Source organism: Mesorhizobium sp. M0815, from assembly GCF_040319995.1.
Classification (GTDB): Bacteria; Pseudomonadota; Alphaproteobacteria; order Rhizobiales; family Rhizobiaceae; genus Mesorhizobium.
Genome location: NZ_JAMYOU010000013.1, coordinates 1 through 110,501 on the forward strand (window position 1 = coordinate 1; position 110,501 = coordinate 110,501).

Here is a 110,501-nt window from a genome sequence, read left to right on the forward strand (position 1 = left end):
TCACGCCGCCGACGACAAACGGAACGTAGCTGTCGATCGACTGGTCAGCGCCGGAGCCTGTTTCGACCGAGGCGACTGCCGTAAAGCCGTTACCGCCGTCGAAATAGTAACTGATCAGGTTGGTGTCCTTGGTGCCGTACGGGATGATGGTGTCCTGGACGACGTTGCCGGCGTAGCCGATGAACGAATCATAGACAGTTTCATCCTTGCCGACGCGGAAACCTCCAAGCTGGATCCAGGCGAAGTTCAGGGTAACCGCCTTGTTGTCCTGCACGCTGAAATCAACACCGCTCACGGTGTGTTTGGTATTGCCGAAGTTGAAACGGGTCTCGGTGTAGGTCTTCAACGTGCCGAGCTCGGTTTCCTGGCCGGTCCACGTCTTCAAATTGAAGCGGGCATTCTTGTTCCAGGTCTGCTGTTCGTCACCGTCCATAAGGTCGTGTGTCGTCGCGCCGTCGAAAACGCGGCCACCGTCCATGTTGCACAAATATCACTTCATATTTTCTTCAAGTTTGCTCCCGGCACAAGCGAGACATTGTCACAATTGTACGAAACTATACTTATTCCATTAGCCGGCAAACCGGTCATAGTCCGGTTGACATTCCTTTTACGTGTTATTTTTTGGAATAGACTTCTAACGTTGGCGGCGAAAATCAAGCCAACTTCGCCATCGCTGCGTTCTGTGCGGCAAGAACGACTTCCGCCACCAGATCCTGTTTGAGCATTTCAATGGGAATACGTCCGGCAAGGCCGGGCGCGGGGCCGACCAGCCACGACCAGGCACGCCGCGGATCGGGCATCGCGGATAACACTTCGTTGATACCCGGAGCCGGCCTGCCGTCGACGAACTGCGCCAGAGGAAATACATGTTTGCGGCCACCGGTGCGCAACGCAACGACCGTGCCGCTCCGCTGCCAGCGATGCAGGGTCGAGCGCGATATGCCGAGATTTTCCTGCAGGAAGGTCGACCCGGCGACCCGACCGGCCCAGTCCTCGACCCGCATCGCGTCGAGGTCGCCCGTTCCGGCCAGGGGTTGGATGTCTGCCTCCGTCGACAGAGGCGTCCGGGTACGGCGTTCCGTCGCTTCGGCCGCCAATATCCGCACGAACCGCGACGCCATGCCGGGCAATCTTTCCTGCATGGTGTCGATCGCCCTGATGTCGGTCGGCGCAAGCAGGGCGACGGCGGCGGCAACGGCCCCGGCGACCCTGCCCGCTGCGACGACCGCATCGCTGTTCGTCACCTTGCCTTGCCGCGCCAGCACGCGCTCGATCTCAACAGCGACGGCGTTTGCAAACTCGATCTGACGGATGGGGTCGATGCGATTCCAAGTCCCGGTCATGTCCTAATCTGGCTGTTTGCCCGCCTGTTCCGGTTTGCTCGGAAGCGGGTCTTTCGCACAGCCTATAGGCAGGGTGTATGACGGAGAGACGACAAACGGGAACCACGCACGGTCGCAGTGTCGGCAGGTGCTCCAGCCGATCTAACTGACCGATTTTGCATGAAATATCGGAAATTTCTCAGAACCCGCTCAGGATTTCGGGTCGCGCCGGTGCCAATAAGAAACGGGTCGACCGACGTGGTCCACGCATAGCCTTCCCGGAATGATTCGGCCGGCTGTTCAAGATGCAAGTCGACCGATTGGGCAGCCCGGCGACCTCTCATTGTCATCTGCCCGTGAGAGGACCGACATGACTTCTTTCCTGCACCTGGTGCGACAGCATCAGTTGGCTGCCTTCTTTTCGTTGGCGCTTGCCCTGAGCTGGTTTGCCTTCATCCCGTTCTACCTGTCGAATGGCGATACCATTCCCTGGTTTACCTTCGGCCCGATGGTCTCCGGATTCGTTGTCGCAGCCCTTTCCGGAGGCTGGGCTTCGGTCAAGGCCATTCTCGCTTCCGTGGTGAAGTGGCGGGTATCTCCGCTGTGGTATCTGGTGGCATTCGGCCTGCCATTCGGCACGCAGCTTGCCTCGATCCTGGTCAATCCGCTGTTCGGCTCGGCGACGCCGGTCTGGAGCAACATTCCTGCTGTCACTGAGATACTGCCGATCATCGCGCTGTATGCGGTCTTCAGCGGCCCGCTTGGCGAAGAGCCGGGATGGCGCGGCTTTGCGACACCGCGTCTGCTAGCCAGCCATTCGGCGCTGGCCGGAAGCCTGATCCTCGGCGCGATCTGGGCAATCTGGCATTTTCCGCTCGGCCTGGTCGGCGATCTCAGCGTCTACGGCACGATCAACGTCGTGCTGGCGGCAGTGGTGTTCACCTGGCTCTATCAGAACACCGGCAGTGTGCTTCTCGCCATTCTCATGCATGTCACTCATCAGAACAGCGTACGCATCCTGGGCAAGGTGTTCATCGACGCCGACTATGTCCAGCAGCAATGGATCGGTGTTGCGATCTGGGCGGTGGCTGCGATCGCCATCGTTGCCCTCTACGGCACCGAGAGCTTCGTCCGCAGGTCGGCAACGCAGCCCGCCCTCGCTGGCACCGTCTAATTTGCGGCGCGCAAATCCAAAGCGCCGCTTTCGGCGGCGACAGACCTTGACCCAGCCCTCCAGCCGTAGGCCAATACAGGCACGGCTTCAGGGAGCGGGCCGTTTCGATGCCGGGTTCGGCCACTGACCAGGTTTTTCAGTTTGGCGGTTTCACCCTCGATCTGGGCAAAGGTACGCTCGGCCGGGCCGAACAGCCGGCCTTCCTGCGGCCGAAAGCCTACGCATTGCTGACGCATCTCGCCCGCCATATCGGCCGTGTGGTGCCGAAGTCGGAATTGATGGACGCGGTCTGGCCGGGTGTTTTCGTCACCGAGGATTCGCTGACGCAGTCGATTCGCGAGATCCGCAAGGTGCTCGGCGAGGAAACGATACGGACCATATCGAAGCGCGGCTACATGCTGATCCCTGAAATCGAGCCGGTGCCCGAACCCGGCGCACAGCCGATCGTGGCGGTGCTCAGGTTCCGTAATGACGGCGCCGATCCGGCCGACGAAGCGATCGTCGACGGTATTGCCGAAGACATTATCAACGGCCTCGCCCGCTTCGGCACGCTGACGGTCCTGGCGCGCAATTCGAGCTTCTCGTTTGCCTCATATTCGCCCAGTGAATGGCCTGTCGTGCGTTCGCGCATCGGCGCCGATTATCTCGTCGAGGGTTCGGCGCGGCGGCAGGCAGACAGCATCGTCTGTGCGGTCAATCTCGTTGACGCAGCCAGCGCTTCCCAGCTCTGGGGGGATCGCTACCAGGCCGATTACGCTGGGCTGTCCGCCATCCAGCAGGAGATCGTCGAAAAGATCGTCGGCCGGCTGGTGGTTCGGGTGAACAATGCCGGCCTGCAACGTGCCTCGCGGCAGTCGGTAGCCAGCCTCGCCGCCCATGAACTGGTGCTGCGCGGCGTCGCTTTGCTGCGCGATCCGGCGCAAAGCGAACTGAAAGAAGCGGCAGCGTTTTTCGAAGCGGCGATCGTCAGAGACCCGGCCTATGGCCTCGCTTACACCTATCTGGCGCTGTCGCATGTGCTTAACAGCGAATTCGGACCCATCAGCGACGCCGTTCTGACGAAGGCCCGCGACCTGGCCGACCGGGGCATCGCATTGTCGCCGGACCAGGCAACGGCACACCGCATCCAGTCGCTGGTGCGGCTCAATATGCGTGAGCACGCGGCGGCCGAGCATCATTTGCGCATCGCGCTCGAGCTCAATCCGGGCGACGCGGACTGTATCGAGCAGATGGGGCATCTGTTGACAATGCGCGGCCGGCCACTCGACGCGCTCGCCTGGCTGGCACGCGCCATCCGCATCAACCCGCTGGACCCTCATTGGTATCAGTACGATCGCGCGCTCGCGCTATACATGCTGGGCGAATACCGCAGGCTGCCGAGGCGCTGGAGCTGGCGACGCGACCGAGGCCATGGATCCGCACCCGGCTTGCCGCCTGTTACGCTCAGCTGGGCGAGATGCAGGCGGCAAGGCGCCAGGCTGCGCTGATCAGCGCCGACGGCTCCAATTTCTCGCCGCTCGACTATGCAAGAACGGGCATCCCCTTCGAAAACGCCTCCGATGCCGAACATCTTGCCGACGGCGTGTCGCTGGCACTTGGGTAATCCTGAGGCGGCGGCCAACAGGCCGCTCGGCGGATCGCCCAAACAGGCTCAGTGCGGAAATTCGAGCCCCATTTCACGGTAGCGCTCGGGATCGTCGCCCCAGTTCTCGCGCACTTTGACGAACAGGAAGAGGTGCACCTTCTGCTCGAGTATGCCTGATATTTCCATGCGCGCGGCCTGGCCGATGGCGCGGATCGTCTCGCCCTTATGACCGAGCACGATCTTCTTCTGGCTGTCGCGCTCGACATAGATGGTCTGGTCGATGCGCACCGAGCCGTCCTTCTTCTCTTCCCATTTCTCGGTCTCGATGTGGGAGGAATAGGGCAGTTCCTGATGCAGCCTGAGATAGAGCTTTTCGCGGGTGATCTCGGCCGCGAGTTGGCGCATCGGCAGGTCAGAGATCTGGTCTTCCGGGTAGTACCAAGGTCCGGCCGGCAAGGTCTCGGCGAGATAGTCGAGCAGGTCCTTGCAGCCGGACCCGGTCAGCGCCGAAACCATGAAGGTGCGCTTGAACGGCACCCTTTCGTTGGCTGCCGCCGACAATGCCAGCAACGTCTCGTGCTTGACCCGATCGACCTTGTTGAGGATCAACACCATCGGCTGCCGGACATCCTTCAGCCGATCGAGGATGGCGTCGGCATCGCCCCGGATGCCGCGCTCGGCATCGATCAAGAGCAGCACGATATCGGCGTCCTTGGCACCGCCCCAGGCTGTGGTCACCATCGCGGTGTCCAGCCGGCGCTTCGGCTTGAATATGCCCGGCGTGTCGACGAAGACGATCTGCGCGTTGTTGTGGGTGGCAATGCCGCGCACGATGGCGCGCGTGGTCTGCACCTTGTGCGTCACGATCGATACCTTGGCGCCGACCAATTGGTTGACCAGCGTCGATTTCCCGGCATTGGGCGCGCCGATCAGCGCGACGAAGCCGGAGCGGGTAGCGGGAGCTTCTGTTGCCGGAGCTTCGGTGGCGGTCATGCGGCACTCCCTTGATTGAGCCAGACGCCTTCCCGCTGCAGAAGTGCCGCGGCTGCCGCCTGCTCTGCCTCGCGCTTGGAGCGCCCGCTGCCGGTCGCTGGCGGATAGGCGCCGACCTTGACGCTGACGGTGAACAGCGGATCGTGGTCCGGTCCCTCGCGGCTGTCGATTATGTAAACCGGCACCGCGCCTGCCGCCTGATGCGCCCATTCCTGAAGTTCGGTCTTCGCATCGCGGCGGGCGGCGTCGATGGCTTGTGAGCGCGGTTGCCAGTACCTGTGGATGAAGGCACGGGCCGCTTCCAACCCGCCGTCGAGATAGAGCACGGCGATGAGCGATTCCAGTGCGTCGGCGCGCAGATTGACGCGCTTGCGCCCATCGAGGCCGCGTACGTCCGAACCGGCGCGAATGAGTTCCGGCAGGCCGATCTCCTCGGCGATTTCCGCCAGGGCCTCGGCGTTGACCAGGGCGTTCAATCTGAGCGACAGCTCACCCTCGGCAGCGTCGGGAAATGCCGCCAGCAGCATATCGGCAACGACAAGGCCGAGAACGCGGTCGCCCAGGAATTCGAAGCGTTCGTAGTCGATGCCGGCATGACTGCCGCGAGCGCTGGCATGGGTCAGCGCCCGCTGCAGGCGTTGGTGGTCGCCAAAACTGTGGCCGGTGCGCTCCTTGAGCGCCTCGGCGAGCGCATCGGCGGTCAGCCGTTTTGTCGCCGCCATGGTCCTAATTGACGAAATGGAACAGGCGCGAGGCGCGCATCTGCGACGGCCATTTCCAGATTTCGAGCGGGCTGGCGCTGCCGCCGATCGAGAAGAAGATGAGGTTGGCGCGGCCGACCAAATTCTCTTCCGGCACGAAGCCGACGGTGAAGCGGCTGTCGGACGAGTTGTCGCGATTGTCGCCCATCATGAAATAGTGACCGGGCGGCACCTTGAACTCTTTGGTGTTGTCGCCGATCGAAGCCTGTGTCAGGTCGAGCGTGTCGTAGGTGACGCCGTTCGGCAGCGTCTCGCGATAGACATCGATCGGCCCGTTCTCCTCGGTGATGTCGTGGTTGTCGATCTGCCCGACCTTGACGCGTGGCACAGCGACGTCGTTGATGAAGAGCTGGCCATCCTTGACCTGGATCTTGTCGCCCGGCAGGCCGACGACGCGCTTGATGTAGTCGACGGAAGGGTCCGGCGGAAACTTGAACACCACCACGTCGCCGCGCTTCGGCTCGGAGCCCCAGATGCGGCCCGAAAAGATGTTCGGCCCGAACGGCAGCGAGTAGCGGGAGAAGCCGTAAGACCATTTGGTGACGAAGAGATAGTCGCCTTCGAGCAAAGTCGGCCGCATCGAACCGGACGGGATCGAGAACGGCTGGAACAGGAGCGTGCGGATGACCAGCGCAAGCAGCAGGGCCTGGACGATGACGCTGACGGTTTCGCCAAGTCCGCCGGATTTCTTCTGGGTTTTTTCAGCCACGCTCATGTCGTCCTCGATTGTGCGTTGGATGGTATAGAGTCTCGGCGCGCGCTGGGCAACGTCATGCCGGTCGTCAGATGCAATCAATGTGGCGCTTCTTCGACCGGCAACGCTTCAATGATCACAAAGGCTTGAGCGAGCGGAAAATCATCGGTGATGGTGAGGTGGATCACGGCGCGGTGCCCTTCAGGCAGGATTTCGTCCAGCCGCGCTGCCGCCCCGTTGGTCAGCGCCATGGTCGGCTTGCCGCTGGCCAGGTTGACGACGCCCATGTCGCGCCAGAACACACCCTGCGCCAGACCGGTGCCCAATGCCTTGGCGCAGGCCTCCTTGGCAGCGAAACGCTTGGCATAGGAGGCCGCACGCGCCGCGCGGTTTTCGGAGCGCGCCTGTTCGATCTCGGTGTAGATGCGTTGGATGAAGCGCTGGCCATGACGTTCCAGCGACTTCTCAATGCGTCTGATGTCGATGAGGTCGCTGCCGATACCGATAATCATTCGGCAGGAACTTCCGGCCCGGTTTTTCCAGCCTTTGCGGCTCTTTCGGCCAGACGCTTGCGGCGCTGCTCGTGGAAAGTGACCATACCCCAGCGGGTAATGCCGTAAAACAGCAGGCCGAAAACCAAGCCAAGAGGTATTGCGCCAATGGTCATCGGCTTAAGCACCGGTCCCCACAACTGCGCAAAGGAAAGATTATGCAGCATGTCGCCGAGATGCGCGGGTGGGCCATGCGCCGGCAGGTGTTCATGCAGGATCAGCTTGCCGACCTCCCAGGAGGCGGCCCATAGCAGCGGAAAGGTCAGGGGATTGCCGAAGACCGTGCCGAGTGCTGCCGCGACCAGATTGCCGGCGATCAGCCAGCACAGCATGGCGGCAATGATGAAGTGGAAGCCAAGCGGGAAAAAAGACGCGAATACGCCCGCCGCAACACCGGCGGCCACGGCATGCGGCGTGGCCCTAAGCCGCAGGATGCGCTTGGAAAAATACCGCAGCGAGCGCGAGAAAGAGCGGCGCGGCCACAAATAAGTACGCACCCGCTCGAAAAAACCATCAGGCTTGCGCCGTCGAAAAAGCACTCTGTTCCTGTTCCTAGTTCCATCAATGGCTTCGCGCCGGCTTTTCCCAGCCGGGGCGCGACAGCCCTATGCTGCGCTTTGCGGTCACCGAAAGGCAACTACGACTTTGATATAGCGATGTGCTAGCCGAAGAACAACGAGGCCGACGGCATCCGCTCGGTCGCCACTTGCGGCAGCCTTGGGTATCGCCATTCTGAACAGGGCATGATCGCGGCGAATTTGAGGAGCGCCACTCAGGAACGATACTCGCTGACCTCGACGAGGTTGCCGTCCGGGTCACGGAAATAGACCGACATCATCGGGCCACGGGCGCCGATACGCTCGACCGGGCCGACCTCTATGGCTACGCCGTTGGCCGCGAGGCTGGCGCATATCTCGGTGAGCGGCCGGGCGGCAACAAGACAGAAATCCCCAGAGCCGGGAGTCGGCGCCTTGGCCTTCGGCTCGAAGGTGCGCCCGACCTCATGCACATTGATCTTTTGCGTTCCAAACAGCAGCGCCGTTGTTCGGTCCGGCTCGTCGAGGCGCTTGAAGCCAAGCACGCGCTGATAGAAGGCGCAGCTATCGTCTACCGAACGAACTGTCAGCACGAAATGATCGATGCCGGTGATCACGGCGGCGGCTCCGTTATAAATTGCGGCTGCCCGGCTTGATCGCCGGTATGGCGGCAAGCTCGGGCGGCAGCCTGTCGGCCGGATAGGCCGGAACCTCGTATTCGGCGAGCGCGATCAGCGGCACGCCGACATCGGTCTTGCCGGCCGAGCGGTCGATAATGCATGCAGCGGCAACGACTTCGGCGCCAAGGCCGCGCAGGCAGTCGATGGTCTCGCGGATCGACAGGCCGGTGGTGACGATATCCTCGACAATGACAACGCGCGACCCCTTGGCGATTTCGAAACGGCGGAGCCTGAATTCGCCCCCTTCCCGCTCGACCCAGATCGCCGGCGCACCAAGATGGCGCGAGGTCTCATAGGCCGGGATCAGCCCGCCGATCGCCGGGCCGACGACATAGTCGATCCTGCCGGGAACGCCAGCGCGGATCTTTTCGGCCAGCGCCTTGCACAAGCGCTCGGTCTTGTCGGCATGCATGAAAACGCGCGCCTTTTGCAAAAAGACCGGGCTGCGCAGGCCGGACGTCAGGATGAAATGCCCTTCGAGAACGGCGCCGGCCTCGCGGAAAATGCCCAGCACTTCGTCGGTATTCATCGTTCGCTCCATGTCATGGTGAATAGTGAATGGTGAATAGTAGTGAGAGCACCCTCTTTCACTATTCACTATTCACTATTCACTATTCACTATTCACCCATTCACGCGTCGCGCGTCGCTGACGCTCGAATTGTCCTTTAGCTGCGACAGCAGCCGGTTCAAGTGCTTAAGATCCCACACTTCGAGATCGATCAGCATTTCGGTGAAATCGGGCGCGGTGCGCACCATCGATAAAGTGTGGATGTTGGCATCGTTGGATGCGACGACCTGCGCAATGTCGGCCAGCGAACCCGGTGCGTTGATGGCGGTGACCGAGACACGCGCCGGGAACCGCTCCTTGGTGCGCTCGTCAATATCCCAGCGCACGTCGATCCAGCGCTCGGGCTGGTCGTCAAAGGCCTGCAACGCCGGCGACTGGATCGGATAGATGGTGATGCCGGTTCCCGGCTGCACGATGCCGACGATGCGGTCGCCGGGCACCGCCCCCTCCGGCGCGAAGCGCACCGGCAGATCGCCGCGCACACCGCGGATCGGCACCGCATCGTCACGCGGCTGGTTCTTGTCCTTGCGTGCGGCGCGGCCCGGAATCTGGAACAGCATGCCGGCGGCGTTGCGGATCTTCGACCAGCCCTCCTCGCGCTGCTTGGGCGCGACCAGCGTGACGCGCTCGTCCTTGTAGTCGGGAAACACCGCCTTCATGACATCGGTAGAGGCAAGTTCGCCACGCCCGACCGAGGCCAGTACATCCTCGATGTCCTTGCGTGCCAGCCGGTGCAGCACCGGCTTCAGGTTTTCCTTGGTGAAGGTCTTGCCGGACCGTTCGAAGGCGCGCTCCAGAATGCGGATACCGAGACCCGAATATTGCTTGCGGATAGCGTTCTTGGTGGCACGGCGGATGGCCGAGCGCGCCTTGCCGGTAACGACCACCGATTCCCACGCCGCCGGCGGCACCTGCGCCTTCGAGCGGATGATCTCGACCTCGTCGCCGTTCTTCAGCTCCGTCATCAGCGGCATGATGCGGCCATTGACCTTGGCGCCGACGCAAGTGTCGCCAACGTCGGTGTGGACGGCATAGGCAAAGTCGATCGGCGTGGCGCCGCGCGGCAGCGCGATCAGCATGCCTTTCGGCGTAAAGCAGAACACCTGGTCCTGGAACAGTTCCAGCTTGGTGTTTTCGAGAAAGTCCTCGGGATTGTCGCCTTCGGCAAGCTGCTCGATGGTGCGCCGCAGCCAGGCATAGGCATTGGTCTCCTTCGAGATCGCATGGGCGGCACCATTCATCTTGCCGCCGGTATCTTTATAGATCGAATGAGCGGCGACGCCGTATTCGGCGATCTTGTTCATCTGGTAGGTGCGGATCTGCAATTCGACGCGCTGGCGCGACGGGCCGACGATGGTGGTGTGGATCGAGCGGTAGTCGTTCTGCTTCGGTGTCGAGATATAGTCCTTGAAGCGTCCGGGCACCATCGACCAGGTGGTGTGGATGGCGCCGAGCGCGCGGTAGCAGTCCTCGACCGTCTCGACAACGACACGGAAACCGAAAATGTCGGACAGCTGTTCGAACGACAGCGCCTTGGCTTCCATCTTGCGGAACACCGACCACGGCTTCTTCTGCCGGCTCTTGACCTCGGCCTTGATCGAATATTTGTCGAACAGCGTGGACAGTGCCTTCTCGATCTCGGACAGCACGCCCTTGTTGCGCTCGAAAATTTCGGCGAGCCGCGCGGTGACGGCGCGGTAGGCTTCGGGATTGATGAAGCGGAAGGCGATCTCCTCCAGCTCCTCGCGCATGCCTTGCATGCCCATGCGGCCGGCCAGCGGCGCGTAGATGTCCATCGTCTCTTCGGCAATGCGCAGGCGCTTGGCTTCCGGCACATGGTCGAGGGTGCGCATATTGTGCAGGCGGTCGGCGAGCTTGACCAGAAGCACACGCACATCTTCCGAGATCGCCAGCAACAGCTTGCGCAGGTTCTCCGCCTGCTCGGCCTTCTTCGAGACGAGGTCGAGCTTCTTCAGCTTGGTCAGGCCTTCGACCAGCTTGCCCATTTCCGGACCGAACAATTCGTCGATCTCGGCCCTGGTCGCCGTGGTGTCCTCGATCGTGTCGTGCAGCAAGGCAACGGCAATCGTCGCCTCGTCCATGTGCATTTCGGTGAGGATGGCGGCGACTTCGAGCGGATGCGAGAAATAGGGATCGCCGGAGGCGCGCTTCTGGTGGCCATGCTTCTGCATGGCGTAGACATAGGCCTTGTTGAGCAGCGCCTCGTTGACGTCAGGCTTGTAGCGCTGGACGCGCTCGACAAGCTCATACTGACGCATCATGGCGGGATCTCGCAATGCTGAAATGAATCATGCGCCGCACTGGCGTACGGCGCATGTCATAGATAGCCACGAAACTGCCGACGCGAAAGTGTCGGCAGTTGTTGCTAAGATCAATAATCGTCGCTTTTTTCCGGCGGTACCAGCCCTTCGATGCCGGCCAACAGGTCTTCTTCGGTCATGCGATCGAAGGTGACGTTGTCCTCGGCGTCGTCGGCATCGGTGGCCGCAACAGTGCTGCCGGTCTGGTCGGCAATCGCCTCGCCATCGGCTTCCGGCTCGTCGACCTCGACATGCTTCTGCAGCGAATGGATGAGATCTTCCTTGAGGTCGTCCGGCGATAGCGTCTCGTCGGCGATTTCGCGGAGCGCAACGACCGGATTCTTGTCGTTGTCGCGAGGTACGGTAATCTGCGCGCCCTGGCTGATTTGACGGGCGCGGTGGCCGGCCAGGAGCACCAGCTCGAAGCGGTTGTCGACCTTGTCGATGCAATCTTCAACGGTTACGCGGGCCATGAGTTGCCCCTTTCATGCCTGGATTTGATGGAAAACAGGCGCGGTCCATAACCCGAACGCCGCCAAAATACAAGCTTTTATGGCGGTGCGCAGCTCTGGCGCGTGCTCCCTGCGACGACGCAGCGCCGATCACAATTGCTTGCGGTGCCGCATGGTGCCTTGGATTGCCGTAAAACTGGCGTTATCTCGAACGATGAAGGCCAACAGGTCTATTATCAGACCGGCCGATAGTCGCCACGCATTTAGACGACCGCTTATTTCGAAAAAGGACATTTTTGCATGTTCGATCCTCGTGAAAAAATCGCTCTCTTTATCGACGGTGCCAATCTCTACGCCACCTCGCGCGCGCTGGGCTTTGACATCGACTACCGCAAACTTCTGTCGAGCTTCCAGAAACGCGGCTATCTGCTGCGCGCTTATTACTACACCGCGCTGGTCGAGGATCAGGAATACTCCTCGATTCGGCCGCTGATCGACTGGCTCGATTATAACGGCTTCAAGGTGGTGACCAAGCCGGCCAAGGAATTCACCGACTCGACCGGCCGGCGCAAGATCAAGGGCAATATGGATATCGAGCTGACCGTCGATGCGCTCGAGCTCGCCGACGTCGTCGACCATTATGTCATCTTCTCAGGTGACGGCGATTTCCGCACGCTGGTCGAGGCGCTGCAACGGCGCGGGCGCAAGGTCTCGATCGTTTCGACCATGGCATCGCAGCCGCCGATGATCTCCGATGACCTGCGCCGCCAGGCCGACCATTTCATCGACTTGATGGCGCTCAAGAGTGAAGTCGGCCGCGATCCGTCGGAGCGGCCTGTACGCCGGCCCGAGCCGGCCGAAGTCGACGAGGAAGACTATTGACGGTCGTTGCCTTGACCGCGCCTCTGGCCGTCTCTCCCGAACCCGATCGCGACTGCCCGCTCTGTCCGCGGCTGCACGACTTTATCGCCGAGTGGCGGCAGCGCGAGCCGTCCTGGTTCAACGCGCCAGTGCCGACCTTTATGCCGCCGGAAGGCGAGGATGCGGTGCGCTTGCTGATCGTCGGGCTGGCGCCTGGCCTGCGCGGCGCGAACCGGACGGGACGGCCCTTCACCGGCGATTTTGCCGGCGACCTGCTCTACAACACGCTGATCGCGCACGGCTTTGCGCGCGGCGAATTCAAAGCGCGACCAGATGACGGGCTGGAGCTTGTCGGTACGGCGATTACCAATGCGGTGCGCTGCGTGCCGCCGGAGAACAAGCCGGTTGGGGCCGAGATAACGACCTGCCGGACGTTCCTGGTGCCGACGATCGCGCGGTTTCCAAACCTGCGCGCCGTGCTGGCGCTCGGCTCGATCGCGCACCAGTCGACCGTGCGGGCGCTCGGCCAGCGCGTCGCCGCCTATCCGTTCCGGCATGGTGGGCAGCAGCAGGCCAATGGCATCGCGCTGTTTTCCAGCTATCATTGCTCGCGCTACAACACCAATACGGGCGTACTGACGCAAGCAATGTTCGTCAACGTTTTCAGTCAGATAGAAGCTTTTCTGAAGACAGATGGCCGGACGAGGCCCGCCGGCGCACAAGCCCTAGATTCGGGTGATCGCGAACAACCAGGCCAAGAGATCCAGCAACCATAGAAACAGTGCAAGCTGCAGCGCGACGCGCAGGCGTTGGATGATCCGCCAATTGCTGGCCATGTCGGATTTGATGCGCAGCGCAAGCGCTCGGTGCATCCCATCCATGGTTGCGGGAGGATGCTGATCGACGAAATCCTGGAGCAGCTTCTCGGGATCGAAACGGAACGTATAGTTATAATATGGCCACACCATAATCGCGACCAGCAGTCCGATAAGAAAAAGCAATGTCAGCGCCAGCCAGTCCCAAGGCCCTATGCCATCCAGGAGCGCCCTGCCTCCAAGGAGAGAACTCGCGAACGCAGTTGCAAAGATCAGATTTCCAGCGCGCGTATTGAGACTTTCAACCACGCCCTGCTGGTGTGCGAGGCCACGCACCGCCTCCGCATAGACAAACGCCAGGCGGGGATCCCCACCGTCCGTCGCAGCAGGCGGGGCGTTGCTGTCATTGGTTAATGAAGGGCGCTCCGGCATCAAATGTACTTAGCACGGCGCCGCCTGCGATATGAATAGCCACATTGGGGAAGGCTTCGTCGTTCCCGTCATCGCGCCACTGAGGGTGCTTTCGCCGGACAGGAATAGCGTCAATCCGACGCCGTCGCTTCAGGCGTTGCGGCAAACAACGCGGCCAGCGTCGCCGGCCCGCCTTGGAGAACATTCAGGTCGACGTCGCCGCTGATGCCGTCGACGCGGCCCCGGTTGTGGTACTGCCAGTAAATCCAGTCGTCATGGCCTGGCCGCAGCGCCAGCGAACGCAGCCAGCGCGGGCGGCCGGCTACCTGCCCGGCATAGGCTTGCGCGGCCTCGTCGGTCACATAGAGGATCGCCGTCTTGCCGAACGCTGCTTCGACCGGGCCGAGGAAGGCTGAGAGTTCGGCGCTCAGCTGTTCGGGAGTTGGCCGCTGCGGGCAATTGCCGCCGAACTCAATGTCTACCACCGGCGGCAGCAAAGGCTGATCGCGCGGCACCACCGAGATGAAGTTGCGTGCCTGATCGGCACCCGGCCTGCAGAAGGTGAAGAAGTGATAGGCGCCGACGGCAAGGCCGGCGGCGCGGGCCGCACCCAAATTGGCGGCGAAGGCATCGTCGACATGGTCGCCGCCTTCCGTTGCCTTGATAACGGCGAAGGCGACATCGTCGGCTGCAACACGCCGCCAGTCGATCTGCCGCTGATGATGGGAAACGTCGATGCCCCTGACCGGATATTTGCCGCGATCCGGAGAAAATGTCTGGAAGTAGGTATAGCCGCCGGCCAGGACGAGGCCCACCAGGAGCAGACCGGCCGCGCCCCATGAGACGATCCGGTTTTTCAAACGAGACCTATCCCTATTGGTCCGCCCTGCCCTCCGCCATGGCTCCGGGCGTTCGTCGCTCGAAAAGCCAAATCGTTGGCTTTTCGTCCGCTTCGCGGACCTCTGCTCACCCTCGCTCTTTCAGCAGCCGGCCCTTCTCGCGCGACCAGTCGCGCTGCTTTTCGGTCTCACGCTTGTCGTGCAGCTTCTTGCCACGGCCGACGGCGAGCAGCACCTTCGCCCGCCCTTGGTCGTTGAAATAGATCTTCAGCGGCACCAGCGTCATGCCTTCGCGGTCGACGCTCTGCGACAGCTTGGCCATCTCGCGCTTGTTGAGCAGGAGTTTGCGGCGTCGGCGCGGCTCGTGGTTGAAGCGGTTGGCCTGCAGATATTCCGGCAAATAGGAGTTGATCAGCCAAATCTCGCCGCCCTCGACCGAGGCATAGCTGTCCTGGATATTGGCCTGGCCCTGACGCAGCGACTTCACTTCCGTACCGGTCAGCACCAGGCCGGCCTCGATCGTGTCGAGCACCTCATAGGAAAACCGCGCCTTGCGGTTTTCCGCAACGGTCTTGTTGTTGGGATCGGCTTTTCTGACTTGATTCATGATGCGGAGAGGTGGCGCCTCATCCCTAATTTATCAAGCCGGCGTGCTTCATCGCCGCGTCGATCTTCTCGGCGGTCGACGGCTCGACCGTCATTAGCGGCGAGCGCAGCACGTTCTCGACCTTGCCCAGCTTCGACAGCGCATATTTCGCGCCGGAAACGCCGGGTTCCAGGAAAATCGCCTTGTGCAGTGGCAACAGACGGTCCTGCAGGTCGAGCGCCTTGGCGCTGTCGCCGGAAAGCGTCGCCTCCTGGAATTCGGCGCAGAGTCTGGGCGCGACATTTGCCGTCACCGAGATGCAGCCGACGCCGCCATGCGCGTTGAAGCCGAGGGCCGAGGCGTCCTCGCCGGAGAGCTGGATGAAATCCTTGCCGCAGGTGGCGCGCTGCTCCGAAACCCGCTCGACCTTGCCGGTGGCATCCTTGACGCCGACGATGTTCTTGAAGTCGTGCACCAATTGCCCCATCGTCTCCGGGCTCATGTCGACCACCGAGCGGGGCGGAATGTTGTAGATGATGATCGGCAGGCTGGTAGCCTTGGCGACGGCGGCGAAATGCGCGTAGAGGCCGCGCTGCGTCGGCCTGTTGTAATAGGGCGTGACGACAAGGGCCGCGTCGGCGCCCGCCTTCTCGGCATACTGGACCAGGCCAACCGCCTCTTCGGTGTTGTTGGAGCCGGCGCCGGCAACGATAGGAACCCGGCCCTTGGCGACCTCGATGCAGACCTTGACGACTTGGCGGTGCTCGTCATGCGACAGCGTCGGCGACTCGCCTGTGGTGCCGACCGGGACCACGCCCGTCGTGCCTTCGGCGATCTGCCAGGCGATGAAGGCGCGAAAGGCTTTCTCGTCGAAACGGCCGCTCTTTTCGAACGGTGTGACGAGCGCGGTCAGCGAGCCTCTCAGCATGTCGTCCAACTCCTTGGGGACTTTCGGGTTTGTCGTGCGCGCCTTCTAGCCGAAAGCGAAGCGGCGCACCATAGTCTCGACATTGTTGCGCGGCAAGCATTGCGCCAGCAATTGCAATTCGAATGACCTCGAGAAGGTTTTCTTTACGGGCCCTTCATCACAGACGAGTAAGCTTCAATTCATCTGTGTCTGTTGTAGCGTCGAAGAACGGGGATGACCAAATCCATGCCGATCAGGCGGCCTCATCTTTTCGCGCTTATCGGCGCGATCGTCGCCCTGATTCCCGGCGCGGCGATCGGCAGCAGCGTCGATGTGCAGGTTACGTCGGCGATTCCGATGACCGAGCCGCAGAACGATGCGGTGCAGCAGTCCCCGTCCGCGAGCGTCGCGGTGCTGAAGAGCGGTCTCGATGCGCTGGCGGCAAACGACATTGCGCGCGCGCGCCAGGTGCGCGAAGCGCTGCCGGCCAAATCGCTCGACCGGCACATCCTTGCCTGGGCGATCGCGCTCTATGGCGGCGACCAGGTGCCGAGCGGCGACATCGCCGATGCGGCAAAGATGCTGCCGAACTGGCCGGGTACGATCGCCTTGCGCAGGAACAGCGAGCGCGCGCTCTATCGCGAGAACCCCACGCCGCAGATCGTGGTGCGGGCGTTCGACGGCAGCCAGCCGCTGACCTTCGAGGGCGTGCTGATCCTGGCCCGCTCCTATGTAGCGCTGGGCGATACCAAGGCGGCGCGCTCGGTGCTGTCGCCATTCTGGCGCACCGAAAAGCTCGAAGCCAGGGACGAGGCGGCGGTCATTCGCGAGTTCGGTGCGCTGATCCCGGCCGCCGACCATCGCTTCCGCATGGAGCGCATGTTTTATGCCGACCGGGTCGCTTCGGCGCTGCGCGTCGCCGGTCTCGCCGGCGCCCAGCAATTGGCCGATGCCTGGGCGGCGGTCACCAAAGGCGACAAGAACGCGGCCAAGCTGCTGAAGGCGGTGCCGGCAGCGCAGCGGGCGGCCGGCTATCTCTTTGCCGAAGCCGAATATCTGCGCAAGCAGCAGAAATTTTCCGACGCCGCCGCGCTGGTGATGAAGGCGCCGGGCGACCGCGACGCTCTGGTCGATCCGGACGCCTGGTGGGTCGAGCGCCGGGTGCTGTCGCGCGAGCTGGTCGACCAGAGCGACATGAAGACCGCCTACAGAATAGTCGCCGCGCATGCCGCCGAAAGTCCCGCCAATGCTGCCGAGGCGGAATTCCATGCCGGCTGGTACGCGCTGCGCGGCCTCAAGGACCCGAGCATCGCCGCCAAGCATTTTGCGCGAATCGCGGAGCTCGCCCAAGGGCCAATGTCGCTGTCGCGCGCCTATTATTGGCTCGGCCGCGCCGCCGAAGTCGGCGGCCCCGGCAATGCCAAGGATTATTTCAGCCGCGCCGCAAGCTACGGCACGACCTTTTACGGCCAGCTCGCCGGCGAGCGCGTCGGCCGGCAGACCCTCAACATCGTCTACCCCCAGCCAAGTGCCGCCGACCGCCAGAATTTCGCCACCCGCGAGGCGGTCAGCGCCATCAAGCGGCTGCAGGAGGCCGGCTATGACCGCTATGCCGAGACGCTCTACCGCGACCTCGCCGGGCAGCTGAACAACCCCGGCGAACTGGCGCTGCTTGCGGTGTTGGCGGAAAGACAAGGCAACCATTTCATGGCGCTGAAGATCGGCAAGATCGCCGGCGCCCGCGGCATCGATGTCGGCGCGCTGTCGCATCCGCTCGGCGTCATTCCCGACACCGCCAACATCTCCGGCTCGGGCAAGGCGCTGGCCTATGCGATTGCCCGCCAGGAAAGCGAGTTCAACATCGGCGCAATCTCCAGCGCCGGCGCGCGCGGACTGCTGCAACTAATGCCAGGCACCGCCAAGCAATTGGCGAAGAAGGCCGGCATGACATTTTCTCAGGCCCGGCTGACCACCGATGCCGGCTACAATGCAACGCTGGGCGCTGCCTTTCTCGGCGAGCAGCTCGGCCGTTTCGACGGCTCCTACGTGCTGACCTTCGCCGGCTACAATGCCGGCCCCGCCCGCGCCGCCCAGTGGGTGGCGAAATACGGCGATCCGCGCGGCAAGGACGTCGATGCCGTCGTCGACTGGATCGAGCGGATTCCCTATACGGAAACAAGAAGTTACGTCCAGCGCGTGATGGAGAATTACGAGGTCTACAAGATGCGTATCTCCGGCAAGTACGACATTGTCGGGGATCTGGTGAACGGCCGGGGGTGACGACCGGGCTTCAAGCCAAGTTTGCCGGTCACAGCGTATTTTGTTCTTGCTTTGTGCCGGCAGCTATGCTACTAATTTAACCATAGTGCTGATTCGCACCGACGACCCGCCCAACGAGGCGGGTTTTTGTTTCAGGCTTTGAAAGTTCCGGACGTCGAGTTGGCGGACAGCGGCCCGCCCTGTCCTGCCGGACATCTCCCCAAGGGTCCCAGCTTCGTGGACAGTGCCTTTCTGCATCCGACGAAACTTGGCGAAAGCGACGATGACAGCCAATCTCCCGCTTGAGGGACCCTGCAACTTCGGCGCCTCCCCTATTTGACCCTACCGGCCCCTCGCCTGTAGCAGTTGAAACAAGCCAGCAGCGAGAGGAACGGAGTCCACATGGCAACCGAGCAGGGTTTCTCCGATTTCTTCTACGCCGCGCCGGACGGGCTGTCCCTGCACGCCCGCATCTACGGCGAAGCGAATTCCGGCCGCTGGCCAGTCGTTTGCCTGCCCGGCCTGACCCGCAATTGCCGTGATTTTCACGAGCTGGCGCTTTATCTGTCGACGCAGGCGAAGCGCAAGGTCGTCGCTTTCGACTATCGCGGGCGCGGGCAGTCCGCCTACGATGCCGATATCGGCCATTACAATATCGGCATCGAAGCTGGCGATATTCTCGCCGGGCTGGCGGCGCTGAGCATCGAGGAGGCTGCCTTCATCGGCACGTCGCGCGGCGGACTGATCATCCATGTGCTCGGGGCGATGCGGCCGGCCGTGCTGAAGGCCGTCGTCCTCAACGACATCGGCCCGGTGATCGAGACGCAAGGGCTCGCCCATATCCGCTCCTATCTCGACCCCGCGCCCAGGCCGAAGGCGTACGCAGAGGTGGTCCGCGGCCTGCGCAGCACCCATGGCGCCGATTTTGCGGCGCTGACCGATGCGGATTGGGAGCGGATGGCGTCAGCCCTCTACCGCGAGACCGAGGAGGGATTTCTGCCCGATTTCGATCCGAAACTGGTCGATACGCTGGCGGGCCTCGATCCCAGCCGGCCGATGCCCGATCTTTGGCCACAGTTCGACGCGCTGGCGGCCATCCCAATGCTCGTCATACGCGGCGCCAACTCGAAGCTGCTGTCCGCCGAAACGCTCGAGCAGATGCGGACGCGCCATACCGATATCGAGACGATCACCGCTGACGGCCAGGGGCATGCACCGTTTTTGGAGTCCGGGATCCTGCCGGGCAGGATCGCTGGTTTTTTCGATCGGGTGGAGCGGCGGAGCGGTTGGAAGTAAAACCACGGTAAGTTTAAGTAACTCTCTGCCTTATCTTGTACCTGTGAAGCATTCTGGCAGCGATTAACAGCTCTGCTGGCGTCCCGGAGAATAATTGTTGGATGTCGGCGCCGCCCCTCATCCGCCTGCTGGCACCTTCTCCCCGTGTAGTGACGGGAGAAGGACAGACGGCCGCAACGCTGACGAACTCCCCTCTCCCCGTTTTTTCACGGGGAGAGGGTAAGGGTGAGGGGCAGCGCCGACTTGATGTATTGGCCTGCAATCCGTTGTCAGATCGACCGACTTACGCCAGATCCACCCAAACCGTCAGGATTTGGCGCTTCTCTTCGCGGGCTTTGGTGCCTTGCTTGCGGCCGGCTCACCTTTTGGTTCCCGCCTTGCCGAAGGTGGAGAGGACAACGGACTTGCCCCGCCGTCGTCCGAACCACTGTACCGCGGCGTCTCAAGCACGGTGACGCAACCGTCGAGATCGTTGGTGGCCAGATGGGCGTAGCGCATGGTCATGGACAGCGTCTGGTGGCCGAGCCACATCTGCACACGCCTGATATCGATGCCGCCCTGGACGAGACGCGAGGCGCATGTATGGCGCAATATGTGCGGCACGACCTGATCGTCGGCGCCAAGCCCGACTTCGGCCTTGGCATCGTTCCAGATGGCACGAAACTGCGCCTGGCTAAGCTTGGTGAACGGGCCTTTAGGCCGGCGGCCCTCGGTGGCCGGCAGCTTGATCACCTCTTTTACCCGCTCGGTCATCGGGATGGTGCGGCTGCGGCCGGACTTGGTGATCCAGAAACTGACGCGGTGCTCCTGGATATCGTTCCAGATCAAGCCCAGCGCTTCGCCGAGGCGGCAACCGGTGTCGACGAGAAAGACGGAAAGCCGATAGGCGTCCTCGCTGCGGCTTTTGATGGCGGCAAACAGCCGAGCCTCCTCGTCCCTTTCGAGGAAACGAATCCGTCCCGCCCGCTCTTTCTGGCGGCGGAACTCGGGCAGGCTGTGGATATCCCCCATCTTGTGAGCCTTGCGCAGCAGTTTGCTGAGGGCAGCCATCTTCCGGTTGATGGTTGCGTTGCTGTTGCCGCGCTGGCGCAAGGTGCCGATAAGGTTGTCGAGGGTGCTTTGGTCAAAGGCGCTGAAACGCTCCCCAAGGAGAATCTCGTCTATTTCGCCGATGAACGAGCTGACATTGTACTTATGCCGCCCATCATCCCAAAGTATATCCCGGTATGCTGAAAAAAGTTCTCCGATCCTGTGCGACTTTACTTCTCGTATCTTGTTGTAACTGTATTTTATCTTTGCAGTTTGAGAAGAAAACATCGAAAAATGATCAGAGGTCCCTCCCTCTTGAATCGCATCGTTCGTCATTATTCGCCACACCCCCGAGTGGATAGGCCTAGACCTACCTGCTTGGCGGTGCCCTTTCAAGAGTTTTAAGCGTTGCGGCCGATTTCATCCACCAGTGGTGGATCCCAACGACATCGTTCCACAACCCTGTTCAGCTACCGAACCCCCTTTTCCTTCTGTTTGCTACCAGTCGCGAAAATAAAACAGCCCGGGCGTTGAAGCGCCCGGGCTGGATTTCAGTTGCTTAAGTCCAGCCCTTAGAACGAGCGCTGGAAGCGGAGGACACCGCCGATGCTGTTTTCGTCGGTAGCACCGGTCCAATTGTCGAAATTGTTGTCACCGAAGTGCAGGTAGTCGACTTCGGCCGTGATCGTGAAGCCGGGAACGATGTCGTAGGCAATGTTCGCCGCGATGCCGACGTTCTCGCCTTCGTCATACGCCGCCTGAAGGTTGAACGAGGTCTTCTCGTTGATGGTGTAAGTGCCACCACCCCAAACTGCCCAGTTGCCGCTCCACTGCTTGTAGAAGTTGCGTGGGATATTGTCGTCCGAACCGTAGCCGGCCATCAGGAACAGCGTCAGGTTCTGCATCGGCGTCACGTCCAGGCGAGCCTTGCCTGTCCATTCTTCCACTGCGCTGTCATAGGCAATGACGCCCGAGATCGAACCCCAGCCCTGCGTGTATTTCACGCCGCCGACGACATATGGAACATAGCTGTCGATCGAATCGTGACCCAGGTGGAGCGCGGTGTTGTCGTCGTTGAGGATAAAGCCTTCACCGGTTTCCAACGACGCCACGGCCGAGAAGCCGTTGCCGGCATCGAAGTAGTACTGGATGACGTTGGTGTCGAAGCCGCCGTAGGGAACCAGCGTATCGTTGATGACGTTGCCGGCGTAACCGGTGAACGTATTGAAGGCCGTTTCGTCCTTACCGACGCGGAGACCACCGAGCTGGATCCAGGCGAAGTTCAGCGAAACGCCTCTGCTGCCAAAGCTGGAGAATTGTGCATCAGGGGTGGCCGGGTTGCCGTCGAGATCGACCCCGTGATAACCGGTTCCCCAGTTGAAGCGGGTCTCGGTGTAGGTCTTCAAGGTGCCCATCTCGGTTTCCTGGCCGGTATAGGTCCTCAGCGTGAAGCGAGCCTGCTTGAAATAGCCGTCGTTGACATCGTCCCTGCCTTCCAAGGCTTCCGAAAGGTCTTGGTAACGGGCACCAGTGAACGCGCCCGCATCGCCGGCGGAGATGTCATAGCGGACGTAGCCGCCGATGCGCATGCAGATTTCGGTGCCGGGGATGTAGAAGTAGCCAGCGCCGTAGACGTCGCAAATCTTGACGTATTCAGCGGGTTCCGGCTCGGCGACGACGACGGCGTCGGCGGCGCGCGCACCGGAAACTGCGATCAGTGCCGCAGCGGAGCCGAGAAGAAGGCTCTTGATGTTCATTTTCTGACCTCCAGTCAAAAGTTAAAAAACGGGTCTGGGTATTCTTTGCTGAAGGACAGCGTTCCCTGCCCCATCCCCACTACCGAAAAAGATGCGCACCGCGCCGCTCCTTCAAACCCGACATTACCCATGAGACGGCGGCGTTCAACCACGATCGTACCGGCAAAAGGTTTGTGTTGGCGCTATACCCCGGCGTTGTTGCACAAATGACACGATTTGGCCTCACTCCGAAAGCTCCCGTTAACCAACAGCCCTTCGCAAGCCGTTGCAAACGGCGGATTCCGGCGATGGTCGGCCCGAAATGTGACCATGGCGCGAGTCGCGAACCAGGGAATCGCCGCAGAATCGCCACATCGCTGGGCGGCGCTTTGGCGAAGGGTCGATTTTTCAAGGATAATAGCGCCAGCTTGTTGATTGTGCCGGCGCTTTTCTTTATCCACCGGCGCAACGGAGAGGTGGCCGAGTGGTCGAAGGCGCTCCCCTGCTAAGGGAGTAGAGGTCAAAAGCTTCTCGTGGGTTCGAATCCCATCCTCTCCGCCACCCTACGCCCTGCGGGCTTCGGGTGGCAGGCCACCCGGAACCGCATTTTGGGCGTAGGGTGTCGCCCGAAGCTACGAAGTAGCGTAGGGGGACTATGTGGTACGTCTATTTCCTGCAACTTCGTAACGGCGATGTCTACGTCGGGTCGACCAACGACCTTCGGCGCCGCTTCGAATCGCATCGATCAGGCTATGTGACTTCGACCAAGGCCTATCTGCCTGTAACTTTGAAGTCCTACATCGGGGTTGAAACCGAGGCCAACGCACGGCAACTCGAGCGATATTTCAAGACCGGTTCAGGCAAGGCCTTCGCCAGTAAGCGTTTTTGGCGGACAGGGCCTCACTGACGGCCTTAGGACTTATCTATTTGAAAATATAAATAAAAACAGCCGAACGAGCTGCTTTTTGCCGACCTCCGCCCTCGATTCTGACTGGAGGTCAGAAAATGAACATCAAGAGCCTTCTTCTCGGCTCCGCTGCGGCACTGATCGCAGTTTCCGGTGCGCGCGCCGCCGACGCCGTCGTCGTCGCCGAGCCGGAACCCGCTGAATACGTCAAGATTTGCGACGTCTACGGCGCTGGCTACTTCTACATCCCAGGCACCGAAACCTGCCTGCGCATCGGTGGCTATGTCCGCTATGACATCGGCATCGGCGACGTCGGCTCCTTCGACGGTGCGAAGACCACGGACCAGATGGACGGCGGCTCGCAGGATACCTACTACAAGCACGCCCGATTCACGTTGAAGACCTGGACCGGCCAGGAAACCGAGCTCGGCACCTTGAAGACCTACACCGAGACCCGTTTCAACTGGGGTAACCACAACGATTATCTTGATGACAACTTTAACGGCGGTACGAGTGTTTCGCTGAACTTTGCCTGGGTCCAACTCGGTGGTTTGCGCGTCGGCAAAGACGAATCGGCCTTCGACACGTTCATCGGCTACGCCGGCAACGTCATCCAGGATACGCTAGTCCCCTATGGCGGCTTCGACACCAATGTCGTCCAGTACTACTTCGACGCCGGCAACGGCTTCTCGGCCGTGGCTTCGTTGGAAACCGGTTCGGGCAGTGCCGATGCGGATCCTGGCATTTTCCAAGACAGCAACAGCGGCAATGATTCGATCGACAGCTATGTTCCGTATGTGGTCGGCGGTATTAAATACACGCAGGGTTGGGGCTCGATCACCGGTGTTGCCGCCTATGACAGCACTTGGGAAGAGTGGGCCGGCAAGGTTCGCGTCGACGTTACGCCGATACAGAACCTGACACTGTTCGTCATGGCCGGTTACGGTTCGGACGACAACATCGACCGCAACTTCTATAAGCAGTGGGGCGGCAACTGGGCAGTTTGGGGTGGTGGCACCTACACCATCAACGAGAAGACCTCGTTCAACCTCCAAGCATCGGTTGACGACGACAAGAACTACGGCGTCGCCGCGAACATCGCCTACGATATCGTTCCCGGCTTCACGATCACTGCCGAAGTCGATTGGGCTCGCGACGGTCAGTTTGATAAAGCCTACGATCGCAACTGGACCAATGCCGACGACAAGGACAGCGTCGGCGGGATGCTGCGCTTCCAGCGCTCATTCTAACAATCCGAACCTGATTGAGATCGAACCCGGCGGGCCAACCGCCGGGTTTTTCGTATCGGGCGACGCAGCTAACAACTCTCGGTGCATGAATACAGGCTGCCACTGAATACCTATCGCAGGGCTGAGCTGGTCAATTGTAATGCTCGCCGCGCCCGCTTGTCCGAACGTGCAAAAAATGAAGATCTTGGCACGATCTGAAGGGCTGGCCTACAGGATCAACGGATCTCGACAGCAAGTCACCGTCGACCTCGGCCTGCCGAACGCCACCCACTCGTTCAAAGTTCGGCTAGATCTCCCAAGGCGTGAATCAGCGGCTGAATTGTGCTCTCATATTTTTTCCAGCGCTTGACCGATGATGTATAGATCGGCTGCCGCACCTGCCAGCGGCTGGGGGTATTGACCGACCTGTCCTTCTCGAAAAAGCGCAGGCAGGAATCGTCCCAAGGCAAGCCGAGATGATCGATGAGACGGCGCGACTGCGCCTCCTGATCCGCAATCAGCGTCTCGTAGCGGCTTTCGAAAATACGTCCGGGAAAGACCTTATTCCAATGCCGCATCAAGCGATCATATTCACGGTAGTATAGGCCGAGTGTCTCAAGGTCGGCGTTGTAGCCGTGGTCCTTGGTGAAATGCAAGACGAAGCAGGACACGCAATTGTCGATGGCATCGCGCCGGCAATGAATGATGCGCGCGTGGGGAAAAAGAATTCCAATCACTCCGATAAACTCGAAGTTGTGCGGCATCTTGTCGACTATGCGGAGCGCGGCAGGCGCGTGCTGGCGCAGATAAGACAGGTATTCTTCGGCCAGCGCCCTCGACTGATCCCTCGTCATCGACATGATCGAACTGCGCAGGTCCTCATCCGATTGTGTTCTAAAGCCCATCGAGTTCGCGATTCGGCGCAGCTTCGTAAGCTCCCCGGCGCCATGGACGTCCGGATGGCTCGCGCAGATCTGCTCGGTCAGCGTCGTCCCCGACCGGGGCATGCCCAGCACAAACACAGGCACTTCGGATGGACTGCCGTGGCCAGCCTTGGCTTCCAATAGTGACGGGCTGAATATCTCGATCATGGAATCGACACTTCGGCGGTAGTACTCCAGGTCGAAATCGTGACCAGCGGCCTTTTTTGCCTTCTGGAAGTGATCCATCGCCTCATCGTAGCGCTCGAGATCGTTCAGCACTTTGCCTGCAGCGTGATGGAGCTGGGATGCAGCAACCGGTTCGAGCCTGGGATTGGAGAGTTCGCGCAGGATAGAGTCGAGCTCGGCAGGTTTTTCGGTGAACTTTTGCGTGTCGACCAGGTAGTTGTAGGCTGCCCCAACATCGACGCGACGTTCTATTGCCTGATTGAGATAGGCTCTGGCTTCGTCCATGCGACCGAGGCTGGCGAGCGCACCAGCCAGACCAATTCGGACCATGGGATGGTCGCCGTTGATCTTCAGTGCCTTCTCGTAAAGGGGCAAAGCCATCTCGGCCTTGTCGAAGTTGACGTAGGCACGCGCCAGTCCGCAAAGCGCTTCCACCAGATCGGGCTTCAATTCGCAGGCGCGCTGCAGGTGCCTGATCGCAAGCAAGCTGTCGCCAAGCTTCAGACCGGCCTCTCCCAGGCTAAGGTGGAAATACGGATTTTGAGGCGTCTGGCTTACTGCTCGTGCAAAATATTTGAGAGCCAACTCATCGTCGATACCGAGCCCCAGCGTGCCGAGGATGTACAGCGAAAGCGGGTGGTTTGGCGTGCGGGCGAGAACGCGATGGCATAACTCCTCGGCCTCTGGAAGCCGCTTGGCTTGCTGGAGTTCGAGCGCCTGTCGCAACAGCATGTCGTCAGCTTGCGCGCGCGACGGCGGTTTCGCTTTCGGCGGCTGCACTTTCGGCGCCGGGCGGGACTTTATGTGTTTGGACCAAGCGGGCGGCAGTCGGTTGCTCATCATGTCTCGCTAGCAAAATGATCTGGGAGAATCCAGCCTGACGTGCCCGCCCGCCGCAGAACTTGGCGGCCAGGCCGGCAGCTTAGTCTAGCAACCGGTGCCCCGCCGCAATTGCAGCCCCAGCCCACAAACCTGGCGATTCAGATCTCGTGGCCCACACAAATGCAAATTGCCGACTGCAATTCCCGAGTCAAATCTCGGCGAGATCACCGAGCGACTGGATCAGCGGCTGGATTGCGCTCTCATAGTTTTTCCAGCGCTTGACAGATGAACTGTAGATCGGTTGCCGAACCTGCCAGCGACTGGCCGTGTTGACCGATCCCTCCTTGTCGAAGAAGCGCAGGCAGGTATCGTCCCAGGGCAATCCAAGATGATCGATCAGACGGCGCGATTGTGCCTCCTGATCCGCAACCAGCGTCTCGTAGCGACTTTCGAAGATGCGTCCGGGAAAAACCTTGTCCCAATGTCGCATCAGGCGATCATATTCACGGTAGTACAGCCCGAGTGTCTGCAGGTCGGCGATGTAGCTGTGTCCCTTGGAGAAATTCTGGAAAAAACACGAGAGGCAATTGTCGATGGCATCGCGACGACAGTGAATAATCCGTACATTGGGGAAGAGAAGCCCTATGAGACCGATCAGTTCGAAATTCCGGGGCATCTTGTCGACGATGCGAAGCGCGGTCGGCGCACGCTCACGAAGATAGGACAGGTGCTCCTCGGCCAGCATTTTGGATAGGTCGGGGGTGATCGGAACGATCGATTGGTCCAAGGTCCGTGCCGAAACCTTCGTGAGGCCGATAGCATTTGCGGCTCGCCTTATCTTTTTCAGCTCTCCGGCGCCATGAACATTCGGGTGGCTCGCGCAAATCTGCTCGGTCAGGGTGGTGCCCGATCGGGGCATGCCCAATACAAACACGGGCACTTCCGACGGGCTTCCATAACCCGCCTTGGCGGCCAACATGTCCGGGTTGAAGAACTCAATCGTGGAGTCGATCCAGCGGCGATAGGTCTCCAGATCGAACTTATAGCCGGCGGCCCGCTTGCCTTTCTTGAAATGATCTATCGCGTCTTCGTAGCGCCCAAGGTCGTTCAGCACTTTGCCGGCAGCGTGATGAAGTGTCGTCACACTGTCCGGGTCAAGCTTTGGCTCACCAAGCTCGCGCAGGATGGACCTAAGTTCGGCCGGCTCCTCGGTGAACTTGCGCGTACGCACAAGCTCATTATAGGCGGCGGGCATAGCGATGCGACGTTCGATCGCCTCCTTCAGATAGATTTTGGCTTCATCCATGCGACCAAGACCGGTGAGTGCGCTGGCAAGCCCCGTCCGAACGCGGGGATGATCGCGGTTGATCTTGAGCGCTCTCTCGTAAACCGGCACAGCCATGTCAGCCTTGTCAAATTCGACGTAGGCGCGCCCCAATGCGCAAAGCGCCTCCACCAAATCGGGCTTCAACTCCAGAGCGTGCTGGATGTGCGTGATTGCGGGCGAATATTCGCTTACCCTCAGATAAGCTTCACCCAGACTAAGGTGATAATAGGGGTTTCGGGGCTCCACGCCGACGGCTCGCGCCAAATATCGCAGGGCCATTTCATCGTCGAGCCCGATGAATAGCGTGCCCATGATATACAAAGCCAAGGGATGGTTGGGCGTGCGCTCCAGCACGCGACGGCACAGTTCCCGAGCCTCGGCCAACCGCTTGGCCTGCTGCAAGCCATACGCCTGTTTCAGCAGCGCATCGTCGGCCTGCACGCGCGTCAATGGTTTCGCCTTCGGCGGTTCCACTTTCGGCGCCGGGTGGGACTTTATATGCTTGGACCAGGCGGGCGGCAGTCGGTTCCTCATCATGTCTCGCTAGCAAAATGATCCGCGAGAATCCAGCCTGACCGTCGCCGCCGTTCGTGGAACTTGCGCAGGCCCAGCCGGCAGGCTAGCAAAGAAGGCCCTTTTTGAACGAGCCTTTGCCATGCGCCCTCCCCTTACGCCGCTCATCGACGCGCTTCCCTCTACGGTGCCGTTTGTCGGCCCTGAGGCGCAGGAGCGTGATCGCGGCCGCGGCTTTCGCGCCCGCATCGGCGCCAATGAGAGCAGCTTTGGCCCCTCGCCGCGGGTCGTTGCCCGCATGGCCGAGATTGCCGGCGACATGTGGATGTATTGCGACCCCGACAATCACGATTTGAAGGTAGCCGTGGCCCGACATCTCGGTGTCGGCGCCGAAAACGTCGTCGTCGGCGAAGGCATAGACGGGCTGCTCAGCCTGGTGGCGCGCATGTATGTGGCGCCCGGCGACGCGGTGGTGACCTCGCTCGGCGCCTACCCGACCTTCAACTTTCACGTCGCCGGCGTCGGCGGCCGGCTGGTCGCAGTGCCCTACGAGAACGACCGAGAAAACCTCGACGGCCTGCTGGCGGCAGTGGCCAGGGACAAGGCGCCGCTGGTCTATCTGTCCAACCCGGACAATCCGATGGGCAGTTGGTGGGAAGCGGCCGAGCTCAGCCGCTTCCTCGAGGCCTTGCCGGAGACCACAATGCTGGTGCTCGACGAGGCGTATGGCGAATTAGGGCCAGCCTCAGCGATGCCGCCGATCGATGTGGCGCGGCCGAACGTCATCCGCATGCGCACCTTCTCCAAGGCCTATGGGCTAGCCGGCATACGCTGCGGCTACGCGGTGGCCGAAGCCCAGGTGATTCGCGACTTTGAGAAGATACGCAACCATTACGGCGTCAGCCGCATGGCGCAGATCGCCGGCGTCGAGGCGCTTGCCGATCAGGCATGGCTGGAGAGCGTGGTGGCGCGGGTCGCCGCCGGCCGCCGGCGCATCGCCGGAATAGCCGAGGCGAACGGGCTGAAGCCGCTGGCTTCGGCGACCAATTTCGTCACCATCGAGTGCGGCCGCGACGGCGCTTTCGCGCTGAAGGTGCTGCAGGCGCTGTTGTCGCGCGACGTGTTCATCCGCAAGCCGATGGTGCCAGTGCTCGATCGCTGCATCCGGGTCAGCGTCGGCCTCGATCACGAGCTCGACATTTTTGCCGAGGAACTGCCGGGCGCACTGGCCGCAGCGCGGGGGAATTGAGGCGCCAAAAGGGGCGACGGAGCACCACGACCTCCAGTACCGCCGCTACTTCTCCCCACCACCAAGCAGGCGCGTGACCCGTTTCAAGGCGTCCGATAATTCGGCAGCCGCGTCATCGGCGAGGCTGGCCGTCAGCCGGGCGAGATCGCGATCCGTCGCAGCCTGAAGCCTGGCGAGTTCCGCACTTCCGCGAGCGGTTAGCGACAGGATGCGTCTGCGCCGATCGGCTGGGTCAGTGCGTATCTCGGTCAGGCCAGCGGCGGCGAATCTCCTCAGTATGCGTGTGACATAGGCCGGATCGAGCCGGAGTTCGGCGGCGATTTCGGAGGCTGCCGGTCCGAGACCGAGGTGGAACGCCCGTGCCAGAAACCCAGCCTCACCGCCGCTATTGGCGGCAGCGCGGAATCGGTCGCCCAATTCGAACAGCAGCCGCGCCTCGCCCAGCGTATAGGCGCTGTGCGTCAAGGTCAGGTCGAGCAGCCCGATCAGGCGCGTGTAGAAGCGATTGAAGCAACGTATCTCCGCGACAAGGGCATTCCGATCGGCCGGCATGTGGACCTCCTTCGGGCTGATCGCTCCTAAGGACCATGATGATCTATTATTTGACTTAGTCAATCATTCGATGGAGACGCCGCCTATCTCGCACGTGAAGCTGGCGGATAGCGATCGGCAGAGAGACCTTCGATGCACGTTGCCTGGTTGAATTTGCACAGCGATGCGCCAGACTCGACTCAGAAGATGGAGAGCGCGATGGCCGACCGGACGGTGCAGGTACGCATATACGGCAAGGTGCAAGGCGTCAGCTACCGGGTCTGGGCGCGGCGCGAGGCGTCTGGACTTGGCCTTGCCGGTTGGGTGCGCAACGAAGTTGACGGCTCGGTGACAGCCTCGATTGCAGGTGCCGATGCGGCGGTCTCGACAATGATCGAACGTCTCTGGCAAGGGCCGCCAGGGGCAGCAGTTTCGAAGGTCGATGTCGAGGAGATCGAGGCACGCAACATGTCCGCGGGTTTCACGATCGTTGCCTAGCAAGGCATGATCCTGCTCATTCGCTTCCATCGCACAAAATCTCCAGGGTGCAGATAGAGCAAACCTGAAGCCATTGCCTTACCCGAACACACTCCTTGAATTAATTGAACGTTTGTTTTATTGTTCTGAAAAGGCGGCTTGTCATGGCGCGTACGACCGGTTCCGACGGAGAGAAGACCGAAGCTGCGGTCCGGGAGGCGGCGGTCAGCCTGATTGCGCGTCTCGGCTACGAGGCGATGTCGATGCGCCAGCTGGCGGCCGAGGTCGGCGTCCAGGCAGCGGCGCTTTACCGCTATTTCCCGACCAAGCAGGACCTTCTGTTCACGCTGATGCGCGAGCATATGGAAGGCCTGATCGAGGCGTGGCGCACAACACGCCCTGTCGGCGCCGATCCGGCAGCGCGGCTCGCCGCCTATGTTGAAAACCACATCGCTTTCCACGTCGAACGCCGCCATTCCACCCATGTCTCGAACATGGAGCTGCGCAGCCTGTCGCACGAAAGTCTCACGCAGATCCTGCGCATGCGCACCGCTTACGAGAAGGAGCTGCGCGCCATTCTGCGCGACGGCGTCGAAGCGGGCTTGTTCAGCGTCGAGGACACCGGGCTCACCGCCATGGCGCTGATCCAGATGATGACCGGCGTCATCGTCTGGTTCCGGCCGGGCGAACGGCTGTCGATCGCCGAAGTCACCGCTACATATCTAGCAATGACAATGCGCCTTGTTGGAGCAAAGAGCGATGGCGCGAGGACGAGCCACGGCACCGTGCGTCCATTCGAGCGCGCAAAGGACGCTGTAGCACTTTGATTTCGCGCATGATCCCGATTTTCGCGGTCGTGCGCCGGGAGGAACGGCATGTACACGCAGACGCTCAACTTCGGGCTTGACGAAGACATCGAGGCGCTGCGCGATCTGGTGCGGCGCTTCGCCCAGGAGAAAATCGCGCCGATAGCCGCCGAGATCGACCGCTCGAACGAATTCCCGGCACATCTGTGGGCGGAGCTCGGCGGGCTCGGCCTGCTCGGCATCACCGCCGATCCCGATTTCGGCGGCAGCGGCATGGGCTACCTCGCCCATGTCGTGGCGATGGAGGAGATTTCGCGCGCCTCGGCCTCGGTCGGCCTCTCTTACGGCGCCCATTCCAACCTCTGCGTCAATCAGATCAACCGCTGGGCGACGCAGGCGCAGAAAGAAAAATATCTGCCTTCGCTCTGCAGCGGCGAAAAGGTCGGGGCACTGGCGATGTCGGAATCGGGTGCCGGCTCAGATGTCGTGTCGCTGCGCCTGCGCGCCGAAAAGCGCAATGATCGCTACGTGCTCAACGGCACCAAAATGTGGATCACCAACGGGCCGGATGCCGAGACGCTGGTCGTCTACGCCAAGACCGATCCGGAACTCCATTCGCGCGGCATCACCGCTTTCATCGTCGAAAAGGCTTTTGCCGGTTTTTCCGTTGCGCAAAAGCTCGACAAGCTCGGCATGCGCGGCTCGAACACCGGCGAGCTGGTGTTCGACAATGTCGAAGTGCCGTTCGACAATGTGCTGCACGAGGAAGGGCGCGGCGTCGAGGTGCTGATGTCAGGCCTCGACTACGAACGCGCCGTGCTTGCCGGCGGCCCGATCGGCCTGATGGCTGCGTGCCTCGACGTGGCGATCCCTTACGTGCACGAACGCAAGCAGTTCGGCCAGCCGATCGGCGAGTTCCAGCTGGTGCAAGGCAAGCTCGCCGACATGTATGCGACGATGAATGCGGCGCGTGCTTACGTCTATGCCGTAGCCGCCGCCTGCGATCGCGGTGAGACGACGCGCAAGGACGCCGCCGGGTGCGTGCTGTTCGCCGCCGAAAAGGCGACGCTGATGGCGCTCGACGCCATCCAGCTTTTGGGCGGCAACGGCTACATCAACGATTACCCTACCGGCCGGCTGCTGCGCGACGCCAAGCTCTACGAGATCGGCGCCGGCACCAGCGAAATCCGTCGCTGGCTGATCGGGCGGGAAATCATGGCGGAGGGCGCCTAATGGCATTCTTTTGAGATTTGCCAGAAGCCGCACGATATGGCATACTTCTGGACATATGCCATAAATACAAGCGAGACGGACCTTGGCGGGCAGAACGGGAAAGTCCGGATTTGATGAAGATCCGCAAGCACAGTTCGATGCTGGCGCCCGCAAAACGCGGCTTCGGGTTCCGGCGAAACGCGAGCGCGTCAAGCTTGGCGAGGGCGGGCGCTTCGTCATCCCTGCTGCGATGCGCGAGGAGATGGGCGTGAAGCCTGGCGAGGACATGATCCTTCATGTCGAAAACGGCGAGTTGCGGGTAAGATCGTGGCTGCAGAATCTGCGACGCGTTCAGGCCGAATTGTCGGCGCTGAAACAGCCCGGTGAAAGCGTCGTCGACGAATTTCTGAAGGAGCGGCGGGAAGAGCAGCGTCGAAGCGACAAGCGTCTCGACCGGCTTCACGCCGAAGGGACGACAGGAAAGCGGGTGAAATGAAGCCCTACGTCATGGACAGTTCGGCGGCGCTCGCAATCCTGCTCAACGAGCAAGGCACCGAGAATGCTTTGGGGTTCGCGCCGGATGCACAATGCAGTTCGGTCAATGCGGCCGAGATCATTGCCAAGCTGATCGACAAGGGACGCAGCTTGGAACAGGCTGCCGACGACCTCGGAAGTCTCGGCATGCCGATCGCCGTTTTCGACCAAGCGATGGGCATCGCCGCCGGCCAGCTTCGCCAACTGACGCGGCATCGCGGCTTGTCGCTGGGCGATCGGGCCTGCCTGGCGCTGGCGATTCGCGAGAACGCCATTGCCGTCACCGCCGATCGCGACTGGGGCGACCTGGATGTCGGCTGCAAGATCGAGCTGATCCGGTAGCGCCATGGCCCCCCTCACCTCGCAGATCTCGCCCGTCTCCGATATTTTCCGCGCCAATGCCGAGCGCATGCGGGCGCTGGTCGCCGATATTGCGGAAAAGGCTGCTACGGTCGAACACGGCGGCTCGGAGGAAGCGCGTGAGCGGCATGTTTCGCGCGGCAAGCTCCTGCCGCGGCAACGTCTTGCCCAATTGCTCGATACCGGCTCGCCCTTCCTCGAGATCGGCCAGTTCGCGGCGTGGTCGATGTATGGCGAGGACATCTCCTCGGCCGGCCTCATCGCCGGCGTCGGCCGCGTCGAAGGCACCGAAGTCATGGTCGTCGTCAATGACGCCACGGTGAAGGGCGGCACCTATTATCCACTGACGGTGAAGAAGCATCTGCGTGCACAGGAGATCGCATTGCAGAACAATCTGCCTTGCGTCTATCTGGTCGACAGCGGCGGCGCCAATCTGCCCAATCAGGACGAGGTGTTTCCCGACCGCGATCATTTCGGCCGCATCTTCTACAACCAGGCCAACATGTCGGCCGCCGGCATTCCGCAGATCGCCTGCGTCATGGGTTCATGCACGGCCGGCGGCGCCTATGTGCCCGCGATGTCGGACGAGACAATCATGGTGCGCAACCAGGCGACCATCTTTCTCGGCGGGCCGCCGCTGGTGAAGGCGGCCACCGGCGAGGACGTCACCGCCGAGGACCTCGGTGGTGCCGACGTGCACACAAGGCTTTCCGGCGTTGCCGATCACTATGCGCTCGACGACGAACATGCGCTGGCAATATGCCGGCGTATCGTCAAAAACCTGAATCGGAACAAGACTGTAAGCCTGGCCCTGAAGAAATCGATTCCGCCGCTTCACGATCCACATGAACTCTACGGCATCGTACCGACGGATTTGCGCCAGCCTTACGACGTGCGCGAGGTGATCGCCCGCATCGTCGACGGCTCCGAGTTCGATGAGTTCAAGCAGAATTACGGCACCACGCTGATCACCGGCTTCGCCCACCTCAGCGGCATGCCGGTCGGCATCGTCGCCAACAATGGCGTGCTGTTTTCGGAAAGCGCGCTGAAGGGCGCGCACTTCATCGAGCTGTGCTGCCAGCGCAAGATCCCGCTGGTCTTCCTGCAAAACATCACCGGTTTCATGGTCGGGCGAAAATACGAGGCCGGCGGCATCGCCAAGGATGGCGCCAAGCTGGTCATGGCGGTCGCAACGGCCAAGGTGCCGAAGGTGACCGTGATCATCGGCGGCTCGTTCGGCGCCGGCAATTACGGTATGTGCGGACGCGCCTATTCGCCACGCTTCCTGTGGATGTGGCCGAATGCCCGCATCTCGGTGATGGGCGGCGAACAGGCAGCAACGGTGCTGGCCGTCGTCAAGCGCGAAGGCATCGAGCGCAAGGGTGGCGAGTGGAGCGTCGAAGAGGAAGCCAAATTCAAGAAGCCGATCCTGATGAAGTACGAGCATGAAGGGCACCCGCTCTATTCGTCGGCAAGGCTCTGGGACGACGGCATCATCGATCCGGCGAAGACTCGCGAGGTGCTGGCGCTTAGCCTGTCGGCCGCGCTGAACGCCGGGATCGAGGAGACCCGGTTCGGCGTGTTCAGGATGTGAGATGAGCGCAGTCGGCCAGAGGATTCGCGTTCACACCGGCGACATCACGAAGCTGGCGGTCGATGCCATCGTCAATGCCGCCAACACCTCGCTTCTCGGCGGCGGTGGCGTGGACGGCGCCATTCACCGCGCGGCCGGCCCCGAGCTTGAGTTCGAATGCCGGATGCTGAATGGCTGCAAGGTTGGCGAGGCAAAGCTCACCAAGGGCTACAGGCTGCCGGCACGCTACATCATCCACACGGTCGGACCGGTCTGGTAAGGCGGCGGTAAAGGAGAAGCCGAGCTGCTCGCCTCCTGCTATCGCCGGTCACTCGAAATCGCCGCCGCAAAGGACTGCCGGACGGTGGCGTTTCCAGCGATCTCGACCGGTGTCTACCGCTATCCTAAGGATCAGGCGACGCAAATTGCTGTCGGTACCGTGAGTGCCTTCATCGGCCAGAATATCGTTCCGGAAACTGTCATTTTCTGCTGCTTCGACGAGCCGACGGCCGAACTGTATCAGCGGGTCGTTGCTGCACTCGGCAGGGTGTGACCCTGCGCGGGCGACGAACCCGTCCACACCTCCAGACCAATTTTTTTGCTTCTTCATCTGGCCAGCCGAAAGAATCACGGCTATTGGTCATGTCAAATACCAATGGGGATTGGGCGAAGATGAAACGGCGGCTTTTCAAGGAAACAACTGCGTCTATACTTGCGGGGTTGCTTATATTAGCGACGCCTGGCGCCAGTGCAGCGGCGTCGCTGGCTGGGAAAGTCGGCGACAAGCGTTCCTTCGTGTATCTCCCTCAGCAAGGCTCGGAAGGCAATTGCAGGCAGGCCTACAACGCCTATGTGGCTGCGGCCGGTCATTCCGCCTACGCATCGACCATCACCGGAGCAAGGGTCCTGTATTTCGTCTGCGGCGTGCACATTAACGCACCGTCCCAGAAGGCTGCCGAAGCGCTCGCGCTTAAGTCATGCGAATCCGGTCGCAAGAAGTTCAAAGTGGACATGGTCGGCGGCTGCGGCGTAGTCGCTTCCAAGTAGCTTTCGGCATCAAAGCGCCAGATAGCAATGGGGGATAGGGCGAAGATGAGACTTCAGCTTTTTCAGAAAACAACTGTATCCATATTTGCAGGGTTGCTCGTGTTGGGGGCGCCCGGTATCGGAGCAGCGGAGTCGCTGGCGGGAAGCAAGGGCGACAGCCGCTATCCCGTCTATTTCGCACCTGGCTCGACGGGAGGCTGTCAGAAGGCATACAGGGCCTATGTGGCGACCGGCAGCCATTCCGCTTATGCGTCGACTCCATTCAATTGGGCGACCGAGTTCATGATTTGCGCGCGTGCAAATGCAACGTCGCAAAAGGCTGCAGAGGCGCAGGCGCTGAAATCCTGCCAGTCAGCCAAGAGGAGCTACAAGGTCACAACCGCGGGAGCTTGCAGCATCGCTGCCTCCAAGTAGGAGATGCTGTTGGCGTTCGCTCTTCCAGGGGGAAAAATGACACCGAGACACGTCAAAAGTACAATCGCTTCGATACTTGCCGGCTTTCTTGTATTCACGGCACCTGGCATAGGAACGGCGGAATCGCTGGCGGGAAGCAAGGGCGAGACCCGTTTCTACCCCTATTTGCCGAAGAATCCGAAGGATCCATGCACCATGGCTTACAAGGCCTATGTAGCGGCCGGTGGCCATTCGGCCTATGCAAGCACTCCGTATTCCCGGGTGCGTTCGCTGTACATCATATGCGGCTCGCGCTTGAATGCACCATCACAGCAAGCTGCCGAAGAGTTGGCGTTAAAATCCTGTCAGGCCACCCGCAACAGTTATAAGGTTACGACAGGCGGAGGCTGCGAAATAGCCGCCTCCAAATAGCTGAATATCTGCCAGTCTTGGGTTTTTCAAATGGGTTGGGCAATGAAATCTTTATCCATCAGGCGAGCAACCATATTGGTACTTGCACTGTTCGTGGCCTCTGCACCGAATATTGGCGCCGCCGAATCGCTAGCTGGAAGCAAGGGCGACGTCCGTTTCTACCCGTATTTGCCGGCAACCGCGGATCGGCCGTGTACCAAGGCATATAAGGCGTATGTGGCGGCCAGCGGCCATTCAGCCTATGCGACCACTCCGTATTCCAGAGTGCGTTCGTTGTACATCATGTGCGGCTCGCGCTTGAATGCGCCCTCGCAAAAGGCTGCCGAGGATATGGCTATGAAATCCTGCCAGGCCACCCGCAGCCATTACAAGGTCACGACCGGTGGAGCTTGCGAAATCGCGGCCTCCAAGTAGGCAGGCCTCGCTTGCCTATCCTTTGACGGCCAGATTACAAAGCGGGGTATTGCCGCAGCTCGCGTGAAGAGAATTCGCGCCGTTGGCGGCGAGCTCTGCCTGTGGAGGCCCGATGTTCGCCAAGATCCTGATCGCCAACCGTGGCGAGATCGCCTGCCGGGTGGTCCGCACGGCACGCAGGATGGGTGTGCGCAGCGTCGCCGTCTATTCTGACGCCGACGCTCGCGCCTTGCATGTCGAGACGGCGGACGAGGCGGTGCATATCGGTCCCTCGCCTGCCGGCGAAAGCTATCTGCGGGGTAACAAGATCATCGCGGCGGCCTTGGCCACGGGTGCCGAGGCCATTCATCCGGGCTACGGCTTTCTCTCGGAAAATCCCGACTTCGTCGACCAGGTGGTCGCGGCGGGGCTGATCTTCATCGGGCCGTCGGCGGCCTCGATCCGCGCCATGGGATTGAAGGACGCGGCTAAGCGGCTGATGGAAAAGGCCGGCGTGCCGGTGGTGCCGGGCTATCATGGCGAGGCGCAGGAGATCGTGTTGCTCGCCTCCAAGGCGCGCGAGATCGGCTACCCCGTATTGATCAAGGCGCGCGCCGGTGGCGGCGGCAAGGGCATGCGGCGCGTCGAGCATCCCGATGATTTTTCGGAAGCACTGTCTGGCGCGCGGCGCGAGGCGAAGGCCGCCTTCGGTGACGACCGCGTTTTGGTGGAAAAATATGTCGACAAGCCGCGCCACATCGAAGTGCAGATATTCGGCGACAGTTTCGGCAATGTCGTGCACCTCTACGAGCGCGACTGCTCGGCGCAACGCCGCCACCAGAAGGTGATCGAGGAGGCGCCTGCCCCCGGCATGACGCCGGCGTTGCGCAAGGCGATGACCGAGGCGGCGGTGAAGGCCGCCAAGGCAATCCACTATTCCGGCGCCGGCACCATCGAGTTCATCGTCGATGCCTCGCAAGGTCTGAAGGCCGACCGTTTCTGGTTCATGGAAATGAACACCCGCCTGCAGGTCGAGCACCCGGTCACCGAAATGGTCACCGGCATCGACCTGATCGAGTGGCAGTTGCGGGTGGCCTCCGGCGAAAAACTGCCGAAGACGCAGAGCGAGGTCGCGCTCTCCGGCCACGCCTTCGAGGCGCGCATCTATGCCGAGGACGCAGCAAGAGGGTTTTTGCCGGCGACCGGCACCTTGCACCATTTAAAATTTCCGCAACCGGCGCCCGAAGGTGCGAGCATGCGCATCGAAACCGGTGTGCGCGCCGGCGATGCGATCTCGCCGTCTTACGATCCGATGATCGCCAAGCTGGTCATCCATGGCAAGGACAGGCGGACGGCGCTCACGGCACTCGGCGCGGCGCTGTCGCAGACCGAAATCGCCGGCTCGACGGTCAACACCGCCTTTCTTGCCGCGCTGGCCGCTGATGCGGATTTTGCGGCGGGCGATGTCGATACCGACCTGATCGCCAGGCATCAGCAGGCGCTGACGGCGGTTCCGCCGCCGAGCGGTGAGACGATTGCCGCTGCGGCACTTGCCGCGTCTGGTGCGGGCGACTTGCCGTCCTCCGACGATCCCTGGTCGTCACTGGCCGGCTATGCGCATTTCCACGCGGTGGCGCGGCGCACGCTGCTGAGATTTGGCGAGCAGGGGATCGTCGCGCGCGTATCGGTGCGGCCGGACGGGCGGTTCGAGGTGGCGCTGGATGCCCCCTATGACAGCGCCAATTCGCATGATCTCCGCGCCGCGCCTCGCCTCGCCCGCTGGCCGGGCCACGTCACGGTCTTCGAAGGCGCCATCGGCTACGGTTTTGCCGTGCCGGATCCGCTGGCGCGGGCCGACGAAGCCGCAGCCGCTTCCGGCAGCCTGCGCGCGCCAATGCCGGGACTGGTCAAATTGGTTCGTGCTGGCAAAGGCGAGGCCGTGATCAAGGGGCAGCCGCTGCTGATCCTGGAGGCGATGAAGATGGAGCACACCATTGCCGCCCCCCATGACGGGGTAATCGCCGAAATCGCTGCCGAAGGCGCGCAGGTCACCGACGGAACCGTGCTGGTTCGCTTTGCCGAGGAACCACAGCTGACTGCTGTTTCCCTATCCACGAAGTGATCTCGAACGCGTCACAAAGGCATCGCCAAGAACAACATGGCCGGGTTTGACCCCGGCCATGTTCGATTACACCAGCGCAGCTTGCGGCGCCGCGGCCATTACGGCTGGATCGGGGCGTATTTGCCGTCGTGCCACTGGTTGATGTCGTAGCTGGCGTTCTTGAGGTCGCCTTTCTCGTCGAAGGTGACCGGACCGACAACCGTGCTGATCGGCTGGCCGTTCTTCAACGCTTCAGCGACCTTGGCCGGGTCGTCGCTGCCGGCGCGCTTGATGCCTTCGGCGAAGGCCTGGATCACCGCATAGGAAAACAGCGTGAAGCCCTCCGGCACGAAGCCGCCGGCCTTGATCTTGGCGATGGCTTCCCTGGCTTCGGGCTTCGCCTGCGGATCCGATGGGAAGACGAACATGGTGCCTTCACCGGCCGGACCGGCAACCTGCCAGAATTCCGGCGAAGCGATCGAGTCCGGCATGATCAGCTGGAACTTGAGGTTCTGCTCCGCCGACTGGCGCAGGATGAGGCCCGCTTCGGGATGATAGCCGCCGAAATAGACGACATCAGCTTTCAGCTCCTTGAGCTTGGTAACAAGCGCGGAGTAGTCCTTCTCGCCGGCGTTGATGCCCTCGTAGAGGATCTCCTTGAGACCGTTCTGGTTCATCGTTGCCTTGACGGCATCGGCCACACCCTGCCCATAGGCGCTCTTGTCGTGCATGATGACGACGTTCTTGCCGGCATATTTCTTGGCGATCCATGGACCGATGAAAGCGCCCTGCGCATCGTCGCGCGTATAGAGGCGCATGATCGTCGGCCAGCCAGCCTTCGCCGCTGCGTCGGTTAGCACCGGGTTCGAGGAAGCCGGACTCATCATCAGCGCGCCGGCTTCGGCGTAGACAGCGGAGGCCGGGATGCTGGAGCCCGAGCAGGCGTGGCCGTCGATGAACTTGACACCATTGGCGATGATGCGGTTGGCGACCGAAACCGCCTGCTTCGGATCGCACTGGTCATCCTCGATGTCGAGCTTGATCTGACGGCCATCGACACCGCCAGCCGCGTTGATCGCGTCAGCGGCGGCTTGCGCGCCCTGCTTGAACTGATCGCCGATGGTGGCAAGCTGACCGGTCATCGGTCCGACCACCGAAAAGGTGATGTCGTCGGCGAAGGCGACCGGCGCGGTCATCATCAGGCCAAATATGGCGGCGCTCAAAATACTGAATTTCTTCATGGTGACACAACTCCTCCACTCTCGCGCGACCGTCCCGGCCGCGCCTCTTCCAGAGTGGCGGGAGAATTTCATCCTTCACCGGAGCTGTCTAGGCGCATCGTCGGCACTCGATTGGGCCTGCAACACGCGGTCCCAAAGACAAAGCCGCGCCAGCCTTGTTCCGGCCGGTCGCGGCTTTTGTCATGAGCTTCCCAACGCAGCCGCGCCAGGACCCGCTCGCCTTCCCTGTCTATTGCTCAGCGGCTGCCGTGTTCTTGATCTTCTTGGCCCTGCCGTCTTGCGCGGCCTTGATTTTTCGGGCCTAACCGTCTGCGCGGCTTTGACCCGAAGCGTCCCTGTCGTGAACTCAGTACCCCCGTGAAGTCGACGTTGACGAATTCAGTGCATCGTCATCCATTCGCGGGCTTCGCGGAGCGCCTTGGCGATCTCGACCTTCGACATGGCGGCCGACAATTCAGAGCGCAGTTCCGCGGCGCGGGCCGAACCCTTGATCGCGGCGATATTGAACCATTTGTGGGCGGCGACGACATCGGTCTCGCAATCGCGGCCGGTCGCATACATCATGCCCAACTCGAAAAGAATATCGGCCTGGGCAGTTGCCCCCATGGCGCCGAAGCCGGCTTCAAGCATTTCAAAACGTGCCATTTCAAATCCCCTGTTCTGGCTCCCGAGAGGTGTCTCCGTCTGTCCCTCGGTGTCCTTGACTACCTTCGGGGCGGCTCTCTTTCGATGCTTTCGAGAATGCCGCGGAGGCTTGAATCCGTCGTTAAATGGCGTGCTTAATTTGAGGAAAACAAAGCTAAAACAAGAGGTAAACGCGAAAATTCGTTAAGGATACAAAGCCAGCAATCGCGCCGGTTTGCACAAAATTTGAAGAAAACTTGCGAGGCGCGGATCAAGACTCCGCTAACCACGGAACACAAAGACGTGTGCGGCCCGTTTCATTTTTCGCCGGCGCGGCCGTTCGGGAGCGGGCAAAAACCCGCAACCCTTCCGTCGCGGCACCGCTTTTGTTTTTCCGAGAGCTGGACTAGCTTACGTTTGCGTAAGGGGCAGACGGCCGGGGCGGAGCCCGATTGACTTGCCTGAGGGAGGAGAGACATGTTTCGACAAGTGAGCCTGGCCCTCGCGGCCGCAATAACGATGACCGGCGCGGCATGGGCCGATCCGATCGAAGGCAATTGGAAAACGCAAGCCGGATCGACTGCCGCCATTTCGGGTGGCGGCGGGGCATTTTCGATTACGCTCAAATCCGGCAAATTTGCCGGCAAGAACATCGGTTCACTGAAGGTGGCCGGCGACAACAAATATGCCGGCACGATAACCGACCCGGAAACCGACAAGACCTATTCGGGCAAGGCGTCGCTTTCCGGCAGTTCGCTCAAGATGAGCGGCTGCGTGCTCGGCGGGCTGATCTGCAAGAGCCAGACCTGGCATAAGCTCTGATCGAGCCCTTCCTGCCGGGATGAGCGGGGCCAGTTGGCCCCGTTTTCATGTTATCGGTCTCGCAGCCACGGCGTCGCCACCGGTCGCTGCTTTCAAGGCGGCCCGTCCAGAGATCATCAACCATTTTGAACCCCAGATGAACGCCGGCATCAGAGCTGGTTCAGCCGGGGCAAGGCATTGTCATGCGTGTTGAAGGAGACACCGCGCAATGCTTGCCCGCCGCTTCACCATCGTCTGCCTGCTGATGAGCCTGTTCGGCATGTTGTTCGCTGTCCTTGTCGCCGAAGCCGGCCGTCCGGCCCGCGCCTGGGACGTCGCCATTTCCTGCCGGCTCGGTTGCCCGAACCAGCTTCGCCACTGAACCCGACAGCGAGAATCTAGAAAACCACGCCATGACCCACCTCACCGCCAACGTCCTCAAGACCCTTCGGCTTCTGCCGCGGACGGCGCTCATCCTAATGCTTCTGGCGGCCCCGGTTCTGGCCGTACCGACGATGCGCGCCGATGCCGGTTCGACCATCGAGGCGCCTGCGCTGAGGAAGTCCGGTCTCGGCTTTGTGCTGCTGGTCAGCCTGCGGCGCGGTTGAATCGCAGGAAAGAAAACGCCCAACAGCGTTCTGAGACCGCCTTACCCCCTCCCAACCGCGCGCCCAACTCTCTATATTGGGTCATGGAAAAGCGAATCTATCCCCAAGCCATTGAATCGGTCGTCACGCCGGAGCCGTTTGGCCGACAGAGCTTCAACGACGCCAAGAAGGCGGTCGCCGCCCTGCAGGTGCTTTACGACCGCAATACCAAGTTCCTGCGCGATTCATTTGCCGCGCTCGCCGCGGGCGGCGACAACAACAAACGCTACCGGGCCTTCTATCCGGAGATCGGCGTCACCACGAGTTCGTTCACCCAGATCGACTCGCGGCAGGCCTATGGCCACATGCCGACGCCGGGGCATTTCTCGACCACCGTCACCCAGCCTGCCCTTTTCGAAAGCTATCTCACCGAACAGCTTCGGCTGATCATGCGCAACCACGGCGTTCCGGTCACGGTTTCGGAATCGACCACTCCCATCCCGCTGCATTTCGCCTTTCTCGAAGGCACGCATGTCGACGGCACTGCTGCCGAGCGCATTAAACGGCCGATCCGTGACCTGTTCGACGTGCCGGATCTCGACGGCACCGACGACCAGATCGCCAACGGCACGTTCGAAGTGGCATTGGGCGAGGCACGGCCGCTGGCACCGTTCACCGCGCAACGGATCGACTATTCGCTGCATCGGATGTCGCATTACACCGCGACCAGTCCCCAGCATTTCCAGAACTTCGTGCTGTTCACCAATTACCAGTTCTATATCGACGAATTCGTCGCCCGTGCACGCGATTTGATGGCCAATGGCGGTGACGGATACGTCGAGTTCGTCGAGCCGGGCAATATTGTGACCAAAGTCGGGGACAGCGCGCCCGGTGAGGGTGCCGCGCCGCGTCGCCTGCCGCAGATGCCGGCCTATCATCTGAAGAAGCCGAACCATGGCGGCATCACCATGGTCAATATTGGCGTTGGCCCTTCCAACGCCAAGACGATCACCGACCATATCGCGGTGCTCCGGCCGCATGCCTGGGTGATGCTCGGCCATTGCGCCGGTCTGCGCAACACGCAGGCGCTGGGGGATTATGTGCTGGCGCATGCGTATGTACGGGAAGACCATGTCCTCGACGACGACCTTCCGGTCTGGGTGCCGATTCCGCCGTTGGCTGAAATCCAGGTGGCGCTGCAGGAAGCGGTCGCCGAGGTCACCGGGCTTTCCGGCTACGACCTCAAGCGCATCATGCGCACCGGCACCGTCGCCACCATCGACAACCGCAATTGGGAGCTGCGCGACCAGCGCGGGCCGGTGCAGCGGCTGTCGCAGTCGCGGGCGATCGCGCTCGATATGGAATCGGCGACGATCGCCGCCAACGGCTTTCGCTTCCGGGTGCCCTATGGCACGCTGCTTTGCGTCTCCGACAAGCCCCTGCATGGCGAATTGAAGCTGCCTGGCATGGCGACCGAATTCTACAAGCGGCAAGTGGCGCAGCATTTGACCATCGGCATCAGGGCGATGGAGAAGCTGGCCGAAATGCCGATGGAGCGGCTGCATTCGCGCAAGCTCAGGAGCTTTTCGGAAACTGCCTTCCAGTAGCTGCCGATCGCATGTGTCGGTCCACGGCAGGACGTTTCGTCATCTTGATTGAGCCGCATTTCTGCCGATAGACAAAGCGATGGCACGTGTTCGAGACATGACGGTTGCGCTGGCGTTCGTCGCAATGCTTGCACTCTCGGTCGCGCTGGTGGCCGGGTTCTTCGGATCGCTGCATCCGGCCTTCGATTCTTTTGCTCATTTCCGCGTTCATTTTGCCTTCTTGATGGCGCTTTGCGCGCTGCCGCTGCTCGCCACCTCGTTTCGCCTGCAGGCCGCCGCCGGATTGCTGTTTGCGGTGGCCGCCTTTGCCACCACGTCGAATGCCTTGCCGCTTTCGCGGCTATGGCAGGTGCAGGCCGCCTACGACGCTAGGCCCGGCGGCGAGGCGGTCTACCGCCTGCTGCAGATGAACCTCAGGTTCAACAATCCAACGCCTGAGAAGGTGCTGTCGCTGATCGGCCGGACCCAGCCTGATGTGATCACCCTCGATGAGGTGTCCGAAATGTGGAAGGCAAAGCTTGGGCTGCTGTCCGGCGCTTATCCCTACCGGATCCTCTGCCCGTATCCCAATGGCGTGTTCGGCGTTGCGCTGCTGTCCAGACGACCGTTTGCCGCGGGCACAGAGCCGCACTGCGACAGCCGCGGCGCGATGGCAATCGCTACGGTCGATTTCGGCGGAACCGACGTCGATGTCGCCGCCATCCACCTCACCTGGCCATGGCCGCACAACCAATCACGGCAGATTGACGGACTGTCGAACGAAATCGTCTCGCTTGGCGAGACGTCGATCCTGGCGGGCGACTGCAACGCAGCGCCATGGAGCGCCGCTGTCCGGCGCGTCGCATCGCTTGGCAAGCTGACTGTAATGCCATCGGTCGGGCCGACCTGGCTCTACAGAAAGCTGCCGGATTTCCTGCGCTTCGCCGGACTGCCGATCGACCAGGTTTTCAGCAAGGGCGCTATCGCCATCCGTTCGGCGTCGACCCTTGGGGACACCGGCTCAGACCATCTGCCGGTGCTGGTGGAATTTTCGCTGCGCTCGGGTGGACAAGAGCCGCTCGACGAGCACCAGACGGCGACCGCATTTGCGGCGCTGCCTGGCGGGGCCCGAAGCTGAAAATCCGCAGTCCAATCTCTACCCTGGCTTATTATTGGCCCACAAAAGCGCGGATGAGGTGCTCGACGGGGCCGCCGTCGCGATGCTCGCGCGCATCGAAGGCCTTCTGCTTTGCTTCATATTCGGCATAGATGGCATTGATCCGGCGCTTTGCCTCGCGACGTGCCTCGAAACAGTGCGGGTCATCACCGACTGTCAACCCTCGAACCGACTTTTCGGTGGCCCGCATCATCTGTCTGGCGATGCGGCCATGGGTCTCTTCATGGGCGCGGACGCCAGCGAAGAACCGCTTCCACCGCTTCTGCAGTGCCGGCGACGTGGCTGAGGCTAGTTTGGGATAGGTATAGAAGAGATTGAGCGTCCCGTTGGCCTGGCGCAGGCGGCAGACGCCGTTTTCCGTATAGGCGTCGAAGGTCCAATCATCGACGCTGTAGCCGGTCTGCGCGATGGCGTGGGTCATGAAGCCGTGCTTCGGCCCACTGCGATCCATGGCCTCGATCAGGGCCGCGCCGGTGGTTCCGGCAATGTTATAAGTTCGTGTCTTGACCAATACTTTAGTGTCGGCCAAGGCTAAAGGGGTGCACAACGCCCCGATCGCCACAGCGCTCGTCAGAACTGCCAGACGCATTTTCCTTCCTCCCTGTCGTCACAGAAAGGAAACACAGGCAGGCGGTCTATTCAACAATCCTATGGTTGCGCTGCTCCTCATCTTGTTTGGTCCGGAGCAAACCTTGTGACTTACATGTTCTGGTAGACCGGGCCCTCGCCGCCCTGTGGCGGCACCCAATTTATGTTCTGGTTCGGGTCCTTGATATCGCAAGTCTTGCAGTGCACACAGTTCTGCGCGTTGATGACGAAGCGCACATCCTTGGCCGCAGGATCGGCGGCGGCATTGCCGTCCTTGTCGACCCATTCGTAGACGCTAGCCGGGCAGTAACGCGTCGAGGGCCCGGCATAGACGTCATGTTCGGAGCGCTTCTGCAGGTCCATGTCGGCGACGAGCAGATGCACCGGCTCGTTTTCCTCGTGGTTGGTGTTGGACAGGAACACCGACGACAGCCGGTCGAAGGTCAGCACCCCGTCCGGCTTCGGATAGGCGATCTTCTGGTGCGCGGCGGCCGGTTCCAGCGTCGCGTAGTCGGCCTTGCCGTGCTTCATCGTGCCGAAGGGCGAGAAGCCGAACAGCGTGTTCAGCCACATGTCGAGCCCGCCAAGGCCGACGCCGACAATGGTGCCGAAGCGCGTCCATAGCGGCTTGACGTTGCGCACTTTCTTCAGATCCTTGCCGATGTCGGTGGCGCGCCAGGCGGCCTCGTAGGAGGCCAGCTCGTCATTGGCGCGGCCGGCGGCTATCGCATCACAGACATGCTCGGCGGCCAGCATTCCGGAGAGCACGGCATTGTGCGAGCCCTTGATGCGCGGCACGTTGACGAAGCCGGCCGCGCAGCCGATCAGCGCACCGCCGGGGAAGGACAGTTTCGGCACCGACTGCCAGCCACCTTCGGTGATGGCGCGGGCACCATAGCCCAGCCGCTTGGCGCCCTCGAAGGTGCCGCGGATCGCCGGATGGGTCTTGAAGCGTTGGAACTCGTCAAAGGGCGACAGATAGGGGTTCTTGTAGTTCAGGTGAACGACGAAGCCGACTGCCACCTGATTGTCCTCGAGATGGTAGAGAAAGGAGCCGCCGCCGGTCTTCATATCGAGCGGCCAGCCGAAGGAATGCTGGACAAGGCCCGGCCGGTGGTTTTCCGGTTTGACCTGCCAGAGTTCCTTGAGGCCGATGCCGTATTTTCCGGGCTCACGACCGTCGGAAAGGTGATATTTGGCGATCAGTTGCTTGGCCAGCGAGCCGCGCGCGCCCTCGCCGATCAAGACATATTTGCCCATCAGCGCCATGCCCGGCGCAAAGCCCGGGCCGTGCGTGCCGTCCTTCTCGACGCCCATGTCGCCGGTGACGACGCCGGTGACCGCACCGGCCTCGTTGTAGAGCAGGCCGACCGCGGCAAAGCCCGGATAGATCTCGACGCCCAGCGCCTCGGCCTTTGTCGCCAGCCAGCGGCAGACATTGCCGAGCGAGACGACATAGTTGCCGTGATTGTTCATCAGCGGCGGCATCAGGATATTGGGCAGACGGAACGAACCGGCGGGGCCGAGAACCAAGAAATGGTCGTCGGTGACCGGTGTCCTGAAGGGATGACCCTCCTCTTCGCGCCAACCCGGCAACAGCCGGTCGATGCCGATCGGATCGACGACGGCGCCGGACAGGATGTGCGCGCCGACTTCGCCGCCCTTTTCCAGCACGACAACGGAAAGCTCGGGATTGACCTGCTTGAGACGGATCGCGGCGGCGAGGCCGGCCGGGCCGGCGCCGACGATGACCACGTCGAATTCCATGCTTTCGCGTTCGATATCGCTCATCGACCCCTCACTGGCTCGCTATTCCCGGCATCTTGCTGGCTCACGCGCTGCATAGCGCATCAAATAGCGACGGGAAACCGACGCGGACGTGACAATACCGATTTCGTCAAAAAGTCGCGTCCTGCCGCACAGATTCGCGGTGGCGAGCACCAATCTTCAATCCTATTCCGTTTGTAGAGATATGTCGCACTGATGTTTTTAATTGTTCGACGGCTTGCTTATCGGCCATACTTCCCGCCATGCGCATATTCGGGCCGGCTGGCTTTTCATCGACGCGCTTTTTTTTCACGCCCGGCCGGATTTGCCGTGCGGCGTTCTTGGCGCTTCTGCCGCTGGCGGCCGTTGATGCCCGCGCCGACCCACGACTGGTCTGGGCGACCGGCGCCTACTCCTTTTCCGACGAGCGCGGCGGCTTCCGCATCACCGGGGCTTCGGGCGTCGGCACGAAGGAGGATCCGCTCGTCATCACCGAAGAGCTGAATTCAGCGACGCCGGTAACGCTAGCCATTCGCACGACCAAGCCGATCCAGCCGTTCGGCAAGGCTGGAGACTTCGCCAATGGGCTGATGTACATGCGCATCGACGTGCTCAACAATAGCGGCCAGGCCTGGGTCGAGTTCCAGTTCGAACTCCAGGAGATCCTCGACCAGCCGAGCGTGTTCGGCGACGGCCTGTCGTTCGACCAGCGCAACAAAACGCCCGAAAATATCTGGTCGAGCAGCTACGCCGATTTCGACCGCAATTTCGAACCGTATGACCGCCTGCTGTTCAAGAACGGCAAGATCGACCCGCTGAAGACCGCCAGCTTCTATTTCCTGATCACCGACTACACGCCGCGCTGGACGTTCTATCTGGTGCAGGATCCGCGCATACCGTCGAGCTGAACTTGCAAATTCAAGCTCCGCGGCCGAATGTGAAACCATGACTGCCGCCCCCCACAATAACCGAGCCGATCTCGCCGAGCTGCTGGCCTTCTACGCCAGCGCTGGCGTCGATGAGGCACTTGAAGAACAGCCGGTAAACAGGTTTGCAGAAGCCAGGCCGCCGGAGCGGGTACCCGCGGCGGCCGCTCTGCCGGCCGGTGAAAATGCGGCGCCGCAACGCTCGACGAGCGTGTCGCGCGCCGAAATGGGCGAGAGACCGAACACGGCACCGGTAGTGCGAACGCCTCCGGCCACCGCAACGGTGCCCGACGAGGCGCAGGCGGCGTTGGCGCGGCAACTGGCGAGGTCGGCGGCAAACCTCGACGAGCTTCGCCAGCACATGGCGGCATTCGACGGCTGCAATCTCAAATTCACGGCCAAGAACCTGGTGTTCGCCGACGGCAATCCGACTGCCGAGGTGATGCTGGTCGGCGAAGCGCCGGGCCGCGACGAGGACATAGAGGGCCTGCCGTTCGTCGGCCGCTCTGGCCGGCTGCTCGACCACATCCTGGCCGCGATCGGTCTTGATCGAAATTCAGTCTACATCGCCAATGTCATTCCCTGGCGGCCACCGGGCAATCGCACGCCGACGCCGCACGAGACCGAGATATGCCGGCCGTTCATCGAACGGCAGATCGAGTTGGTTGCTCCGAAAGTGCTGGTCAATCTCGGCGGCCCGTCGGCAAAGACCCTGCTCAACACCTCCGAAGGCATATTGCGGCTGCGCGGCAACTGGCGCGTCCACACGACCCCATCCGGCGTCGCAATTCCCGCCATGCCGACCCTGCATCCGGCCTATCTCCTGAGGACGCCGGCGCACAAGAAGCTGGCGTGGCGGGATTTCCTCGAAGTGAAGGCGAAGTTGCGGGCGCTGAGTTGAGGTTCGCGCGCCTCTTCCTTCTCTCTGTGGTGGAGAAGGGAAAGACAGTGCCGATGACTTCCCAGGTAATTGAAATCCCTCTCCCACCGGCCTAGTCATCTCGTCATGACAGCAGTCCAGATTTCCGCCGGCAGTCTCATTCGCGAATGGCGTACACGCCGGCGCATGAGCCAGCTCGACCTCGCCATGGAGGCCGAGATCTCGCAGCGGCATCTGAGCTTCGTCGAAAGCGGCCGCGCCGCACCCTCGCGCGATATGGTGCTGCATCTGGCCGAGCAGCTTTCGATCCCGCTCAGGCAGCGCAACCAGCTGCTGCTGGCCGCCGGCTTTGCCCCGAGCTTCAGTGAGCGGCCGCTTGACGATGCCTCGATGGCGCCGGCGATGGCGGCGGTCGAGACCGTGCTCAAGGCGCACGAGCCGTTCCCGGCGCTTGCCGTCGACCGGCACTGGAACCTGGTGTCGGCGAACGCCGCCATAGGCCCGTTCCTCGCCAATGTCGCCGATGCCTCATTGCTGACGCCGCCGGTCAACGTGCTGCGCCTCAGCCTGCATCCCGGCGGCATCGCGCCGCGCATCGTCAACCTTGCGGAATGGCGGACGCATCTTCTGGAGCGGCTGAAGCAGCAGAACGATGCTACCGCCGATCCGGTGCTGGTCGAGCTCGAGCGCGAGCTTCGGGCCTATCCGTCCGGCCTCAAAGGCAGCCGGCCGGCGCCGGTCGAACCGGATGCGATTGTCCATCCGCTCAAGCTTGCCCATGGCGACGCGATGCTGTCGTTCATCAGCACCATCACCGTATTCGGCACGCCGCTCGACGTGACGTTGTCGGAGCTGGCGATCGAATCCTTTTTCCCGGCCGACGAGCAGACGCGGGCGGTGCTGGTGCGGCTGGCGAAAGGGCGGGCCGACGCGGCGAAAGGCTGATCACCCCTGTGGCGCGATCGCCTTGCGCGTGCGGGTGCGTTCGAGGCCGAGCTGGCGCTCACGCCAGATGATGAAAATGCCCGCTGCGACGACGATAATGCCGCCGACCAGCATGTTGATCGTGGCGACGTCGCCAAAGACCAGATAGCCGACCACGACGCCGAGGATCATCGAGGTGTATTCGAACGGTGCCACGACCGAAGCTTCGGCATGGCGATAGGCCGAGGTCATCAGGATCTGGCCGAGCCCGCCGCAAAAACCCGCGGCAATCAGAAGCCCCGCCTGCACTGGCGTCAGCGCCTGCCAGCCGAATGGCAGCGAAAGCAGCGCCATGACGCTCGCCGTCACAGAGAACCACAGCACGATGGTCGCCGTCCGCTCGCTCTGGACGAGGTTGCGTACCAGGAGCATGGCGATGGCCGAGATCGCCGCGGCCATGAGGGCGGCGATGACGCCGAGCACCTCCTGGTCGCCAAGGGCAGCGCCCGAGCCCAGCAGCGTCAGTTCCGGCCACGAGATGATCAGCACCCCGACCAGGCCGACGGCAACCGCGCTCCAGCGATAGATGCGGATGGCTTCGCCGAGGAAGATCGAACTGAACACCACGACCAGCAGCGGCTGCGCGTAGTTCAGCGTAATCGCCTCGGGCAGCGGCAGCCGCGTCAGCGCGAAGAAGCCGAGCCCCATGGCGCAAACCCCGACAACACCGCGCGCAATGTGGTTGAGCGGGCGCTTTGTCGAAAAGGCGGTGCCGAGTTTCCCCTGGAAGGCGAGGAAGGCGATGATCGGAAAGATGGCAAAGAAGGAGCGGAAAAAGACGATCTGGCCCGCCGGCACCGTGCCTGCCGCCTTGATGCAGGACGACATGCCGACGAAGACCGCCACCGATACGATCTTGAGCACGATCCCGGTTAGCGTGCTGTGTTCGCCGGCGTGGTCGCCGGCAGCAAGCACTGGCAAGTCCCGTTCGGCTGTCACGCCCCTTTTGCTTCCTGGATCGCCGCCAAGATGCGCGCCGGCGTTGCGGGCATGTCGATATGTCTGATGCCGTAGGCGCTATAGAGAGCGTCGGTCACCTCATTGAGCGCGGCACGCGTCGACCCGATCGTACTCGCCTCCCCGGCGCCCTTGAAGGCCTCGCGACGCAGCACCGAGGCGCCCATCCCGAATTTCGGCGTGACGACGGTCATGGAAGCCTCGCGATGATGCTTGGGAAATGATCGCCTGAAATAGACGTCGCTGCAGTTTTGTCGAGGGAGTGTTTCGTGTAAAGAGCGCAGACTTCAATTTATTTGGACCAGCGGACCCGCCCGCCACTCCCGGATCGACAGGAAAAATCAAGGAATGCGCACCGATACCGGCCAGGTCTTCAAGCTCGAAGACTATCGCCCCAGCGATTATCTCATTCCGGAAACCAGCCTGACTTTCCGCCTTTCACCTGAAGCAACGCATGTCACCGCCGTGCTGGCGGTCGAACGCCGCGACGGGATTGCGGCATCAGTGCCGCTGGTGCTCGATGGCGACGGGCTGACGCTCAGCAGCATCGCCATCGACGGCCAGGAAACGAGCCCTGCGGATTTTCTCGCCACGCCCGATCAACTGACAATCGTCAGCCCCCCTGCGGCAAGGCGCTTCCAACTGAGAATCGAAACCGTGCTGGCGCCGGCGCGGAACGAAGCGCTTATGGGCCTCTATCGCTCCAGCGACGTCTATTGCACGCAGTGCGAGGCCGAAGGCTTTCGCCGCATCACTTATTTCCTCGACCGCCCCGACATCCTGTCGGTCTATACGGTGCGCATCGAAGCTCAGCGCCGTGAGGCGCCGCTGCTTTTGTCCAACGGCAACCCGGCCGGCAGCGGCGAACTTGCCGGCGGCAGGCACTATGCGGTCTGGCACGACCCGTTCCCCAAGCCGTCCTATTTGTTTGCGCTGGTGGCGGGCGACCTCGGCAAGATCTCGGACAGTTTCGTTACCCTGTCTGGCCGCAACGTCGAGCTCGGAATCTATGTCGAACCGGGCAAGGAGAGGCTCGCCGGCTACGCCATGGACGCCTTGAAACGCTCGATGAAATGGGACGAGGAGGCGTTCGGCCGCGAATACGACCTCGATGTCTTCAACATCGTCGCCGTATCCGACTTCAATATGGGCGCGATGGAGAACAAGGGTCTCAACATCTTCAACGACAAGTATGTGCTGGCCGACCAGGAAACCGCGACGGACGCCGATTTCGCCAACATCGAAGCCATCATTGCCCATGAGTATTTCCACAATTGGACAGGTAACAGAATCACTTGCCGCGACTGGTTCCAGCTTTGCCTGAAGGAAGGCCTGACCGTTTTCCGCGACCACGAATTCTCCGCCGATCAGCGCTCGCGCGCCGTCAAGCGCATCGCCGAGGTGCGTACGCTGCGCGCCCATCAGTTTCCCGAGGACCAGGGGCCGCTGGCGCATCCCGTGCGGCCGCGCCGCTACCGCGAGATCAACAATTTCTACACGGCGACGGTCTACGAAAAGGGCTCGGAAGTCGTGCGCATGATCCATACCATCCTCGGCGCCGAGACGTTCCGCGCCGGCATGGACCTGTACTTCGAACGTCACGACGGCCAGGCGGCGACGATCGAAGACTTCATCAAGGTGTTCGAAGACGTCTCCGGTCGCGACCTGTCGCAGTTTTCGCTGTGGTACCATCAGGCCGGTACGCCGAACCTGACCGTCAGTTCAGCATATAATCCGGCGGCGCGAGAATTCACGCTCGAAATCGAGCAGTCGGTGCCGCCAACACCGGCGGAAAGCCGCAAGCGGCTGATGCACATTCCGCTTGCCTTCGGCCTGGTTGGCGCCGGTGGCGAGGCGATAGCGCATAGCGGCGTCGAAGGGGCGAACGTCGAGGACAGTGTCATCCATATCCGCAAACGTCGCCATGTCGTCAGGTTTTCCGGGATTGCCGAGCGTCCGGCCATGTCGCTCAACCGTGGCTTTTCGGCGCCGGTGACGCTTTCGGTCGAGCAACGGCCCGACGACCAGTTTTTTCTGGCTGGCCATGACAGCGACGCCTTCTCGCGCTGGCAGGCGTTCAACACGCTTTTGACCGATGCCCTGATTGCAGCCTTCCGTCAGATCCTGGACCACAGGCAACCCGAGTTCAGCGCCCGGCTGACCGAGCTTGCGGGCAAGATAGCCGGCGACGAAGCACTCGAACCCGCCTATCGGGCATTGGCGCTGGCGCTGCCCGGCGAGGCCGATATCGCCCGCGACATTGGCAAGAACATCGACCCCGACGCCATTTTCGCGGCGCGCGAGGCGCTAGTGGTTGCGATCGCCGAGACCAACAGCGAGATATTCTCCAAACTTTACGATCGGCTCGCCGACAATGGTCCGTTCAGCCCGGATGCGACCAGTGCCGGGCGGCGTGCACTGCGCAATGTCCTGCTGGATTATCTCTGCTTGCTGCCGGGAGGCGCGGAACTCGCTGCCCGGCACTTCCAGTCGGCGACCAACATGACCGACCGGGCCGCGGCGTTGACCGTGCTTGCGCACCGTCACCACGGCTCACCGGAGGCGACCAAGGCGCTGGCCGATTTCGAGGCGAGATATGCAACCGATGCGCTGGTCATGGACAAATGGTTCCAGATCCAGGCCAGTGTGCCCGGCCCGCAAACCGTCGATGCGGTGCGCGCTTTGACCGGCCACCCGACGTTCTCGATGGCCAACCCGAACCGGGTGCGCTCACTCATCGGTACGTTTTCCAGCGCCAACCAGACCGGCTTCCATAGCGCCGACGGCGAGGGCTACCGGCTTTTCGTCGAAACGGTGCTGCAGGTGGAAAAGCGCAACCCGCAGGTGGCCGCCAGGCTGGCGACGGCGCTCAGGTCTTGGCGGTCGCTCGAACCGGTGCGGCAGGCCAAGGCAAGGGAGGCGCTGCTTTCGATCGCCAATGCAGAGAAGCTGTCGGCCGATTTGCGAGACATCGTCGAGCGCACGCTGGCCTGACAACGCGCCGGCTCACCACCACAATGGCGTCTCGCCCGAAAACCGCATTATTTTAGTCGATTTTTAATCTTTTTTCGCCGCGCCTCTGGACAAGGCGAATCACCTTTGATTCTTTACAGACGATTCGGAAGTGCGGCGTTGCCGGATCGTCAAGCAGATTGAAAATCGGGGAGTGCCATTTATGGCGAAGGCGGACGCGTGGGGCGCGCCCGGTGGGACGGCTTTTGAGCGACGCGAGGCGCGAAGCGACGGTCTCGCCGGCAATACGCGGCTCATCGCCGAACCTGCCTACCGACGGCTGCTGGCAGCCGAGCCGCTGTTGCGGCGATCGATACCGGCCCTCATCATCATCTTTCTGTTGATCATTGCAGTATTGCGCTTTCTGTCGCTGATGAACGAGCGCGACGAGATCGAGCGCGACGCCAAGGCGATCCTTGCGCTGGCCGCGGGCCAACTGGCCAGTTCGATCGCTGCCGACGCGACCATGGTTTCGACGCCCGGCGCGATCCAGGACCTGCTGGAGGGAACCGGCCGTCAGGGCGCGATGGGCCGAAGCCACGTACTGGCGATCACCGACAGCGCCTTCAAGATCATTGCCGTATCGCCGCAGTCGACGCACTGGGAGGGGCGATCGCTCGATGGCGTCGTGCAGGGCGGGCAGCCGCTGTTCATGTTCGGCGACCGCGCCGGGGTGATGGAGGTCAGCATCGGCGGACAGGACTGGTACGCGGCGGTGAGCCTGGCGAATGGCCGAAGGGGTGCCGCGGCAGCCTTTGTGCCGCAGGAGGCAGTTTTTGACACCTGGCGCAAGACGGTCTCGCTCAACGTCACGCTGTTTGTGCTGACGGCCGGCGTGCTGATCATCATCCTCTACGCCTATTTCGGCCAGGCGGCGCGCGCCCAGGCCGCCGACCGCATCTATCTCGAAGCCCACCAGCGCATCGACATGGCGCTGGTGCGCGGCCGCTGCGGCCTGTGGGACTGGGACATGGTGCGCGGCAAGATGTACTGGTCGCGCTCGATGTACGACATGCTGGGCTACGAGCCTTGCGACACGATGCTGTCGTTCGGCGAAGTCGACGAAATCATCCATCCCGAGGACGGCGATTTGTTTGAACTCGCCAACAGGATCGTCGGGCGCGAGATCGACCACATCGACCAGGTGTTCCGGATGCGTCATGCCGACGGGCAATGGGTCTGGATGCGGGCAAGAGCACAGGTTATCGACCCGGAAGCCCCGGAGATCCAGCTGATCGGCATCGCCGTCGACGTCACCGAGCAGCGGCACCTGGCGCTGCGCTCCGAAGCCGCGGACCTGCGCCTGAGGACAGCCATCGAAAACATCAACGAATCCTTCGTGCTGTGGGATTCGTCCGAGCGCCTGATCATGTGCAATTCCAAATACCAGCAGGATAACGGCCTGTCGGATCGCGACGTGATGCCGGGCGCCCCGCGCGCCGTGCTGGATGAACGCATGTTGGCGTTCGCCTCGGAGCGGCGGCTTGCCAATACCAACGGACCGCAGGGGGGCGTGACCTTCGAGCGCCAGCTTGCCGACGGCCGCTGGCTTCAGGTGAACGAATTGCGGACAAGGGACGGCGGCACCGTCTCGGTCGGCTCCGACATCACCCAGATCAAGCTGCACCAGGAGAAGCTGGTCGACAGCGAGCGCCGTTTGATGGCAACGATCCACGACCTCAGCCTTGCCCGTCGGGCGGAAGAAGAACGGGCCCGCGAACTCGTCGAGCTCAATCGCAAATACATGAAGGAAACCGAGCGGGCGGAAGCGGCGAACCGGGCCAAATCTGAATTCCTGGCCAATATGTCGCACGAGTTGCGCACGCCGCTCAACGCGATCATCGGCTTTTCGGAACTGATGGAACGGGGCCTGTTCGGGCCGCTGGGTTCGCCCCGCTACGAAGAGTATGCCACCGACATCAACGGCAGCGGCAAATATCTTCTCGGCGTCATCAACGATATCCTCGACATGTCGAAGATCGAGGCCGGCCAGTTCGCGCTGGATCAGGAACAAATCGATCTCTGCCCGCTGATCAGGGAAACGGTTCGCGTCGTTTCGCTGCAGGCGGCGGAAAAATCGATCACCGTCGAAACCCGCATCGCCGATTCGCTGACGCTGTTCGCCGACCGCAGGGCGATCAAGCAGATCCTCATCAATTTGTTATCGAATGCCGTGAAGTTCACCGGGCAAGGCGGCCACATCTCGGTCAGGGCCCGCAGCATTTCCAGCGCGCTGATCCTGACGATCGAGGACAATGGCTGCGGCATCCCGAAGGCGGCGCTGAGCAAGCTCGGGCGGCCGTTCGAACAGGTGCAAAACCAGTTCTCCAAGAGCCATGCCGGCTCCGGCCTCGGCCTCGCCATCTCGCGCTCGCTGGCCGAGCTTCAGGGTGGCGCGTTGAAGATCCGCTCGACCGAAAGCGTCGGCACGATCGTCTCGGTACGCATCCCGATCAAGAAAGCCACGCAGGCGGTCAAGGCCGCTGCCTGAAACGACAAAATAAGTCTCCGGCGGCTCGCGCCGCCGGAGAGGTTATTAATTCTCACTGCATGCCGTCATTGCCGTCGCCGCCCCATTGGTGGTGACGGCCGGGACCCTTCGGCAGTTCGTTCTTCTCGATCTTGCCGTCATTGTCGCGGTCGAGCATGGCGAACACCTTCTTCTGGCGGCTGGTGATGTCGTCGGCGGTCAGCGTGCCGTCGCCCTTGGTGTCGTAGCGGGCGATGATGCGCCTGGCCATCTGCTCGAAGCGTGCCTTCTCCAGCGCGTCGGCGAGCTGTGCCACGGTCAGCTTGCCGCCATTGTCGGCGACCATCTTCTTCAGCCGCGCGTTCATGGCGTCGGAGAACTGGTCGAAGGTGATGGTGCCGTCATTGTCCTTCATGACCTTACCGAGGCGCATCATCATGCCCTCGCGCGGCCCGGCGCCGGAGTGCTCGTCTGCATAGGCAGCGGTGCCGACGGCGCCGGCCAGGGCTGCGAAAACGAGTGCAAGTCTGGTCGTCTTTCTCATGGTCTTCTCCTGTTGCATCGTCACCCCCGATGCTAGAGCGGCAGATCTTCAATCCCCGCTCTATCTCCTTGTTTGAGCATCGGAAGCTCCCAAAGCAGGTCGCCACTTTTGGCTCCGATGCTCTCGCCCGTTCGGCCGATTGCCGTCACGGTTATTTCGCACGAAGCAAAAGGTCAAAATCCTTTCTGACCTTCTGCGACGTCTCCTTGAGGTGCGCTTCAAGCACACCGAAATCCGGCAGGTCGGTGACCGCCAGAAGCAGATCCGAAAGCCCTGGCGGAACGTCGTCGCGTTCGAACGCGCCGGTAAGGCAAAGCCGTATTATCTGGGTCAGCGCCAGATAGAGCGAATAGGCATCCACCAGTTCCTGCCTGACCTGGGCGCTGGCGAAATCCGGCGCCAGGCGCGACAGGATGTCAGCCGTGCCGGTGGCCCTGCGGCCTGCCTCGATCTTTCCGGTAATCACCGCAACCTGGGCGATGAATTCGAGATCGATGAGGCCGCCCGGGATCAGCTTGATGTCCCAGGTATCGCGCGGCGGCTTCTCCTTGTCGACCATGGCGCGCATCTCGGATGCCTCGGCCATCACCTTGACTGGATCACGCGGCAGAGCGAGCACTGCGGCAACTTCCCCTTCGACCTCGCGGCAGAGCTCGGCATCGCCGCCGATCGCGCGGGCTCGCGCCAGCGCCATGTGCTCCCATGTCCAGGCGTCCTGGCGCTGATACTTCTTGAAGGCGTCGACATGGGTGGCCACCGGCCCCTTGTTGCCGGACGGCCGCAGGCGAAGGTCGAGCTCATAGAGCACGCCCTCGGCCGTCGGCGCGGAAACGGCGGCGATCAGCCGCTGCGTCAGTCGGCTGTAGTAATGCGACGGGGCAAGCGGCTTGTCGCCGTCGGACTCCTCGGCATCGGCGTCGTGATCGTAGAGCAGGATGAGGTCGACGTCGGAACCTGCCGTCAGTTCGCGGCTGCCGAGCTTCCCCATGCCGAGCAGTGCGACCCTGCCGCCGGCAATACGGCCATGACGCAGCACAAATTCCGCCGTCACCGTCTGCAATGCCGCCTCGATGGTCAGATCGGCGAGGTCGGAAAAAGCGCGGCCGGCGCGCGGTTGATCGATCGACCCGGCAAGCAGTCTGACGCCGATCAGGAACTTTTGCTCCGAAGCAAAGATGCGCAGTCGGTCGAGCACGTCCTCATAGGCCCCGTCGCCTTCGAGGAAGGCGGCAAGACGCGCCGACAGATAGGCGCGGTTGGGCAGTTCACTCAGCAGCGCCGGATCGAGCAGGCCGTCGAAGACATGTGGCCGGCGCGTGATGATGGCGGCCAGCCGCGGTGCCGCGCCCATGATCGTCGCCATCAGCTTCAGCAAAGCCGGGTTCGAATGCAGCAGCGAAAACAGCTGGATGCCGGCAGGCAGGCCGGCAAGGAATTCGTCGAAGCGGATCACTGCCTCGTCCGCCCGCCGCGTCTGGCCGAAGGCTTGCAGCAGCGCCGGCGTCAGTTCGGTCAGCCGCTCGCGCGCTTCCGCCGACCGGGTGACGCGATACCGGCCGAAGTGCCAGCCGCGGATAACCCGGCAGATGTCGCTCGGCCGCTGGAAGCCGAGCCGCTTCAGGGTCTGCAAGGTGTCGGGATCGTCGACGTCGCCGGTAAAGACCAGATTGCCGATGCCTGCCGAAAGCTCCGGCGCGGTTTCAAACAGCGCTGCATAGTGGCGCTCGACCTGGTGCAGCGCCGCGCGAAACGCTTCGGCAAAGCCTGCCGCATCGGCAAAGCCCAGCATGCGGGCGACGCGCTCCAGCCCCTCTTCGTCCTCCGGCAGGATGTGCGTCTGCTGGTCGGCAACCATCTGGATGGCGTGCTCGACGCCGCGCAGGAACCAGTATTGCCTGGTGAGGGCATCGCGCGCATCGGCAGTGATCCAGCCACGCGCGGAGAGTTCGCCAAGCATCGGCACGGTCTCGCGGCCGCGCAGTTCGGGAAAGCGACCGCCGGCGATGAGTTGCTGGGTCTGGACGAAGAACTCGATCTCGCGGATGCCGCCGCGGCCGAGCTTGACGTTGTGACCTTTGACCGCGACCTCGCCATGGCCCTTGTGGGCGTGGATCTGGCGCTTTATCGAATGGACGTCGGCGATCGCCGCATAGTCCATGTATTTGCGCCAGATATAGGGCTGCAGTTCCTTCAGGAACGCAGCGCCGGCGGCAAGATCGCCAGCCACCGGGCGCGCCTTGATCATGGCGGCGCGCTCCCAGTTCTGGCCGCGCGCCTCATAGTAGCGCAGCGCCGCCTCGACCGGGATCGCCAGCGGCGTCGAGCCGGGGTCGGGACGAAGCCTGAGATCGGTGCGGAAGACGTAACCGTGCTCGGTGCGGTCCTGGAGAATGCGGACCAGCCGGCGGGTCAGGCGCGAAAACAGCTCGGTGGCATCGAGCGAATCGACGACGGCAGGCGCATCAGGGTCGAAGAAGACGACGAGGTCGATGTCGGAGGAGAAGTTCAGCTCATGCGCACCGAGCTTGCCCATGCCAAGCAAGATCCAGCCCGAGCGTTGCGCCGGATTTTTCGGATCCGGCAAACTGAGCTTGCCTTGCTCATGCGCGTCGCGGAGCAGGAAATCGACGGCTGCACGCGTGCAGGCGTCGGCAAGGTCGCTCAGTCGCCGCACCGTCAGCGAAGTCTCGGCCTCGCCGGCGAGATCGGCCAAGGCGATCAGGAAATGCGCCTCCGCCTTGCATCGGCGCAGCTCCATCATCAGGCTGCCTTCGGAGACGGCCTCTGCGCGCGCTGCCTTGTCGACCGCGGCGCCGATTGATGACAGCCGCGCCTCGATGGTCTCGTCAAAAAGCGCATCGAGGATTAGCGGCCGGCGGCGAGCGGTATCGCGCAGGAACGGCGACAGGTCGAACACGGCGGCGAGGAAATCCTGGATGACCCCCTTGCCGGCGAGAAATTTCGCCAGTCGCGGCAGTTCTTCCTGCCGCGCGGCGTCGGCGATCTCCGCCAATTCCTGCCTGGCGCGGCTTGCATCCAGCGGAACGAGCTTTACCGCCGGCTTCAAAAGCCAGTCCGTCTCGCGGCGTCGCGCTGCCATCCTCGCCACCATCAGCGATCTTCCCGCCCGGGAAAACTCATGACGACGGACAATCCGGGATTGCCGCGCAGAAGCGCAAGCCGTCCATTGTGGAACGTCATGATCGCCTTGGCGAGGCTCAAGCCAAGGCCGGAACCCGGCTGCGAGCGGCTCTTTTCCAGCCGCACGAAACGCTCGGTCACCCTGGCGCGGTCGACATCGTCGGGAATGCCCTGGCCGTTGTCGGAAACAGCAAGCCTGATCTCGCCATCGATACGCTCCAGCGTCACGCGAACCGTAGGCCTGGAGGTCGAGTCGGTCGAATATTTGATCGCGTTGTCGACGATATTGGACAGCGCCTGGCCGATCAGCTCGCGATTGCCGTTGACGGCGAAGGCACCCTGTACCGAGGTTTCGAGCGTCACACCCGCCTCTTCCGCCACAGGCTCGTAGAGTTCGACGACGTCGTGCACGGCAGCGGCCAGGTCGACCCTGGTGGTGCTTTCGGAGGAATAGCCGGCCTCCAGCCGTGAGATCATCAGGATGGCGTTGAAGGTCTTTATCAGCTGATCGGATTCGGCGATCGTTCCTTCCAGCGCCTGTCGGTAGTCGCTGGTGTTGTGCTTGCCGGAAAGCGTCGCTTCGGCGCGATTGCGCAGCCTGGTCAGCGGCGTTTTCAGGTCGTGGGCGATGTTGTCGGAGACCTGCTTCAGTCCCTCGTTCAGCGTGGCGATCCTGGCCAGCATGGAATTGAGGTTTTCCGACAGCCGGTCGAACTCGTCGCCGGCGCCGGTGACCGGCAGCCGGCCGGAAAGATCGCCGCCCATGATGCGGCGGCTCGCCTCCGACACACTGTCGATGCGCTTCAGCGCAGCGCGCCCGACGAAGAACCAGATCAGCAGCCCGCCGACGCCCATCATGCCGAGCGCCAGCATCAAGGCGCGGCGAATGACGGCGCGGAAGCGCTCCGGCTCGCCGAGGTCGCGGCCAACCAGCATGATCATCTGGTTGGGCAGGCGCAGCACCAGGGCGATGGCGTTGTGGCCTTTCTGGCCTTCGGCCTGGACCTCGTTCTGCGCGGGCTCGTTCGGGTCGGAGACCGGGTTGCGCTGCCGCTCGAGCTCGCCCTCGCCGAAGCGGCGGTAGGAGAACGGTTCGGTGGTCCAGCCCTCGGCCTCAATCACGCCCGGCTCCAGGCTCTGCACGTTGCCGGTCAGGATCTGGCCGTTGGCATCGGCGATCAGATAGAGATTGGCGCCGGGCTGGCGGGAGCGCTGCTCGACGACGCGGACCAGCACCGGCAGGCCGCCGCGCTGATAGGCGCGGGCAAGGCCGAGTACCTCGTCGTTGATCGTCTCCTGCGTCTGGGCAGTCAGCATGCGCGCCGAGAGCGAGGTCATGTACAAGACCAGCAGCACAGCGCACAGCGCAAAAAGCAGAAGATAAAGCGCTGAAAGCCGCGCTGCCGTCGTCCTCATGATGGCCGGCACGGAAAGAGCCATAGGGTTCTAGCCGCTTTTCAGCATATAGCCGGCGCCGCGAACCGTGTGCAGGATCGGCTTGTCGAAGCCCTTCTCGATCTTGCCGCGCAGCCGCGAGATATGAACGTCGATGACGTTGGTCTGCGGATCGAAATGGTAGTCCCAGACGTTCTCGAGCAGCATGGTGCGCGTCACTACCTGGCCGGCATGGCGCATCAAATATTCGAGCAGGCGGAACTCGCGCGGCTGTAGCGTAAGCTCGCGCCCGGCGCGCCGCACCGAATGCGACAGCCGGTCGAGTTCGAGATCACCGACCCGGTAGACGGTTTCTGCCTCCCTTGCGCTGGCGCGGCGGTTCAGCACCTCGACGCGGGCGAGCAGTTCGGAAAAGGCGTAGGGCTTGGTCAGATAGTCGTCTCCGCCGGCCCGCAGACCGGTGACCCGGTCGTCGACTTCGCCGAGCGCCGACAGGATCAGCACGGGCGTCGTATTGCCTCTGGACCTGAGCCCGGCAATGACGGACAGGCCGTCGCGGCGGGGCATCATGCGGTCGACGACCATGACGTCATAGTCGCCGGAATCAGCGAGTGCGAAGCCGGTTTCGCCGTCGCCGGCGACATGGGCGGTATGGCCGGCCTCGGCGAACGCCTTCTGCAGGTAGTCGGCCGCCTCGCGATCGTCTTCTATGACGAGAATCTTCATAGAACCGTTATACGCGATTTCACTGGAAGATTGAGTGGCCGGCATATGCATCGTGGCCGTCTCCATGGCGTATCGCGAACAAAGTGATTCAGGGATACGCGGTAAGTCTTTGTTTTAGCATGTCGTAGCCTAAAACCGCTTCACGCTTTGAGCGGCATGTTCGAGCGGCAGCGGGCGATGGGAAGCCCGCTGCCGCTGGGGCGGAACACGATGACTGACTAACGTATTCAGGCCCCCGTGCTTTCCCGTGCGGCGGCTCGGGGGTGTGAAAACCGCCGCACCGGAAAAGTCGAACCGGTCGTCAGCCCTTGGCGACAGGCAGCGCGACGAAGCGGTTGCTGTCGTCGCGGGTGATCTGCATCAGCACCGCCTTGCGTCCGGACTTCACCGCGTCGGCCATCGCCTTGTCGACGTCGCCGGTGCCGGTCACCTCCGTCGAATTGACGGAGGTGATGACGTCGCCGGGCTGGATGCCGCGATCGGCGGCATCGCTGTCGGGGTCGACATCGGTAACCACAAGACCCTTGCCGTTGTCGGACTTGGTGACGGTCAGGCCGAGATCGGCCAGCGTATCGGTCTTCGGCGCGGGTGCAGGCTGCTGGTCGGCCGAGGCCTGCTTGTCGCTGGACGGCAGCTTGCCGAGATCGACCTTGACCGCCTCGCTCTTGCCGTTGCGCCACACCGTGACATCGACCGATTTGCCGGGCGGGTAAGCGCCGATCAGACGGGCGAGTTCCTTCGGCGAAGCAACGTCCTTGCCGTCCACCTGAGTGATCACGTCACCTGCGGTGATGCCGGCCTTCTTGCCGGGACTGTTGTCCTGCGCGCTGGCAACGAGCGCGCCCTTGCCGGACCCAAGGCCAAGCGACTCGGCGATTTCGGGCGTGACCGGCTGGATTTCGACGCCGAGCCAGCCGCGCTGGACTGTGCCGTTTTTCATCAGATCCTGCACGACCTGCTTGGCGGTCGAAGCGGGAATGTCGAAGGCAATGCCGACGCTACCGCCCGACGGCGAGAAGATCGCGGTGTTGATGCCGACGACCTGGCCGTTGAGGTTGAAGGTCGGGCCGCCCGAATTGCCGCGGTTCACCGAGGCGTCGATCTGGATGAAGTCGTCATAGGGGCCGGCGCCGATATCGCGGCCGCGGGCCGAAACGATGCCTGCGGTAACCGTGCCGCCGAGGCCGAACGGATTGCCGACAGCCACCACCCAGTCGCCGACGCGAACCTTGGAATCATCGGCGAAGTCGACATAGGTGAACTTGTTGCCGTCATCGACCTTGAGCACGGCAAGGTCGGTGCGCGGATCGGTGCCGATCAGCTTGGCGTCAAGCTCCTTGCCGTCATTGGTCACCACGGTGAAGGCGGTGCCTTCCTCGACGACATGGTTGTTGGTGACGAGATAGCCGTCATCGGAGATGAAGAAGCCCGACCCTTGCGCCACCGGCCGCGGCTGGTCGTTGTTGCGGTCACGGTGTCCAAAACGGCGCATTCCGTTCGGACCCTGGTCGCCGCCTTGGTCGCCAAAGCCGCGGAATTCGCGGAAGAACCGGCGCAGCTGCGGATTGTCGGGAAGATTGCCTAGGCCGTCCTCGTCGTCCATCTGGCCGGAACCGTCATCGGCCGTCGACTGGATCTTGGCCTTGACGCGCACGCTGACGACCGCCGGCGAAACGCGCTCGACCACATCGGCGAAGCTCGGGACCTGCGGTGCCTCGACACGCACGGCATCGGCCAGAACCGGGGCTGTCCCGGTGGCAACAGCACCAAAGCCGATCGCGCCGGCAATGGCTAGGGATGCGGCTGCGGCCAGCAGGCGTTTGCGGGTGCGAAGATATGAATTGGGGGCAACATTCATGGTTCTCGTATCCTCTTTTCAAGGGACGCCCCTTGATTGGCATCCTCGACAAAGGAAATAGAGAGCCGCACATTACGGCGCCATTTCCGGTACATGAAACTTTCGTAATGTTAGGATCAATCGCGGCGGAGTATCGCGTCCAACGCCGCCTTCTCGTCCGAGGTCAGGGCAGCGGTCGCTGTCGAGCGGCGCGAGCGAGCGGCCAGCAGGATGAACGTCCCGCCAACGAGCAGCAGAAGAACTGGCGTGCCCCAGAGCAAGGCATTGCGCAGATTGAAGCGCGGCTTCAGCAGCACAAATTCGCCGTAGCGCGAAACGACATAGTCCATCACCTGCTGATCGGTATCGCCGGCGACCAGGCGCTGGCGCACAAGGATGCGCAGGTCACGGGCAAGGTCGGCATCGGACTCGTCGATCGACTGATTCTGGCAGACCATGCAGCGCAAGCCTTCCGACAAAGCGCGCGCCCTCGCCTCGAGCGCCGGGTCGGCGAGCACCTCGTCGGGCTTGACCGCCTGCGCGGCGCCGGCGAACAACAGCGCCAGCAAGAGGACCAGCGAGGCCAGCGTGACCCTTTGGCTCATGGCGGGCTCGCCGATGGCACGGCGCCCGCCGGCTTGCGGGACGACGGCGCGCCGACACGCAGGCGGCGGTCGAGCAGCGACATCGCCGCACCCGCCATCATCACCAGGCCGCCACCCCAGATCAGCGTCACCAGCGGCTTCCACCACAGACGAACGACTACAGAGCCGTCGCTGGCCTCGTCGCCAAGCGAGAGATAGAGCTGGCTGAAGCCGATCGTGCTGATGCCGGATTCGGTCGTTGTCATCTGGCGCACCGGGTATGAGCGCTTGGCTGAGGTGATCTCGCCAGCGATGCTGCCGTCAGCGCCAAGCAGGGCGAAGCGGCCGCGATCCTCGCTGTAGTTAGGCCCCTGGGCCGGGTAGAGCCCCTCGAAGCGCAGGGTGTGGCCGGACAGTTCGACTGTATCGCCGGCATGCATCGACAGGATTTTTTCGGTGCCGAAGCAAAGCGTGCCGACAATGCCGAGCGTCGTCAGGCCGAGGCCGAGATGCGCAAGCGCTGTGCCGAAGACCGAGCGCGGCAGGCCGGCGAAGCGCCTGAGCACGGTGGCGGGCGCGACGGTGCCGAAGCCGGATTTGACGGCGAGATCGGTGAACGCGCCGCAGATCAGCCAGAAGGCAAGGCCGACACCGAGTGCCGCCAACACCGAAGCGCCATCGATGAACAGGGCGGTCACCAGCACGGCGAGCAGCGCCGCCGCGAAAGCCGCCATCAGGCGTTGGGCGACCGCGAAAATGTCGCCGCGCTTCCAGGCGAGCAGTGGCCCGAACGGCACGACGACCAGCAGCGGCACCATCAGCGGGCCGAATGTCAGGTTGAAGAACGGCGCGCCGACAGAAATCTTGTCGGCCGAAAGCGCTTCGACTACGAGCGGGTAGAGCGTGCCGACCAGCACGGTGGCGGTGGCGGTGGTCAGGAACAGATTGTTGAGGACCAGCGCGCCTTCGCGCGAGATCGGGTGAAACAGGCCGCCGGCCGTCAGCCGGGAGGCGCGCAAGGCAAACAGCGCCAGCGAGCCGCCAATGAACAGCGTCAGGATGCAGAGGATGAAAACGCCGCGCGTCGGATCGGTGGCGAAGGCGTGGATTGAGGTCAGCACGCCGGAGCGCACCAGGAAGGTGCCGAGCAGCGACAGCGAGAAGGTCAGGATCGCCAGCAGCAGCGTCCAGATCTTCAGCGCCGAGCGCTTTTCCATGACAATCGCCGAATGCAGCAGCGCCGTGCCCGCCAGCCACGGCATGAAGGACGCGTTCTCGACCGGATCCCAGAACCAGAAGCCGCCCCAGCCGAGCTCGTAGTAGGCCCAGTAGGAGCCCATGGCGATGCCGCCGGTGAGGAACATCCAGGCGACCAGCGTCCACGGCCGCACCCAGCGCGCCCACGATGCGTCGATGCGGCCCTCGATGAGGGCGGCGACCGAGAAGGAAAAGCATATCGAAAAGCCGACATAGCCGAGATAGAGCAGCGGCGGATGGATGGCGAGGCCGAGATCCTGCAGGATCGGATTGAGATCGCGGCCCTCGATGGGCGCCGGATTGAGCCTGACGAACGGGTTCGACGTCGTCAGGATGAACAGCAAGAAAGTAGCGCCGATCGCTCCCTGCACCGCAAGCACATTGGCCCGGAGCGTCGCCGGAAGATTGCCGCCGAAGACGGCGACAAGCGCGCCGAAGAAGGTCAGGATCAGCACCCAGAGCAGCATCGAACCTTCGTGATTGCCCCAAGTGCCGGTGATCTTGTAGATCAGCGGCTGCAGCGAATGCGAGTTCTCCCAGACGCTCTCCACCGAAAAGTCGGAGCCTGCATACGCGGTCGCCAGCGCCACGAAGGACAGCGCTGTCAAGGCAAAGCCGGTCAGCGCGGCGGGTGCGCCGACGGCCATCATCTTGTGGTTGCCGGTGCGCGCACCGAACAGCGGCACCACCGTCTGCACCAGGGCCAGCGCAAACGCCAGGACCAGGGCGAAATGTCCGGTTTCAACCATTGTCGCCGCGCTCGCCAGGTTTTGCCGCAGGTTCTTGCCGCAAAACCGTGGAACACTTTTGCGGAACCTCTCTAGTCACTCTTGCTCTCCTGCCAGACGCCCTTGGCCTTGAGGCCGTCGGCCACTTCCTTGGGCATATAGGTCTCATCATGCTTGGCGAGCACGCTGTCGGCGACAAAGATTCCGTCAGGGCCGAACGAGCCTTCGGTGATCACGCCCTGCCCTTCCCGGAAAAGGTCGGGAAGAATGCCGGTATAGGTAACCTTGACGTCCTTCTGGTTGTCGGTCACCGAAAAGGCGACGGTGGCGCCCTGGCTACGCTCTACTGTGCCTTTTTCGACGAGGCCGCCGAGCCTGATACGCTGGCCCGGCTGAAGGCTGGCGGTGGCCAGATCGGCCGGCATGTAGAAGTAGGAGGCCTTCTGGCCGAGCGCATAGAAGGTCAGCCCGGTGGCAACCCCGAGGAAGGCCAGCCCCGCAGCGATCACCGACAGTCGTTTCTGCTTGCGCGTCATCGTCTACTCCGTCGCCGTCACGCCGAGCGAGGCGGCAAAGGCGGTGAATTTCCTGGCCTGGTCGCTGTCCGCGCCAAAGACGGCGATACCGCGATTGAGTGCGTCACGCGCCTGATCTGTCTTGCCCAGCACGGCATAGGAACGAACGAGCTGCATCCACCCTTCCTCGTCGCGCGGATTTTGCCGAAGCTTTTCGTCGAGGCCGGCAACCATGGTGCTGATCATGGCTTGCCGGTCCTGCGGCGACATCGAGGAGGCAGCATCGATATCGTCGGCGCTCGGCCCTTTCGCGGGCGCCTCCGAAGCGACGTTGCGGGCGGCGGATTCAGCGAGCGCCTGCTCGACGGCACCGCGCCACGGCGAGCCCTGCGGCAAGGCGGCAAGCATCTTTTGCCAAGCCGCCGTCGCTTCAGCTGTGCGGCCTTCCTGCGCTAAGCCCATGGCGAGATAGAACGAGGCCTTCGGGTTTGCCGGATCGAGCTTCAGCGCCGCCTCGAAAGCAGCCTGGGCGTCGGCTGAAACGATGCCGCCGGCCGCATTGGCGATCGCCTCGCCGAGGCCGGCTTGACGGGCGGCACTGTCGCCGTCAAGGCGAATGGCATTGCGGTAGGCGGTTACCGCATCGGCGTATCGCTGCATGCGCAGATAGACCGGCGCCAGCACGTCCCAGCCGCGGCCATCGGACGGGTTGGCCGCAAGGTGCGCTTCGGCGCGTGCCACCAGCTCGTCCACCGAGCTGTCGGCGGGGTTCTTGGCCAGGCGTTCGCTGAGCGGCTGCGACGGCAGGTCGGGTGAGCCGAGCTGGCCGTAAAGGCCCCAGCTAACCAGCGGAACCACCAGCACGGCAGCGGTCGCCACCAGCCTTGTCGACCGCTGTGTCGCCGTCGTGCCGGCCGGGCCGGCATTGCTCAGGCGAAGGATGCGGCGGGCGATCTCGGCGCGCGCCTCTTCGGCCTCCATTGGCCGGATCAGGCCACGCGCCACGTCGCGGTCAAGCTCGGCCAATTGGTCGCGATAGACTTCAAGGTCGTGATCGCCGGCAGCGGACGTGTTCTTTGTTTCGCCCGCCAACGGCAGCAGCACCGCCAGGCTTGCGCCCAGCGTCAGGATTGCGGCTATGACCCAGAACAGCATGGCTCTTCCAATAGAACGAGACCCTTGCCCTGCCAACACAAGCGTGCTGCGACGCTTTGACGGGACCGCTCCGATCGATAGTGCCGGACCGGGATCGGTGTATCAACGGCCGGCGAGCTACGTCAGCGGGGTCCAGCTGCCGTCGGCATTGCGACAGGCGGTTCCGCGCGCGGTGGCGCCGGCAGCGCCGGTAAACACCGTATGGGTGTATTGCCGGCAGTCCTGCGAGCCGACGCGATAGGGCTGGGCGGCGACAACTTCGCCGCGATGGGCCGAACTGTCGCTCTTCCACGCCACCTTCTGGCCGCTCGCCGTATATTCAAGCGCCTTGTATTCCGCCTCGAGCGCGCTTCGCTTCTCGGTCTCGCTCAAGCCGGTGCCGATCGAGCCACCGACGAGGCCGCCGCCCATGGCGGCGATGATCGTCGTCGCGACCTTGGCGCCACTGGGAGGCGTGGCGGCCGGTGTCACCGTAACGGCTGGGCCCTTGCCGAGCGTCGTACAGCCGGAGACGGCGAGCAGGGCGGAAACGAGCGCGACGCGAATCCTCATGCCAATACCGGCTTTCTTGAGCTGGACCGCCGCGCTGTCAGCAGGCTGGCGCGGCCATAATGTCGATGTTTATCGGAAATTTGGCCGCAGCCAGCCGCCCGGAAAAGCATTACTGAAGGCTCCGCAATCGAACCACCGCCTTCAATCCACCCATGACGGATCGTTCCAGCGCCAGAACGCCTCCATACTCGTTGATAAGGTCGGCGACAATGGCAAGTCCGAGCCCGCTGCCGGGTTTTGTCTCGTCGAGACGCCGTCCGCGCTGCAATGCCTCGCGCGCCTTGTCTTCGGGAATGCCGGGGCCGTCATCCTCGATGGCTATCTCGAACAGATTGGCCGCCCCTTCCCTGCCGGCGATGGGCTTGACGGAAACGGCGACCGCGCTCCTTGCCCATTTCATCGCATTGTCGAGCAGATTGCCGAGCAGCTCCTCAAGGTCCTCACGTTCGCCGGCAAAGACGATGTCGGTGGCCGGCAGCGAGAGCGAGAGCGCGGTCCGCGGGTTGAGCTTCTGCAGCACGCGCACCATGCGCTGGACCAGCGGCGCCACCGGCGTGCGGTAAACGACGCTGTCGCGCTGCGCGGCAACGCGGGCACGTTGCAGATAGTGGTCGACCTGCTTCTGCATGGAAGCGGCCTGCTCGGCGATGAGCTGGCCCTTGGCGCCACCCAGCGCCCGCCCCTCGTTGAGCAGCACGGCCAGCGGCGTCTTCAGCGAGTGCGCGAGGTTGCCGACCTGCGTGCGCGACCGCTCGACGATACGCCTGTTGTTCTCGATCAGCGCATTCGTCTCGTTGGCGAGCGGCTCGATCTCGGCCGGGAAGCGGCCGTCGAGGCGTTGCGCAGTTCCTTCGCGCACCATGGCAAGGGCATTCCTGACCCGGCGCAGCGGCTGCAGGCCGAGCAGGATGGCGATTGCATTGATGGCGATCATGCCGACGCCGAACAGCGACAGATAGGTCAAAAGGCGCCGCTGGAAGGTGGCGATTTCCTGCTCGAGCTCGGTCTGGTTGCCCATGACACGGAAGCGCGCGGCGCGGTTTTTCGCATCGAGGACGAACTCGCTCTCGAACACCTCCAGTTGCTCGCCTTCGATGCCGTCCGCCGAATAACTGCGCTGGAAGCTGGCATTGAATGGCACCTCGGCAACGCTTGGCGACGGGATCGCCTTGGTCATCGACGACGAATGGAGATCGCCGTGCACGCCTTCCGAGGCGGGCTCGACCGACCAGTACCAGCCGGAATTCGGCTCCGAGAACCTCAAATCGCCAAGGTCGGGAGCGCCGGTCAATTGGCCGCTTTCGGAAACGCCGACCGAGCCGATCAGGTTGAACAGATGCGCCGAGAGCAGGCTGTCGAAACCGCGCTCGCTGGCCTGGCGATAGAGCGTGGTGATCAAGGTGAAGATGACGACCAGAGTGAGGATCGCCCAGACCGTGGAAAAGGCGATGACGCGAAACGCCAGCGAACGCGGCCATGACCGCAGCGACGGCGTGTTCGAGACGGCGGGTTTTGTAGGCAGCGGTTCCGCGTTACGCCTCCGGCTTACGCATGCGGTAGCCCATGCCGCGAACGGTTTCGATGATGTCGATGCCCATCTTCTTGCGAAGCCGTCCGACAAAGACCTCGATCGTGTTTGAATCGCGGTCGAAATCCTGGTCGTAGAGATGCTCGACCAGTTCGGTCCGGGACACGACCTCGCCCATATGGTGCATCAAATAGGCAAGCAGGCGGAATTCATGCGATGTCAGCTTCAGCGGTACACCATCGACGTCGGCCTTGGAGGCCTTGGTGTCGAGGCGCAGCGGTCCGCAGGTCAGCTCCGACGAGGCATGCCCGGCGGCACGCCGGATCAAGGCCCGCACCCTGGCCAGGATTTCCTCGATGTGGAAAGGTTTGGTGACGTAGTCGTCGGCGCCTGCGTCGATACCGGCAACCTTGTCGCTCCAGCGGTCGCGTGCCGTCAGGATCAGCACCGGCATCTTGCGGCCGCCACGGCGCCAGCGCTCGACCACGCTGATGCCGTCCATCTGCGGCAGGCCGATGTCGAGCACGACGGCATCGTAGGGCTCGGTGTCGCCGAGAAAGTGCCCTTCCTCGCCGTCGAAAGCGCGATCGACGACATAGCCGGCATCGACCAGCGCGTCGCCGATCTGCCGGTTGAGATCCTTGTCATCTTCGACGACGAGTACGCGCATGCGGGAGGCCTGTTGAAGCTGTTCAGATATAGGCCGATTCCGGCAGACTGGGAAACGGCACGGTTCAGTTCAGCGGAACGACGATCTCCGAGCGACGCGGACGCTGCCCTTCTTTGCCCGGAACCAGCACGACGATGACGCAGACCGGCTGGCCGCCGCGTGTCGACTGCGAGGCCTTGGCCAGGGTGCCGCCATTCTGCTCGGCCACCTGCTGGCCGATCGCATAGCAGTCCGAGGCGGCGAGGACGACCGGTTGGGGCTGCTCGGGCACGACAACGGGGATCGCCATCGCCTGCGACGCAAGCAGACCGGCGGCTGAGAGCGCCAGTGCCGCGGTCCGGAAGTGGGAGCAAAGGATGTTCATGGTCAGCGTTCTAACGCGCTGGTGCTGAACGTGATATGAACGGTGAACGCTCGAATGCATGCCCGCCACACCCCTGAAGCGCGAGATTACCGGATTGCCATCTCGCCGCCCGTCTCGCGAAATCGCCAAAGTTTAACCTAGCCCTCCGATCCTTCGCCGACAACCGGCATCATTTGGCGGAGAAGGCAATCGCTTCAGGTGTGCGCCGACTTCGACAATCGATCCGGGACAATCGATCCGGCAACCGAAGGCAGGTTCAGGCGAACCGACCTGAAACAAAAAAACCCGCTCGGCGGCGGGTCGTTGGCGCCAATCAGCACCATAGTGAAATTAGTAGCATAGCTGCCGGCACAAAGCAAGAACAAAATTGCCCGATTCTTACGGAAAGTGCCCGGCGGTCAGCCCTCATCCTCGATCATGGCGCGGAAACGCAGCAGCCCGTGATGGGCCGAAAGGTCCTCGTCGTAGCGGGCTTCGGCGAATTCGAGCTTGAGATAGGCGCGGCGATGTTCGCCAAGCGAGAGTGCCGCATCTCGCAAGCGGGCGCTGACCAGGTCCATGATGTCGAGCGTTTCCTTGCTGGCCTCGGACTTCGACCAGACATGCAGCGTCAGCAACTGCTCGGCGTTGTTCTCCGTGCCCGTAGCCCAGTCGTAAACGCTGGTGCGGCCGAAGGTCATGTGGGGAAACGCAACATTTTCCGGCGCACGGTCGAACAATCTTGCGTCGCCCAGTGCCGCCGATAAATCGGGATCGCCATTCACTGCCTCGAATATGGCCTTCTGCAATTCGACGGGTGGCGCGGTCATTGTCTTTCCCCTCGCCCGTCGCGTCGACCTCCCTGCTGCGTAGCTGCGTTGCATGGCGGCATCCCGGCAAAGCGCGAATCAGCGCGTCTCATACGGATTATGAACCTTCATGATCTCGGGAATAAGCCCTGCTACTGGAACCCGCGACGCCGCGGCCTTTCGCGTCACGGACGCCCTTGAGGGTGACGCGAATTCATTTGGCGTGCAGGGCGTTCGAAGAACGATGCTATGAAGATTCTGGTTTCCAAACATTCGAGGTCGTTTTCGTGCGCGAGCCATCGCTGCTGCCTGTTTTCGGAAAGCTTGGGGTCAGGGCGCGGCCGGTCGCGATTGCGGCGCCGACCATGTCGATGACCATCAAGAATTTGGTCAACCGCACTCGGGAGCTGCTCTCGGCGCACGGTAGCCTGGCCCTGAAGCTGTTCGTCGTTTTGTGGACGGTGCTTGTCCTGGCGGCAATATTCTTCGTCGCCCAAGCCTGACCGAGCGACATTCATCGATCGGGCGGAAACTAAAGGATGCCAAGATGGCAAACCGCTACGCGCTGCGTATGGAACGTCCTCACAGCTGGACCGTCTTCTACGTCTTCACCGGCCAGCCTGTCGAGCTCAAGCAGCAATCCATGGTCGGCATGAACACGTGCGATGCGCACGCGATGGTCGATCGGCTGAACAGTCGTGACATCGCGGCGGATGCAGGCGGACCGGAAGCCCCGAGAAAGCGTCTTGTGGACGGATCGCGACGGATCTAGCGAAAATCGGCCGCAGTCAGCACATATATGCTCCTGCGGGTGCGGGCATAGGCATTCCTGGCGACATCGTGGATCGAGCTGGAAGCCGTGTCGAAGGCCGCCAGATAGGTAGCTTCCGAGGCCGCCGTTCCCGGCTGCACTTTGGAGATGGCATCGGTTGCGACAGAGAAGGAAATCTGGAACATGCCGTCATGGCCGACGAAGCGGATGCGTTTGCTTGCCTCGTCGTAGCTGCGGCTGGGATTGGGAAATGTCAGGCTCATGATTTGGCCTCCGTCGATGCGGATACGGCCTGCTTGACTGTCCGCGCCGCCCGCTTCTTCTTTGGGGCGACCGGATTCAGAGCTGCCGCCGCGCGATCCGCCTCTTCCTTGGCCAGTCGCAATTCCCTCAGTCTTGCCGTTTTGATAGCCCTGGCCTTGGCCTCCGAGAGATATTCGGCAGTTGCTTTGTTCCGCTCCGCCGTTTTCTTTTGATTTTCCATGAAGCGAGCCTGAGCTTTTTCCATGATGTTCTGATTGCCTTCGGCCATCGGTAAAATCTCCCTTGCAGCGAAAGTCGTGAGTGTGAACTTCACCGTAAAATAGGTGTTCAAAGACAGAAATTCAATTTCATTAATATTCGGCAATGCCCGAACACCAAGGGATAGCCAGGCAAAATAATTAATTCAATATTTGACATACCCCATGAATATTTTTTGGCACTCCTATCAATCGAGTGCCAAGGCGCCTATAGAGAGGGGCGGCCGCCTAAGCCGGCCCCAGAAAGAGTCCCCATGAAATTCCGGCCACTCCACGATCGCGTCGTCATTCGGCGCGCCGAAAGCGACACCAAATCCAAGGGCGGCATCATCATCCCCGACAATGCCAAGGAAAAACCGCAGGAAGGCGAAGTGATCGCCGTCGGGCCGGGCGCGCGGGACGAAAGCGGCGTGCTGATGGCGCTCGACGTCAAGGCCGGCGACCTCATCCTGTTCGGCAAATGGTCCGGCACCGAGGTCAAGATAGACGGCGAGGACCTTCTGATCATGAAGGAGGCCGACATCATGGGCATCATCGACAAGAGTGAGATGGGCATCATCGACAAGAACGAGATGGGCATCGACAAGAGCGTGGCTGCCAAGAAGGCCGCCTGATTGGAATGCCGCGCGCCCTGCCGGGCGCGCAAAGGATGCTCCAAGTTTTGATTCAGGCGCGCTGCAAGCGTCTTGCCACGACCAACCGAACTGGAAAAAAATCATGTCTGCCAAGGAAATCAAATTCTCCACCGACGCGCGTGACCGCATGCTGCGCGGTGTCGAAATCCTCAACAACGCCGTCAAGGTGACGCTCGGCCCTAAGGGCCGCAACGTCATCATCGACAAGGCCTATGGCGCGCCGCGCATCACCAAGGACGGGGTGACGGTGGCCAAGGAAATCGAACTTTCCGACAAGTTCGAGAACATGGGCGCACAGATGGTGCGCGAAGTGGCCTCGAAGACCAACGACCTCGCCGGCGACGGCACCACCACCGCCACGGTGCTTGCCGCTTCCATCCTGCGCGAGGGCGCCAAATTCGTTGCCGCCGGCATGAACCCGATGGACCTCAAGCGCGGCATCGACCTTGCCGTCACCGCCGTCGTCAAGGAAATCCAGGCTCGAGCCAAGAAGGTCAAGTCCTCAGGCGAGATCGCGCAGGTCGGCACCATTGCCGCCAATGGCGACACCAGCGTCGGTGCCATGATCGCCAAGGCGATGGACAAGGTCGGCAATGACGGCGTCATCACCGTTGAGGAGGCCAAGACCGCCGAAACCGAACTCGACGTCGTCGAAGGCATGCAGTTCGATCGCGGCTATCTCTCGCCCTATTTCGTCACCAATGCCGAGAAGATGCGCGCCGAGCTGGAGGACCCTTACGTGCTCATCCACGAAAAGAAGCTCGGCAATCTGCAGGCGCTGCTGCCCATCCTCGAAGCCGTGGTGCAAAGCGGCAGGCCGCTGTTGATCATCTCCGAGGACGTCGAGGGCGAAGCGCTGGCGACGCTGGTCGTCAACAAGCTGCGCGGCGGCCTCAAGGTCGCGGCCGTCAAGGCGCCTGGCTTCGGTGACCGCCGCAAGGCGATGCTGGAAGACATCGCCGTGCTCACCGCCGGACAGATGATTTCCGAGGATCTCGGCATCAAGCTGGAGAACATCACCATAGAGATGCTCGGCCGCGCCAAGCGCGTGCTGATCGAGAAGGACACCACCACGATCATCGACGGCGCCGGCGAGAAGGCCACCATCCAGGCGCGCGTCCAGCAGATCAAGGGGCAGATCGAGGAAACCACTTCCGACTACGACAAGGAGAAGCTGCAGGAACGTCTCGCCAAGCTGGCGGGCGGCGTTGCCGTCATCCGCGTCGGCGGCGCCACCGAATCCGAGGTCAAGGAAAAGAAGGACCGCATCGACGATGCGCTGAACGCCACCCGCGCGGCCGTCGAGGAAGGCATCGTTCCCGGCGGCGGCGTCGCGTTGCTGCGCGCCAAGGCTGTGCTGAACGGGCTGACCGGAGCCAATGCCGATGTAACGGCGGGCATTTCGATCGTGTCGAGAGCGCTCGAAGCGCCGATCCGGCAGATCGCCGAGAATTCCGGCGTCGAAGGTTCGATTGTCGTCGGCAAACTCGCCGACAGCAAGGACCACAATCAGGGCTTCGATGCCCAGAACGAGGTCTATGTCGACATGATCAAGGCCGGCATCGTCGACCCCGCGAAGGTGGTGCGGACGGCGCTGCAGGACGCGGGCTCGATTGCGGCGCTACTGATCACTGCTGAAGCCATGATCACAGACGTTTCAGCCAAGGAAGCCGCTGCTTCGCCCGGCGGCATGGGCTATTGACCAGCCGCTGCCGGAAACAAGCCTGAAAGACAGCCGCCGGGGTATCTTCCCCGGCGCGCGCCATCGGCAAGGAGATCGATCCATGATCGCATTCGTCCCGAAGCCAAATGCAGCCACGAAGACCAAAGTGGCAGAGGAAAGCCGCTTCGATCGCATTCGCAGGCTTGCCGACAAGCACAGGAAAGCCGACGCCGGCACGGTAGGCCGCGACCTGAAAAAGATCGCGGACAAGCGTCCCATGTGACGACTGCCAATCCTCGGCACCTCGCGCAAGCGCGGAACCAGACCCCTACCGCGTCTTGCCGCTGATCAGCGCGGCCGGACGCGAATCTTGCCCGAACGCACAAGCGCCGTCAGTGCCTGCATGGTGCGATCAAGCTTATCTCCGAGCGGCGGCAACTGGGGCCGCTACTTGGCGGCGTCATCGTACCGTTGGTTCTGCGCGATGAGATGGCGGACCACGAGGTGAAGGAAAGCCTGATCGTTCAATCCAGGCTCGACTGGACCATCGTGGAGCCGCCCAGGTTGAGCCGCCCAAGTTGAGCAATGGAGCGGCAACGGGTGAATTCCGCACGGCAAACGGCATCCGGTCGGCGTCGCTGCTGCCGACGCTGGCGCGTGCCGACGTGGCGGCCTTCATGCTCGCCCAACTCGACGGCACCACCTACTCGCGCAGGGTAGCCAACATCCTGCGCTGACGCCTCGCAGGAGCCGTCTTCCCCTCGACGAACCGCCCGCTATATCTTCATCGTCCTTACCTTCATCGCCCTTGTCGGCAGCACCAAAATGGACGAATAGTCTTGCAAGGTGCGCCGCCGTGAAATTGCCGGCATGCGGTTTCTCAGTTGGCGGCATCGCCGCAGCCGGATCCTGGAATGGCTAGTCCTTTGGAACCACGCAAGAGAAGAGGTCCGATCGCCGCAAGGCTGCTGGCGGTGGATGCGTGGATCGATTCCTCGGTCTACGAAATCGGCTTCAGGGCGCGTCAGTTCTGGGAAGCGGCGACCATCTTCTCGCGGCGTTTCCGCGTCGGCGGCTGGCGCCGCGGCATGATTGAACTGTTGAGTGAAGGATTTACGCTCGGTGCGGGCGGCATCGTTGTGCTTTTGGCGCTGGCCTTGCCGGCCTTTCAGATAACCGCCGGCGACTGGCGCACGCAGGGCGACTTCGCCGTCACCTTCCTCGACCGCTACGGCAACGAGATCGGCCAGCGCGGCATTATCCAGCGCGATTCGGTGCCGGTCGACGAGATGCCCGACCATGTCATCAAGGCGGTGCTGGCCACCGAGGACCGGCGCTTCTTCGACCATTACGGCATCGACGTGCTCGGCCTGTCGCGGGCGATATTCGAGAACGTACGGGCGAATTCTGTCGTCCAGGGCGGCTCGAGCATCACCCAGCAGCTGGCCAAGAACCTGTTCCTGACCAATGAGCGGACATTCGAGCGCAAGATCAAGGAAGCCTTCCTGTCGCTATGGCTCGAAGCCAATCTGTCGAAGAAGGAAATCCTGCAGCTTTACCTCGACCGCGCCTATATGGGCGGCGGCACCTTCGGCATCGAGGCGGCGGCAGATTTCTATTTCGGCAAGAGCGTCAAGGACCTGAACCTTGCCGAGGCGGCGATGCTGGCCGGCCTGTTCAAGGCACCGACCAAATATGCGCCGCACATAAACCTGCCCGCCGCCCGGGCGCGCGCCAATGTCGTGCTGTCCAACCTGGTCGATTCCGGCTTCATGACCGAAGGCCAGGTGCTGCAGGCAAGATTACACCCGGCCGAAATCGTTGATCGCGGCGAGCAGAAAAGCCCCGACTACTATCTCGATTGGGCCTTCGAAGAGGTCAAGAAGATCGCCGCCAAAGGCGGCCCGCACTCGCTTGTCGCCCACACCACCTTCGACGCCAACATCCAGAAGGCGGCCGAAGAATCGATGGAGTTCCACCTCCGCCAGTTCGGCAAGGAATACAACGTCACCGAGGGCGCCATCGTCGTCATCGAGACCAACGGCGCGGTCCGGGCGATCGTCGGCGGCCGCGACTACGGCGCCAGCCAGTTCAACCGCGCCACCAAGGCACTTCGCCAGACCGGCTCCTCGTTCAAGCCCTATGTCTATGCGACGGCGATGGAGCATGGCTTCACGCCGGATTCGGTGGTTTCCGGCGGACCCATCTCCTGGGGCAGTTGGTCGCCCCACAATTACAATGGCGGGTCGGCCGGCAAGGTGACGCTGATCACGGCGATGGCCAAATCGATCAACACCGTGCCGGTGCGGCTGGCCAAGGATTATCTCGGCATCAAGCCGATCAAGGCGATGGCCGAGGCGATGGGCGTCGAGTCGCCGCTGGAATCACACAAGACCATGGTGCTCGGCACGTCGGGCATGACCGTGATGGACCAGGCGACGGGCTACAGCGTGTTCGCCCAGAACGGCTTTGCCGGAACCCGGCACGGCGTCAGCCAACTCTTCACCCGCACCGGCGAGGTGGTCTACGACTTCGCCAAGGATGCGCCGCCGCCGCACCGGGTGCTGTCGGAGCAGGCGCTCAAATACATGAACACCATGCTGGCCGCCGTTCCGGTGATCGGTACGGCCCGGCGCGCGGCCCTTCCAAACATCGTCGTCGCCGGCAAGACCGGCACGACCCAGTCCTACCGCGATGCCTGGTTTGTCGGCTTTACCGGCAACTACACGGCCGCCGTCTGGCTTGGCAATGACGACTTCACCGCGACCAACAAGATGACCGGCGGCACCCTGCCGGCCATGGTGTGGCAGCGCCTGATGCTCTATGCGCACCAGAATATCGACCTCAGACCGATCCCTGGCCTCGATCACCCCTTCGTCGATGCCGAAATCGCTGCCAAGGCCGAGGAAGCGGAAAAGAAGAGCGCCGAACAGGCAGCAGCCGATGCCGCCGCCGAGCGTCCGCCGGTGCTGTCCAGCCGGACCACCCAGACCCTGAAGGAACTCACCAAGCTGTTCCAGGCGGCACCCGTGCTCGACGCGCCCGCTGCACCGGAGACCCTCTCGGCGCTCTGAGCGGTCAATTCCACAGGGCCGCTTGCCACAAGCCCCCGCACCGCGATATCCCGAGCGACAGTCTTTCAGTCCCCGGCCTTCGGTTCCCCGGCTCCTCATGCTCAAGAATGCCTTCCTGACACTGCTTTCGCTTGCCATCGCCGTCGTCGGCGGTGGCGGCAGCGTCTGGTATGCACTGAAGCTGCAGGACGGCGTCGGCGCCATCAGGATCGGCCAATGGACCGCCTTCCCCGATATCGGCACGCCGACGGCGGATCCTTATTCGAAGGCCCGCGTGGCGCGCGAAGGCGTGCTGGCGCTCGGACAGGCGGAAGGACTGTCCTTCATCGCCGAGCGCGATTCCGGCGGCGAGCAACTCAAGCGGCAATGTGCCTACAAGATTGCGGGCGGCTTTCCCACCGCCCGGTTCTGGACCCTCTATGCCGCAGATCGGTCGCTTGGCGTGATCGAGACCGGCAAGCCGAGGCTGGCTGCGCTGCAGTCCTATCAAGTGCTGCGCGAGGCCGACAATTCGGTGATCATTTCCGTCGGCAGCCGCCCGGCGCCCGACAACTGGCTGCTGACCAGCGGCGCCGGCGGGATGTACTTCGTGCTCACGTTCTATGACACGCCGATCGCCAGCAGCACCGGCCTCTCGGACGTCACGCTGCCGCAGATCCAGAAGGTCGGCTGCAATGCGTAGCCTGCTGCATGCCGTGCTGCTCGGCCTGCTTGGCGGCGGCATCGTGCACATCATCGTGCTGCTGCTCGTCCCCGAGTTTTCCGAACGCGACGCCTGGTCGCGATTGGCCATGGCTTCGGATCTCTACAAGATGACCAGGCTCGACGCGGAAGCCGGCGGCGCGCCGGTGGTGAAATCGGTCGATCCGCTGTTTTATGCGGCGGCTTGCCGCTTCGACCTTGCCGAGGGGATGGTGCGGGTCAAGGCGCCGGGAAAGGTGCCGTTCTGGTCGATATCGGTCTATGACCGCGGCGGCCACAACATCTACTCGTTCAACGACCGCAGCGCGACCGCAGGCGTGCTCGACACCGTGGTGCTGACGCCGGCGCAGATGATCGAGGTCCGCAAGAATCTTCCCGCGGAACTGCAAGGGGCGATCTTCGTCGAAGCGCCGATAGCGGAAGGCATGTTCGTCATCCGCTCGTTCGTGCCCGACGACAGCTGGAAGCCGATCGTCTCGCGGTTTCTCGAACAGAGTTCCTGCGAACTGCAGGATTTTTAACCCACTTCCGATGCTCAGTGATGCGGTACCGGCAATGTCCCCGAAGGTCCCGGCTTATCGGGGCCGACCGGCCGCGTCTCGCCGGTCAGCGGCCGCTGCTCGTAGCGGACCCCGGGAAAGATGATCACCGCCGCCGGCGTTCCCGCGGTTTGTTGTCCTCGATTGGTTGCCGCCGTTCGCGGCACGAAAGACAGTACCATGCCCATGGTTCGCGTATTCCTCTCGGTTGCCCCGGAGCACAACGCAACGCCTCCATAGTCGATTAAGGAGGCAGTAGGTTAACGGAGCGCTAACGGATCGCCGCTAAATTGATCTTTGTTCTTGGGAAACGCGAAACCGGTACAGCCCGGCAGAGCGCAGTCCAGATCGTGTCGAGTGTCGGGCGTATCCTTCGTGTCAGCTTCGGATTTCAGGCAAATCGCAGCAGGAGCTGAATCGGGAAAGGCCGAGAGGCTGTTCCGCGCCGCGGTGTCGGCGTTCTGTTCGCTCACCCGACCTTCACGCCGCGAGATCGCGCAGCTCGAAGACCTGACGCTGCCGCTTTTCGACAATGTCTCGGTCGAATCGCGCCGCTACGTCGCGGCAGCCCTTTCCGAATGCGAATATGCACCCGCCGCGCTGGTGCGGCGGCTTTGCCAGGAGCGGGTCGATATCGCCGCTCCGCTGCTCATCCGCTCGCGTGCCCTCAGCGACGTCGACCTCATCGCGCTGATCGGGCGCCACGGGCTGCCGCATGCCCGTGCCATTGCCCGCCGCAAGGATCTCAATCAAACGATCGCGGATCTCATCAAAGTGCTCGAAAGGCCGACGCTGGTGCGGTCGCAACAGCAGCCGGAAACAACCGCCAAAGCCGCGTCCGAAAACGCCGAAGTGGTTGCGAGCGATGCCAACAGGCAAGAGGCTTCCGATGCCGCCGAAACAGTACGCCGCCGGTTGCGATCCATGATGCGCGCCGAGAGCGGCACCGCTATCGGTCCGTTCGTCGAGCCGCAAACCTATGTCAAGCTGCGCGAGACCGCGCTGACCGGCAATGCGGCATTCTTCCAGACAGCGCTCGCCGATGCGCTCGAAGTCGATTTTTCAACGGCGCGGACGCTCACCACGAGCCAAAATTACACACCGCTGCTGGCCGCCTTGCGCGCGCTCGACCTCAGCGAAGACAAGGCGTTCCTGATCACGGCCACCATCTATCCGACCGAGTTTCCGCACCCGCAGGCGATCCGCATCTTCCTCGACCGCTACCGCCTGCTGCACCGCGACGCGGCGTTGGACAGGCTCCGCGGCTGGAAGGCCGACACCGTGTCGAAAATCGTTCGCAAGCCCGGGCGCGTCGCCGCAAACGCCGACCTGCGCAAGCCGAACAGCGCCGATGTTGCCGCTGTCCCAAAGGCGCGTCGCGTCTGAAAAGTTACGGCAACTTGACCGAGATAAGCTCCTCAACGGGAATGGCGCCCGCCTCGACCTCGACCACCCAGATATCGGGATCGAATTTCTTCTCGCGCTCCAGCCGCGCGTCGAAGATGGCGGCATCGTCGCCCTCGCCGAGAAGGCTGAAGAAACGGTCGTCCGGCCTGGCCGAATCGTAGCTCGTCTGCGGCGCCGGCCCGAACAGCGCCATCTCCCCCAGCCTGCCCCGCGCCAGCACGAAAACCGCGCCGGCTTCCGTCGCGCCGCGCTTGACCACGGCGGCAAAGCCGCCGGCGCTGAAAACCCGACGCAACAGCGCCGATACCCACAGGTCGGTGGTTACCCGCATGGAGAATTCCTGGCCATGCGGCGGTCCTTACAGCATTGGCCGGAAGACTGTAACCGGTCTTTGCCGAGCGACCGGCGTGCGGCCGTCACGACCCTCAGTTGGTCAGGCCGATCTCGCGCATCTTGACGTAGACGATCTCGTCGGGCTCGCCGGTCTCGGGCAGGCCGAAAAGCGCCTGGAATTCCTTGATCGCGGCCTTGGTGCGTGCGCCGACGACGCCGTCCAATTGCATGTCGTCATTGCCGAAAGCTTTCAGTCCGGCCTGGATCTTGACGATGCGGGGATCAGGTGCCGCCGCATTTGCCGGTGCGGACGCTGGAATGGCGGCTGGAACAGCGGCCGTTTCGACCGGCCGCGGCACGGGATGCGGCACCACGGCCGCGGTCGTCGGCGTGGCACCCAGTTGATCCAGCAGAATGCTGTCGATCTCGCCGGAGGCATTCAATCCGACCTTCTGCTGATAGGCCTGGATGGCCTTGCGCGTATTCGGTCCGGGAATGCCGTCGACGGTGCCGGAATAGAAATCGAGATCCTTCAATATGCCCTGGACCTGCTCGACGACCGGGTCGCTCTTGATCGGCGCAGCCGCCGGACGCACGATGTTGATGGTGGTTTCGGGCTCGTCGCTGTCCGCCCGGGGAAAGCGCTCGATGCTCCTGGTGACGAAAAACGCGCCGGCGTGCGGAAAGGGCTGGTACCAAAGAGCGTTCGCCGAGACGTAGAACAGCGTCACCAGGAATGCGGTGGAGCCGCCGACCACAACTGGATTGCGCGAGATCAGGCTGCCCAGAGCCATCGCTCCGTGCTCGAAGGCATTGCCGCGGCGTTTGACCGCCTTAGGCTGTTTTGCGGAGCGACCCATTGCTCTCCCCTTTGCCACCGTCCGCTCTGGCTTTGGCCGCGGACATCGGCACCACGCCGGTCTTCTCCGCCGAGTGGCCCGTCGGGCCGTTCACGGGAAGGCTGATCGTTACCGTGGTGCCCTCGCCCGGCATGCTTTCGATCGACATGGTGCCGTCGTGCAGCGCCACCAGCCCCTTCACCAGCGAAAGCCCAAGCCCGGTGCCTTCGAACCGACGGGTATAGTCGTTCTGTATCTGCATGAACGGCTTGCCGAGATTGGCAAAATCTTCCTCGGCGATGCCAATGCCGGTGTCCCGGACCCAGAAATGCAGCCGCGAGCCGATCCGCTTGGCGCCGATGACGACGTTGCCGCCTTCGGGCGTGAACTTGATCGCGTTGGAGACGAGATTGATCAGGATCTGCTGCACGGCGCGACGGTCGGCATTTATTTCACCTGCGTCCGGCGCGATCTGGGCCTGCAGATCAATGGCTTTTGCCTCGGCTTGCAGGCGCATCATCGACTGGCACATCTCGACCGCTTCGCGGAAGCGGAACGGTTCCGGTTCGGTCGCATAGGCGCCCGATTCGATCCGCGATACGTCGAGTATCGAGGTGACGACGGCAAGCAGGTGCTGGCCCGAATCCCGTACCAAGCCGACATATTCCTTCTGGCGCGGATCCTTGAAGGTGCCGAACATCTCGTGCAGCAGCATGTCCGAAAAACCGATGATGGCATTGAGCGGGGTGCGCAGCTCGTGGCTGACGACGGCAAGGAAGCGTCCTTTCGCCACCTCGGCCGAGGCAGCCGCTTCATTGGCGGCGGCAAGCTCCTGGCGCAGTCCGGCCAGTTCATCATTCTCGCGCAGAACGAGCGTGAAGACAGTCTCCTGCCCCGGCGCGCGCATCATCTCGAGCGAGAACGGCCGGTAATTGTCGGCCGTCACGCCGCTGTTCTGCGGCAGCCGGACGCGAAGGTCGAGCCGGCGCGACAGAGCGCCATCGCGCATATCGGCCAGCGCGCTGAGATACGGGACGCGGTCGGACAGATGGATGCGATCGAAAAGCCCGGCGCCGAAAAGCAACTCCGGCGGCAGCCTCAGCATCGTGCGCGCCTTGGTCGAGGCGTCCAGAACCTCGCCATGCGCCGCTATTCGCAGCACGACAGCGTCGATCAGGTCTTCGAGCCGGTCGCTGCCGGCAGGATCGAGCTGTGCGTTGGCGGCGCCACGAAGTGGAGCGACACGCGGAAAGAGCGTGAGCGCCCAGGCCAGTGGTACCAGCCAGTGCCATGCGGCGATTTCGGTCTGGCCGAGCGGCAAGACGGAACCGGCGAAAGGCTGCAGCAAGACTGCGACAAGGGCCGATATGGCGCCCCAGATCACGGCACGGCGCGACTGGCCGATCCACCAGGCTTCAAACGGCAGCGCCACCGCAAGCACGGCAACCGGCGAGGCCACACCGCCGGCGGCAGCGACAAGGGCACCCAGGGCAACACTGCTCACGACCAAGGCTAGTTGGCCGGCCAGGGTGATCTTACCCGATGCAGCCACCAGCAGGGCGGCGAACCAGCAAAGGCCGAACGCGGCAAAGATCGCAGCCACAGTCACGGCCGCGCCCATGCCCGACGTGACCAGCGTCACCGCTGCACCTGCGCTGAAGAACGGAGCCGCCAGCATGACGCCAATGAACCGGCTGTGGCGGCGGCGGTCGTCCTGGCCGAGGACGGACGGATGAACCATCCGTTCGCAACCGGCGGCTATCGCGCCCGGCAACTCGGCGTATCTGGCCTTGATCGCACTCAACTCAACGCACCCGGTCGTGAACGGCCCTGCTTTGCAGGTGGCTTTTGTCGATCCGAAACTCGCATCCAGCGTTTAAGGAATGGATAAGGCTGGGCCGATCGTCCCCCGGCCGGCTGCAAATATCGGGATACCGGCGGCGAAAAACCGGGGCAATTGCCGCCATAGTAAACGGAGCGTTATCCGGACCGCCCGCGCCTGGACCTGCGGCCGAGGCCGCCAAACTGTCGCCGGTTCAAAAAATGAGCAGGAAAAACAACAGGTTGGATGGTTACCCTTTGCTGAATAAAATCTAAGTCGTTCGAGGCAAATGAATTTCAAAACGCTTCGTTTCGAATCTGCCTAAAATTTGAGGAAAACTGTTGCTTTCGGGACAAGCCGTCCTTTGCGCGTCCGTGCCAATATCGCCGTACAGGGGTCGTGCGGTTCGGATGCATGACCGTCATAAAGGACAGACAGATGGGCTTTCTGATAAGAGCTGCTTTCTGGTTTTCGCTGGTGCTTCTGGCGCTGCCGCTGGGTGTCGGCTCCGATGATGCGGGCCGTGAAAGCGTCGGACCGCTCCAGGCGCTGTTTGCCGCGCGCGAAGCCGTCGGCGACATCGCCGGCATCTGCGAGCGCAAGCCGGACGTGTGCGAGACCGGCAAATCGGCAATGCACACCATCACCGCCCGCGCAAAGGAGACCGCCAAGATCGCGGCCGCCATGCTGGACGACAAGGCCGCTGAACCCGATACGGTGACGACCACCGGCAGCGTGCCCGAGGAAATCGTCTTGCCGGCGAAAGTCGATTTGCCGGCGAAAGTGCACTTGCCGGCAAAGAACTGAGACTGTTTCGGCCGAATCCATCGCTAAACCGCAGGGCGCCCCGCTCTCGGCGCCTGCGGCGTTTCTCCTCTTTTTCCGTGACGCGGCCGCGCCGGATGACTATATCCGGGGAAATGACCACGACGATCCAGACCATCCGCGACGACTTTTCCCTGCTCGACGAGTGGGAAGACCGCTATCGCTATGTGATTGAACTGGGTGAAGCGCTGCCGCCATTTCCCGACGAGCAACGCATACAAGCCAACAAGGTGCCCGGCTGCGTCAGCCAGGTCTGGCTGACCACCGAGCAAGGCGAGGGTGCCAATCCCGTTATTACCTTCAAGGGCGATTCCGACGCCCATATCGTGCGCGGCCTGGTTGCCATCATGCTGGCGCTGTTTTCGGGACGGCCCGCCAGCGAAATCCAGAGGACCGACGCAGAGGCAACGCTAAAGGCACTCGGACTTGACGAGCACCTGTCGCCGCAGCGCGCCAATGGTCTTCGCTCGATGGTCAAGCGTATCAAGCGTGACGCCGAGGCAGCGCTGAAGCAGACCGCCTGACCGGACGGCAATTACCAGCAGTATGAAGAACTGGCGGCCCGAGCTTGGTCTCCCCCCAATACAAAACGGCGCCCGAAGGCGCCGCTTGAGTGTCAAACCGGAAGAGCCGCTTGTCAGCGTCCCTTGCGCTTGCGACCGAGACCCATCTTCTTGGCGAGCTGCGAACGGGCGGCCGCATAATTGGGCGCAACCATCGGATAGCTCGGGTCCAGGTTCCACTTTTCGCGATACTGGTCGGGCGTCAGATCATAGTGGGTCATCAAGTGACGCTTGAGCGACTTGAACTTCTTGCCGTCTTCGAGACAGATGATGTAGTCGTCATGCACCGAACGCTTCGGATTTACCGCCGGCTTCTGCTTGTCGGCAGGCGGCTGCTCGGCGGCCCCGCCGACGCGCCCGAGAGCGGCATGGACATCGGCGATGAGGTTCGGCAATTCGCCGACCGGCACGGGATTGTTGCTGACATAGGCGGCCACCACATCGGCGGTGAGCTCGATCAGCGCGTCACTGTTTCTGGAAGGTGTTTCGGTAATATCCATGGCGTTCAGGCCCCAACGAGAATTGTTTCTGTTTGCGCCCGTTTCGATAGTTGGGCATCGCGCGAACTTGTGCAGGAAAAAGCCTCCGCGATTCGCGTCGCGCCATCTTAATGGGCCTGAGCGTCAAGTAAGTCAATTCGCTTCTTGCGCTCTATTCAGCGATACAAGTCAAATCTTTCATATTCAGCTTCACTCTTTCGTGCAGAGTGTAACTTTGCCGTTTTTTCTGGTCAGACCAGCATCGACTGACGCCGCGGCAAGCAGCCATTACACAGACGGCAGCAGGTAAATAGAGCTCAATGCTTGATCCTGCCCGCAGCATTACAGCCTGGCCGATCGGCGGATTCAGTAAAATCATAGGTTGCGAAGCGTTACTGTTGCTCGTGAGCCGTCGGCCGGAGCGGCGTGCTGCGTCACTGAAACGGGGTGATGTATTTTCCGTAGACCCAGCCGGTGACGAACTGGCCGCTCTGTGCCGGATCGTGCCAGACTTCGCACCAGCGATGGCGGATCTTCTGTTTCTGCTGCCAGTAGGTTTGGCTGGTCATGTCGAGCAGGTTTATCCCACCGGTGCATTTGCCGGTCATCTGCAGAACCGTCCCGTTGGGATAGGCGGCCTGCTTCTGCGAAGTTCCTGAAGGATATTTGCGCACATTGAGCGTGTCGCCGAACGGCACATTGGCCACTTGCCAAGCCGCAAAGGCAGTTGCATGAGATTGACCGGCATTGGCCAGGGTCATCGCAGCGACGGCGAGGGCCGCGGCAGTCCGAGAAAAAATATTCATTGTCCTCTCCTCCAGCCCGTCCTCTTGAGCCACCACGACAATAGATCGTAGCCCTTGAACCCGCGCTGATCGGCGTGTTCATTCGCCATTCAAGTAACTTCCACAGCGAGACGCAATGACCAGAACTCCAGTGTTTCCGACCGCCACCCCGCCGCAGCCGGAGAAGCGGCCGATCTTCGACACGCATCACGGCATGACGCGGACGGACGACTATGCCTGGCTGAGGGCCGTGAATTGGCAAGAGATGTTCAGGGACCCGTCGCTGCTCGACGGCCAGATCCGCGCCCACCTCGAAGCCGAGAATGCTTACCAGGCGGCGCTGATGGCCGATACGGTCCAACTGCAGAAACAGCTTTTCGCGGAAATGAAGGGACGCATCAAGGAAGACGATTCTTCCGTGCCGATGAAGGACGGGCCTTACGCCTACGGCTCCTCCTTCAAGCTTGGCGGCCAGCAGCCGCGTTATTTCCGCACGGCGCGCGACGGCGGCGACAAGCAGATCTTGCTCGACGGCGATGCCGAGGCCGAGGGCAAGCCCTATTTCCGCCTGGGCGGCGTCGATCATTCGGACGACCACCGCAAGCTGCTCTGGGCGTTCGACGACAAGGGTTCCGAATTCTACACGCTGCGCGTCCGCGATTTCGCCGGCGGCAACGATCTGACGGACAGGGTCCCCGACACCGGCGGCGGCGGTGTGTGGGATGCCGGCAATGACGGTTTTTTCTACACCCGCCTCGACCCCAACCACCGTCCTTCCAAAGTGCTGTTCCATGCGCTTGGCGATAGTCCTGAAAACGACCGGCTGATCTACGAGGAAACCGATCCGGGCTTCTTCATGGATGTCGGCGGCACACGCTCCAACGAGTGGATCATGATCGGCATCAACGACCATGAGACCTCGGAATATCGCATCATGAACGCCAACGAACCGTCCGCAGAGCCGAAGCTGGTTGCGGCACGCCAGACCGGCTTGCAGTACGACCTTGAGGAAGGCGGCGACATCTTCTTCATCCTCACAAATGCCGACGGCGCCAAGGACTTCAAGATCATGACGGCGCCGGCCCATGATCCGGTGCGCGCCAACTGGCAGGAACTGGTGCCGCACGAAGCGGGCCGGCTGATCCTTTCGGTAATCGGCTTCAAGGACCACATGGTCCGGCTGGAGCGCAAGGAAGGCCTGCCACGCATCGTCGTGCGCGATCGCAAGAGCGGCGAAGAGCACCTGATCTCCTTCGACGAGGAAGCCTTCTCGCTCGGCCTGTCCGGCTCCTACGAATACGACACCGAAATCATGCGCTTTTCCTATTCGTCGATGACGACGCCGGCGCAGGTCTTCGATTACAACATGCGCACCCGCGAGCGCGTGCTGCTCAAGACCCAGGAAGTGCCGTCCGGCCATGACCCGGAGCACTATGTCACGCGCCGGCTGATGGCGCCTGCCGCCGACGGCGAACTGGTGCCGATCTCGCTCCTCCACCACCGCGACACGCCGCTCGACGGATCGGCGCCTTGCCTGCTTTACGGCTACGGATCTTACGGCATAGCCGTACCCGCCGCGTTCAACACCAATTTGTTTTCGCTGGTCGACCGCGGCTTTGTCTACGCGATTGCCCATGTCCGCGGCGGCAAGGACAAGGGCTATGGCTGGTACGACGACGGCAAGCGGGCGAACAAGATGAATACGTTCACCGATTTTGTCGCTGCCGCCCACCACCTCGTCGCCGAACGCTATACGCAGCATGACCGCATCGTCGCGCAAGGCGGCTCGGCCGGCGGCATGCTGATGGGCGCGGTCGCCAACATGGCGCCGCAATGCTTCGGCGGCATCGTCGCCGAGGTTCCCTTCGTCGACGTGCTCACCACCATGCTCGACGCAAGCTTGCCGCTGACGCCGCCGGAATGGCCGGAATGGGGCAACCCGATCGCTTCGGCGGAGGATTACCGGACCATCGCCGCCTACTCGCCCTACGACAATGTCGCCGCACTCGACTATCCACCGATCCTGGCGCTGGCCGGCCTGACCGACCCGCGCGTCACCTATTGGGAGCCGGCCAAATGGGTGGCGCGGTTGCGCGACCGCAAGACAGGGGGGAATCCGGTTCTGTTCCAGATCAACATGGATTCAGGCCACGCCGGCGCCTCCGGCCGGTTTTCCAGGCTGGAGGAAATCGCGTTCACCTATGCCTTCGCGCTCAAGGTAACAGGCAAGGCCGAACCAGCCGCGTGAAGTCGGGGGAGAGCGGTCATTGCCTTCCGTTCCGAGACGTGGCTTTCATTCGCGGTAAGAGTTGCGGAGACGCCCACCAATGATCGATCTCGCCACATTGATTGCGTATGTCGCGGTTGTGCTTGGCTTTGTCTTCATCCCCGGTCCGGCCACCCTTCTGACCGTGGCGCGGGCCACCAGTTCCGGAACCAGGGTTGGCATCGCGACCGGCGCGGGGATCGCGGCCGGCGACGTGGTTCACACCTTCATGGCGATCGTCGGCATTTCGGCGATCATTGCCACGTCGGCGGCGCTTTTCAGCATCGTGAAGTACATCGGCGCAGCCTACCTCATTTATCTCGGCATTCGCGCGATCATCGAGAAAACGCCTGCCTATCCGGCCGCCGGCGCACTTGCGATCCCCGCTACCAAAGCATTTCGGCAGGCTGTTTTGACCGAGGTTCTCAACCCCAAGACCGCGCTTTTCTTCCTTGCATTTCTTCCGCAGTTCGTGCGGCCTGAAAACGGATCGGTGATGCTTCAACTGGCGACATTGGGCGTGATCTTTGTTCTGTTGGGCCTCATCAGCACGCTGGTTTTCGCCGTGGGTGCGGGCGGCCTCGGTGCATTCCTGCGCCGAAGCCCGACGGTGCTGAGATGGCAAGGCAAGGCTGTCGGCGGCATCTATTGCGCCTTGGGCATCCGGCTGGCGCTGCAACAGCGCTAGGAGCTCGACAGGCGACGCCGTATGAGGCTTCGGATAATGGGCAGGCACAGCTGATTTTCCGCTCGCAATTGCAAAGGCCGCGCGCTACCCAGTGCGCGGCTTTTCACAGCCGCGCCAACACATAATCACCCAGGGATCTGCCATGTTGCTCGTCGATGTCTATCTCGACAAATCGCCCATCCAGGGCATCGGCGTCTTTGCCAAAAACCACATTGCCCGCGGCACGCTGGTCTGGAAGCTCGACCCGAAATACGACCGGCGCATCGAGGTGGAGACCTACGAGCGGGAAACCGGGCCGGTCAAAACCTATCTCGACCGCTACGCCTATCCGGACCGGCGCGACCCGAATTACATCGTCTTCGAAGCCGACGATGCGCGCTACATGAACCATGCCGACAGCCCGAATTGCGACGTCTCGCAGCCGGAGGAGACCTATGCCTTGCGCGACATTGCGCCCGGCGAGGAAATGACCTGCGACTACAATCACTTCTTCGAAACCGGCTTCGACTTCCTCGGCGACCGCTGACCCAACGGCCCGTCAGCTCGCCGGCTTCTTGCGCGCCGGATAGCCGTTGGGATGCGGCGGCACGGCTTTCAGATAGGCGGCGATCGCCGCGCGGTCCTCCCGGGTCAGCACGGCCATGTTCCGTTGCACGTCGACCATCGCGCCGCCGACCGTATCGAAGTCCGGCGTGAAGCCGGTTTCGAGATAGTTGGCGATGTCGGCTTCCGACCAGTCGGCGATGCCGCCCTCGCCCGACGTGATGTTGGGCACGATGCCGCTGCCTTCCGCGGCCGCGGCGCCTGCCAGCCACTGGCTCTTCCTGGTACCGCCGGTAAGGTCCCGCGGCGTGTGGCATTCGCCGCAATGGCCGGGGCCTTCGACCAAATAGCGGCCGGCCTGCACCGGCTGCGGCGTGCCTTCGGGAAAGGAAACGACCGGCTTGTCGCTCAGATAGAGCAATTTCCACAGACCAAGGCCGCGTCGGACGTTGAAGGGAAACCCCAGCGAATTGGCGGGTGCCTTGCCGGCGACCGCGGGCAAGGTCTTCAGGAACGCATAGAGATCGGCAATGTCGGCCGGCTTCATGCGCGCGTATGAAATATAGGGAAATGCTGGATAAAGATGCTCGCCCGACGGCGACACGCCCTTCAGCATGGCGTTGGCAAAGTCTTCGACCGACCAGGCGCCGATGCCCTCCTTGGTATCCTGCGAGATATTCGGCGGCACGAAGGTGCCGAATGGCGTCTTGAGCTCGAGGCCGCCGACCAGCTGAAGGCGAGCGTCGCCTTGCGAGCCAGGCTTGGCATGACAGGATGTGCAGCCGCCAGCGTAGAAGATGCGCTTGCCCCTGTCAGCGTCACCGGGGCCAAGCTGCGCCAGCGTGGCGGCACCGAGCCTGACCGGAGCCGACAGGAACCAGCCGGCAATCGCGGCGACGCCGCCCAGAACGAGGGCGGCGCCGACGAGTTTCTTCAGCAAGGGCATTGCCCGCTATCAGCCTTTTTTCACCCTGTAGCTTTGATGACAGTTGCCGCAGCCGCCGCCGATGGTGTTGAACTGTGCCTTCAACGCGTCGGCATCCGCAGGTGCCGCGGCGACCGCCGCCTTGACGTCGGCGAGGTACTTGCCTTCAGCCGTCTTGAAGCCGGCCATGTCCTGCCAGATCTTGGGAGACGCCGTGGTGTCGCCGATGTCGCTGCCCGCCGGGAACAGCGCGTCGACGCCGGCATGGAATTTCTCGGCATTGGCCTGCAGTGCCTGCAACGCCGTCAGCACCGAAGCTGCGTCGTAGGGCGTCTCGCCCTTGACCACTTTCGACAAGCCGGCGGCGATCTTGCCACGTTCCTTCATCAGGGCCTGCCGGTCAGCGACCGGGTCGGCAAATGCCGCCGAACCGGCGAAGGCGAGCATCGAGATGGCGAGGATAAGCTTTCTCATTCACTTGGCTCCATGTTGAAGGCAATTCAGGATGCGGTCCCACCCCGATGACAAACGGCAAGGATGGCTTAAAAATTCCGACGCTTCGCCTCACGCTTGCGTGAAATTTTTGCAACTGTCGTTCTGATGCTGAAAAAGAAAAGCCCCGGTTCTGCCGGGGCTTTCTGGAACGGATCAGGCCTTTTCGTAGAGTTCGAGCACATAGTCCCAGTTGATGAGACTGTCGACGAAGGCTTCGAGATATTTCGGCCGGGCGTTGCGATAATCGATGTAGTAGGAATGTTCCCAGACATCGACGCCGAGGATCGGCGTCGCGCCATGGACGAGCGGGTTCTCGCCATTCGGCGTCTTCGAGATCGCCAGCTTGCCGTCCTTGACCGAGACCCAGGCCCAGCCCGAACCGAACTGGGTGGTGCCGGCGGCGATGAAGTCGGCCTTGAACTTGTCGTAGCCGCCAAGATCGCTGTCGACCGCTTTTTGCAAGGCGCCCGGCAGCTTGTTGCCGCCGCCCCCCTTCTTCATCCATTTCCAGAAATGGATATGATTGTAGTGCTGGGCGGCATTGTTGAAGAGCCCCGCATTCTTGCCGAAGGACTGTTTGACGGCTTCTTCGACCGACAAATCGCCCATGCCCGCCTCGGCGGCCAGCTTGTTGCCGTTGTCGACGTAGGCCTTGTGGTGCTTGTCGTGATGATATTCCAGCGTTTCCTTGGACATGTAAGGCTGCAAAGCCTCGTAATCATAGGGCAAGGCGGGCAATTCAAAAGCCATTGGTCGTACTCCCTCGTGGAAAAATCCGGTGTCGATACCGGACTAACATAGGACTGGATTGGTCTGGAACAACTCCGGAAACGAAGCGCCGGCCGCTTTTTAGCGGGTCAGCCGGGCGAAGTCGAATGCGCCCATTCCCAATAGAGTTCGCGCGCCTTCTTGGCCACCGGCCCGGGCTGCAGATTGCGATCCTCGATACGGGTGACCGGCACGACTTTCGAGTGGTTTCCGGTCGAGAAGATTTCGTCTGCCTCCAGGAAATCGCGGATCGACAGCGTCTTTTCCGTCGTCGTGAAACCGTATTCGCCAAGCAGGGCCATGGTGCGCGCGCGGGTGATGCCGGACAGGAAGGTCCCGTTCGGCGCCGGCGTCAGGACATGGCCGTCCTTGACCAGGAAAATATTCGAGGTCCCGGTCTCGGCGACATTGCCCAGCATGTCGAGCACGAGCGCATTGTCGAAGCCGCGCATCTTGGCTTCGAGGATGGCCCGGCCGTTGTTGGGATAAAGGCAGCCGGCCTTGGCGTTGGTCGGCATGGTTTCGATGGTCGGGCGCCGGAACGGCGACACCGTCACCGAAAAACCCGCCGGCGAGATCATCGGCGATTCATAGAGGCAAAGGCAGAAACGCGTCGAGGCCGGGTCTGCCGGCACGCCCATATAGCCGCCATGCTCGGCCCAATACATCGGCCTGATATAGACCGCCGTCTTACCGTCGAACTTCTTCAGCCCGTCCCAGGTCAGCCCGACGATCCTGTCGGTGCTCATCGTCGGCTTCAGGCCGAGCGCGATCGCCGAGGCGTTCACCCTTGCTGCATGGCGATCGAGGTCGGGAGCGACACCCTCGAACCAGCGGGCTCCGTCGAACACGCTGGTGCCGAGCCACATGGCGTGGCTGCGCGGCCCGAGGATGGCAACGTTGCCCTCGTACCAGTCGCCGTCGACGAAGGTCCATGTCGCGGATTGCGCCGCTGTCGCCAGTGTCATTGCCAGGTTCCGTTCGATGCTTCTTACGGCGCATTGGAAGATGCTTTGGCGGCCGCCGTCAACCGGTTGGGCTGAGATTTGTTGAGGCCAGCGGGCTGGCGGACTGCAATCAGCGCTTGCGCCTTGCCTTGCGCAGCCTCAAAACTGTCGCATGCACCATGCAGCTTACGTTTTCGACGCCTATGGCACGCTGTTCGACGTGCATGCGGCCGTGCGCCGTCACGCCGACCAGATCGGGCCGGACGGCCAGTTGCTGTCCGAGATCTGGCGCGCCAAGCAGCTGGAATATTCCTGGGTCAGGACGCTGATGGGGGCCTATGCCGATTTCTGGCAGCTCACCGAGCAGGCTCTCGATTTCGCCCTGCGCAAGGTTCCATCCGCCGATGCCGGGCTGAAAGCGAAGCTGCTCGAGGCCTATTGGCGGCTGGACTGCTATCCGGAGGTGCCGGCCGTGCTCAAGGCGCTCAAGGCATCGGGAGCAAGGCTGGCGATCCTGTCCAACGGTTCGCCTGAAATGCTGGAGGCGGCCGTCAAGTCCGCCGCCTTGGACCAGGTTCTGGACGACGTCTATTCCGTCGACAGCGTCAGGCGCTTCAAGACCGACCCGTCGGTCTACGACATGGTCACCACGGGCTGGCGCCTCTACCCGGACGCGGTCTCGTTCCAGTCCTCCAACCGCTGGGACGTCGCCGGCGCCACCAAATTCGGCTTCAGGACGGTGTGGATCAACCGCACCAACCAGCCTGAGGAATACCGGGATTTCCCACCGGCCCTGATCCTGCCATCCCTCGATGGTCTGATCTCCGGGGTTTGACGCCGGACATGTTGCCTGGGCGCAACAGTGACGATCCAGTCACAGCTTTGCCTTTGTTTGTCCACCCTGCGGCCAGAATTGGAACCGCCTATCGCGCTGGGCATTGCTCGGGCAACCGCGCGCAACCGGGCGCATTCATGCTTTGTTGCGATTTGAGACTTAAAAAAAGGCAATCATGTTCACACCCCCATCGTCCTCTCTGCGCCTTAGCCGTCGCGGTTTCCTCAACGCCGCAGCCCTTGGCGCCGCCTCGGTCGCGGTCTCCAGTTGCACCACGCTGTCGCAACAACCGGTCGAGCCACCGCCGCCGACCTATGTCGAGCCGGCGCTCGGCGACTATGTGACGATGTATGGGCCGATGTCGGATGGCGGCTTCGAGCTGCCGGCGATACCGGTCGACAAGATCGACCCGCAGTTCCTGCGCCAGATCGTTGACGATCCGACCGGGCAGCAGCCGGGCACCATCGTCGTCGACACCACCAATCACTTCCTCTACCTGGTGCGCCCGGGCGGCCAGGCGATCCGCTACGGCGTCGGCCTCGGCCGCGCCGGTTTCGAATGGTCGGGCGATGCCGTGGTCCAATGGAAGCAGAAATGGCCGAAATGGACGCCGCCGGACGAAATGATCTCCCGGCAGCCGGAGTTGAAGCCGTACAGCGCCGATAATGGCGGCATGCCCGGCGGGCTCAAGAACCCGCTTGGCGCGCGGGCGCTCTATCTCTTCCAGGGCAACCAGGACACGCTCTACCGCTTGCACGGTTCGCCGGAATGGCGGTCGATCGGCAAATCGGTGTCGTCGGGCTGTGTTCGCCTGATGAACCAGGACATTATCGATCTCTACGACCGTGTGCCGAACAAGACCCCGGTCGTGGTGACGGCCGACATCGGTCAGCCGATGGTGGCGACAGCAAACCGCAAAGCCATCCCGATCGACGCCGGCGTGCCGGAAGGATCGATCCTGCTCGGCCCGATAAAATCGATCACAAATTCGATCTTCTGAATTGGTCGAAAGCGCGCGGGCGGCGGGCTTTCGCCGCTCCGGCGGGCTTCCGGTCAGATAGCACCCCTGGCCCAAGACTTTTTGCGTTATGTGGCAATTTATGACCCAAACGCGACGTCCACCGTCAGCGTTCCAACGGCAGATCTGCGCCGCATGTCGGCCGTTGAGACCAGCTATGCCCTTTCCTGAAAGCCGACATCGCTGGAAACGACGCTAGAGTCGGATGCCCGGTCGAGATGAGCCTCGAAGCATGGATAAAGATGGTCCACGGCAGTCGCGACGACGGTGCAGATAGCACCGACAGGCCACGGCCTCGTGAGTGGCGATAGCGACCGCAGCATTCGGTAGTCGCCGCTGCCTTGGAGGCCTTGGTCCTAAGATAAGATCTACGCCGGAACCGTGCTAGGATGGCCGCCGCGCGGCGCGACTTGTCGTGCTTCAAAGCGCTCAGGAACGACTGTCATGCTCAATCCAATCTCCATAATGGCCGACCGGCTCGGCGATTATCTGTCAGAACTCTATCTCCAGTATTTCTCGCATCGCAGTCCGGAATATGCGAGTTACATAGGCGGGGCGGCCCGCCTTGTCCTGGAGCGCATCGGCAATTCGAACGCGCTCTATCACAACATCGAGCATACATTGATGGTTACGCTCGCTGGCCAGCAGATCATCCGCGGCCGGCTGCTTTCGGAATCACTGACTCCCGATGACTGGCTGCATTATACCTGCGCGCTGCTTGTCCACGACATTGGCATGGTGCACGGCGTATGCCAGGGCGACACCGAGGACAGCTTCGTCATTAACGACGCCGGCGACCGCTATACGCCACCGCGGGGCGCCTCCGACGCGGTTCTTGCGCCCTATCATATCGAGCGCGCCAAGATCTATGCGCGCCAGCGTTTTGCTTCCTCGAAGTTCATCAACGAGGAGCGCATTGTCGAGGCGATCGAGATGACGCGCTTTCCGGTGCCGAACGATCCGGCCTACCAGGTCACCAACACCGAGCCGGCGCTGGTCAGGGCCGCGGACCTGATCGGCCAGCTCGCTGATCCGTTCTACCACCGCAAGCTGCCGGCGCTGTTTGCCGAGTTCTCTGAGATCGGGATGGTGGAAAAGCTCGGCTGCAAGACCGCCGCCGATCTCGGCACCATCTTCACCGATTTCTTCACGCTGCAGGTCGAGCCCTATATCGGCGACGCGATCCGCTATCTGGAGCTGACGACCGAAGGCAAGCAGTGGATCGCCAACCTCCACAGCAACCTCTTCCAGTCCGGGCATCGCCCGGCCAGGATCGGGCCGTTCCCCGGCGTGTTGCAGCCTCCCTCGGCGAGCCTTTCGGTCTAACTTAAGAGCCTGGGATTGTGTCCTTTTTTCCGCCTGTGCCAAGCCGGCGGCTGTTGACGAAGACGAACGCCGGGGTCGAGCTGCTTTGCGACGACTGCGAGAAGGCGAAATGCTCGACATGCCGCATTTGGGTTCTCGACGGCATTGAGGCTTGCCCGGACCGGAATCCGGACGAAACCCTGATGGCGAACCGGTTGAGATTGGCCGATGAGGTTCGGCTGGCCTGTTAGTCAAGCCGGAAGGTGAGCTTCGCGCCCGATGCCTGGTGCTAGACGAACCGACATGATGATCACCAGCCAGCTTGGCGCTTCCGCCGCGTCGCGTTGCGGCGTCCGATATGTCAGTTTTTCCGTCGCGATCCCATGTCGCCTTTTCTCCGAAGCTGACCTTCGCGGAACCTATTGCAATTGTCCGAATCGGGTCATTCTCGTCGATTGTGGCGTGTCAGTTCACTTTCCCGGACATCTGAGTTCACCGTTGGTGATGCACATCGCAGCGACAGTAAGCACCTTTGCGCTTGCCTTGAAGGCATCCTATTCTGGAGGGTAGTAGCCGCTCGTGGGCATAGAATGTCGGTACTGCCTTTCTTAAGAATTTACGCGCCGCTCAACGCGCTGCTGGCTGCGACTGGGCTTGTAGCGGTGGCTACGCTCACGACACCGGATATGTCCGGACGAAGCAGACTGGCTCTGGCTGTCGTGCTCGCGGTCATTTGGGGCGTCTATCTCCTGCAACTGGCCGAGACGGTGCTCAAGCGCCGGGCGGGAGACGTTCGGGTCAGGACGCCGGCAATTGCCATTGATATGCTCGCGGTTTTGGTTCCACTCGCCGCATTTCTGCTCGTCGGCACGCCCGACCGGAGCCTCTACTGTGCTGTCTGGCTGCTGAAACCACTGCGCGACTCGACTTTCTTCCCGCTGCTGGGCAGGATCCTGACCAACGAAGCGCGCAACCTGATCGGCGTCACCACGGTCTTCGGCATCGTTCTGTTCGGTGTTGCGCTCGCGGCCTATGTCATCGAGCGCGATGTCCAACCGGAAAAGTTCGGCAGCATCCCCCCAGGCAATGTGGTGGGCGGTGGTCACGCTGTCCACCACGGGCTATGGTGACGCTATTCCGGAAAGCTTCGCCGGCCGCGTCCTTGCCGGGGCGGTCATGATGAGTGGCATCGGCATCTTCGCGCTCTGGGCTGGCATTCTTGCCACCGGCTTTTATCAAGAAGTCCGTCGCGAGGATTTCGTCCGTAATTGGCAATTGGTCGCCGCCGTGCCGTTGTTTCAGAAGCTCGGCCCGGCCACACTAGTCGAGATCGTGCGCGCATTACGACCTCGAATCGTGCCGGCGGGCGCTGTGATCTGCCGCAATGGCGAGACCGGTGATCAGATGTTCTTCGTCGTGGAGGGGCGCGTCAGCGTCGCGACGCCGACCCCGGTGGAGCTGGGCCCTGGCGCCTTCTTCGGCGAGATGGCGCTGATCAGCGGCGAACCGCGCTCGGCGACCGTCAGCGCCACAACGGTGGTCTCACTCCTGTCGCTGCACTCGGCGGATTTCCAGCTGCTGTGCAGCAGCAGCCCGGAGATCGCGGAAATCATCCGCAAGACCGCGCTCGAGCGGCGCGGCGCGGCACCTAAGGGTTGACCGTACTCGGTGTTCGTCAGGAGGAGGATGCGATGGCAAGGCTGCCAACTGCCTGCCGATGGTGGCTGGCTGGAGCTACATGGTGCGGCTCTATCGGCCACGCGCGGAGGTTCTGGACGGCACGTGGAAGTTCCCAAAGGCGCGGCCGGCGAACTAACCGTCATTGCTAGGTCCGCTTGGGGGTCACGGGCGTCGTTCAGACGACGGCGCGCGAACAGCCGCTTGGGTCAGGTCGCGTCATGCGACGCTCACAACTGAACGACCGCAATGGGTCGATATGCGACGGTCCTGATGGCGATCCGTAGGTCCCAACTGGCACGAAGCAGATGGGACTAATGGTCGTTGCAAAGGTCGGCTTGTGGCCCAACCGTACGGAAAGCTGCCATTCCGCTTGCGGCCGCGATCTCGGTCTAATAACCATCGCGACGGCAGTTCATCGCGCGAAGCTGACCTTCGCACGGTGCCCTCACCTGCCCCTGGCCAAACTCCCCAGAATGCCCCGGACGATCGCCCGTCTGACCGACGAGCCAACCGAACGCACCACGGATTGGTCGCAGCCTCCGCCACCGTCTGGCGGTTGGAGGGGCGCGGCGCGCGGCGGCCGCCGGTCGGCTGGGGATCGTCATTGCCGAAGCCGGGAATAGTCCAGCGCGAGCGGCCTGCGTCCTGTTGCTGCGCCTGTGCCTCCTGGGCATCCCTGGCCTTTTTCTGCAGGATCTCGAAAGCCGATTCGCGATCGACGGTCTGGCCGTACTGTCCCGCAACCGGGCTCTCAGTGATCAGCTTGCAGCGCTCTTCGGGCGTGATCGGGCCAAGGCGCGAGGACGGCCGGTCGATCAGCGTCCGCTGCACCATGGACGGCGCACCCTTGGCTTCGCCGGGATCAGCGCCTGCGATCGGCGGTTCCTAGCGGAGCACCGGCACCGGTCCACTACTGTGTGGCGGCGGTTGCCGTTCGCGCTCAATCAGCTCCTTATGCAAATCCATGATATGCCGTTCCCCGGCCTTCAGCGCCTCTGCCGAGGTGTGAACCGAGTAGTTCCCTAGATGGAGCGAATGCGGGTGCGGTGCGGCGCTACCAATCACCAGCTTTGCATCGACCTCACCAGTCGAGCGCATCTCGATGGCGCGGTCGCTGTCGTCGAATATTATCATCTCGCCCGCCGACGCTGGCGCATCGAGCATAACCTCGCCGCTTGAAACCGCGAGCCATCCCGCGGTTTGGCCGGCGGGCGTTTCATACCGCCAGCTCTCGCCCGGCTTCAACGTCACGATGAGATAGTTGACGCCGGCCTGCGCGCGGGCGGGGCTCTGCTGCCCGTCATAGCGCCCAATGATGAGACGGGCGGGGCCGACTTCCGGAATGGAAGCGGCTTCGAGATACTGGCTCTCGGCATCCGCAAGTTCGAGGTCGGCAGGAAGCGCCAGCTAGAGCTGAAAGCCCTGGAGTCCCTTGGAGTGGCCCGCTCCCAATTCCTTGCCGTGCCAGACGCCGCGGCCGGCACGCATCCACTCGACACCGCCATAGCCGATATTGCCAGAGTTACCCTGGCCCTCATCGAAGCTCGCATCGCCTTCAGTGAAGACGGTCACAGTCGCAATGCCCGAATGTGGATGGAGGTCGAAGGGGCTCTTGCTGGAGTCCGCAAGCGAGAAGATGTCGAGAAAGACGAACGGCTTCAACAACTCGCCGAGGTCGCTCGGGCTCATGAGCCGGGTGACCGGCCCATGAACATGGCCGCGGGTACGATAAACGACCCGCCGCGAGGTGGTCACCGCCGCGCTCATGCCGACACCGGTTGCGTCAGCCCGAGCAACGCAAGAGTGCTGCCGCGATACGACCAGGCGATTGCCAAGGACAGGGCCAGCAGCAACGCGGCAGGCGCGGGCGATCCCGGGACCACGGTGAGGTGGGAGATGATCGCGCCTATCATGGTCGCGGCGAGCACCAGGGCGGCAGGCCCGACAAACCGCGGGCTGAGCAGCAGGATTGCGCCGCCCACCTCGATGATACCGGTCGCGTAGCGGAACCACTGGCCCAGGCCGACATGGTCGAATACATCCACCATCATCTGCATGCCGATCAGCTTGAGGGTTCCGAAAAGGACGAAGGCAAAGGCGACGAGGCCGCGCAGGGCCCTCAAGATGATCCGCTGCCTGGCGGACATGCTATCGCTATTCATGGCTAGATCCTCTCGATAGGGAGAAAAGCGCCGCACGCCGGGGCGTGCGGCAAGGGATGAAAGCAGGACGGCTCGCCGCCCGTTGGTCACGCGCTCACGAGCGCCTGGGCCTCGATGCTGTATTCCTTGAGCAACGTGCGCGCGGCGTTCGCGTGGGGTGTAGCCCAATCGCGGAACAGCTCGGTCACTAGCGCGAAGGCGGTATTGGGAACAGCGCCCGCGTGCGTCAGCCGATCAACCGCGGTCCGATGTGCGAGCTGCGACAGTCCGCCGACGGCATCGACGACGAACATGACGTCGTGACCGACCGCCAGTGCGTCGACCACCGGAAACGCAAGGCAGATCTCGGTGTACAGCGCGCCGAAGATGAGCCGCTTGCGGCCGGTCTTCGCGACAGCCTCGCGAAAGGCAACGTCCTCCCAGGCGTTCATCGACGTGCGGTCGATGATCTGGATGCCGGGCAGTTCGTTGAGGATGGATTGACGCGTCGGATGATTGACGCCCATCTCGACGCCGACTGTTGACAGGATGATCGGGACCTTGAAGGCCTTGGCCGCCTTGATCATCAGCCGCACGTTGAGGTCGATGAGATTGGCCGGGGTCTCGGAACGGACGGTGTCGAACATCTCTTTCTGGTAGTCGATGAGTATCAGGACAGTGTCCTCGTGTTTCCAGACGCCTTGCTGCTTAGTCATGGCATTTCCTTTCATCAGCGCTGGGCTACCTGCCCGGCTCGTCAGTATCAATGCCGTAGCTGGTCGAGGGACGATAGCCGTGCTAGGCCAGCCACGCCGTCTCAAAAAGTGGAACGCCATGTTCGATCTGGAAGTGCTGAGTACCTTCGTTGAGGTGGCTGATGCTGGCGGGGTATCCGCGGCTGCGCGCCGGCTTGGATTGCCGAAGTCGATCATCAGCCGGCGGCTCCAACGGCTGGAGCAGGATCTTGGCGCGCAGCTACGCGCAGCTACTTGTCCGCACGACGCGCGGCGCGGCGCTGACCGAGGCAGGCGCCACCCTGCGCGAGCACGCCATCCGCGCCATCTCCGAACTGGAGGCGGCCCGAGATTCGGTTTCGCCCGAAGGAGATGTGCGGGGCCGGTTGCGGATTGCGGCCCCGCTGAGCTTCGGCGTCACGCACCTTTGCTCCGTGCTGACCGAACTGGCCAGCCGTCACCCAAGGCTGCATGTCCATACAGCCTATAGCGACCGCTTCGTCGACCTTGTCGGTGAAGGCTTCGACGTCGGCATCCGCGTAGGTATTCTGGCGGACTCAAACCTGATCGCACGGCGGATCGCACCCTTGCGCGGGACGTGCGTCGCCAGTCCCGCCTATCTTGCTAAACATGGAACTCCCATGACACCGGACGACCTCGCCAAGCACGAATGCCTCTTGCAGGGCAACGAGACGTGGCGCTTCGTCGTGAGCGGCAAGACGATCTCGATCAGTCCGGGCGGACGCTTCAAGGCGGACAACGGCACCGCACTGTTGACGGCTGCCTTGGGTGGGCTGGGCATTGCCGCGCTGCCCGACTTCCTTACCGACGTGCCGATCGCGGAGGGTAAGTTGAGACAAGTGATGGCGGATTATCCCTCGCCGGAGGCTGGGATCTACGTGGTGCGGCCACCTGGCGGGACCGCACCCAGAAAGGTGCGTGCGCTGATTGACATCCTCATCGAGTGGTTCGGCGCCCGTTGAGCGTAATCGCTGCGATGGGTGGTAAAACCTGACGTTCGCGCTATGCGTGATGCCGGCCCGTTCTGGTCGTTGAGAAATGCATGTCCGAACGGCTACTTCTGGCATAGCCGCCGTCGGTTGCCCTCCAAATTTTTCTGCTGTGCTTGATGCCAAGACAGCATTTGTCAAACTCGGTGGCCCGATGCTCCCTCACCGCCCCCTGGCCAAACTCCCCAGAATACCCCGCACGATCGCCCGTCCGACCGACGAGCCGACCGAGCGCACCACGGATTTGATCGCCGCCTCCGCCACCGTCTGGCGGTTGGATGGCCGCGGCGCCCGCCGGCCACCGCTGGGCTGAGGAGCGGGATCGTCATTGCCGAAGCCGGGAATGGTCCAGCGCGAACGGCCGCTCTCCTGCTGCTGGGCTTGCGCCTCCTGGGCGTCCTTGGCCTTTTTCTGCAGGATCTCGAAGGCCGATTCGCGATCGACGGTCTGGTCGTACTGTCCCGCAACCGGGCTCTCAGTGATCAGCTTGCGGCGCTCTTCGGGCGTGATCGGGCCAAGGCGCGACGATGGCGGGCGGATCAGCGTCCGCTGCACCATGGACGGCACGCCCTTGGCTTCCAGCGTGGAGACGAGTGCCTCGCCGGTGCCGAGCTGCGTGATCACGGTTGCGCAGTCGAAGTCGGGATTGGGCCTGAACGTCTCGGCCGCCGTCTTGACGGCCTTCTGTTCGCGCGGCGTATAGGCACGAAGTGCGTGCTGCACGCGGTTGCCCAACTGCGCCAGCACCGTTTCAGGGATATCCAGCGGATTTTGCGTGACGAAATAAACGCCGACGCCCTTCGAACGGATCAGCCGGACCACCTGTTCGACGCGGTCGATCAGCACCTTCGGCGCGTCATCGAACAGAAGGTGCGCCTCGTCGAAGAAGAAGACCAGCTTCGGCTTGTCCGGGTCGCCGACCTCGGGCAGTTCCTCGAACAGTTCCGACATCAGCCACAGAAGGAACGTCGCATAGAGCCGCGGATTCATCATCAATTTGTCGGCGGCGAGCACGCTGATGGCGCCGCGTCCATCACGCGTGGTGCGCATGATGTCGGCGATCCGCAATGCCGGCTCGCCGAAGAAATTGGCAGCGCCCTGCTGCTCCAGGACCAGCAGCGTACGCTGGATGGCGCCGACCGAAGGTTTCGTCACATTGCCATAGCGGGCGCCGATCTCTTCGGCGCGGTCGGCGATGTTGGCAAGCAGTGACTGCAGGTCCTTCAAGTCGAGCAGCAAAAGGCCTTCCTCGTCGGCGATGCGGAAGGCGATGTTCATAATGCCTTCCTGCGCCTCGGAGAGGTTCATCAGCCGCGACAGAAGCAGCGGCCCCATCTCCGAGATGGTGGCGCGGATCGGGTGACCCTGCTCGCCGAACAGATCCCAGAAGATGACCGGAAATTCCTGGAACTCATAGGGATCGAGCTTGACCTGCTCGGCCCGCTTGACCAGAAAATCCTGCGCTGTGCCCATCATGGCGATACCCGACAGATCGCCCTTGATGTCGGCGCAGAATACCGGCACGCCGGCATTGGAGAAACCCTCGGCCAATATCTGCAGGGTCACCGTCTTGCCGGTGCCGGTCGCGCCGGTGACCAGGCCGTGACGATTGCCATATTGCAGCAAAAGCCGTTCCGGCCGCTGATAGCTGTCGTCCGGCTTGCGGCTGGCTCCCATGAAGATACTGGTGTCGTCGGCCATGTGTCCGGTCTCCGCAAACCTATAGGGTTGAATGCCCTGATCCCCTTGAAGAAAAGGGAGGCCCGCCGCAGGTATAGTGAGGCCATTGCGCAGCGACAATGGGCATCGTCGAAAATGGCTTTTGGAGCTTGCGGAACCTGCCCATGTTTGGCAATCGGTTGACGGTCACCGTCACGGAAGGCGAGTTGCACGGCATGTGTGCTGCATTGTGATATGGGACCGGGGACCGTAGACTGACATAGTAGGCTGACACGGCCACTAGAACGAGGAGAACGGATGGGCGCCGGTGCCTTGACCCATGATGCCGACCTTCCGAGCGCCGACCGGCAACGATGGCTGGCGCTGGCGGAGAAGGCGCTGGCCGGCGGTTCCTTCGAGGAAAAGCTCGTCTCGCATACGGACGACGCCATCCGCATCGAGCCGCTCTACGAGCGTTCGGTGACCGTCGAGCCTGTCGTGCGCGCCAACCCTGGATCACCGTGGATCGTCAGCCAGCGTATCGACGATCCGGACATAGGCCGCGCCAGGGCGCAGGCGCTGGAAGACGTCGCGCAGGGTGCTACCGGACTGTCGCTTGTCTTCGAAGGCGCGCCGAACGCCTTCGGCTATGGCTTGCCGAGGACGGCCGAGGCGCTGGAGAGCGTGCTCGACGGCGTGCCGCTCAACCGCATCCAGATCCGCATCGATGCCCATCCCTGGAGCCGCGCCGTGGCCGACTGGCTAGTGGCGTTCTTGACCAAGCGCCGCTCCGACCCGGCAAAGCTCAACCTCTCCTTCGGCATCGATCCGGCGGCGATATTTGCCGGGACCGGCAGGCTGCGCATGTCGATCGAAGCTTTGCAGGCATCGATGCCGCAGTCGCTCGCACATTTCTTTTCGATGGGGGTGCCCGGCGTGCTGCTGGAAGCCGACGGGCGGGTGTTCCACAATGCCGGCGCAACCGAGGCGCAGGAGCTTGGCACGATGCTCGCCTCGGCAGTCTCCTATTTGAGGCTGTTCGAGAAGGCGCGCCAGCCGCTTGTCTATGCGGCGCCGCATATCGGTTTTGCGCTCAGCGTCGACCAGGACCAGTTCGTGTCGACGGCCAAGGTCAGGGCGTTGCGGAGACTGTGGGCGCGTGTCCAGGAGGCCTGCTCGATACCGCCCTCCACCGCCAGCATCCATGCCGAAACCTCCTTCAGGATGATGACGGCGGCCGACCCGGAAACCAACATCCTGCGCACCACCATCGCCGCTTTTGCCGCTGCCGCAGGCGGAGCGGATTCGATCGCCATCCTGCCGCACACCATCGCGCACGGCCTGCCCGCAGGTTTTGCCCGCCGCGTTGCCCGCAACGCGCAACTGATCATGGCCAATGAAAGCCACATCGACCACGTCGCCGATCCGGCTTGCGGTTCGGGCGCCGTCGAAGCCCTGACTGCGGAGCTCTGCGCGGCGGCCTGGCAGGAGTTCCAGCAGATCGAGGCGGAAGGCGGCGTGCTGTCCAGCCTCGAACAAGGCCACGTCCAGAGACGCGTGCAGGCAGCTTCCGCCCGCCGCAACGCTGCCTACCAGGCGGGCGAACGGGCGATCGTCGGCACGACGCTGCACCCGTCGAAAACCGAGCGTCCGGTCGAGACGCTGGCGGCGGAGCGGCGGCCAGCCTTCACCGAAGGCGTTGCGGTGTGCGAGCCGCTGTTTCCGATCCGCATCGATCAGTCGATCGGAGCCGTACCATGATCCCGGATTTCAGCCAGATCGGCTGGTCGCCGCCACGGCGGGCGCCGGTCGAGGTCAAAGGCCAGCGGATGACGCCGGAAGGCATCGCCGTCAAGCATCTCTACAACCAGGGCGATCTCAAGGGCTTGCCGCATCTCGATACCTATCCGGGCCTGCCGCCCTTCGTGCGCGGCCCCTATCCGACGATGTATGTCCAGCAACCCTGGACGATCCGGCAATATGCCGGCTTCTCGACGGCCGAAGAGTCCAACGCCTTCTACCGGCGCAACCTTGCCGCCGGCCAGAAAGGCCTGTCGGTCGCCTTCGATCTCGCCACGCATCGCGGCTACGACAGCGACCATCCGCGCGTCGCTGGCGATGTCGGAATGGCCGGCGTCGCCATCGATTCCATTCTCGACATGCGCCAGCTGTTCGAGGGCATCCCGCTTAACGAGATGACGGTATCGATGACGATGAACGGCGCGGTGCTGCCGATCATGGCGCTCTATATCGTGGCGGCGGAGGAACAGGGCGTCGCGCAGAAGGACCTCACTGGGACCATTCAGAACGACATCCTGAAAGAGTTCATGGTGCGCAACACCTACATCTATCCGCCCAAACCTTCGATGCGGATCGTGTCGGACATTTTTTCCTACACGTCGACGCATATGCCGAAGTTCAATTCGATCTCGATCTCCGGCTACCACATGCAGGAGGCGGGAGCGACGGCGGACCTCGAGCTCGCCTACACGATTGCCGACGGTATCGAATATGCCCGCGCCGGCGTCGCGGCCGGCCTCGACATCGACCGTTTCGCGCCGCGCCTCTCGTTTTTCTGGGCGATCGGCATGAATTTCTTCATGGAAGTCGCGAAGCTGAGAGCAGCGCGCCTTTTGTGGGCCAGCCTGATGCTGAAGAACTTTTCGCCGAAGGACGAGCGCTCGCTGTCGCTGCGCACCCATTGCCAGACTTCGGGCTGGTCGCTGACGGCGCAGGACCCCTACAACAACATCATCCGCACCATGATAGAGGCGATGGCGGCGACTCAAGGCCACACGCAGTCGCTGCACACCAATTCCTTCGACGAGGCAATGGCGCTGCCGACCGATCATTCGGCCCGCATCGCCCGCAACACACAGCTCATCCTGCAGAAGGAATCCGGCACGACCCGGAGCATCGACCCGTGGGGCGGCTCTGCCTATGTCGAGCGGCTGACGCATGATCTGGCGGCGCGCGCGCTTGCCCATATCGAGGAGGTCGAGAGCCTCGGGGGCATGGCCGCGGCGATCGAAAAGGGCCTACCGAAGCTGCGCATCGAAGAGGCTGCCGCGCGCACCCAGGCGCGCATCGATTCCGGCGAACAGATCGTGGTCGGCGTCAATGCCCACCGTCCCGGCACGGACATCGAAGTCGACGTGCTGAGGATCGACAACGCGGAAGTCAGGGCGCGGCAATTGTCGAAGCTGCAGCGGCTGAAAGGCACGCGTGACGTCGCCGCCGTCGAGAGCGCGCTCGATGCGCTGACCCGTGCTGCCGGGAGTAACGAAAACCTGCTGGAATTCGCCATCCGGGCGGCGCGCGCCAATGCCACGGTCGGCGAGATTTCGCTGGCGCTGGAAAAGGTCTTCGGCCGCCATGTCGCCTCGGTGCAGACGATCTCCGGCGTCTATCGCAACGCGCTTGGCGACAATCCGGTGGTCGACCGGTTGCAGGACAAGGTCGTAGCGTTCGAGGAGAAGTCCGGCGGCAAGCCGCGTATTCTGGTCGCCAAGATGGGGCAAGACGGCCATGATCGCGGCCAGAAAGTGATCGCCACCGCCTTTGCCGATCTCGGCTTCGACGTCACCGTTGGGCCGATGTTCCAGACGCCGGACGAGATCGCCAAGCTGGCGGTCGAGCATGACGTGCACATCGTCGGCGCCTCGTCGTTGGCGGCAGGCCATTTGACGCTCATTCCCGAACTCAAACAGGCGCTGAAGAAGCTCGGCCGCGACGACATGCTGATCGTCGCCGGCGGCGTCATTCCACCGAAGGATTACGATGCAGTCCGGCAGGCAGGCGCAGCGGAGATCTTCCCGCCCGGCACGGTCATCCCGGAAGCGGCGGAGCGGCTGATGGACCGGCTGCTGCAGGCGGGCTGACGCGTTGTTATAATGCCCGTTGCAACGACCGACACGCTGAGTTATAATCAGCGTTGCAACAGGATGTCTCACCATGAACACGACCATTCGCAAGATCGGCAATTCCGAAGGCGTGATCCTGCCGAGGGAGATTCTCGATCGTCTGAACCTGAAGGCCGGCGACCAGCTTCAAATCGTTGAAACAGGTGACGGTCTTGCGCTGAAGCCAGTGGACGACAGCTTCGAGCGGCAAATGAAAGCTGCCCGCGAGGTCATGGACAAATACAAGGTCGCGCTTCAGAAGCTCGCCGAATGAGCTGGGAGTTTCTGACGCGGCGTGCAGTCGAAGCGATGCACGCCGAGCAGTTGCGCCGACACGGCGGAGCACAAGGCTTGAGGGATGAAAATGCCATTGAATCGGCGCTCGCCCGTGCGGAGAACAAAGCCAACTACGGAGACCCGTCGGTTGAAGAACTCGCCGCCGTCTATGTCTTCGGCATCGCCCGAAATCATGCCTTTGTCGACGGCAACAAACGCACCGCCATTGTCGCTGCCGGCGCATTTCTGATTGTGAATGGTTATGCCCTGTCGGCCAATGACGGCATGCTTTACGAATTCGTCATGGGCGTCGCCGCCGGCGAAATCGACGAGGCCGGTGCCGCGGCGTTCTTCCGCGACCATGTCGTCAAGCTCGAAGACTAACTATCGGAGAGCTTGACGATCTCCCATTCCTTGCCGTTAACCACGGCAATTTCGCCGACCTTCTTGCCGAACAGCGCCATCGCCATCGGCGACATATGGGAAATTGACCCTTTGGCCGGGTTGGCCTCATCCTCGCCGACGATCTTCCAGTGCACCTTCTTGCCGTCGTCGCTCTCCAGTGTGACGCCCATACCGAAGCGAACCATGTCGCTGCCCGGTTCCGGCACCGAAAGCTCGGCGCTTTCACGCCGCGCCGTCCAATAGCGGAGATCACGCGACACCAGCGCGATGCGCTCGCGGTCGGCCCTCTTTTCGGCTCTGCCCAGTTCGTCGCGCAGAGCGGCCACCTCCGCATCGATCAGCGCCAGGCCGTGTTCCGTCACCAGATTGCGGTGATGGCTGATCGGCCGCTCGCCGATGCCGGCAATGGCGTTTTCGCTGTCTTCCTCGCGGGTGAAGGCCCTGCTCATCCGATGAACTTAGGCCCGGCGCGACGACTCCACAAGCCATAGCCGGCAAACCCGACCTCGGGGCCGATCCCGTCTGGCACGAATCCTGCCGCGTGAGCGTTGGACGCAAGGGATCTGTGCCGATGTTGAACAGAAGAACGCTGCTTACGCAGACCGCCGGCTTTGCCGTCATGGGGCTTTCGCTCGGCAAGGCAGCGGCGGAAAACCTGCACGGCATCGACAAAGCCGCGATGCGCGGGGCGATCAATGCGACCGATCTCGGCGTCCGGCCCGGCGCGCTTGAGGACCAGAGCAAGGCTTTCACCAAGCTGCTGCGCGAAGCGCACGTTCGCGACATGCCGGTGTTCCTGCCGCCGGGGACCTATATCGTTTCCAACCTGTCGCTGCCCGGCCGCGTGCGCCTGTCCGGCGTGGCGGGCGCATCGCGGATCGTCTATGGCGGCAACGGCCATCTCATCATGGCGGAACAGGCCGAGCATATCGTACTCAGTGGACTGGTGTTCGACGGCAGCAACCACTGGATGGGCGATTATACGCAAGGCCTGCTCGATCTGCGCCGCATCGCCCATCTCGTCGTCGACAATTGCCAGCTTACCGGCAGCGGCAAGAACGGTCTGGCGCTCGAACACGCCTCGGGCCGTATCGAACGCTCGGAGATATCCGATGCGGCCGATGCCGGCATCTATTCGGTCGAGGCCGATGGCCTGGAAATATCAGGCA

The 110,501-nt window shown here is 62.5% G+C and carries 113 protein-coding genes, 1 tRNA gene and 4 pseudogenes (1 of these 118 running past the window's edge); 58 read left to right on the top strand and 60 right to left on the bottom strand.

Going from position 1 to position 110,501, the window contains the following annotated elements:
* Positions 1 to 478 (bottom strand): porin (locus tag NKI01_RS15975; protein WP_352963867.1); only part of this gene is annotated, 478 nt, incomplete at its 3' end.
* A gap of 175 nt (positions 479 to 653) precedes the next feature.
* Complete coding sequence (locus tag NKI01_RS15980) at positions 654 to 1,343, bottom strand: antitoxin Xre/MbcA/ParS-like domain-containing protein (protein ID WP_352963868.1); 690 nt, start codon at positions 1,341 to 1,343, stop codon at positions 654 to 656.
* A gap of 349 nt (positions 1,344 to 1,692) precedes the next feature.
* On the opposite strand from NKI01_RS15980, the gene NKI01_RS15985 reads away from it, so the two are divergent.
* The 3 genes from NKI01_RS15985 (at position 1,693) to NKI01_RS15995 (ending at position 4,099) form a co-directional block, all read left to right on the top strand.
* Positions 1,693 to 2,496, top strand: a complete 804-nt coding sequence (locus NKI01_RS15985) for a CPBP family intramembrane glutamic endopeptidase (protein ID WP_352963871.1) — start codon at positions 1,693 to 1,695, stop codon at positions 2,494 to 2,496.
* Between the two features lie 107 nt (positions 2,497 to 2,603).
* Entirely contained in the window at positions 2,604 to 3,983 is a 1,380-nt protein-coding gene (locus tag NKI01_RS15990; RefSeq protein WP_352963873.1) for a winged helix-turn-helix domain-containing tetratricopeptide repeat protein, read from the top strand.
* Positions 3,953 to 4,099, top strand: a complete 147-nt coding sequence (locus NKI01_RS15995; RefSeq protein WP_352963876.1) for a hypothetical protein — start codon at positions 3,953 to 3,955, stop codon at positions 4,097 to 4,099. The genes NKI01_RS15990 and NKI01_RS15995 overlap by 31 nt, the downstream gene beginning before the upstream one ends.
* Before the next feature lie 48 nt (positions 4,100 to 4,147).
* Here the strand turns inward: NKI01_RS15995 and era are convergent, their stop codons facing one another.
* The 9 genes from era to rpoZ form a co-directional block, all read right to left on the bottom strand.
* Entirely contained in the window at positions 4,148 to 5,074 is a 927-nt protein-coding gene (gene era / locus NKI01_RS16000) for a GTPase Era (RefSeq protein WP_352963878.1), read from the bottom strand.
* On the bottom strand, positions 5,071 to 5,796 hold the full coding sequence (gene rnc, locus NKI01_RS16005; RefSeq protein WP_031194250.1) for a ribonuclease III: 726 nt from the start codon (positions 5,794 to 5,796) through the stop codon (positions 5,071 to 5,073). The genes era and rnc overlap by 4 nt, the downstream gene beginning before the upstream one ends.
* A 4-nt stretch (positions 5,797 to 5,800) precedes the next feature.
* Positions 5,801 to 6,550 carry a signal peptidase I gene (gene lepB, locus NKI01_RS16010; protein ID WP_352963958.1) on the bottom strand — a complete coding sequence of 250 codons (750 nt, stop codon included), beginning with the start codon at positions 6,548 to 6,550 and terminating at the stop codon, positions 5,801 to 5,803.
* A 77-nt stretch (positions 6,551 to 6,627) separates the two neighbouring features.
* On the bottom strand, positions 6,628 to 7,041 hold the full coding sequence (gene acpS, locus NKI01_RS16015; RefSeq protein WP_023719885.1) for a holo-ACP synthase: 414 nt from the start codon (positions 7,039 to 7,041) through the stop codon (positions 6,628 to 6,630).
* Complete coding sequence (locus NKI01_RS16020) at positions 7,038 to 7,619, bottom strand: DUF2062 domain-containing protein (RefSeq protein ID WP_023719886.1); 582 nt, start codon at positions 7,617 to 7,619, stop codon at positions 7,038 to 7,040. The genes acpS and NKI01_RS16020 overlap by 4 nt, the downstream gene beginning before the upstream one ends.
* Before the next feature lie 233 nt (positions 7,620 to 7,852).
* Entirely contained in the window at positions 7,853 to 8,233 is a 381-nt protein-coding gene (locus NKI01_RS16025) for a VOC family protein (protein WP_352963880.1), read from the bottom strand.
* 13 nt (positions 8,234 to 8,246) lie between these two features.
* A complete protein-coding gene (pyrE, locus tag NKI01_RS16030; protein ID WP_023719888.1) occupies positions 8,247 to 8,825 on the bottom strand; it encodes an orotate phosphoribosyltransferase in 579 nt (192 codons plus the stop codon).
* Positions 8,826 to 8,918: 93 nt separating this feature from the next.
* Complete coding sequence (locus NKI01_RS16035) at positions 8,919 to 11,147, bottom strand: RelA/SpoT family protein (RefSeq protein ID WP_023719889.1); 2,229 nt, start codon at positions 11,145 to 11,147, stop codon at positions 8,919 to 8,921.
* A gap of 110 nt (positions 11,148 to 11,257) precedes the next feature.
* Positions 11,258 to 11,659, bottom strand: coding sequence for a DNA-directed RNA polymerase subunit omega (gene rpoZ / locus NKI01_RS16040; RefSeq protein ID WP_352481861.1), 402 nt, complete (start codon positions 11,657 to 11,659; stop codon positions 11,258 to 11,260).
* 279 nt (positions 11,660 to 11,938) lie between these two features.
* Between rpoZ and NKI01_RS16045 the strand changes: the two genes are divergently transcribed.
* Positions 11,939 to 12,520, top strand: a complete 582-nt coding sequence (locus NKI01_RS16045; protein WP_352814806.1) for a LabA-like NYN domain-containing protein — start codon at positions 11,939 to 11,941, stop codon at positions 12,518 to 12,520.
* Positions 12,517 to 13,275: a uracil-DNA glycosylase gene (locus tag NKI01_RS16050; protein ID WP_352814805.1), complete on the top strand. Its 759-nt coding sequence runs from the start codon at positions 12,517 to 12,519 to the stop codon at positions 13,273 to 13,275. The genes NKI01_RS16045 and NKI01_RS16050 overlap by 4 nt, the downstream gene beginning before the upstream one ends.
* Here the strand turns inward: NKI01_RS16050 and NKI01_RS16055 are convergent.
* The 4 genes from NKI01_RS16055 to dapA form a co-directional block, all read right to left on the bottom strand.
* The gene (locus NKI01_RS16055; RefSeq protein WP_352814803.1) at positions 13,225 to 13,746 is read right to left on the bottom strand and encodes a hypothetical protein; all 522 of its coding nucleotides are present in this window, start codon (positions 13,744 to 13,746) and stop codon (positions 13,225 to 13,227) included. The two genes, NKI01_RS16050 and NKI01_RS16055, sit on opposite strands and share 51 nt — an antisense overlap.
* Positions 13,747 to 13,856: 110 nt before the next feature.
* Positions 13,857 to 14,585 (bottom strand): GH25 family lysozyme, encoded by a 729-nt coding sequence (locus NKI01_RS16060; protein WP_352814801.1) that lies wholly within the window; start codon positions 14,583 to 14,585, stop codon positions 13,857 to 13,859.
* 106 nt (positions 14,586 to 14,691) lie between these two features.
* The gene (gene smpB / locus NKI01_RS16065; RefSeq protein ID WP_023719895.1) at positions 14,692 to 15,171 is read right to left on the bottom strand and encodes an SsrA-binding protein SmpB; all 480 of its coding nucleotides are present in this window, start codon (positions 15,169 to 15,171) and stop codon (positions 14,692 to 14,694) included.
* A 25-nt stretch (positions 15,172 to 15,196) separates the two neighbouring features.
* Complete coding sequence (dapA, locus tag NKI01_RS16070; protein ID WP_023719896.1) at positions 15,197 to 16,078, bottom strand: 4-hydroxy-tetrahydrodipicolinate synthase; 882 nt, start codon at positions 16,076 to 16,078, stop codon at positions 15,197 to 15,199.
* A gap of 225 nt (positions 16,079 to 16,303) precedes the next feature.
* On the opposite strand from dapA, the gene NKI01_RS16075 reads away from it, so the two are divergent.
* Positions 16,304 to 18,337, top strand: coding sequence for a lytic transglycosylase domain-containing protein (locus tag NKI01_RS16075; RefSeq protein ID WP_352494886.1), 2,034 nt, complete (start codon positions 16,304 to 16,306; stop codon positions 18,335 to 18,337).
* A 381-nt stretch (positions 18,338 to 18,718) separates the two neighbouring features.
* Complete coding sequence (locus NKI01_RS16080) at positions 18,719 to 19,612, top strand: alpha/beta fold hydrolase (RefSeq protein ID WP_023719897.1); 894 nt, start codon at positions 18,719 to 18,721, stop codon at positions 19,610 to 19,612.
* Between the two features lie 306 nt (positions 19,613 to 19,918).
* Here NKI01_RS16080 and NKI01_RS16085 read toward each other — a convergent pair whose 3' ends face one another.
* Together NKI01_RS16085 and NKI01_RS16090 are read right to left on the bottom strand one after the other, a co-directional pair.
* Positions 19,919 to 20,977, bottom strand: a complete 1,059-nt coding sequence (locus NKI01_RS16085) for a site-specific integrase (RefSeq protein ID WP_198030509.1) — start codon at positions 20,975 to 20,977, stop codon at positions 19,919 to 19,921.
* Positions 20,978 to 21,213: 236 nt separating this feature from the next.
* Positions 21,214 to 22,398: a porin gene (locus NKI01_RS16090; RefSeq protein ID WP_023719899.1), complete on the bottom strand. Its 1,185-nt coding sequence runs from the start codon at positions 22,396 to 22,398 to the stop codon at positions 21,214 to 21,216.
* Positions 22,399 to 22,847: 449 nt separating this feature from the next.
* On the opposite strand from NKI01_RS16090, the gene NKI01_RS16095 reads away from it, so the two are divergent.
* From NKI01_RS16095 to NKI01_RS16105, 3 genes are all read left to right on the top strand, one after another.
* Positions 22,848 to 22,938 (top strand) — tRNA-Ser (locus NKI01_RS16095).
* A gap of 94 nt (positions 22,939 to 23,032) precedes the next feature.
* Complete coding sequence (locus tag NKI01_RS16100; protein WP_023721031.1) at positions 23,033 to 23,284, top strand: GIY-YIG nuclease family protein; 252 nt, start codon at positions 23,033 to 23,035, stop codon at positions 23,282 to 23,284.
* A gap of 98 nt (positions 23,285 to 23,382) precedes the next feature.
* Positions 23,383 to 24,534: a porin gene (locus tag NKI01_RS16105; protein ID WP_352481864.1), complete on the top strand. Its 1,152-nt coding sequence runs from the start codon at positions 23,383 to 23,385 to the stop codon at positions 24,532 to 24,534.
* Between the two features lie 275 nt (positions 24,535 to 24,809).
* Here NKI01_RS16105 and NKI01_RS16110 read toward each other — a convergent pair whose 3' ends face one another.
* Both NKI01_RS16110 and NKI01_RS16115 read right to left on the bottom strand, forming a co-directional pair.
* The gene (locus NKI01_RS16110; RefSeq protein ID WP_023718349.1) at positions 24,810 to 26,462 is read right to left on the bottom strand and encodes a tetratricopeptide repeat-containing sulfotransferase family protein; all 1,653 of its coding nucleotides are present in this window, start codon (positions 26,460 to 26,462) and stop codon (positions 24,810 to 24,812) included.
* Between the two features lie 190 nt (positions 26,463 to 26,652).
* On the bottom strand, positions 26,653 to 28,305 hold the full coding sequence (locus NKI01_RS16115; RefSeq protein ID WP_023718350.1) for a tetratricopeptide repeat-containing sulfotransferase family protein: 1,653 nt from the start codon (positions 28,303 to 28,305) through the stop codon (positions 26,653 to 26,655).
* Between the two features lie 121 nt (positions 28,306 to 28,426).
* Between NKI01_RS16115 and NKI01_RS16120 the strand changes: the two genes are divergently transcribed.
* Positions 28,427 to 29,533, top strand: coding sequence for a pyridoxal phosphate-dependent aminotransferase (locus NKI01_RS16120; protein WP_023718351.1), 1,107 nt, complete (start codon positions 28,427 to 28,429; stop codon positions 29,531 to 29,533).
* A gap of 45 nt (positions 29,534 to 29,578) precedes the next feature.
* Here the strand turns inward: NKI01_RS16120 and NKI01_RS16125 are convergent, their stop codons facing one another.
* Positions 29,579 to 30,085 carry a MarR family winged helix-turn-helix transcriptional regulator gene (locus NKI01_RS16125; RefSeq protein ID WP_023718352.1) on the bottom strand — a complete coding sequence of 169 codons (507 nt, stop codon included), beginning with the start codon at positions 30,083 to 30,085 and terminating at the stop codon, positions 29,579 to 29,581.
* A 198-nt stretch (positions 30,086 to 30,283) separates the two neighbouring features.
* Here NKI01_RS16125 and NKI01_RS16130 point away from each other — a divergent pair, with 198 nt between their 5' ends.
* The 12 genes and pseudogenes from NKI01_RS16130 to NKI01_RS16185 all read left to right on the top strand — a co-directional run bounded on the left by NKI01_RS16130 (position 30,284) and on the right by NKI01_RS16185 (position 39,413).
* Positions 30,284 to 30,562, top strand: a complete 279-nt coding sequence (locus NKI01_RS16130) for an acylphosphatase (RefSeq protein ID WP_352494841.1) — start codon at positions 30,284 to 30,286, stop codon at positions 30,560 to 30,562.
* A 143-nt stretch (positions 30,563 to 30,705) separates the two neighbouring features.
* A complete protein-coding gene (locus NKI01_RS16135; RefSeq protein WP_352494840.1) occupies positions 30,706 to 31,368 on the top strand; it encodes a TetR/AcrR family transcriptional regulator in 663 nt (220 codons plus the stop codon).
* Positions 31,369 to 31,416: 48 nt separating this feature from the next.
* On the top strand, positions 31,417 to 32,580 hold the full coding sequence (locus tag NKI01_RS16140; RefSeq protein ID WP_352909993.1) for an isovaleryl-CoA dehydrogenase: 1,164 nt from the start codon (positions 31,417 to 31,419) through the stop codon (positions 32,578 to 32,580).
* 82 nt (positions 32,581 to 32,662) lie between these two features.
* Positions 32,663 to 33,055, top strand: coding sequence for an AbrB/MazE/SpoVT family DNA-binding domain-containing protein (locus NKI01_RS16145; protein WP_023718356.1), 393 nt, complete (start codon positions 32,663 to 32,665; stop codon positions 33,053 to 33,055).
* On the top strand, positions 33,052 to 33,435 hold the full coding sequence (locus NKI01_RS16150) for a type II toxin-antitoxin system VapC family toxin (RefSeq protein WP_023718357.1): 384 nt from the start codon (positions 33,052 to 33,054) through the stop codon (positions 33,433 to 33,435). Before NKI01_RS16145 ends, NKI01_RS16150 begins: the two co-directional genes overlap by 4 nt.
* A 4-nt stretch (positions 33,436 to 33,439) precedes the next feature.
* Positions 33,440 to 35,047, top strand: coding sequence for a carboxyl transferase domain-containing protein (locus NKI01_RS16155; protein ID WP_352494838.1), 1,608 nt, complete (start codon positions 33,440 to 33,442; stop codon positions 35,045 to 35,047).
* Position 35,048: 1 nt separating this feature from the next.
* Positions 35,049 to 35,579 (top strand): annotated as a pseudogene (locus tag NKI01_RS16160) (O-acetyl-ADP-ribose deacetylase).
* 89 nt (positions 35,580 to 35,668) lie between these two features.
* On the top strand, positions 35,669 to 36,073 hold the full coding sequence (locus NKI01_RS16165; protein WP_352909995.1) for a hypothetical protein: 405 nt from the start codon (positions 35,669 to 35,671) through the stop codon (positions 36,071 to 36,073).
* A gap of 45 nt (positions 36,074 to 36,118) precedes the next feature.
* Positions 36,119 to 36,487, top strand: coding sequence for a hypothetical protein (locus tag NKI01_RS16170; protein WP_023718361.1), 369 nt, complete (start codon positions 36,119 to 36,121; stop codon positions 36,485 to 36,487).
* A gap of 36 nt (positions 36,488 to 36,523) precedes the next feature.
* Entirely contained in the window at positions 36,524 to 36,898 is a 375-nt protein-coding gene (locus NKI01_RS16175; RefSeq protein ID WP_023718362.1) for a hypothetical protein, read from the top strand.
* 42 nt (positions 36,899 to 36,940) lie between these two features.
* Positions 36,941 to 37,312, top strand: coding sequence for a hypothetical protein (locus NKI01_RS16180; protein ID WP_023718363.1), 372 nt, complete (start codon positions 36,941 to 36,943; stop codon positions 37,310 to 37,312).
* A gap of 112 nt (positions 37,313 to 37,424) precedes the next feature.
* Entirely contained in the window at positions 37,425 to 39,413 is a 1,989-nt protein-coding gene (locus NKI01_RS16185) for an acetyl/propionyl/methylcrotonyl-CoA carboxylase subunit alpha (protein ID WP_352963884.1), read from the top strand.
* A gap of 98 nt (positions 39,414 to 39,511) precedes the next feature.
* Here NKI01_RS16185 and NKI01_RS16190 read toward each other — a convergent pair whose 3' ends face one another.
* Positions 39,512 to 40,633 carry a branched-chain amino acid ABC transporter substrate-binding protein gene (locus NKI01_RS16190; protein WP_352494834.1) on the bottom strand — a complete coding sequence of 374 codons (1,122 nt, stop codon included), beginning with the start codon at positions 40,631 to 40,633 and terminating at the stop codon, positions 39,512 to 39,514.
* 378 nt (positions 40,634 to 41,011) lie between these two features.
* Positions 41,012 to 41,278: an SEL1-like repeat protein gene (locus tag NKI01_RS16195; RefSeq protein ID WP_010915070.1), complete on the bottom strand. Its 267-nt coding sequence runs from the start codon at positions 41,276 to 41,278 to the stop codon at positions 41,012 to 41,014.
* Between the two features lie 456 nt (positions 41,279 to 41,734).
* Here NKI01_RS16195 and NKI01_RS16200 point away from each other — a divergent pair, with 456 nt between their 5' ends.
* The 5 genes from NKI01_RS16200 to NKI01_RS16220 all read left to right on the top strand — a co-directional run bounded on the left by NKI01_RS16200 (position 41,735) and on the right by NKI01_RS16220 (position 45,369).
* Positions 41,735 to 42,079, top strand: a complete 345-nt coding sequence (locus NKI01_RS16200; RefSeq protein WP_023718366.1) for a DUF2147 domain-containing protein — start codon at positions 41,735 to 41,737, stop codon at positions 42,077 to 42,079.
* 208 nt (positions 42,080 to 42,287) lie between these two features.
* A complete protein-coding gene (locus NKI01_RS16205) occupies positions 42,288 to 42,440 on the top strand; it encodes a hypothetical protein (RefSeq protein WP_023718367.1) in 153 nt (50 codons plus the stop codon).
* Between the two features lie 31 nt (positions 42,441 to 42,471).
* The gene (locus tag NKI01_RS16210; RefSeq protein WP_352494833.1) at positions 42,472 to 42,666 is read left to right on the top strand and encodes a hypothetical protein; all 195 of its coding nucleotides are present in this window, start codon (positions 42,472 to 42,474) and stop codon (positions 42,664 to 42,666) included.
* 83 nt (positions 42,667 to 42,749) lie between these two features.
* A complete protein-coding gene (locus tag NKI01_RS16215) occupies positions 42,750 to 44,252 on the top strand; it encodes an AMP nucleosidase (RefSeq protein ID WP_352963886.1) in 1,503 nt (500 codons plus the stop codon).
* Positions 44,253 to 44,331: 79 nt separating this feature from the next.
* Positions 44,332 to 45,369 (top strand): endonuclease/exonuclease/phosphatase family protein, encoded by a 1,038-nt coding sequence (locus tag NKI01_RS16220; RefSeq protein ID WP_352494831.1) that lies wholly within the window; start codon positions 44,332 to 44,334, stop codon positions 45,367 to 45,369.
* Positions 45,370 to 45,400: 31 nt separating this feature from the next.
* Here NKI01_RS16220 and NKI01_RS16225 read toward each other — a convergent pair whose 3' ends face one another.
* From NKI01_RS16225 to NKI01_RS16235, 3 genes are all read right to left on the bottom strand, one after another.
* Positions 45,401 to 45,997, bottom strand: coding sequence for a DUF922 domain-containing protein (locus NKI01_RS16225; RefSeq protein ID WP_352481881.1), 597 nt, complete (start codon positions 45,995 to 45,997; stop codon positions 45,401 to 45,403).
* Between the two features lie 110 nt (positions 45,998 to 46,107).
* Positions 46,108 to 47,787 (bottom strand): electron transfer flavoprotein-ubiquinone oxidoreductase, encoded by a 1,680-nt coding sequence (locus NKI01_RS16230; RefSeq protein ID WP_352639544.1) that lies wholly within the window; start codon positions 47,785 to 47,787, stop codon positions 46,108 to 46,110.
* A gap of 106 nt (positions 47,788 to 47,893) precedes the next feature.
* Positions 47,894 to 48,076 carry a hypothetical protein gene (locus NKI01_RS16235; protein WP_198030476.1) on the bottom strand — a complete coding sequence of 61 codons (183 nt, stop codon included), beginning with the start codon at positions 48,074 to 48,076 and terminating at the stop codon, positions 47,894 to 47,896.
* Here NKI01_RS16235 and NKI01_RS16240 point away from each other — a divergent pair.
* The 3 genes from NKI01_RS16240 to NKI01_RS16250 all read left to right on the top strand — a co-directional run bounded on the left by NKI01_RS16240 (position 48,027) and on the right by NKI01_RS16250 (position 50,514).
* Entirely contained in the window at positions 48,027 to 48,671 is a 645-nt protein-coding gene (locus NKI01_RS16240; RefSeq protein ID WP_023718372.1) for a hypothetical protein, read from the top strand. The two genes, NKI01_RS16235 and NKI01_RS16240, sit on opposite strands and share 50 nt — an antisense overlap.
* A gap of 37 nt (positions 48,672 to 48,708) precedes the next feature.
* Positions 48,709 to 49,590 carry a uracil-DNA glycosylase gene (locus tag NKI01_RS16245; protein ID WP_023718373.1) on the top strand — a complete coding sequence of 294 codons (882 nt, stop codon included), beginning with the start codon at positions 48,709 to 48,711 and terminating at the stop codon, positions 49,588 to 49,590.
* 105 nt (positions 49,591 to 49,695) lie between these two features.
* Positions 49,696 to 50,514, top strand: a complete 819-nt coding sequence (locus tag NKI01_RS16250; protein WP_352494827.1) for a helix-turn-helix domain-containing protein — start codon at positions 49,696 to 49,698, stop codon at positions 50,512 to 50,514.
* On the opposite strand, the gene NKI01_RS16255 is transcribed toward NKI01_RS16250, so the two are convergent.
* Positions 50,515 to 51,492, bottom strand: coding sequence for a DMT family transporter (locus tag NKI01_RS16255; protein WP_502899437.1), 978 nt, complete (start codon positions 51,490 to 51,492; stop codon positions 50,515 to 50,517).
* On the bottom strand, positions 51,489 to 51,704 hold the full coding sequence (locus tag NKI01_RS16260; protein ID WP_023718376.1) for a hypothetical protein: 216 nt from the start codon (positions 51,702 to 51,704) through the stop codon (positions 51,489 to 51,491). The genes NKI01_RS16255 and NKI01_RS16260 overlap by 4 nt, the downstream gene beginning before the upstream one ends.
* Before the next feature lie 154 nt (positions 51,705 to 51,858).
* On the opposite strand from NKI01_RS16260, the gene pepN reads away from it, so the two are divergent.
* Both pepN and NKI01_RS16270 read left to right on the top strand, forming a co-directional pair.
* Positions 51,859 to 54,504 (top strand): aminopeptidase N, encoded by a 2,646-nt coding sequence (gene pepN, locus NKI01_RS16265; RefSeq protein ID WP_352481888.1) that lies wholly within the window; start codon positions 51,859 to 51,861, stop codon positions 54,502 to 54,504.
* A gap of 181 nt (positions 54,505 to 54,685) precedes the next feature.
* The gene (locus tag NKI01_RS16270) at positions 54,686 to 57,013 is read left to right on the top strand and encodes a PAS domain-containing sensor histidine kinase (RefSeq protein WP_023718378.1); all 2,328 of its coding nucleotides are present in this window, start codon (positions 54,686 to 54,688) and stop codon (positions 57,011 to 57,013) included.
* Positions 57,014 to 57,065: 52 nt separating this feature from the next.
* Here NKI01_RS16270 and NKI01_RS16275 read toward each other — a convergent pair whose 3' ends face one another.
* The 14 genes from NKI01_RS16275 to NKI01_RS16340 all read right to left on the bottom strand — a co-directional run bounded on the left by NKI01_RS16275 (position 57,066) and on the right by NKI01_RS16340 (position 72,797).
* Positions 57,066 to 57,536 (bottom strand): EF-hand domain-containing protein, encoded by a 471-nt coding sequence (locus NKI01_RS16275; RefSeq protein WP_352481890.1) that lies wholly within the window; start codon positions 57,534 to 57,536, stop codon positions 57,066 to 57,068.
* Between the two features lie 151 nt (positions 57,537 to 57,687).
* Entirely contained in the window at positions 57,688 to 60,648 is a 2,961-nt protein-coding gene (locus NKI01_RS16280) for a bifunctional [glutamine synthetase] adenylyltransferase/[glutamine synthetase]-adenylyl-L-tyrosine phosphorylase (protein ID WP_352963889.1), read from the bottom strand.
* Positions 60,648 to 62,117: a sensor histidine kinase gene (locus NKI01_RS16285; RefSeq protein ID WP_352963892.1), complete on the bottom strand. Its 1,470-nt coding sequence runs from the start codon at positions 62,115 to 62,117 to the stop codon at positions 60,648 to 60,650. The genes NKI01_RS16280 and NKI01_RS16285 overlap by 1 nt, the downstream gene beginning before the upstream one ends.
* A gap of 6 nt (positions 62,118 to 62,123) precedes the next feature.
* Positions 62,124 to 62,798, bottom strand: coding sequence for a response regulator transcription factor (locus NKI01_RS16290; RefSeq protein WP_352963894.1), 675 nt, complete (start codon positions 62,796 to 62,798; stop codon positions 62,124 to 62,126).
* 301 nt (positions 62,799 to 63,099) lie between these two features.
* Positions 63,100 to 64,656, bottom strand: a complete 1,557-nt coding sequence (locus NKI01_RS16295; RefSeq protein ID WP_352856760.1) for a Do family serine endopeptidase — start codon at positions 64,654 to 64,656, stop codon at positions 63,100 to 63,102.
* A gap of 116 nt (positions 64,657 to 64,772) precedes the next feature.
* A complete protein-coding gene (locus NKI01_RS16300) occupies positions 64,773 to 65,240 on the bottom strand; it encodes a cytochrome c-type biogenesis protein (RefSeq protein ID WP_023718384.1) in 468 nt (155 codons plus the stop codon).
* Positions 65,237 to 67,225, bottom strand: coding sequence for a heme lyase CcmF/NrfE family subunit (locus tag NKI01_RS16305; protein ID WP_352963897.1), 1,989 nt, complete (start codon positions 67,223 to 67,225; stop codon positions 65,237 to 65,239). The genes NKI01_RS16300 and NKI01_RS16305 overlap by 4 nt, the downstream gene beginning before the upstream one ends.
* 71 nt (positions 67,226 to 67,296) lie before the next feature.
* The gene (gene ccmE, locus NKI01_RS16310) at positions 67,297 to 67,740 is read right to left on the bottom strand and encodes a cytochrome c maturation protein CcmE (protein WP_023718386.1); all 444 of its coding nucleotides are present in this window, start codon (positions 67,738 to 67,740) and stop codon (positions 67,297 to 67,299) included.
* A gap of 3 nt (positions 67,741 to 67,743) precedes the next feature.
* The gene (gene ccmI / locus NKI01_RS16315) at positions 67,744 to 68,874 is read right to left on the bottom strand and encodes a c-type cytochrome biogenesis protein CcmI (RefSeq protein ID WP_023718387.1); all 1,131 of its coding nucleotides are present in this window, start codon (positions 68,872 to 68,874) and stop codon (positions 67,744 to 67,746) included.
* Between the two features lie 117 nt (positions 68,875 to 68,991).
* On the bottom strand, positions 68,992 to 69,426 hold the full coding sequence (locus NKI01_RS16320) for an RT0821/Lpp0805 family surface protein (protein ID WP_352848216.1): 435 nt from the start codon (positions 69,424 to 69,426) through the stop codon (positions 68,992 to 68,994).
* A 109-nt stretch (positions 69,427 to 69,535) separates the two neighbouring features.
* On the bottom strand, positions 69,536 to 70,948 hold the full coding sequence (locus tag NKI01_RS16325; protein WP_051409642.1) for an ATP-binding protein: 1,413 nt from the start codon (positions 70,946 to 70,948) through the stop codon (positions 69,536 to 69,538).
* 10 nt (positions 70,949 to 70,958) lie between these two features.
* Complete coding sequence (locus NKI01_RS16330; protein WP_352895194.1) at positions 70,959 to 71,624, bottom strand: response regulator transcription factor; 666 nt, start codon at positions 71,622 to 71,624, stop codon at positions 70,959 to 70,961.
* A gap of 64 nt (positions 71,625 to 71,688) precedes the next feature.
* A complete protein-coding gene (locus tag NKI01_RS16335) occupies positions 71,689 to 71,988 on the bottom strand; it encodes a hypothetical protein (RefSeq protein WP_023718391.1) in 300 nt (99 codons plus the stop codon).
* Positions 71,989 to 72,386: 398 nt separating this feature from the next.
* On the bottom strand, positions 72,387 to 72,797 hold the full coding sequence (locus NKI01_RS16340) for a DUF3168 domain-containing protein (RefSeq protein WP_023718393.1): 411 nt from the start codon (positions 72,795 to 72,797) through the stop codon (positions 72,387 to 72,389).
* Positions 72,798 to 73,063: 266 nt separating this feature from the next.
* Here NKI01_RS16340 and NKI01_RS16345 point away from each other — a divergent pair, with 266 nt between their 5' ends.
* The gene (locus NKI01_RS16345; RefSeq protein ID WP_352494821.1) at positions 73,064 to 73,279 is read left to right on the top strand and encodes a hypothetical protein; all 216 of its coding nucleotides are present in this window, start codon (positions 73,064 to 73,066) and stop codon (positions 73,277 to 73,279) included.
* A 44-nt stretch (positions 73,280 to 73,323) separates the two neighbouring features.
* Entirely contained in the window at positions 73,324 to 73,548 is a 225-nt protein-coding gene (locus tag NKI01_RS16350) for a hypothetical protein (protein ID WP_031193831.1), read from the top strand.
* Here NKI01_RS16350 and NKI01_RS16355 read toward each other — a convergent pair.
* Together NKI01_RS16355 and NKI01_RS16360 are read right to left on the bottom strand one after the other, a co-directional pair.
* Positions 73,545 to 73,811 (bottom strand): DUF1488 family protein, encoded by a 267-nt coding sequence (locus tag NKI01_RS16355; protein WP_023718394.1) that lies wholly within the window; start codon positions 73,809 to 73,811, stop codon positions 73,545 to 73,547. The genes NKI01_RS16350 and NKI01_RS16355 overlap by 4 nt on opposite strands.
* A complete protein-coding gene (locus tag NKI01_RS16360; RefSeq protein WP_023718395.1) occupies positions 73,808 to 74,080 on the bottom strand; it encodes a hypothetical protein in 273 nt (90 codons plus the stop codon). Before NKI01_RS16360 ends, NKI01_RS16355 begins: the two co-directional genes overlap by 4 nt.
* A 243-nt stretch (positions 74,081 to 74,323) precedes the next feature.
* Here NKI01_RS16360 and NKI01_RS16365 point away from each other — a divergent pair, with 243 nt between their 5' ends.
* The 7 genes from NKI01_RS16365 (at position 74,324) to NKI01_RS16395 (ending at position 80,664) form a co-directional block, all read left to right on the top strand.
* Complete coding sequence (locus tag NKI01_RS16365; RefSeq protein ID WP_352963899.1) at positions 74,324 to 74,683, top strand: co-chaperone GroES; 360 nt, start codon at positions 74,324 to 74,326, stop codon at positions 74,681 to 74,683.
* A gap of 103 nt (positions 74,684 to 74,786) precedes the next feature.
* Complete coding sequence (gene groL, locus NKI01_RS16370; protein WP_352856199.1) at positions 74,787 to 76,406, top strand: chaperonin GroEL; 1,620 nt, start codon at positions 74,787 to 74,789, stop codon at positions 76,404 to 76,406.
* A gap of 82 nt (positions 76,407 to 76,488) precedes the next feature.
* Entirely contained in the window at positions 76,489 to 76,650 is a 162-nt protein-coding gene (locus tag NKI01_RS16375) for a hypothetical protein (protein WP_352963901.1), read from the top strand.
* 295 nt (positions 76,651 to 76,945) lie between these two features.
* Positions 76,946 to 77,104, top strand: coding sequence for an NAD(P)-dependent oxidoreductase (locus NKI01_RS16380; RefSeq protein ID WP_352963903.1), 159 nt, complete (start codon positions 76,946 to 76,948; stop codon positions 77,102 to 77,104).
* Positions 77,105 to 77,281: 177 nt separating this feature from the next.
* Entirely contained in the window at positions 77,282 to 79,441 is a 2,160-nt protein-coding gene (locus tag NKI01_RS16385; RefSeq protein ID WP_023718399.1) for a transglycosylase domain-containing protein, read from the top strand.
* Between the two features lie 97 nt (positions 79,442 to 79,538).
* Positions 79,539 to 80,123, top strand: coding sequence for a DUF1214 domain-containing protein (locus tag NKI01_RS16390; protein ID WP_023718400.1), 585 nt, complete (start codon positions 79,539 to 79,541; stop codon positions 80,121 to 80,123).
* Positions 80,116 to 80,664: a DUF1254 domain-containing protein gene (locus NKI01_RS16395; protein ID WP_023718401.1), complete on the top strand. Its 549-nt coding sequence runs from the start codon at positions 80,116 to 80,118 to the stop codon at positions 80,662 to 80,664. The genes NKI01_RS16390 and NKI01_RS16395 overlap by 8 nt, the downstream gene beginning before the upstream one ends.
* Before the next feature lie 14 nt (positions 80,665 to 80,678).
* On the opposite strand, the gene NKI01_RS16400 is transcribed toward NKI01_RS16395, so the two are convergent.
* Positions 80,679 to 80,870 (bottom strand): hypothetical protein, encoded by a 192-nt coding sequence (locus tag NKI01_RS16400; RefSeq protein WP_352963905.1) that lies wholly within the window; start codon positions 80,868 to 80,870, stop codon positions 80,679 to 80,681.
* 187 nt (positions 80,871 to 81,057) lie between these two features.
* Between NKI01_RS16400 and NKI01_RS16405 the strand changes: the two genes are divergently transcribed.
* Positions 81,058 to 82,068, top strand: a complete 1,011-nt coding sequence (locus tag NKI01_RS16405; protein WP_023718402.1) for a DUF2336 domain-containing protein — start codon at positions 81,058 to 81,060, stop codon at positions 82,066 to 82,068.
* A 4-nt stretch (positions 82,069 to 82,072) separates the two neighbouring features.
* Here NKI01_RS16405 and NKI01_RS16410 read toward each other — a convergent pair whose 3' ends face one another.
* From NKI01_RS16410 to NKI01_RS16420, 3 genes are all read right to left on the bottom strand, one after another.
* Positions 82,073 to 82,420, bottom strand: a complete 348-nt coding sequence (locus NKI01_RS16410; RefSeq protein WP_023718403.1) for a DUF1491 family protein — start codon at positions 82,418 to 82,420, stop codon at positions 82,073 to 82,075.
* 94 nt (positions 82,421 to 82,514) lie between these two features.
* Complete coding sequence (locus NKI01_RS16415) at positions 82,515 to 83,282, bottom strand: peptidoglycan-binding domain-containing protein (protein WP_023718404.1); 768 nt, start codon at positions 83,280 to 83,282, stop codon at positions 82,515 to 82,517.
* On the bottom strand, positions 83,257 to 85,002 hold the full coding sequence (locus NKI01_RS16420) for an ATP-binding protein (RefSeq protein WP_023718405.1): 1,746 nt from the start codon (positions 85,000 to 85,002) through the stop codon (positions 83,257 to 83,259). Before NKI01_RS16420 ends, NKI01_RS16415 begins: the two co-directional genes overlap by 26 nt.
* 519 nt (positions 85,003 to 85,521) lie before the next feature.
* Between NKI01_RS16420 and NKI01_RS16425 the strand changes: the two genes are divergently transcribed.
* On the top strand, positions 85,522 to 85,890 hold the full coding sequence (locus NKI01_RS16425; RefSeq protein WP_023718406.1) for a DUF5330 domain-containing protein: 369 nt from the start codon (positions 85,522 to 85,524) through the stop codon (positions 85,888 to 85,890).
* Between the two features lie 113 nt (positions 85,891 to 86,003).
* A complete protein-coding gene (locus NKI01_RS16430) occupies positions 86,004 to 86,432 on the top strand; it encodes a SufE family protein (RefSeq protein ID WP_023718407.1) in 429 nt (142 codons plus the stop codon).
* Positions 86,433 to 86,545: 113 nt separating this feature from the next.
* Here the strand turns inward: NKI01_RS16430 and NKI01_RS16435 are convergent, their stop codons facing one another.
* Both NKI01_RS16435 and NKI01_RS16440 read right to left on the bottom strand, forming a co-directional pair.
* The gene (locus NKI01_RS16435; RefSeq protein ID WP_023677844.1) at positions 86,546 to 86,971 is read right to left on the bottom strand and encodes a Ros/MucR family transcriptional regulator; all 426 of its coding nucleotides are present in this window, start codon (positions 86,969 to 86,971) and stop codon (positions 86,546 to 86,548) included.
* Between the two features lie 413 nt (positions 86,972 to 87,384).
* Positions 87,385 to 87,756: an SH3 domain-containing protein gene (locus NKI01_RS16440; protein ID WP_023718408.1), complete on the bottom strand. Its 372-nt coding sequence runs from the start codon at positions 87,754 to 87,756 to the stop codon at positions 87,385 to 87,387.
* 115 nt (positions 87,757 to 87,871) lie between these two features.
* Here NKI01_RS16440 and NKI01_RS16445 point away from each other — a divergent pair, with 115 nt between their 5' ends.
* The 3 genes from NKI01_RS16445 (at position 87,872) to NKI01_RS16455 (ending at position 91,215) form a co-directional block, all read left to right on the top strand.
* Positions 87,872 to 89,983, top strand: a complete 2,112-nt coding sequence (locus NKI01_RS16445) for a S9 family peptidase (RefSeq protein WP_352963907.1) — start codon at positions 87,872 to 87,874, stop codon at positions 89,981 to 89,983.
* 79 nt (positions 89,984 to 90,062) lie between these two features.
* Entirely contained in the window at positions 90,063 to 90,689 is a 627-nt protein-coding gene (locus NKI01_RS16450) for a LysE family translocator (RefSeq protein WP_352963910.1), read from the top strand.
* Between the two features lie 142 nt (positions 90,690 to 90,831).
* A complete protein-coding gene (locus NKI01_RS16455; RefSeq protein ID WP_023718410.1) occupies positions 90,832 to 91,215 on the top strand; it encodes an SET domain-containing protein in 384 nt (127 codons plus the stop codon).
* Positions 91,216 to 91,227: 12 nt separating this feature from the next.
* On the opposite strand, the gene NKI01_RS16460 is transcribed toward NKI01_RS16455, so the two are convergent.
* The 4 genes from NKI01_RS16460 to NKI01_RS16475 all read right to left on the bottom strand — a co-directional run bounded on the left by NKI01_RS16460 (position 91,228) and on the right by NKI01_RS16475 (position 94,388).
* The gene (locus NKI01_RS16460) at positions 91,228 to 92,178 is read right to left on the bottom strand and encodes a cytochrome c (RefSeq protein ID WP_352963912.1); all 951 of its coding nucleotides are present in this window, start codon (positions 92,176 to 92,178) and stop codon (positions 91,228 to 91,230) included.
* 9 nt (positions 92,179 to 92,187) lie between these two features.
* A complete protein-coding gene (locus tag NKI01_RS16465; RefSeq protein ID WP_023718412.1) occupies positions 92,188 to 92,631 on the bottom strand; it encodes a c-type cytochrome in 444 nt (147 codons plus the stop codon).
* Between the two features lie 174 nt (positions 92,632 to 92,805).
* The gene (locus NKI01_RS16470) at positions 92,806 to 93,402 is read right to left on the bottom strand and encodes a superoxide dismutase (RefSeq protein WP_023677850.1); all 597 of its coding nucleotides are present in this window, start codon (positions 93,400 to 93,402) and stop codon (positions 92,806 to 92,808) included.
* A gap of 107 nt (positions 93,403 to 93,509) precedes the next feature.
* Positions 93,510 to 94,388, bottom strand: coding sequence for a branched-chain amino acid aminotransferase (locus tag NKI01_RS16475; RefSeq protein ID WP_352470990.1), 879 nt, complete (start codon positions 94,386 to 94,388; stop codon positions 93,510 to 93,512).
* Between the two features lie 151 nt (positions 94,389 to 94,539).
* On the opposite strand from NKI01_RS16475, the gene NKI01_RS16480 reads away from it, so the two are divergent.
* The 4 genes and pseudogenes from NKI01_RS16480 (at position 94,540) to NKI01_RS16495 (ending at position 99,184) form a co-directional block, all read left to right on the top strand.
* The gene (locus NKI01_RS16480; RefSeq protein ID WP_352483645.1) at positions 94,540 to 95,202 is read left to right on the top strand and encodes a haloacid dehalogenase type II; all 663 of its coding nucleotides are present in this window, start codon (positions 94,540 to 94,542) and stop codon (positions 95,200 to 95,202) included.
* A 175-nt stretch (positions 95,203 to 95,377) separates the two neighbouring features.
* Complete coding sequence (locus NKI01_RS16485) at positions 95,378 to 96,202, top strand: L,D-transpeptidase (protein ID WP_352910011.1); 825 nt, start codon at positions 95,378 to 95,380, stop codon at positions 96,200 to 96,202.
* A gap of 462 nt (positions 96,203 to 96,664) precedes the next feature.
* Positions 96,665 to 97,546, top strand: a complete 882-nt coding sequence (locus NKI01_RS16490; protein WP_352963915.1) for a metal-dependent phosphohydrolase — start codon at positions 96,665 to 96,667, stop codon at positions 97,544 to 97,546.
* Positions 97,547 to 98,115: 569 nt separating this feature from the next.
* Positions 98,116 to 99,184, top strand: a pseudogene (locus NKI01_RS16495) (cyclic nucleotide-gated potassium channel).
* Between the two features lie 466 nt (positions 99,185 to 99,650).
* Here NKI01_RS16495 and NKI01_RS16500 read toward each other — a convergent pair.
* From NKI01_RS16500 to NKI01_RS16520, 5 genes and pseudogenes are all read right to left on the bottom strand, one after another.
* Positions 99,651 to 100,060: pseudogene (locus NKI01_RS16500) on the bottom strand (helicase HerA-like domain-containing protein); the annotation flags it as partial.
* Positions 100,061 to 100,090: 30 nt separating this feature from the next.
* Positions 100,091 to 100,456, bottom strand: a complete 366-nt coding sequence (locus NKI01_RS16505) for a cupin domain-containing protein (RefSeq protein ID WP_352963917.1) — start codon at positions 100,454 to 100,456, stop codon at positions 100,091 to 100,093.
* Between the two features lie 156 nt (positions 100,457 to 100,612).
* Positions 100,613 to 100,972: a pirin family protein gene (locus NKI01_RS16510; protein WP_352963919.1), complete on the bottom strand. Its 360-nt coding sequence runs from the start codon at positions 100,970 to 100,972 to the stop codon at positions 100,613 to 100,615.
* Positions 100,969 to 101,367, bottom strand: a complete 399-nt coding sequence (locus tag NKI01_RS16515; RefSeq protein ID WP_352963921.1) for a DoxX family protein — start codon at positions 101,365 to 101,367, stop codon at positions 100,969 to 100,971. The genes NKI01_RS16510 and NKI01_RS16515 overlap by 4 nt, the downstream gene beginning before the upstream one ends.
* 86 nt (positions 101,368 to 101,453) lie before the next feature.
* Positions 101,454 to 102,278, bottom strand: coding sequence for an isochorismatase family protein (locus NKI01_RS16520; protein WP_352963923.1), 825 nt, complete (start codon positions 102,276 to 102,278; stop codon positions 101,454 to 101,456).
* Here NKI01_RS16520 and NKI01_RS16525 point away from each other — a divergent pair.
* Positions 102,181 to 103,063, top strand: a pseudogene (locus NKI01_RS16525) (LysR family transcriptional regulator). The gene NKI01_RS16520 and the pseudogene NKI01_RS16525 overlap by 98 nt on opposite strands.
* Positions 103,064 to 103,252: 189 nt before the next feature.
* On the opposite strand, the gene NKI01_RS16530 reads toward NKI01_RS16525, so the two are convergent.
* Entirely contained in the window at positions 103,253 to 104,791 is a 1,539-nt protein-coding gene (locus NKI01_RS16530; RefSeq protein WP_352963925.1) for a helicase HerA-like C-terminal domain-containing protein, read from the bottom strand.
* Between the two features lie 276 nt (positions 104,792 to 105,067).
* Here NKI01_RS16530 and NKI01_RS16535 point away from each other — a divergent pair, with 276 nt between their 5' ends.
* From NKI01_RS16535 to NKI01_RS16550, 4 genes are all read left to right on the top strand, one after another.
* On the top strand, positions 105,068 to 106,510 hold the full coding sequence (locus NKI01_RS16535) for a methylmalonyl-CoA mutase subunit beta (RefSeq protein WP_352963927.1): 1,443 nt from the start codon (positions 105,068 to 105,070) through the stop codon (positions 106,508 to 106,510).
* On the top strand, positions 106,507 to 108,630 hold the full coding sequence (gene scpA, locus NKI01_RS16540) for a methylmalonyl-CoA mutase (RefSeq protein WP_352963930.1): 2,124 nt from the start codon (positions 106,507 to 106,509) through the stop codon (positions 108,628 to 108,630). The genes NKI01_RS16535 and scpA overlap by 4 nt, the downstream gene beginning before the upstream one ends.
* A 73-nt stretch (positions 108,631 to 108,703) precedes the next feature.
* On the top strand, positions 108,704 to 108,925 hold the full coding sequence (locus NKI01_RS16545; protein ID WP_023718425.1) for an AbrB/MazE/SpoVT family DNA-binding domain-containing protein: 222 nt from the start codon (positions 108,704 to 108,706) through the stop codon (positions 108,923 to 108,925).
* Complete coding sequence (locus tag NKI01_RS16550) at positions 108,922 to 109,311, top strand: type II toxin-antitoxin system death-on-curing family toxin (protein WP_023718426.1); 390 nt, start codon at positions 108,922 to 108,924, stop codon at positions 109,309 to 109,311. Before NKI01_RS16545 ends, NKI01_RS16550 begins: the two co-directional genes overlap by 4 nt.
* Here NKI01_RS16550 and NKI01_RS16555 read toward each other — a convergent pair.
* Complete coding sequence (locus NKI01_RS16555; RefSeq protein ID WP_023718427.1) at positions 109,308 to 109,781, bottom strand: GreA/GreB family elongation factor; 474 nt, start codon at positions 109,779 to 109,781, stop codon at positions 109,308 to 109,310. The genes NKI01_RS16550 and NKI01_RS16555 overlap by 4 nt on opposite strands.
* Before the next feature lie 122 nt (positions 109,782 to 109,903).
* On the opposite strand from NKI01_RS16555, the gene NKI01_RS16560 reads away from it, so the two are divergent.
* Positions 109,904 to 110,501 carry the 5' portion of a TIGR03808 family TAT-translocated repetitive protein gene (locus NKI01_RS16560; RefSeq protein WP_023718428.1) on the top strand. Its footprint extends 779 nt past the window's final position, so only the first 598 of its 1,377 coding nucleotides appear in the window; the start codon lies at positions 109,904 to 109,906; its stop codon lies beyond the right edge, outside the window.

What these genes read in the sequence shown, in the direction of transcription:
- NKI01_RS16090 (WP_023719899.1), bottom strand. Translation starts at nt 22,398, where the DNA reads ATGAACATCAAGAGCCTTCTTCTCGGCTCCGCTGCGGCACTGATCGCA.
- NKI01_RS16295 (WP_352856760.1), bottom strand. Translation starts at nt 64,656, where the DNA reads ATGAATGTTGCCCCCAATTCATATCTTCGCACCCGCAAACGCCTGCTG.
- NKI01_RS16375 (WP_352963901.1), top strand. Translation starts at nt 76,489, where the DNA reads ATGATCGCATTCGTCCCGAAGCCAAATGCAGCCACGAAGACCAAAGTG.
- NKI01_RS16130 (WP_352494841.1), top strand. Translation starts at nt 30,284, where the DNA reads ATGGCCGACCGGACGGTGCAGGTACGCATATACGGCAAGGTGCAAGGC.
- NKI01_RS16510 (WP_352963919.1), bottom strand. Translation starts at nt 100,972, where the DNA reads ATGAGCGCGGCGGTGACCACCTCGCGGCGGGTCGTTTATCGTACCCGC.
- NKI01_RS16140 (WP_352909993.1), top strand. Translation starts at nt 31,417, where the DNA reads ATGTACACGCAGACGCTCAACTTCGGGCTTGACGAAGACATCGAGGCG.
- NKI01_RS16250 (WP_352494827.1), top strand. Translation starts at nt 49,696, where the DNA reads ATGACAGCAGTCCAGATTTCCGCCGGCAGTCTCATTCGCGAATGGCGT.
- pepN (WP_352481888.1), top strand. Translation starts at nt 51,859, where the DNA reads ATGCGCACCGATACCGGCCAGGTCTTCAAGCTCGAAGACTATCGCCCC.
- smpB (WP_023719895.1), bottom strand. Translation starts at nt 15,171, where the DNA reads ATGAATCAAGTCAGAAAAGCCGATCCCAACAACAAGACCGTTGCGGAA.
- NKI01_RS16555 (WP_023718427.1), bottom strand. Translation starts at nt 109,781, where the DNA reads ATGAGCAGGGCCTTCACCCGCGAGGAAGACAGCGAAAACGCCATTGCC.
- NKI01_RS16515 (WP_352963921.1), bottom strand. Translation starts at nt 101,367, where the DNA reads ATGAATAGCGATAGCATGTCCGCCAGGCAGCGGATCATCTTGAGGGCC.
- ccmE (WP_023718386.1), bottom strand. Translation starts at nt 67,740, where the DNA reads ATGACGCGCAAGCAGAAACGACTGTCGGTGATCGCTGCGGGGCTGGCC.
- NKI01_RS16230 (WP_352639544.1), bottom strand. Translation starts at nt 47,787, where the DNA reads ATGAGCGATATCGAACGCGAAAGCATGGAATTCGACGTGGTCATCGTC.
- NKI01_RS16410 (WP_023718403.1), bottom strand. Translation starts at nt 82,420, where the DNA reads ATGCGGGTAACCACCGACCTGTGGGTATCGGCGCTGTTGCGTCGGGTT.
- NKI01_RS16105 (WP_352481864.1), top strand. Translation starts at nt 23,383, where the DNA reads ATGAACATCAAGAGCCTTCTTCTCGGCTCCGCTGCGGCACTGATCGCA.
- NKI01_RS16300 (WP_023718384.1), bottom strand. Translation starts at nt 65,240, where the DNA reads ATGAGCCAAAGGGTCACGCTGGCCTCGCTGGTCCTCTTGCTGGCGCTG.
- NKI01_RS16330 (WP_352895194.1), bottom strand. Translation starts at nt 71,624, where the DNA reads ATGCGCGTACTCGTCGTCGAAGATGACAAGGATCTCAACCGGCAGATC.
- NKI01_RS16550 (WP_023718426.1), top strand. Translation starts at nt 108,922, where the DNA reads ATGAGCTGGGAGTTTCTGACGCGGCGTGCAGTCGAAGCGATGCACGCC.
- NKI01_RS16200 (WP_023718366.1), top strand. Translation starts at nt 41,735, where the DNA reads ATGTTTCGACAAGTGAGCCTGGCCCTCGCGGCCGCAATAACGATGACC.
- NKI01_RS16465 (WP_023718412.1), bottom strand. Translation starts at nt 92,631, where the DNA reads ATGAGAAAGCTTATCCTCGCCATCTCGATGCTCGCCTTCGCCGGTTCG.
- NKI01_RS16480 (WP_352483645.1), top strand. Translation starts at nt 94,540, where the DNA reads ATGCACCATGCAGCTTACGTTTTCGACGCCTATGGCACGCTGTTCGAC.
- NKI01_RS16185 (WP_352963884.1), top strand. Translation starts at nt 37,425, where the DNA reads ATGTTCGCCAAGATCCTGATCGCCAACCGTGGCGAGATCGCCTGCCGG.
- NKI01_RS16180 (WP_023718363.1), top strand. Translation starts at nt 36,941, where the DNA reads ATGAAATCTTTATCCATCAGGCGAGCAACCATATTGGTACTTGCACTG.
- NKI01_RS16420 (WP_023718405.1), bottom strand. Translation starts at nt 85,002, where the DNA reads ATGGTTCATCCGTCCGTCCTCGGCCAGGACGACCGCCGCCGCCACAGC.
- NKI01_RS16110 (WP_023718349.1), bottom strand. Translation starts at nt 26,462, where the DNA reads ATGAGCAACCGACTGCCGCCCGCTTGGTCCAAACACATAAAGTCCCGC.
- NKI01_RS16415 (WP_023718404.1), bottom strand. Translation starts at nt 83,282, where the DNA reads ATGGGTCGCTCCGCAAAACAGCCTAAGGCGGTCAAACGCCGCGGCAAT.
- NKI01_RS16280 (WP_352963889.1), bottom strand. Translation starts at nt 60,648, where the DNA reads ATGGTGGCGAGGATGGCAGCGCGACGCCGCGAGACGGACTGGCTTTTG.
- NKI01_RS16545 (WP_023718425.1), top strand. Translation starts at nt 108,704, where the DNA reads ATGAACACGACCATTCGCAAGATCGGCAATTCCGAAGGCGTGATCCTG.
- NKI01_RS16210 (WP_352494833.1), top strand. Translation starts at nt 42,472, where the DNA reads ATGACCCACCTCACCGCCAACGTCCTCAAGACCCTTCGGCTTCTGCCG.
- NKI01_RS16395 (WP_023718401.1), top strand. Translation starts at nt 80,116, where the DNA reads ATGCGTAGCCTGCTGCATGCCGTGCTGCTCGGCCTGCTTGGCGGCGGC.
- NKI01_RS16085 (WP_198030509.1), bottom strand. Translation starts at nt 20,977, where the DNA reads ATGACGAACGATGCGATTCAAGAGGGAGGGACCTCTGATCATTTTTCG.
- NKI01_RS16155 (WP_352494838.1), top strand. Translation starts at nt 33,440, where the DNA reads ATGGCCCCCCTCACCTCGCAGATCTCGCCCGTCTCCGATATTTTCCGC.
- NKI01_RS15995 (WP_352963876.1), top strand. Translation starts at nt 3,953, where the DNA reads ATGCAGGCGGCAAGGCGCCAGGCTGCGCTGATCAGCGCCGACGGCTCC.
- NKI01_RS16490 (WP_352963915.1), top strand. Translation starts at nt 96,665, where the DNA reads ATGCTCAATCCAATCTCCATAATGGCCGACCGGCTCGGCGATTATCTG.
- NKI01_RS16530 (WP_352963925.1), bottom strand. Translation starts at nt 104,791, where the DNA reads ATGGCCGACGACACCAGTATCTTCATGGGAGCCAGCCGCAAGCCGGAC.
- NKI01_RS16190 (WP_352494834.1), bottom strand. Translation starts at nt 40,633, where the DNA reads ATGAAGAAATTCAGTATTTTGAGCGCCGCCATATTTGGCCTGATGATG.
- NKI01_RS16485 (WP_352910011.1), top strand. Translation starts at nt 95,378, where the DNA reads ATGTTCACACCCCCATCGTCCTCTCTGCGCCTTAGCCGTCGCGGTTTC.
- NKI01_RS16430 (WP_023718407.1), top strand. Translation starts at nt 86,004, where the DNA reads ATGACCACGACGATCCAGACCATCCGCGACGACTTTTCCCTGCTCGAC.
- NKI01_RS16075 (WP_352494886.1), top strand. Translation starts at nt 16,304, where the DNA reads ATGCCGATCAGGCGGCCTCATCTTTTCGCGCTTATCGGCGCGATCGTC.
- NKI01_RS16245 (WP_023718373.1), top strand. Translation starts at nt 48,709, where the DNA reads ATGACTGCCGCCCCCCACAATAACCGAGCCGATCTCGCCGAGCTGCTG.
- NKI01_RS16335 (WP_023718391.1), bottom strand. Translation starts at nt 71,988, where the DNA reads ATGAACATCCTTTGCTCCCACTTCCGGACCGCGGCACTGGCGCTCTCA.
- NKI01_RS16285 (WP_352963892.1), bottom strand. Translation starts at nt 62,117, where the DNA reads ATGGCTCTTTCCGTGCCGGCCATCATGAGGACGACGGCAGCGCGGCTT.
- NKI01_RS16135 (WP_352494840.1), top strand. Translation starts at nt 30,706, where the DNA reads ATGGCGCGTACGACCGGTTCCGACGGAGAGAAGACCGAAGCTGCGGTC.
- NKI01_RS16205 (WP_023718367.1), top strand. Translation starts at nt 42,288, where the DNA reads ATGCTTGCCCGCCGCTTCACCATCGTCTGCCTGCTGATGAGCCTGTTC.
- NKI01_RS16170 (WP_023718361.1), top strand. Translation starts at nt 36,119, where the DNA reads ATGAGACTTCAGCTTTTTCAGAAAACAACTGTATCCATATTTGCAGGG.
- NKI01_RS16400 (WP_352963905.1), bottom strand. Translation starts at nt 80,870, where the DNA reads ATGGGCATGGTACTGTCTTTCGTGCCGCGAACGGCGGCAACCAATCGA.
- NKI01_RS16055 (WP_352814803.1), bottom strand. Translation starts at nt 13,746, where the DNA reads ATGCCGGAGCGCCCTTCATTAACCAATGACAGCAACGCCCCGCCTGCT.
- NKI01_RS16365 (WP_352963899.1), top strand. Translation starts at nt 74,324, where the DNA reads ATGAAATTCCGGCCACTCCACGATCGCGTCGTCATTCGGCGCGCCGAA.
- NKI01_RS16440 (WP_023718408.1), bottom strand. Translation starts at nt 87,756, where the DNA reads ATGAATATTTTTTCTCGGACTGCCGCGGCCCTCGCCGTCGCTGCGATG.
- NKI01_RS16175 (WP_023718362.1), top strand. Translation starts at nt 36,524, where the DNA reads ATGACACCGAGACACGTCAAAAGTACAATCGCTTCGATACTTGCCGGC.
- NKI01_RS16425 (WP_023718406.1), top strand. Translation starts at nt 85,522, where the DNA reads ATGGGCTTTCTGATAAGAGCTGCTTTCTGGTTTTCGCTGGTGCTTCTG.
- NKI01_RS16165 (WP_352909995.1), top strand. Translation starts at nt 35,669, where the DNA reads ATGTCAAATACCAATGGGGATTGGGCGAAGATGAAACGGCGGCTTTTC.
- NKI01_RS16120 (WP_023718351.1), top strand. Translation starts at nt 28,427, where the DNA reads ATGCGCCCTCCCCTTACGCCGCTCATCGACGCGCTTCCCTCTACGGTG.
- NKI01_RS16340 (WP_023718393.1), bottom strand. Translation starts at nt 72,797, where the DNA reads ATGACCGCGCCACCCGTCGAATTGCAGAAGGCCATATTCGAGGCAGTG.
- NKI01_RS16475 (WP_352470990.1), bottom strand. Translation starts at nt 94,388, where the DNA reads ATGACACTGGCGACAGCGGCGCAATCCGCGACATGGACCTTCGTCGAC.
- NKI01_RS16240 (WP_023718372.1), top strand. Translation starts at nt 48,027, where the DNA reads ATGCGCATATTCGGGCCGGCTGGCTTTTCATCGACGCGCTTTTTTTTC.
- NKI01_RS16360 (WP_023718395.1), bottom strand. Translation starts at nt 74,080, where the DNA reads ATGGCCGAAGGCAATCAGAACATCATGGAAAAAGCTCAGGCTCGCTTC.
- NKI01_RS16320 (WP_352848216.1), bottom strand. Translation starts at nt 69,426, where the DNA reads ATGAGGATTCGCGTCGCGCTCGTTTCCGCCCTGCTCGCCGTCTCCGGC.
- NKI01_RS16520 (WP_352963923.1), bottom strand. Translation starts at nt 102,278, where the DNA reads ATGATCGACTTCGGCAATCCAAGCCGGCGCGCAGCCGCGGATACCCCG.
- NKI01_RS16535 (WP_352963927.1), top strand. Translation starts at nt 105,068, where the DNA reads ATGGGCGCCGGTGCCTTGACCCATGATGCCGACCTTCCGAGCGCCGAC.
- dapA (WP_023719896.1), bottom strand. Translation starts at nt 16,078, where the DNA reads ATGCTGAGAGGCTCGCTGACCGCGCTCGTCACACCGTTCGAAAAGAGC.
- NKI01_RS16100 (WP_023721031.1), top strand. Translation starts at nt 23,033, where the DNA reads ATGTGGTACGTCTATTTCCTGCAACTTCGTAACGGCGATGTCTACGTC.
- NKI01_RS16275 (WP_352481890.1), bottom strand. Translation starts at nt 57,536, where the DNA reads ATGAGAAAGACGACCAGACTTGCACTCGTTTTCGCAGCCCTGGCCGGC.
- era (WP_352963878.1), bottom strand. Translation starts at nt 5,074, where the DNA reads ATGACCGCCACCGAAGCTCCGGCAACAGAAGCTCCCGCTACCCGCTCC.
- NKI01_RS16260 (WP_023718376.1), bottom strand. Translation starts at nt 51,704, where the DNA reads ATGACCGTCGTCACGCCGAAATTCGGGATGGGCGCCTCGGTGCTGCGT.
- NKI01_RS16035 (WP_023719889.1), bottom strand. Translation starts at nt 11,147, where the DNA reads ATGATGCGTCAGTATGAGCTTGTCGAGCGCGTCCAGCGCTACAAGCCT.
- NKI01_RS15990 (WP_352963873.1), top strand. Translation starts at nt 2,604, where the DNA reads ATGCCGGGTTCGGCCACTGACCAGGTTTTTCAGTTTGGCGGTTTCACC.
- NKI01_RS15980 (WP_352963868.1), bottom strand. Translation starts at nt 1,343, where the DNA reads ATGACCGGGACTTGGAATCGCATCGACCCCATCCGTCAGATCGAGTTT.
- NKI01_RS16350 (WP_031193831.1), top strand. Translation starts at nt 73,324, where the DNA reads ATGGCAAACCGCTACGCGCTGCGTATGGAACGTCCTCACAGCTGGACC.
- lepB (WP_352963958.1), bottom strand. Translation starts at nt 6,550, where the DNA reads ATGAGCGTGGCTGAAAAAACCCAGAAGAAATCCGGCGGACTTGGCGAA.
- NKI01_RS16435 (WP_023677844.1), bottom strand. Translation starts at nt 86,971, where the DNA reads ATGGATATTACCGAAACACCTTCCAGAAACAGTGACGCGCTGATCGAG.
- NKI01_RS16450 (WP_352963910.1), top strand. Translation starts at nt 90,063, where the DNA reads ATGATCGATCTCGCCACATTGATTGCGTATGTCGCGGTTGTGCTTGGC.
- NKI01_RS16080 (WP_023719897.1), top strand. Translation starts at nt 18,719, where the DNA reads ATGGCAACCGAGCAGGGTTTCTCCGATTTCTTCTACGCCGCGCCGGAC.
- NKI01_RS16290 (WP_352963894.1), bottom strand. Translation starts at nt 62,798, where the DNA reads ATGAAGATTCTCGTCATAGAAGACGATCGCGAGGCGGCCGACTACCTG.
- scpA (WP_352963930.1), top strand. Translation starts at nt 106,507, where the DNA reads ATGATCCCGGATTTCAGCCAGATCGGCTGGTCGCCGCCACGGCGGGCG.
- rnc (WP_031194250.1), bottom strand. Translation starts at nt 5,796, where the DNA reads ATGGCGGCGACAAAACGGCTGACCGCCGATGCGCTCGCCGAGGCGCTC.
- NKI01_RS16445 (WP_352963907.1), top strand. Translation starts at nt 87,872, where the DNA reads ATGACCAGAACTCCAGTGTTTCCGACCGCCACCCCGCCGCAGCCGGAG.
- rpoZ (WP_352481861.1), bottom strand. Translation starts at nt 11,659, where the DNA reads ATGGCCCGCGTAACCGTTGAAGATTGCATCGACAAGGTCGACAACCGC.
- NKI01_RS16270 (WP_023718378.1), top strand. Translation starts at nt 54,686, where the DNA reads ATGGCGAAGGCGGACGCGTGGGGCGCGCCCGGTGGGACGGCTTTTGAG.
- NKI01_RS15985 (WP_352963871.1), top strand. Translation starts at nt 1,693, where the DNA reads ATGACTTCTTTCCTGCACCTGGTGCGACAGCATCAGTTGGCTGCCTTC.
- NKI01_RS16455 (WP_023718410.1), top strand. Translation starts at nt 90,832, where the DNA reads ATGTTGCTCGTCGATGTCTATCTCGACAAATCGCCCATCCAGGGCATC.
- groL (WP_352856199.1), top strand. Translation starts at nt 74,787, where the DNA reads ATGTCTGCCAAGGAAATCAAATTCTCCACCGACGCGCGTGACCGCATG.
- NKI01_RS16115 (WP_023718350.1), bottom strand. Translation starts at nt 28,305, where the DNA reads ATGAGGAACCGACTGCCGCCCGCCTGGTCCAAGCATATAAAGTCCCAC.
- NKI01_RS16195 (WP_010915070.1), bottom strand. Translation starts at nt 41,278, where the DNA reads ATGGCACGTTTTGAAATGCTTGAAGCCGGCTTCGGCGCCATGGGGGCA.
- acpS (WP_023719885.1), bottom strand. Translation starts at nt 7,041, where the DNA reads ATGATTATCGGTATCGGCAGCGACCTCATCGACATCAGACGCATTGAG.
- NKI01_RS16385 (WP_023718399.1), top strand. Translation starts at nt 77,282, where the DNA reads ATGGCTAGTCCTTTGGAACCACGCAAGAGAAGAGGTCCGATCGCCGCA.
- NKI01_RS16215 (WP_352963886.1), top strand. Translation starts at nt 42,750, where the DNA reads ATGGAAAAGCGAATCTATCCCCAAGCCATTGAATCGGTCGTCACGCCG.
- NKI01_RS16390 (WP_023718400.1), top strand. Translation starts at nt 79,539, where the DNA reads ATGCTCAAGAATGCCTTCCTGACACTGCTTTCGCTTGCCATCGCCGTC.
- pyrE (WP_023719888.1), bottom strand. Translation starts at nt 8,825, where the DNA reads ATGAATACCGACGAAGTGCTGGGCATTTTCCGCGAGGCCGGCGCCGTT.
- NKI01_RS16460 (WP_352963912.1), bottom strand. Translation starts at nt 92,178, where the DNA reads ATGCCCTTGCTGAAGAAACTCGTCGGCGCCGCCCTCGTTCTGGGCGGC.
- NKI01_RS16225 (WP_352481881.1), bottom strand. Translation starts at nt 45,997, where the DNA reads ATGCGTCTGGCAGTTCTGACGAGCGCTGTGGCGATCGGGGCGTTGTGC.
- NKI01_RS16470 (WP_023677850.1), bottom strand. Translation starts at nt 93,402, where the DNA reads ATGGCTTTTGAATTGCCCGCCTTGCCCTATGATTACGAGGCTTTGCAG.
- NKI01_RS16150 (WP_023718357.1), top strand. Translation starts at nt 33,052, where the DNA reads ATGAAGCCCTACGTCATGGACAGTTCGGCGGCGCTCGCAATCCTGCTC.
- NKI01_RS16220 (WP_352494831.1), top strand. Translation starts at nt 44,332, where the DNA reads ATGGCACGTGTTCGAGACATGACGGTTGCGCTGGCGTTCGTCGCAATG.
- ccmI (WP_023718387.1), bottom strand. Translation starts at nt 68,874, where the DNA reads ATGCTGTTCTGGGTCATAGCCGCAATCCTGACGCTGGGCGCAAGCCTG.
- NKI01_RS16355 (WP_023718394.1), bottom strand. Translation starts at nt 73,811, where the DNA reads ATGAGCCTGACATTTCCCAATCCCAGCCGCAGCTACGACGAGGCAAGC.
- NKI01_RS16125 (WP_023718352.1), bottom strand. Translation starts at nt 30,085, where the DNA reads ATGCCGGCCGATCGGAATGCCCTTGTCGCGGAGATACGTTGCTTCAAT.
- NKI01_RS16305 (WP_352963897.1), bottom strand. Translation starts at nt 67,225, where the DNA reads ATGGTTGAAACCGGACATTTCGCCCTGGTCCTGGCGTTTGCGCTGGCC.
- NKI01_RS16045 (WP_352814806.1), top strand. Translation starts at nt 11,939, where the DNA reads ATGTTCGATCCTCGTGAAAAAATCGCTCTCTTTATCGACGGTGCCAAT.